Origin of the sequence: Pectobacterium sp. A5351 (assembly GCF_028335745.1) — a bacterium.
GTDB lineage: Bacteria > Pseudomonadota > Gammaproteobacteria > Enterobacterales > Enterobacteriaceae > Pectobacterium.
In genome coordinates this window covers 1,556,840-1,670,334 of the sequence record NZ_CP116477.1, presented here as the reverse complement: position 1 = coordinate 1,670,334, position 113,495 = coordinate 1,556,840, and the positions used below count along the sequence as shown (strand labels likewise).

At 50.5% G+C, this 113,495-nt stretch carries 111 protein-coding genes, 8 tRNA genes and 10 pseudogenes (1 of these 129 cut by a window edge); 74 read left to right on the top strand and 55 right to left on the bottom strand.

Annotated elements, in window-relative coordinates; genetic code table 11:
* Positions 1-269, bottom strand: partial view of a methyl-accepting chemotaxis protein gene (locus O1Q74_RS08040; RefSeq protein ID WP_271877816.1) — the 5' end (the start) only. Its footprint begins 1,411 nt before the window's first position; the window shows 269 of its 1,680 coding nt (coding positions 1-269); the start codon lies at positions 267-269; its stop codon lies beyond the left edge, outside the window.
* A gap of 801 nt (positions 270-1,070) precedes the next feature.
* Here O1Q74_RS08040 and fdhF point away from each other — a divergent pair.
* The 3 genes from fdhF (at position 1,071) to O1Q74_RS08025 (ending at position 5,536) form a co-directional block, all read left to right on the top strand.
* Positions 1,071-3,221, top strand: a complete 2,151-nt coding sequence (fdhF, locus tag O1Q74_RS08035) for a formate dehydrogenase subunit alpha (protein WP_271877815.1) — start codon at positions 1,071-1,073, stop codon at positions 3,219-3,221.
* A gap of 86 nt (positions 3,222-3,307) precedes the next feature.
* Positions 3,308-3,547, top strand: a complete 240-nt coding sequence (locus O1Q74_RS08030) for a hypothetical protein (RefSeq protein WP_271877814.1) — start codon at positions 3,308-3,310, stop codon at positions 3,545-3,547.
* Positions 3,548-4,228: 681 nt separating this feature from the next.
* A complete protein-coding gene (locus tag O1Q74_RS08025) occupies positions 4,229-5,536 on the top strand; it encodes a dicarboxylate/amino acid:cation symporter (RefSeq protein WP_271877813.1) in 1,308 nt (435 codons plus the stop codon).
* 115 nt (positions 5,537-5,651) lie between these two features.
* Here O1Q74_RS08025 and hypT read toward each other — a convergent pair whose 3' ends face one another.
* Complete coding sequence (gene hypT / locus O1Q74_RS08020) at positions 5,652-6,551, bottom strand: hypochlorite stress DNA-binding transcriptional regulator HypT (RefSeq protein ID WP_271877812.1); 900 nt, start codon at positions 6,549-6,551, stop codon at positions 5,652-5,654.
* A 239-nt stretch (positions 6,552-6,790) separates the two neighbouring features.
* On the opposite strand from hypT, the gene O1Q74_RS08015 reads away from it, so the two are divergent.
* Positions 6,791-7,507 carry an aspartate/glutamate racemase family protein gene (locus tag O1Q74_RS08015; RefSeq protein ID WP_271877811.1) on the top strand — a complete coding sequence of 239 codons (717 nt, stop codon included), beginning with the start codon at positions 6,791-6,793 and terminating at the stop codon, positions 7,505-7,507.
* Between the two features lie 16 nt (positions 7,508-7,523).
* Here the strand turns inward: O1Q74_RS08015 and O1Q74_RS08010 are convergent, their stop codons facing one another.
* The 8 genes from O1Q74_RS08010 to O1Q74_RS07975 all read right to left on the bottom strand — a co-directional run bounded on the left by O1Q74_RS08010 (position 7,524) and on the right by O1Q74_RS07975 (position 16,331).
* On the bottom strand, positions 7,524-8,894 hold the full coding sequence (locus O1Q74_RS08010) for an efflux transporter outer membrane subunit (RefSeq protein ID WP_271877810.1): 1,371 nt from the start codon (positions 8,892-8,894) through the stop codon (positions 7,524-7,526).
* Positions 8,891-10,822: an ABC transporter permease gene (locus O1Q74_RS08005; RefSeq protein ID WP_271877809.1), complete on the bottom strand. Its 1,932-nt coding sequence runs from the start codon at positions 10,820-10,822 to the stop codon at positions 8,891-8,893. The genes O1Q74_RS08010 and O1Q74_RS08005 overlap by 4 nt, the downstream gene beginning before the upstream one ends.
* Positions 10,816-12,021 (bottom strand): efflux RND transporter periplasmic adaptor subunit, encoded by a 1,206-nt coding sequence (locus tag O1Q74_RS08000; RefSeq protein ID WP_271877808.1) that lies wholly within the window; start codon positions 12,019-12,021, stop codon positions 10,816-10,818. Before O1Q74_RS08000 ends, O1Q74_RS08005 begins: the two co-directional genes overlap by 7 nt.
* 146 nt (positions 12,022-12,167) lie before the next feature.
* Positions 12,168-12,482 (bottom strand): hypothetical protein, encoded by a 315-nt coding sequence (locus O1Q74_RS07995; protein ID WP_271877807.1) that lies wholly within the window; start codon positions 12,480-12,482, stop codon positions 12,168-12,170.
* A 71-nt stretch (positions 12,483-12,553) separates the two neighbouring features.
* The gene (locus O1Q74_RS07990; RefSeq protein WP_271877806.1) at positions 12,554-12,850 is read right to left on the bottom strand and encodes a hypothetical protein; all 297 of its coding nucleotides are present in this window, start codon (positions 12,848-12,850) and stop codon (positions 12,554-12,556) included.
* 119 nt (positions 12,851-12,969) lie between these two features.
* Positions 12,970-13,995 (bottom strand): AraC family transcriptional regulator, encoded by a 1,026-nt coding sequence (locus O1Q74_RS07985; RefSeq protein ID WP_271877805.1) that lies wholly within the window; start codon positions 13,993-13,995, stop codon positions 12,970-12,972.
* 366 nt (positions 13,996-14,361) lie between these two features.
* A complete protein-coding gene (locus O1Q74_RS07980; protein WP_271877804.1) occupies positions 14,362-15,306 on the bottom strand; it encodes a pectate lyase family protein in 945 nt (314 codons plus the stop codon).
* Between the two features lie 212 nt (positions 15,307-15,518).
* The gene (locus O1Q74_RS07975; RefSeq protein ID WP_442953131.1) at positions 15,519-16,331 is read right to left on the bottom strand and encodes a MetQ/NlpA family lipoprotein; all 813 of its coding nucleotides are present in this window, start codon (positions 16,329-16,331) and stop codon (positions 15,519-15,521) included.
* A 245-nt stretch (positions 16,332-16,576) separates the two neighbouring features.
* Here O1Q74_RS07975 and O1Q74_RS07970 point away from each other — a divergent pair, with 245 nt between their 5' ends.
* The 12 genes and pseudogenes from O1Q74_RS07970 (at position 16,577) to O1Q74_RS07915 (ending at position 33,094) form a co-directional block, all read left to right on the top strand.
* Positions 16,577-17,206, top strand: coding sequence for a response regulator transcription factor (locus O1Q74_RS07970; protein WP_271878819.1), 630 nt, complete (start codon positions 16,577-16,579; stop codon positions 17,204-17,206).
* Between the two features lie 3 nt (positions 17,207-17,209).
* The gene (locus O1Q74_RS07965; protein ID WP_271877802.1) at positions 17,210-18,787 is read left to right on the top strand and encodes an MASE1 domain-containing sensor histidine kinase; all 1,578 of its coding nucleotides are present in this window, start codon (positions 17,210-17,212) and stop codon (positions 18,785-18,787) included.
* Between the two features lie 89 nt (positions 18,788-18,876).
* Positions 18,877-20,217, top strand: coding sequence for an MFS transporter family glucose-6-phosphate receptor UhpC (gene uhpC, locus O1Q74_RS07960; protein WP_271877801.1), 1,341 nt, complete (start codon positions 18,877-18,879; stop codon positions 20,215-20,217).
* 231 nt (positions 20,218-20,448) lie between these two features.
* Positions 20,449-21,483 (top strand): ABC transporter substrate-binding protein, encoded by a 1,035-nt coding sequence (locus tag O1Q74_RS07955; RefSeq protein WP_271877800.1) that lies wholly within the window; start codon positions 20,449-20,451, stop codon positions 21,481-21,483.
* Positions 21,484-21,679: 196 nt separating this feature from the next.
* Positions 21,680-23,758: an ABC transporter permease gene (locus tag O1Q74_RS07950; protein WP_271877799.1), complete on the top strand. Its 2,079-nt coding sequence runs from the start codon at positions 21,680-21,682 to the stop codon at positions 23,756-23,758.
* A 5-nt stretch (positions 23,759-23,763) separates the two neighbouring features.
* Complete coding sequence (fbpC, locus tag O1Q74_RS07945; RefSeq protein WP_181829482.1) at positions 23,764-24,822, top strand: ferric ABC transporter ATP-binding protein; 1,059 nt, start codon at positions 23,764-23,766, stop codon at positions 24,820-24,822.
* Between the two features lie 202 nt (positions 24,823-25,024).
* A complete protein-coding gene (locus tag O1Q74_RS07940; RefSeq protein ID WP_271877798.1) occupies positions 25,025-26,101 on the top strand; it encodes a LacI family DNA-binding transcriptional regulator in 1,077 nt (358 codons plus the stop codon).
* Positions 26,102-26,412: 311 nt separating this feature from the next.
* Positions 26,413-29,543 (top strand): annotated as a pseudogene (locus O1Q74_RS07935) (beta-galactosidase).
* Between the two features lie 134 nt (positions 29,544-29,677).
* On the top strand, positions 29,678-30,940 hold the full coding sequence (locus O1Q74_RS07930; RefSeq protein WP_271877797.1) for an MFS transporter: 1,263 nt from the start codon (positions 29,678-29,680) through the stop codon (positions 30,938-30,940).
* 142 nt (positions 30,941-31,082) lie between these two features.
* Positions 31,083-31,158: transfer RNA gene (locus tag O1Q74_RS07925), tRNA-Asn, on the top strand.
* A gap of 179 nt (positions 31,159-31,337) precedes the next feature.
* Positions 31,338-32,615, top strand: coding sequence for a tyrosine-type recombinase/integrase (locus O1Q74_RS07920; RefSeq protein ID WP_271877796.1), 1,278 nt, complete (start codon positions 31,338-31,340; stop codon positions 32,613-32,615).
* A 167-nt stretch (positions 32,616-32,782) separates the two neighbouring features.
* Entirely contained in the window at positions 32,783-33,094 is a 312-nt protein-coding gene (locus tag O1Q74_RS07915) for a hypothetical protein (protein WP_271877795.1), read from the top strand.
* A 270-nt stretch (positions 33,095-33,364) separates the two neighbouring features.
* On the opposite strand, the gene O1Q74_RS07910 is transcribed toward O1Q74_RS07915, so the two are convergent.
* Together O1Q74_RS07910 and O1Q74_RS07905 are read right to left on the bottom strand one after the other, a co-directional pair.
* The gene (locus O1Q74_RS07910; protein ID WP_271877794.1) at positions 33,365-33,832 is read right to left on the bottom strand and encodes an HNH endonuclease; all 468 of its coding nucleotides are present in this window, start codon (positions 33,830-33,832) and stop codon (positions 33,365-33,367) included.
* Positions 33,777-34,950 (bottom strand): annotated as a pseudogene (locus tag O1Q74_RS07905) (IS3 family transposase). Before O1Q74_RS07905 ends, O1Q74_RS07910 begins: the two are co-directional and overlap by 56 nt.
* A 32-nt stretch (positions 34,951-34,982) precedes the next feature.
* On the opposite strand from O1Q74_RS07905, the gene O1Q74_RS07900 reads away from it, so the two are divergent.
* Together O1Q74_RS07900 and O1Q74_RS07895 are read left to right on the top strand one after the other, a co-directional pair.
* The gene (locus O1Q74_RS07900; protein ID WP_271878818.1) at positions 34,983-35,207 is read left to right on the top strand and encodes a DUF4224 domain-containing protein; all 225 of its coding nucleotides are present in this window, start codon (positions 34,983-34,985) and stop codon (positions 35,205-35,207) included.
* Positions 35,207-35,674 (top strand): annotated as a pseudogene (locus O1Q74_RS07895) (phage integrase central domain-containing protein); the annotation flags it as partial. The gene O1Q74_RS07900 and the pseudogene O1Q74_RS07895, both read left to right, overlap by 1 nt.
* A gap of 43 nt (positions 35,675-35,717) precedes the next feature.
* Here O1Q74_RS07895 and O1Q74_RS07890 read toward each other — a convergent pair.
* The 6 genes from O1Q74_RS07890 to O1Q74_RS07865 form a co-directional block, all read right to left on the bottom strand.
* Positions 35,718-37,081 (bottom strand): IS3 family transposase gene (locus O1Q74_RS07890; protein WP_271873361.1). Its coding sequence is split into 2 segments (ribosomal slippage): positions 35,718-36,604 and positions 36,604-37,081, totalling 1,365 coding nucleotides; the frame shifts between segments, so codons are not numbered across the junction.
* 82 nt (positions 37,082-37,163) lie between these two features.
* Positions 37,164-37,820, bottom strand: a complete 657-nt coding sequence (locus O1Q74_RS07885; protein ID WP_271877793.1) for a Gp138 family membrane-puncturing spike protein — start codon at positions 37,818-37,820, stop codon at positions 37,164-37,166.
* On the bottom strand, positions 37,820-38,707 hold the full coding sequence (locus O1Q74_RS07880; RefSeq protein ID WP_271877792.1) for a phage protein: 888 nt from the start codon (positions 38,705-38,707) through the stop codon (positions 37,820-37,822). Before O1Q74_RS07880 ends, O1Q74_RS07885 begins: the two co-directional genes overlap by 1 nt.
* Positions 38,700-38,990 (bottom strand): phage baseplate plug family protein, encoded by a 291-nt coding sequence (locus O1Q74_RS07875; RefSeq protein ID WP_271877791.1) that lies wholly within the window; start codon positions 38,988-38,990, stop codon positions 38,700-38,702. The genes O1Q74_RS07880 and O1Q74_RS07875 overlap by 8 nt, the downstream gene beginning before the upstream one ends.
* Complete coding sequence (locus tag O1Q74_RS07870) at positions 38,987-39,475, bottom strand: phage baseplate protein (protein ID WP_334311398.1); 489 nt, start codon at positions 39,473-39,475, stop codon at positions 38,987-38,989. The genes O1Q74_RS07875 and O1Q74_RS07870 overlap by 4 nt, the downstream gene beginning before the upstream one ends.
* Before the next feature lie 41 nt (positions 39,476-39,516).
* A complete protein-coding gene (locus O1Q74_RS07865) occupies positions 39,517-39,696 on the bottom strand; it encodes a hypothetical protein (protein WP_271877789.1) in 180 nt (59 codons plus the stop codon).
* Positions 39,697-39,757: 61 nt separating this feature from the next.
* Here O1Q74_RS07865 and O1Q74_RS07860 point away from each other — a divergent pair, with 61 nt between their 5' ends.
* From O1Q74_RS07860 to O1Q74_RS07845, 3 genes are all read left to right on the top strand, one after another.
* Positions 39,758-40,225, top strand: coding sequence for a siphovirus Gp157 family protein (locus O1Q74_RS07860; protein WP_271877788.1), 468 nt, complete (start codon positions 39,758-39,760; stop codon positions 40,223-40,225).
* Between the two features lie 418 nt (positions 40,226-40,643).
* Positions 40,644-40,856: a DUF4224 domain-containing protein gene (locus O1Q74_RS07850; RefSeq protein WP_271877786.1), complete on the top strand. Its 213-nt coding sequence runs from the start codon at positions 40,644-40,646 to the stop codon at positions 40,854-40,856.
* A gap of 2 nt (positions 40,857-40,858) precedes the next feature.
* Positions 40,859-41,884 (top strand): phage integrase central domain-containing protein, encoded by a 1,026-nt coding sequence (locus O1Q74_RS07845; protein WP_271877785.1) that lies wholly within the window; start codon positions 40,859-40,861, stop codon positions 41,882-41,884.
* A 316-nt stretch (positions 41,885-42,200) separates the two neighbouring features.
* On the opposite strand, the gene O1Q74_RS07840 is transcribed toward O1Q74_RS07845, so the two are convergent.
* The 4 genes from O1Q74_RS07840 to O1Q74_RS07825 are packed head-to-tail and all read right to left on the bottom strand — an operon-like array spanning position 42,201 to position 45,490.
* A complete protein-coding gene (locus O1Q74_RS07840; protein ID WP_271877784.1) occupies positions 42,201-43,208 on the bottom strand; it encodes a phage integrase in 1,008 nt (335 codons plus the stop codon).
* Positions 43,209-43,210: 2 nt separating this feature from the next.
* Entirely contained in the window at positions 43,211-44,404 is a 1,194-nt protein-coding gene (locus tag O1Q74_RS07835) for a BRCT domain-containing protein (RefSeq protein WP_271877783.1), read from the bottom strand.
* A gap of 47 nt (positions 44,405-44,451) precedes the next feature.
* Positions 44,452-45,054, bottom strand: coding sequence for a hypothetical protein (locus O1Q74_RS07830; RefSeq protein WP_271877782.1), 603 nt, complete (start codon positions 45,052-45,054; stop codon positions 44,452-44,454).
* Between the two features lie 22 nt (positions 45,055-45,076).
* Positions 45,077-45,490 carry a helix-turn-helix domain-containing protein gene (locus O1Q74_RS07825; RefSeq protein WP_039490540.1) on the bottom strand — a complete coding sequence of 138 codons (414 nt, stop codon included), beginning with the start codon at positions 45,488-45,490 and terminating at the stop codon, positions 45,077-45,079.
* Between the two features lie 60 nt (positions 45,491-45,550).
* On the opposite strand from O1Q74_RS07825, the gene O1Q74_RS07820 reads away from it, so the two are divergent.
* From O1Q74_RS07820 to O1Q74_RS07760, 13 genes are all read left to right on the top strand, one after another.
* Positions 45,551-45,745 carry a hypothetical protein gene (locus tag O1Q74_RS07820; protein ID WP_103164703.1) on the top strand — a complete coding sequence of 65 codons (195 nt, stop codon included), beginning with the start codon at positions 45,551-45,553 and terminating at the stop codon, positions 45,743-45,745.
* Positions 45,746-45,756: 11 nt separating this feature from the next.
* Positions 45,757-45,969: a hypothetical protein gene (locus tag O1Q74_RS07815; protein WP_015840831.1), complete on the top strand. Its 213-nt coding sequence runs from the start codon at positions 45,757-45,759 to the stop codon at positions 45,967-45,969.
* Between the two features lie 2 nt (positions 45,970-45,971).
* Positions 45,972-46,202, top strand: a complete 231-nt coding sequence (locus O1Q74_RS07810) for a hypothetical protein (RefSeq protein ID WP_271877781.1) — start codon at positions 45,972-45,974, stop codon at positions 46,200-46,202.
* The gene (locus O1Q74_RS07805) at positions 46,199-46,396 is read left to right on the top strand and encodes a phage filamentation protein Fil family protein (protein ID WP_271877779.1); all 198 of its coding nucleotides are present in this window, start codon (positions 46,199-46,201) and stop codon (positions 46,394-46,396) included. The genes O1Q74_RS07810 and O1Q74_RS07805 overlap by 4 nt, the downstream gene beginning before the upstream one ends.
* Positions 46,397-46,434: 38 nt before the next feature.
* Positions 46,435-46,638: a hypothetical protein gene (locus O1Q74_RS07800; protein WP_271877777.1), complete on the top strand. Its 204-nt coding sequence runs from the start codon at positions 46,435-46,437 to the stop codon at positions 46,636-46,638.
* 78 nt (positions 46,639-46,716) lie between these two features.
* The gene (locus tag O1Q74_RS07795; RefSeq protein ID WP_271877775.1) at positions 46,717-46,950 is read left to right on the top strand and encodes a DUF2732 family protein; all 234 of its coding nucleotides are present in this window, start codon (positions 46,717-46,719) and stop codon (positions 46,948-46,950) included.
* Positions 46,947-47,525: a 3'-5' exonuclease gene (locus O1Q74_RS07790; RefSeq protein WP_271877773.1), complete on the top strand. Its 579-nt coding sequence runs from the start codon at positions 46,947-46,949 to the stop codon at positions 47,523-47,525. Before O1Q74_RS07795 ends, O1Q74_RS07790 begins: the two co-directional genes overlap by 4 nt.
* Positions 47,522-48,352 (top strand): Dam family site-specific DNA-(adenine-N6)-methyltransferase, encoded by an 831-nt coding sequence (locus O1Q74_RS07785; protein ID WP_271877771.1) that lies wholly within the window; start codon positions 47,522-47,524, stop codon positions 48,350-48,352. Before O1Q74_RS07790 ends, O1Q74_RS07785 begins: the two co-directional genes overlap by 4 nt.
* Positions 48,345-49,349, top strand: a complete 1,005-nt coding sequence (locus tag O1Q74_RS07780; RefSeq protein ID WP_271877769.1) for a phosphoadenosine phosphosulfate reductase domain-containing protein — start codon at positions 48,345-48,347, stop codon at positions 49,347-49,349. The genes O1Q74_RS07785 and O1Q74_RS07780 overlap by 8 nt, the downstream gene beginning before the upstream one ends.
* Entirely contained in the window at positions 49,349-51,853 is a 2,505-nt protein-coding gene (locus O1Q74_RS07775) for a replication endonuclease (RefSeq protein WP_271877768.1), read from the top strand. Before O1Q74_RS07780 ends, O1Q74_RS07775 begins: the two co-directional genes overlap by 1 nt.
* A gap of 98 nt (positions 51,854-51,951) precedes the next feature.
* Entirely contained in the window at positions 51,952-52,656 is a 705-nt protein-coding gene (locus O1Q74_RS07770; protein WP_271877766.1) for a DNA adenine methylase, read from the top strand.
* Between the two features lie 93 nt (positions 52,657-52,749).
* Positions 52,750-53,010 (top strand): type II toxin-antitoxin system RelE family toxin, encoded by a 261-nt coding sequence (locus tag O1Q74_RS07765; protein ID WP_271878816.1) that lies wholly within the window; start codon positions 52,750-52,752, stop codon positions 53,008-53,010.
* 70 nt (positions 53,011-53,080) lie between these two features.
* The gene (locus O1Q74_RS07760) at positions 53,081-53,449 is read left to right on the top strand and encodes a helix-turn-helix domain-containing protein (RefSeq protein ID WP_271877764.1); all 369 of its coding nucleotides are present in this window, start codon (positions 53,081-53,083) and stop codon (positions 53,447-53,449) included.
* A gap of 420 nt (positions 53,450-53,869) precedes the next feature.
* Here O1Q74_RS07760 and O1Q74_RS07755 read toward each other — a convergent pair whose 3' ends face one another.
* Together O1Q74_RS07755 and O1Q74_RS07750 are read right to left on the bottom strand one after the other, a co-directional pair.
* A complete protein-coding gene (locus O1Q74_RS07755) occupies positions 53,870-54,937 on the bottom strand; it encodes a phage portal protein (protein ID WP_271877762.1) in 1,068 nt (355 codons plus the stop codon).
* Between the two features lie 2 nt (positions 54,938-54,939).
* On the bottom strand, positions 54,940-56,652 hold the full coding sequence (locus O1Q74_RS07750; RefSeq protein ID WP_271877760.1) for a terminase large subunit domain-containing protein: 1,713 nt from the start codon (positions 56,650-56,652) through the stop codon (positions 54,940-54,942).
* 146 nt (positions 56,653-56,798) lie between these two features.
* Here O1Q74_RS07750 and O1Q74_RS07745 point away from each other — a divergent pair, with 146 nt between their 5' ends.
* The 17 genes from O1Q74_RS07745 (at position 56,799) to O1Q74_RS07665 (ending at position 68,413) form a co-directional block, all read left to right on the top strand.
* Positions 56,799-57,644: a GPO family capsid scaffolding protein gene (locus O1Q74_RS07745; protein ID WP_271877758.1), complete on the top strand. Its 846-nt coding sequence runs from the start codon at positions 56,799-56,801 to the stop codon at positions 57,642-57,644.
* 34 nt (positions 57,645-57,678) lie between these two features.
* Positions 57,679-58,722 carry a phage major capsid protein, P2 family gene (locus O1Q74_RS07740; protein WP_271877756.1) on the top strand — a complete coding sequence of 348 codons (1,044 nt, stop codon included), beginning with the start codon at positions 57,679-57,681 and terminating at the stop codon, positions 58,720-58,722.
* A 50-nt stretch (positions 58,723-58,772) separates the two neighbouring features.
* Complete coding sequence (gene gpM / locus O1Q74_RS07735; protein ID WP_271877755.1) at positions 58,773-59,591, top strand: phage terminase small subunit; 819 nt, start codon at positions 58,773-58,775, stop codon at positions 59,589-59,591.
* Positions 59,592-59,687: 96 nt separating this feature from the next.
* Entirely contained in the window at positions 59,688-60,194 is a 507-nt protein-coding gene (locus O1Q74_RS07730; RefSeq protein WP_271877753.1) for a head completion/stabilization protein, read from the top strand.
* Complete coding sequence (locus O1Q74_RS07725) at positions 60,194-60,397, top strand: tail protein X (protein WP_015840847.1); 204 nt, start codon at positions 60,194-60,196, stop codon at positions 60,395-60,397. Before O1Q74_RS07730 ends, O1Q74_RS07725 begins: the two co-directional genes overlap by 1 nt.
* Positions 60,388-60,690, top strand: a complete 303-nt coding sequence (locus tag O1Q74_RS07720) for an HP1 family phage holin (protein WP_039490566.1) — start codon at positions 60,388-60,390, stop codon at positions 60,688-60,690. Before O1Q74_RS07725 ends, O1Q74_RS07720 begins: the two co-directional genes overlap by 10 nt.
* The gene (locus O1Q74_RS07715; RefSeq protein WP_271877750.1) at positions 60,680-61,156 is read left to right on the top strand and encodes a lysozyme; all 477 of its coding nucleotides are present in this window, start codon (positions 60,680-60,682) and stop codon (positions 61,154-61,156) included. Before O1Q74_RS07720 ends, O1Q74_RS07715 begins: the two co-directional genes overlap by 11 nt.
* The gene (locus O1Q74_RS07710; protein WP_271877748.1) at positions 61,138-61,563 is read left to right on the top strand and encodes a hypothetical protein; all 426 of its coding nucleotides are present in this window, start codon (positions 61,138-61,140) and stop codon (positions 61,561-61,563) included. The genes O1Q74_RS07715 and O1Q74_RS07710 overlap by 19 nt, the downstream gene beginning before the upstream one ends.
* Positions 61,481-61,714 carry an Rz1-like lysis system protein LysC gene (gene lysC / locus O1Q74_RS07705; protein WP_442953130.1) on the top strand — a complete coding sequence of 78 codons (234 nt, stop codon included), beginning with the start codon at positions 61,481-61,483 and terminating at the stop codon, positions 61,712-61,714. Before O1Q74_RS07710 ends, lysC begins: the two co-directional genes overlap by 83 nt.
* Complete coding sequence (locus tag O1Q74_RS07700) at positions 61,680-62,171, top strand: phage tail protein (protein WP_271877744.1); 492 nt, start codon at positions 61,680-61,682, stop codon at positions 62,169-62,171. The genes lysC and O1Q74_RS07700 overlap by 35 nt, the downstream gene beginning before the upstream one ends.
* Entirely contained in the window at positions 62,171-62,809 is a 639-nt protein-coding gene (locus tag O1Q74_RS07695; protein WP_271877743.1) for a phage virion morphogenesis protein, read from the top strand. The genes O1Q74_RS07700 and O1Q74_RS07695 overlap by 1 nt, the downstream gene beginning before the upstream one ends.
* Positions 62,810-62,899: 90 nt before the next feature.
* Complete coding sequence (locus O1Q74_RS07690) at positions 62,900-63,484, top strand: phage baseplate assembly protein V (RefSeq protein WP_271877741.1); 585 nt, start codon at positions 62,900-62,902, stop codon at positions 63,482-63,484.
* Positions 63,481-63,837, top strand: coding sequence for a GPW/gp25 family protein (locus O1Q74_RS07685; RefSeq protein ID WP_271877739.1), 357 nt, complete (start codon positions 63,481-63,483; stop codon positions 63,835-63,837). Before O1Q74_RS07690 ends, O1Q74_RS07685 begins: the two co-directional genes overlap by 4 nt.
* Complete coding sequence (locus O1Q74_RS07680; RefSeq protein ID WP_271877737.1) at positions 63,837-64,748, top strand: baseplate assembly protein; 912 nt, start codon at positions 63,837-63,839, stop codon at positions 64,746-64,748. Before O1Q74_RS07685 ends, O1Q74_RS07680 begins: the two co-directional genes overlap by 1 nt.
* Positions 64,741-65,349: a phage tail protein I gene (locus O1Q74_RS07675; protein WP_271877735.1), complete on the top strand. Its 609-nt coding sequence runs from the start codon at positions 64,741-64,743 to the stop codon at positions 65,347-65,349. Before O1Q74_RS07680 ends, O1Q74_RS07675 begins: the two co-directional genes overlap by 8 nt.
* Entirely contained in the window at positions 65,346-67,772 is a 2,427-nt protein-coding gene (locus O1Q74_RS07670) for a phage tail protein (RefSeq protein ID WP_271877733.1), read from the top strand. Before O1Q74_RS07675 ends, O1Q74_RS07670 begins: the two co-directional genes overlap by 4 nt.
* A complete protein-coding gene (locus O1Q74_RS07665; protein ID WP_271877731.1) occupies positions 67,772-68,413 on the top strand; it encodes a tail fiber assembly protein in 642 nt (213 codons plus the stop codon). Before O1Q74_RS07670 ends, O1Q74_RS07665 begins: the two co-directional genes overlap by 1 nt.
* Before the next feature lie 155 nt (positions 68,414-68,568).
* Here the strand turns inward: O1Q74_RS07665 and O1Q74_RS07660 are convergent, their stop codons facing one another.
* The 6 genes from O1Q74_RS07660 to O1Q74_RS07635 all read right to left on the bottom strand — a co-directional run bounded on the left by O1Q74_RS07660 (position 68,569) and on the right by O1Q74_RS07635 (position 74,294).
* Entirely contained in the window at positions 68,569-68,991 is a 423-nt protein-coding gene (locus O1Q74_RS07660) for a phage tail protein (RefSeq protein ID WP_271877729.1), read from the bottom strand.
* A 10-nt stretch (positions 68,992-69,001) separates the two neighbouring features.
* Positions 69,002-72,103 (bottom strand): phage tail tape measure protein, encoded by a 3,102-nt coding sequence (locus O1Q74_RS07655; RefSeq protein ID WP_271877727.1) that lies wholly within the window; start codon positions 72,101-72,103, stop codon positions 69,002-69,004.
* The gene (locus O1Q74_RS20340) at positions 72,100-72,165 is read right to left on the bottom strand and encodes a GpE family phage tail protein (RefSeq protein ID WP_228925434.1); all 66 of its coding nucleotides are present in this window, start codon (positions 72,163-72,165) and stop codon (positions 72,100-72,102) included. Before O1Q74_RS20340 ends, O1Q74_RS07655 begins: the two co-directional genes overlap by 4 nt.
* Before the next feature lie 83 nt (positions 72,166-72,248).
* The gene (locus O1Q74_RS07645; protein ID WP_044209207.1) at positions 72,249-72,560 is read right to left on the bottom strand and encodes a phage tail assembly protein; all 312 of its coding nucleotides are present in this window, start codon (positions 72,558-72,560) and stop codon (positions 72,249-72,251) included.
* Between the two features lie 14 nt (positions 72,561-72,574).
* Positions 72,575-73,090, bottom strand: coding sequence for a phage major tail tube protein (locus O1Q74_RS07640; RefSeq protein WP_271877724.1), 516 nt, complete (start codon positions 73,088-73,090; stop codon positions 72,575-72,577).
* Between the two features lie 10 nt (positions 73,091-73,100).
* Complete coding sequence (locus O1Q74_RS07635) at positions 73,101-74,294, bottom strand: phage tail sheath protein (RefSeq protein ID WP_271877722.1); 1,194 nt, start codon at positions 74,292-74,294, stop codon at positions 73,101-73,103.
* Between the two features lie 155 nt (positions 74,295-74,449).
* Between O1Q74_RS07635 and O1Q74_RS07630 the strand changes: the two genes are divergently transcribed.
* Together O1Q74_RS07630 and O1Q74_RS07625 are read left to right on the top strand one after the other, a co-directional pair.
* The gene (locus O1Q74_RS07630; protein WP_271877720.1) at positions 74,450-75,583 is read left to right on the top strand and encodes a phage late control D family protein; all 1,134 of its coding nucleotides are present in this window, start codon (positions 74,450-74,452) and stop codon (positions 75,581-75,583) included.
* 50 nt (positions 75,584-75,633) lie between these two features.
* Positions 75,634-75,876: an ogr/Delta-like zinc finger family protein gene (locus O1Q74_RS07625; RefSeq protein ID WP_015840867.1), complete on the top strand. Its 243-nt coding sequence runs from the start codon at positions 75,634-75,636 to the stop codon at positions 75,874-75,876.
* Between the two features lie 182 nt (positions 75,877-76,058).
* On the opposite strand, the gene O1Q74_RS07620 is transcribed toward O1Q74_RS07625, so the two are convergent.
* From O1Q74_RS07620 to uvrY, 6 genes are all read right to left on the bottom strand, one after another.
* Positions 76,059-76,145, bottom strand: a tRNA-Leu gene (locus O1Q74_RS07620).
* An 8-nt stretch (positions 76,146-76,153) separates the two neighbouring features.
* Positions 76,154-76,227 (bottom strand) — tRNA-Cys (locus O1Q74_RS07615).
* A gap of 51 nt (positions 76,228-76,278) precedes the next feature.
* Positions 76,279-76,354, bottom strand: a tRNA-Gly gene (locus O1Q74_RS07610).
* Between the two features lie 139 nt (positions 76,355-76,493).
* Positions 76,494-77,042 (bottom strand): CDP-diacylglycerol--glycerol-3-phosphate 3-phosphatidyltransferase, encoded by a 549-nt coding sequence (gene pgsA / locus O1Q74_RS07605; protein WP_271877718.1) that lies wholly within the window; start codon positions 77,040-77,042, stop codon positions 76,494-76,496.
* A gap of 58 nt (positions 77,043-77,100) precedes the next feature.
* Entirely contained in the window at positions 77,101-78,933 is a 1,833-nt protein-coding gene (gene uvrC, locus O1Q74_RS07600) for an excinuclease ABC subunit UvrC (protein WP_271877716.1), read from the bottom strand.
* Positions 78,926-79,582 carry a UvrY/SirA/GacA family response regulator transcription factor gene (uvrY, locus tag O1Q74_RS07595; protein WP_271877715.1) on the bottom strand — a complete coding sequence of 219 codons (657 nt, stop codon included), beginning with the start codon at positions 79,580-79,582 and terminating at the stop codon, positions 78,926-78,928. Before uvrY ends, uvrC begins: the two co-directional genes overlap by 8 nt.
* Before the next feature lie 641 nt (positions 79,583-80,223).
* Here uvrY and O1Q74_RS07590 point away from each other — a divergent pair.
* Positions 80,224-80,448 carry a DUF2594 family protein gene (locus O1Q74_RS07590; protein ID WP_271877713.1) on the top strand — a complete coding sequence of 75 codons (225 nt, stop codon included), beginning with the start codon at positions 80,224-80,226 and terminating at the stop codon, positions 80,446-80,448.
* A 92-nt stretch (positions 80,449-80,540) separates the two neighbouring features.
* Here O1Q74_RS07590 and O1Q74_RS07585 read toward each other — a convergent pair whose 3' ends face one another.
* Positions 80,541-80,828, bottom strand: coding sequence for a hypothetical protein (locus O1Q74_RS07585; RefSeq protein WP_271877712.1), 288 nt, complete (start codon positions 80,826-80,828; stop codon positions 80,541-80,543).
* A gap of 612 nt (positions 80,829-81,440) precedes the next feature.
* A tRNA-Lys gene (locus O1Q74_RS07580) sits at positions 81,441-81,516 on the bottom strand.
* 336 nt (positions 81,517-81,852) lie between these two features.
* Here O1Q74_RS07580 and cycA point away from each other — a divergent pair.
* A complete protein-coding gene (gene cycA, locus O1Q74_RS07575; protein WP_271877710.1) occupies positions 81,853-83,265 on the top strand; it encodes a D-serine/D-alanine/glycine transporter in 1,413 nt (470 codons plus the stop codon).
* A gap of 172 nt (positions 83,266-83,437) precedes the next feature.
* Here the strand turns inward: cycA and iraP are convergent, their stop codons facing one another.
* Both iraP and O1Q74_RS07565 read right to left on the bottom strand, forming a co-directional pair.
* Entirely contained in the window at positions 83,438-83,704 is a 267-nt protein-coding gene (gene iraP, locus O1Q74_RS07570; protein ID WP_271877708.1) for an anti-adapter protein IraP, read from the bottom strand.
* Between the two features lie 388 nt (positions 83,705-84,092).
* Positions 84,093-84,362, bottom strand: a pseudogene (locus O1Q74_RS07565) (LysR family transcriptional regulator); the annotation flags it as partial.
* Positions 84,363-84,741: 379 nt separating this feature from the next.
* Between O1Q74_RS07565 and O1Q74_RS07560 the strand changes: the two are divergent.
* Both O1Q74_RS07560 and O1Q74_RS07555 read left to right on the top strand, forming a co-directional pair.
* A tRNA-Asn gene (locus tag O1Q74_RS07560) sits at positions 84,742-84,817 on the top strand.
* A 162-nt stretch (positions 84,818-84,979) separates the two neighbouring features.
* A pseudogene (locus O1Q74_RS07555) lies at positions 84,980-85,231 on the top strand (Arm DNA-binding domain-containing protein); the annotation flags it as partial.
* Here O1Q74_RS07555 and O1Q74_RS07550 read toward each other — a convergent pair.
* Together O1Q74_RS07550 and O1Q74_RS07545 are read right to left on the bottom strand one after the other, a co-directional pair.
* Positions 85,228-85,415, bottom strand: a pseudogene (locus O1Q74_RS07550) (IS3 family transposase); the annotation flags it as partial. The pseudogenes O1Q74_RS07555 and O1Q74_RS07550 overlap by 4 nt on opposite strands.
* Positions 85,416-85,418: 3 nt before the next feature.
* Positions 85,419-85,832 (bottom strand): annotated as a pseudogene (locus tag O1Q74_RS07545) (hypothetical protein); the annotation flags it as partial.
* A gap of 335 nt (positions 85,833-86,167) precedes the next feature.
* Between O1Q74_RS07545 and O1Q74_RS07540 the strand changes: the two are divergent.
* A complete protein-coding gene (locus O1Q74_RS07540) occupies positions 86,168-86,503 on the top strand; it encodes a gamma-glutamylcyclotransferase family protein (protein WP_271877706.1) in 336 nt (111 codons plus the stop codon).
* A gap of 181 nt (positions 86,504-86,684) precedes the next feature.
* Here O1Q74_RS07540 and O1Q74_RS07535 read toward each other — a convergent pair whose 3' ends face one another.
* Positions 86,685-86,930 carry a YmjA family protein gene (locus O1Q74_RS07535; RefSeq protein WP_271877705.1) on the bottom strand — a complete coding sequence of 82 codons (246 nt, stop codon included), beginning with the start codon at positions 86,928-86,930 and terminating at the stop codon, positions 86,685-86,687.
* 445 nt (positions 86,931-87,375) lie between these two features.
* Between O1Q74_RS07535 and O1Q74_RS07530 the strand changes: the two genes are divergently transcribed.
* From O1Q74_RS07530 to O1Q74_RS07520, 3 genes and pseudogenes are all read left to right on the top strand, one after another.
* The gene (locus O1Q74_RS07530; protein WP_271877703.1) at positions 87,376-88,353 is read left to right on the top strand and encodes a DUF1852 domain-containing protein; all 978 of its coding nucleotides are present in this window, start codon (positions 87,376-87,378) and stop codon (positions 88,351-88,353) included.
* A 30-nt stretch (positions 88,354-88,383) separates the two neighbouring features.
* The gene (locus O1Q74_RS07525; protein ID WP_271877701.1) at positions 88,384-89,415 is read left to right on the top strand and encodes a methionine synthase; all 1,032 of its coding nucleotides are present in this window, start codon (positions 88,384-88,386) and stop codon (positions 89,413-89,415) included.
* Positions 89,416-89,658: 243 nt separating this feature from the next.
* Positions 89,659-89,727: pseudogene (locus O1Q74_RS07520) on the top strand (IS1 family transposase); the annotation flags it as partial.
* Here O1Q74_RS07520 and bioD read toward each other — a convergent pair.
* The 4 genes from bioD to bioB are packed head-to-tail and all read right to left on the bottom strand — an operon-like array spanning position 89,702 to position 93,405.
* The gene (gene bioD, locus O1Q74_RS07515) at positions 89,702-90,436 is read right to left on the bottom strand and encodes a dethiobiotin synthase (protein WP_271877699.1); all 735 of its coding nucleotides are present in this window, start codon (positions 90,434-90,436) and stop codon (positions 89,702-89,704) included. The pseudogene O1Q74_RS07520 and the gene bioD sit on opposite strands and share 26 nt — an antisense overlap.
* Positions 90,429-91,190, bottom strand: a complete 762-nt coding sequence (gene bioC / locus O1Q74_RS07510) for a malonyl-ACP O-methyltransferase BioC (protein WP_271877697.1) — start codon at positions 91,188-91,190, stop codon at positions 90,429-90,431. Before bioC ends, bioD begins: the two co-directional genes overlap by 8 nt.
* Positions 91,171-92,328 carry an 8-amino-7-oxononanoate synthase gene (bioF, locus tag O1Q74_RS07505; protein WP_271877696.1) on the bottom strand — a complete coding sequence of 386 codons (1,158 nt, stop codon included), beginning with the start codon at positions 92,326-92,328 and terminating at the stop codon, positions 91,171-91,173. The genes bioC and bioF overlap by 20 nt, the downstream gene beginning before the upstream one ends.
* Before the next feature lie 39 nt (positions 92,329-92,367).
* Positions 92,368-93,405, bottom strand: a complete 1,038-nt coding sequence (gene bioB / locus O1Q74_RS07500; protein ID WP_271877694.1) for a biotin synthase BioB — start codon at positions 93,403-93,405, stop codon at positions 92,368-92,370.
* A gap of 95 nt (positions 93,406-93,500) precedes the next feature.
* Here bioB and bioA point away from each other — a divergent pair, with 95 nt between their 5' ends.
* From bioA to O1Q74_RS07475, 5 genes are all read left to right on the top strand, one after another.
* Entirely contained in the window at positions 93,501-94,805 is a 1,305-nt protein-coding gene (gene bioA, locus O1Q74_RS07495) for an adenosylmethionine--8-amino-7-oxononanoate transaminase (RefSeq protein ID WP_271877692.1), read from the top strand.
* A gap of 150 nt (positions 94,806-94,955) precedes the next feature.
* On the top strand, positions 94,956-95,363 hold the full coding sequence (locus tag O1Q74_RS07490) for a CidA/LrgA family protein (RefSeq protein ID WP_271877690.1): 408 nt from the start codon (positions 94,956-94,958) through the stop codon (positions 95,361-95,363).
* Positions 95,363-96,058: a CidB/LrgB family autolysis modulator gene (locus O1Q74_RS07485; protein ID WP_271877688.1), complete on the top strand. Its 696-nt coding sequence runs from the start codon at positions 95,363-95,365 to the stop codon at positions 96,056-96,058. Before O1Q74_RS07490 ends, O1Q74_RS07485 begins: the two co-directional genes overlap by 1 nt.
* A 172-nt stretch (positions 96,059-96,230) precedes the next feature.
* A complete protein-coding gene (gene cdd / locus O1Q74_RS07480) occupies positions 96,231-97,121 on the top strand; it encodes a cytidine deaminase (protein WP_271877686.1) in 891 nt (296 codons plus the stop codon).
* Between the two features lie 210 nt (positions 97,122-97,331).
* A complete protein-coding gene (locus O1Q74_RS07475) occupies positions 97,332-99,029 on the top strand; it encodes an NAD-dependent malic enzyme (protein ID WP_271877685.1) in 1,698 nt (565 codons plus the stop codon).
* A gap of 54 nt (positions 99,030-99,083) precedes the next feature.
* Here O1Q74_RS07475 and gsiD read toward each other — a convergent pair whose 3' ends face one another.
* The 4 genes from gsiD to O1Q74_RS07455 all read right to left on the bottom strand — a co-directional run bounded on the left by gsiD (position 99,084) and on the right by O1Q74_RS07455 (position 104,499).
* Positions 99,084-99,989, bottom strand: a complete 906-nt coding sequence (gsiD, locus tag O1Q74_RS07470; protein WP_271877683.1) for a glutathione ABC transporter permease GsiD — start codon at positions 99,987-99,989, stop codon at positions 99,084-99,086.
* A 9-nt stretch (positions 99,990-99,998) separates the two neighbouring features.
* Complete coding sequence (gene gsiC / locus O1Q74_RS07465; protein WP_271877681.1) at positions 99,999-100,919, bottom strand: glutathione ABC transporter permease GsiC; 921 nt, start codon at positions 100,917-100,919, stop codon at positions 99,999-100,001.
* A 108-nt stretch (positions 100,920-101,027) separates the two neighbouring features.
* Positions 101,028-102,572 carry a glutathione ABC transporter substrate-binding protein GsiB gene (gsiB, locus tag O1Q74_RS07460; protein ID WP_271877679.1) on the bottom strand — a complete coding sequence of 515 codons (1,545 nt, stop codon included), beginning with the start codon at positions 102,570-102,572 and terminating at the stop codon, positions 101,028-101,030.
* Between the two features lie 25 nt (positions 102,573-102,597).
* The gene (locus O1Q74_RS07455; RefSeq protein WP_271877677.1) at positions 102,598-104,499 is read right to left on the bottom strand and encodes a dipeptide ABC transporter ATP-binding protein; all 1,902 of its coding nucleotides are present in this window, start codon (positions 104,497-104,499) and stop codon (positions 102,598-102,600) included.
* 478 nt (positions 104,500-104,977) lie between these two features.
* Here O1Q74_RS07455 and moeA point away from each other — a divergent pair, with 478 nt between their 5' ends.
* From moeA to O1Q74_RS07440, 3 genes are all read left to right on the top strand, one after another.
* Positions 104,978-106,213, top strand: coding sequence for a molybdopterin molybdotransferase MoeA (gene moeA, locus O1Q74_RS07450; protein WP_271877671.1), 1,236 nt, complete (start codon positions 104,978-104,980; stop codon positions 106,211-106,213).
* A 2-nt stretch (positions 106,214-106,215) separates the two neighbouring features.
* Complete coding sequence (moeB, locus tag O1Q74_RS07445) at positions 106,216-107,004, top strand: molybdopterin-synthase adenylyltransferase MoeB (RefSeq protein ID WP_271877669.1); 789 nt, start codon at positions 106,216-106,218, stop codon at positions 107,002-107,004.
* A gap of 70 nt (positions 107,005-107,074) precedes the next feature.
* Positions 107,075-107,674 carry a nitroreductase family protein gene (locus tag O1Q74_RS07440; RefSeq protein WP_271877665.1) on the top strand — a complete coding sequence of 200 codons (600 nt, stop codon included), beginning with the start codon at positions 107,075-107,077 and terminating at the stop codon, positions 107,672-107,674.
* A gap of 69 nt (positions 107,675-107,743) precedes the next feature.
* Here the strand turns inward: O1Q74_RS07440 and O1Q74_RS07435 are convergent, their stop codons facing one another.
* A complete protein-coding gene (locus tag O1Q74_RS07435; RefSeq protein ID WP_271877663.1) occupies positions 107,744-108,658 on the bottom strand; it encodes a lipid kinase in 915 nt (304 codons plus the stop codon).
* A 273-nt stretch (positions 108,659-108,931) separates the two neighbouring features.
* Between O1Q74_RS07435 and O1Q74_RS07430 the strand changes: the two genes are divergently transcribed.
* Positions 108,932-110,404 (top strand): sensor domain-containing diguanylate cyclase, encoded by a 1,473-nt coding sequence (locus tag O1Q74_RS07430; RefSeq protein ID WP_271877660.1) that lies wholly within the window; start codon positions 108,932-108,934, stop codon positions 110,402-110,404.
* A 147-nt stretch (positions 110,405-110,551) separates the two neighbouring features.
* Here O1Q74_RS07430 and O1Q74_RS07425 read toward each other — a convergent pair.
* Positions 110,552-110,827 (bottom strand): annotated as a pseudogene (locus tag O1Q74_RS07425) (UTRA domain-containing protein); the annotation flags it as partial.
* A gap of 296 nt (positions 110,828-111,123) precedes the next feature.
* On the opposite strand from O1Q74_RS07425, the pseudogene O1Q74_RS20255 reads away from it, so the two are divergent.
* Positions 111,124-111,279, top strand: a pseudogene (locus O1Q74_RS20255) (3-carboxy-cis,cis-muconate cycloisomerase); the annotation flags it as partial.
* 164 nt (positions 111,280-111,443) lie between these two features.
* On the opposite strand, the gene O1Q74_RS07420 reads toward O1Q74_RS20255, so the two are convergent.
* Positions 111,444-111,611 carry a YqaE/Pmp3 family membrane protein gene (locus tag O1Q74_RS07420; RefSeq protein ID WP_271877659.1) on the bottom strand — a complete coding sequence of 56 codons (168 nt, stop codon included), beginning with the start codon at positions 111,609-111,611 and terminating at the stop codon, positions 111,444-111,446.
* 287 nt (positions 111,612-111,898) lie between these two features.
* Between O1Q74_RS07420 and O1Q74_RS07415 the strand changes: the two genes are divergently transcribed.
* Complete coding sequence (locus tag O1Q74_RS07415; protein ID WP_442953129.1) at positions 111,899-112,150, top strand: lysozyme inhibitor LprI family protein; 252 nt, start codon at positions 111,899-111,901, stop codon at positions 112,148-112,150.
* Positions 112,151-112,207: 57 nt separating this feature from the next.
* On the opposite strand, the gene O1Q74_RS07410 is transcribed toward O1Q74_RS07415, so the two are convergent.
* A tRNA-Ser gene (locus O1Q74_RS07410) sits at positions 112,208-112,297 on the bottom strand.
* Positions 112,298-112,405: 108 nt separating this feature from the next.
* On the opposite strand from O1Q74_RS07410, the gene mtfA reads away from it, so the two are divergent.
* Both mtfA and O1Q74_RS07400 read left to right on the top strand, forming a co-directional pair.
* Positions 112,406-113,203 carry a DgsA anti-repressor MtfA gene (mtfA, locus tag O1Q74_RS07405; protein ID WP_271877657.1) on the top strand — a complete coding sequence of 266 codons (798 nt, stop codon included), beginning with the start codon at positions 112,406-112,408 and terminating at the stop codon, positions 113,201-113,203.
* A 110-nt stretch (positions 113,204-113,313) separates the two neighbouring features.
* A tRNA-Asn gene (locus O1Q74_RS07400) sits at positions 113,314-113,389 on the top strand.
* The last annotated feature ends 106 nt before the right edge of the window (positions 113,390-113,495 follow it).

Genomic DNA, 113,495 nt, shown 5'->3' with positions numbered 1-113,495 from the left:
ATTTCCAATGTCTGTTTGGCGTTTTCTGGCTCACCGCGTTGCAAATAGTCCATGGTTCTTTCCATACGCGTCACGGCCCGAAAATATTGATCGGCACCATAAACCAAATGGGAATACGTTTTGCGCTGAGTCTCGCTTTTATCAAGCAAATTAGTGACTTTATAAAGCGAGTAAAGACTGAATCCAGATGCTACTCCCCACGCCACTAGCAGGGAAGCCACTATGGCCAGCACCATTATTTTTATGCTGACATTTTTTAGAAATTCCATAATGCACTCCGCGACATTAACCAAATATTTCCCGCCCGCACACTCTGCCGGAAAAGTATTTACTTTTTACTCATGACGGTGCCGCCCGTTGTATCGCGTCCTTTATCCCACACGATCTAACAGACGTTCTGGAATTCCCTGATTCATCCCCCATCAGATGGGAAGTCACGCTAAATACTAACAAATAGAATGCGTTATCTTCCTTGAGATGCCTGTCTCCATGGTTTTAAACGGCCGATAGGCGTCACTACCACAGCCAAATCGGTGGCATGTAGAATTAATATCATCAAAAACAGTATAGGCATTAACAGATAAAGAGGAGGAATATGCTGTCACCTTATTTTCCTGACAGATGCCCTATGGACAAAAGGTCACAGCGCTCAACGCGTTAGGCCGATTTTTCATCGCACTGAGCATGACCACGATCAGTAAATTAATTTTCTTTATCGGTGATTATCAAGAGCTATACCCTAAATAATTCGAGTTTCAGGACAAACGTTAACGTTTGAACAACGCAGAGCGTTGGCCCGCTAGGGCGAGGCTTATTTATAAGCCTTGTAACGCGGCAAGCGAGGGACAAATTCGTCGGGAACGAATTTGACCAGCCAACGGCTGGCCTTCGGTGAGAGACAGGACGTCTCTCATTTCATCCCGATGAGCTTACACAAGTAAGTGATTCGGGTGAGTGAACGTAGCCAACGCACATGCAACTTGAAGTATGACGGGTATAAATGACTGCATCAACAGCCAGCCATAAGCATGCAGTTCTTACGATCCAAGACTCAGCTTTGGAGAATAATCATGCAGAAAGTGCTTACCGTCTGTCCCTATTGTGGGTCAGGCTGCAAAATTAACCTGCTGGTAGAGAATGGCAAAGTCGTTGGTGCAGAAGGGGCAAACGGCATCACCAACGAAGGTGAACTGTGCCTGAAAGGCTATTACGGCTGGGATTTTCTCAACGATACGAAACTTCTGACGCCGCGTTTAAAACAGCCGCTGATCCGACGTCAGAAAGGCGCGCCCTTTGAAGCGGTATCCTGGGATGAGGCTATCGACTTCGCCAGCTCGCGATTAAAAACCATTAAAGAGAAGTACGGCGCCGAGTCGATTATGCACACGGGATCGTCCCGCGGCCCCGGTAATGAAACGAACTACGTGATGCAGAAATTCGCCCGTGCGGTCACCGGGAATAATAACGTCGACTGCTGCGCCCGACTCTGCCACGGCCCTTCGGTTGCCGGATTACAGGTTACGCTGGGCAACGGCGCAATGAGTAATTCCATCTGTGAAATTGAAAAGACCGACTGCATCCTGATTTTCGGCTACAACGCCGCCGATTCACACCCTATCGTGGCGCGCCGGATCCTGAAAGCCAAAGCGCGTGGGGCAAAAATCATCGTGTGCGATCCCCGCCATATTGAAACCGCCCGCATCGCCGATCTGTGGCTGCCGTTGAGAAATGGCTCCAATATGGCGCTGGTCAACGCGTTCGCCAACGTGCTGATTAACGAAGGCCACTACGATAAGGCTTATGTCGCCCGCCATACCGAAGGCTTTGAGGAATTCAGCCAAACCGTCGCGAAGTATACGCCGGAATATGTTGCCGATATCACCGGCCTGTCGCCGAAATTGATTCGAGACGCGATGCGGATCTATGCCGCCGCGCCGTCCGCCACTATTCTCTGGGGAATGGGCGTGACGCAATGGGGGCAAGGCGTGGATGTGGTCAAAGGACTGTCCGGTCTGGCGCTGCTGACCGGGAATCTGGGTCGTCCGAACGTCGGTGTTGGGCCAGTACGTGGGCAAAACAATGTGCAGGGTGCGTGTGATATGGGCGCGCTGCCCAATATGTTCCCCGGTTATCAAAACGTCACGGATAAGGCGGTGCTGGCGAAATTTGCCGACGCCTGGGGCGTGCCCGAACTCTCTGACAAAGTGGGCTACTCGCTGACCGACCTTCCGCACAAAATACAGGAAGGGAAAATCAAGGCTAACTATGTGATGGGCGAAGACCCGCTGCAAACCGAGCCGGACCTGTCGATGCTGCGCGATGCTTTCAACGAGCTGGAATTGCTGATCGTGCAGGATATCTTCATGACCAAGACCGCCGCGATTGCCGATGTGATTTTACCTGCGACCTCCTGGGGCGAGCACGAAGGGGTTTATACCGCGGCCGACCGGGGATTCCAGCGTTTTTATAAAGCAGTGGAACCACAGGGCGATGTAAAACCCGATTGGGAAATCATCAGCCTGATGGCAACGGCGCTCGGGTATCCCATGCACTATAACAACACGCAGGAGATCTGGGACGAACTGCGAGCACTCTGCCCGCTGTATTACGGCGCGACCTACGAGAAAATGGCGGGGCTGGGCTACGTGCCCTGGCCGTGCCCGACAGAAGACAGCCCCGGAACGCCGTGGCTGTATGCGGGTAATCACTTCGATCGTCCCGGCGGAAAAGGCCTGCTCATGACGGCCGAATGGCGACCGCCGATGGAGCGGGTGGATGAGGATTATCCGCTGGTCTTGTGCACCGTGCGCGAAGTCGGCCACTATTCCTGCCGTTCCATGACAGGCAACTGTACGGCATTACAAACGCTGGCGGATGAACCCGGCTACGTGCAGGTTAGCCCATATGACGCCGAACGTTTAGGCATCCGCGATCAGCAACTGGCCTGGATCTCGTCGCGACGCGGTAAGGTTATCTCTCGCGTGGCCGTCAGCGAGCGCATCAATAAAGGTGCCGTGTATATGACCTACCAATGGTGGATCGGTGCCTGTAATGAACTGACGTTAGATCACCTCGATCCGGTCTCTAAGACGCCGGAATACAAACACTGTGCCGTTAAGCTGGAGGCAATTGACGACCAGCAAGCGGCGGAGAACTACGTACAGCAGGAATACAGCCAGTTGAAAGATCGGCTGCGTTCCACCGCAGAAAACGTCAGCTAATTTCTATTACCTAAGCCGTCGAGTACAAGCCTCGGCGGTTTAGGAAATACGTACAATCTAAATAGCATTTAGCTCCGACGGGCGTTGTGCTGACGTTCTCTACTCTCTACTTCGGCATCATGGTCGATGCGGGGCTATTCGATCCGCTGGTGCGTTTTATTCTCCGTCTGGTGAAATATCGGCAAAGCAGTCCGACCTCCAACTCCAGGCGGCGGGAACCGATTACAGAACATCTGGACATTCTTGATTGTCTGCAACCGGGAGAGTGCGAAACGGCGGCAGAGCGGATGAAAAACATCTGGAAAAATCGTGCCACGGTAAAGTAAGCACCGAGCTTTTTCGCTGAAATAACCAACAGCGAGGTCTAAAATCATCGATAACATAGGGTTAAAAAATAAAAAACACCATTTTACATACTCTAAATGCCCAAACAGTTACAAAAAGAAACACATAGAACAATAATTAAACTTTAAATCAACAATACAAAAATAAATATTTAATCACAAAAATAAAATCACGATTTAAATAGTTAAAAAATTAATTTTTTTGATAAAATGGCAAGTATATAAAGTTTTCGTTAATTGTTCTTTTATTTTTACTTAATCTTTAAGTAATTCACTATATGTTTTATTGATGTATAGCCGCATATCATTAGCAACACTAATTCAACACATTATCCCACCAGCTCTCGATAGCAGAAAACCAAAGCAACCCTTTGTTTAATAAACAACTAATAAAAAAATCGCCTTTTACGTAATCTACGTATCACATCCTCATTTATCATTACACACTGCAGGTACATGCATTTTTCGCATGACGAAGATCACAATTACATAACAATCCACAGAAAAAAAATGTAAAAAGCAAGAATCGTTGTAATATCGGCGGGCAGACACAACACCCCAATAACAGATTCGGGTGAGGGCTTGGTGTATTCAGGGAAACATCAGCCACCACGCGGTAATAATATTGTGTTGTCTGAATCAATTCATCAACATGAGGTTTATATGCAAAGGCAGAAGTTACTTGTACAGATAGTCTTGGCTATCGTCCTGGGAATATTAATCGGCTGGGCCTGCCATCAATATCTTGATGGCGGTCGAGCAAAAGAAGTGGCATCGTATTTCAACATGGTTACCGATATCTTCCTGCGCCTGATTAAAATGATTATCGCGCCACTGGTCTTCGCTACGCTGGTTTCCGGTCTGGCAAGCATGGGAGGAAATTCTTCTGCCGTTGGTCGTATCGGTATGAAAGCGATGATCTGGTTTGTCAGCGCATCGTTCATCTCTCTGCTCATTGGTATGGTGTTCGCAAACCTGTTCCAACCGGGAGCAGGAATGAATCTGCCGATTCCTGTACAACAGGTTGCTACGGGTCTGAACACTGACGGATTTACGCTTAAGAGCTTCATCAGCCATATCTTCCCGAAAAGTATCGTAGAAGCGATGGCGAACAATGAAATTCTGCAAATTCTGGTGTTCTCACTGTTCTTCGGTTCTGCTCTGGCTTATGTCAAAGGCAAAAACAAGCACGCGACCACGATCATTTCCATGATCGAAGAACTAACCAAAGTGATGTTCCGCGTGACCGACTACGTCATGGCGCTGGCTCCTATTGCCGTCTTTGCCGCAATCGCTTCCGCGATTACCACGCAAGGCCTGGGGCTGCTTTATGACTTTGGTAAACTGATCGGTGAGTTCTACCTCGGCCTGGCTGTACTGTGGGGCGTTCTGTTCCTGGTTGGCTACCTGTTCCTGGGCAAAGCCATCGTTACGCTGGCGAAGCTGATTCGTGAACCGACCATGCTGGCTTTCGCCACGGCGAGCAGTGAGTCTGCTTACCCGAAAACCATGGAAGCGCTGACCAAATTCGGCGTGCCGAAAAAAGTCACCAGCTTTGTGCTGCCACTCGGTTATTCGTTCAACCTTGACGGTTCCATGATGTACCAGTCCTTTGCGATTCTGTTTATCGCACAGGCTTACAACATCGATCTGAGCATCACCCAGCAAATCCTGATTCTGCTGACGCTGATGATCACCAGTAAAGGGATGGCCGGTGTAGCGCGTGCTTCCATCGTGGTGGTTGCCGCCACGCTGCCAATGTTCAGCCTACCGGAAGCCGGTATCCTGCTGATTATCGGTATCGACCAGTTCCTGGATATGGGCCGTACTGCAACTAACGTCATCGGTAACAGTATCTCTACTGCCGTTGTGGCCAGTATGGAAAAAGACATCCACGATGATGATGAGGAAGAGGTAGCCGACGAGGTTGTCGCCTATAAAGAACCTCAGCAGGCCACGCAAAATAGCTAATGCTGGGTAAGTGAATATGTGATCATAGCGGCCTGCGGGCCGCTATTTTTTTATCTCGTCATACTTCAAGGGACCCGTGTGCTGGTTGCATGACTCCGTTCCTCAATCGCACCGCTTAGAGCCCAGACGACGATGACAGCCCTTTCATGTAGCGCCAGAATTTCTCAGAGGCCACATTCAGCCGTGCATCAAGGCGATACAGATAAACCCCCATGCGGATTACCGCGTTTTCCATGCTCAGGATCGTCAGCTCTTTGTTTTTCAGCTCTTCCTGAATGGAATAATCCGGCAGCCAGGCAATACCGTAGCCTTTTTTCGTCATGCGTTTGAGCAAATCACTCATAGAAGAGACGAAGTTGACCGTAAACTTATCGCTGTCGACGCTGGATAAGTAACGGCTGACCTGACGCCCCATATAACTCGTCTCGGTATAGTTGAGTAACGGCACCGATGAGGCGCTTACATCAAACAGTGGCTTCCCTGCGCTATCACACGCGCAGACCGGATAAAGCCGGGATTCCAGTATCTTCTCGTGCATAAAGGGCTCCCCCATCAGATCCTCACTGTAGAATGAGAAAATGAAGTCGCTGCGCCCTTCTTTGAGATTCAGCACCGCTTCATCTACATCGATCGACTCTACATAGAAGATTTTTTCCTGCGGATCCGGTACGTCTTTTAACAGCTCCGGCATGATGAAGACCGACAGCGAATGCGCCGCAGCAATGGTGATCTTGTTTTTGTAATTATCCCCGCCGTGCAGTTTATTGAGCTGATACTCCAAATCATCCAGCGTATTGCGGATATAGGCGTGAAACACACGCCCCTGTTCAGTTAATTGCAGCGGCAGCGCGCTACGGTCGAAAATGTCAAACCCAACCGCCGCTTCCAACGCCTGAATACGTCGGCTAAATGAGGATTGAGAGATATTTCGCTTCTCGGCCGCCAGCGTAAAACTCCGGTACTCTTCCAGCACGATAAAGTCATAGAGCCACTTGGTTTCGATATTGTTCAGCATCACCCCTCACTCAAAACGCGCAGCGTCATATTTTCGTTCCCTATGCCAACGTTCTATCTCTGCCAGCGACCTACATCGCCAATAAAGCTGCTGCCCACTATACACCGTTAAAACCAATAAAAGCATAGGGATGCTAATAGTTATGCAAATCCCACATAGGAGATGGGAATTTAGCAATTCACATTGCCCGGCAGTGTGCGATTATCCTTTTAATTTCATAATGCTACAGGGTTAACAGTATGAACAGTCTCGTGGGAATTCTTGGCGGTATGGGGCCGGGTGCTACCGTCGATGCGATGCAAAAACTGATCAAAAACACACCAGCGTATCGGGATCAAGACCATATTCCCATGATTGCGGTTTCTATTCCTGATATCCCTGACAGAACAAAATGCATTCTTCAGCACAGCGCGTCACCACTGGAAAAAATGCTGCAATATATGAAAATTCTCGAAAATGCAGGCGCTGAATGCATCATTATCCCGTGCAATACCGCACACTATTGGTTTAATGAATTAAAACAGCAATGCCGGGCGGAAATGATCAGCATTATTGATGTGACCTGTCAGGCGATTAAAAATGCCAACACTACACGCGTCGGCCTGTTAGCGACGACAGCGACGGTCAAAGCGAGAATTTATCAGGACAACCTGATTAGCGATAATATTGAGTGCTACACGCCGGATGATGCAGACCAACACCAGGTAATGGAAAGTATCTACGCGTATAAATCCGGTGATATTGCTGGGGCCTATAGCATGCTGTCCCCCGTAAAAGATCGCCTGTTGCAGGCTGGCGTCGAGAAAATTATTCTGGGTTGCACCGAGCTTCCTCTGATTCTGGAGCAGGAAGTCAAAACGTCACCCCAGCATTATGTCGATGCGACGGAAGAGTTAATAAAGAAAACGGTCGAGTGGTATTTTACTCGCTCATCAGGAAATGAGATTGCCGCCTAATACGCGACGGTGAAAGTCAATCCTGCAACTCGCTGCCGCCAAGTGCTACCGCAAGATCGTTGGCAGCTTGCAGCCTCTGCTGCCACAATGTGCTGGATGCCAACTCCGTGCTATAGAATGCATTTTGTGCGTTTAGCAAACGCGGTAAGTCATCAGCACCCGCTCTATAGCGAATCTCAGCGAGCTTTAGCGAGTCTTGTGCCGCCGCCAGTTGTGCATCTTGCCAGCGCTGCTGTTGCTGTAAACTCAACATCGCATTGAGCGCCGTTTCAACTTCACCAAAAGCCCTCAACAGCGTTTCACGATAGGTATTAACTGCAATTTTTCGGTTAATGAGGGCGAGACGCTGGTTATTAATACGTACGGAACGATCCCAAATCGGCAACGAGATATCCAGACCACTTCCCCATCCAGGCGCTAACCGAAATAGCTGATTTATCGCCGTAGCACTTACGCTGGAGGCTGCTGACAGGGAAACCGAGGGAAACATCGCCGCTCGTGCCGCATCAATATTGGCACCCGCAGCAACCAATTTGGCCTCTGCACTTAACAGATCGGGGCGCTTGCGCATGAGATCCGCAGGAAGACCACTGCCAATATCTGGAACGTGGAGATCCTCAATATGTTGGCTGGGCTGTAGTAATTCCTGCGGCGTTTTATCGAGTAACGCCGCCAGCGTTTTACTTACCTGTAGAGATTGTTGATGCAGTTGCAGAAGCATCGCTTCCATTCCCGCAACAAAGGATTGTTGTTGAGCAAGATCGAGTCTCGCGACAGCACCAGCGGCATATTTAGTCTCTACAAGGGCAAGCAGTCTACGGCTAATGATCAGATTTTTCTCAGCCAGTGTGATCTGACGACGAATGCCGAGCAGCGCTAAATACTGGGTAATTACCGACGAACGCAACATTAATGCTGTCGCGGAAACATCATAAGATGCCGCTCGCCACAACGCCTCATTGCTATAAGACGCGGCACGTTTCGCTCCCCAGACATCAGGGGAATAAGATAGCGACACGCTGGCTCCGTAGCTTTTGTTCCGCTGATGCTCTCCCCAAACGCCCGAAAGGTTTTTAGAAAATGCACTATTTACCTCTGGCATTTTCGGCACCTGATTACTCTGCCATTGGATACGAGCCTGCTCCATATTCTGGCGAACATTATCGAGATTGCGATTGGACAGTAGCGCCCCTTCCAAGAGCGTGTTCAACTCCTGACTACCAAAAGCCTTCCACCACCCCTTAGCTGGAGGTTTCAGCGCTGAAACGGCGTCCACTGACCAGGTACCCGGTAACCCGGGAGCGACATCATCAGGAACTGGCAATAACGTACAGCCCGCGCACAGCATGCACATCAGTATATGGCTGACTTTCGCGAGTGTCCTCATTCCTGATTCAGCGCCATAACGGGATCAAGCCGTGCCGCTTTACGTGCCGGTAAATATCCAAACAGAAGCCCGGTGACAATCGCACTACAAAAGGAGAATAAAGCAGGAAAAAAACTTAGTGCGACGGGTTTTCCGAAAGTGTGAACAACATACGCAAGAAAGCATCCTGCCAGTACCCCGAGCACTCCACCACTCAAGGCCAGAATGACAGCCTCCCAGAGAAACTGGAACTGAATATCCTGATGCCGGGCACCGACAGCCAGACGAATACCGATCTCCCGCGTCCGTTCAGCGACAGACATTAACATCACATTCATCACGCCAATACCGCCTACAAGCAATGAAATCGCGGCAATTGAACCCAACATGGCCGTCATGATATCCATTGACTCTTTCTGAGAACGCAAAATAGCCGCCCGGTTGATGATAGTGAAATCAGGGCGTTGATGACGTGCAGTCAGCAGATCGTTAACCTCGTTTTCCACTCGTCTGACCGTTTGTAAAGAGCGAGCCTTCAATGTCACGCTGTCGACATTCTGCCGTCCAATAACACGTAAGCTTCCAGTACCAAAAGGAATGATAACAGCCTGATCAAGATTACCGTTCATATCGGCTCCACCTTGCGAAGCAAGAACGCCTACCACCGTGAACGGAATATTGTTCAATAGAATGTCGCTACCTACCGCGTTTCCTGAAGGAAAAATGCGCTGCGCGACCTCTGCCCCTAACACGGAAACAGACATATTCGCGTATTCGTGTAAAGGCATAATAAACGTCCCTGCACGCAGTCCCCAATTATTAACCGCCATCGCCTCGGCCGTTGTAGCAATAACGGCACTTTTTAAATTAAACGCTCCCTGCCGCACCGTGGCCTGCCCGGTCAGGATGGGAACGACCGCGTCAATGTCTGGTAGACGCTTAAGCGCATCAATATCCGCATCAGTAATGCGACCCGCAGCCACATCAGCATCAAAGCTCTGCGGAATTACCGTCATTAACGTGCTGCCCAGCCGCGAGAGGGTTTTTGACATTTCTTGTCTAGCCCCTTCCCCAATCCCAAGCATCACGAGGATAGAGGCAATGCCGATGGCAATACCCAGCAATGTCAACGCGCTGCGCAAGGGGGAAAACAGCAGAGTCTTCCAGGCTTGGCGCAGTAACGTATAGCGGTCAGTTTTCCCCCCTGCCGTTATAAGCCAATGTGTGTGTGTCGCCGCTGCCGGGGCAGAAGCAGTACGGACAGTATCAGAGACAATGCGTCCATCGCGCAATTCGACCACGCGACGGGCGCGATTCGCCACATCTGGGTTATGTGTTACTAAAATAACGGTTCTTCCCGAGTCCGCCAGCGCCTCCAACAACTCCAGTACCGATTCACCGTTAACACTATCAAGCGCACCTGTCGGCTCATCGGCAAACAACACATCTCCCCCGTTAATCAAGGCACGGGCGATAGACACGCGTTGCTGTTGTCCCCCCGAAAGCTGTTCCGGTTTGTAGTCAAAACGATCGTATAACGAAAGTTGCCCTAACAATGCTTGCGCCTGGTCATGGCGCAATCTTTTTTCCAGGCCCGAATAGACCATGGGAAGTTCAACATTTTCCTGTGCACTCATACCAGGAATAAGAAAATAACGTTGGAATACAAAACCAAAAACCGTACGACGAAGTTGTGATAATTGGTCGGCACTGAGCCGGGAGACATCGTGACCGGCAAATCGGTAAGCGCCCTGATTCGCACGGTCTAAAGCACCAAGGATGTGCATGAGTGTCGACTTACCCGACCCAGATGGACCAACCAAGGCGACAAACTCTCCTGCATTAATCGTCAGATTAATATCCTGCAGTACGCTAACGTAGCCATGAGCATCATTACCATACTGCTTGCTAACACCGGATAACGTGATTAAAGGGGGGCGATTTACCATAGGGGATGACTTTCCACAATTGGCGGTAGCGCTGGCAACAAAACATGTTCACCAATACTCAGCCCAGAAGTAATTTGAGCCAGCACAGGGCCTTTTATACCCACCTGCACCAAACGAGGAATTGCCTTGGCACTGCTGCCTCCAGAGGGAAGAACCTCAACCTGAAAATGACCATCAGGACGTAGCGTCAATGCAGAAATTGGAACGCTAATCGCCTGCTTCACCGCGTTCACAACGAGGTAAACCTGAGCACTCATGTGTGACATTAAACGACCATCTGCGTTATCAACATCAAAAAGAGCGATGTAAAACACCGTTTCCATCATGGGGTTTCCCCCCATGCTTCCGCCGTTCATCGTGCTGTCCTGACTCCCTTGAGGTGCAGGCATGATCTGCTGTAACTTGGCCGTCCAGCGCGCTTTCGGATAACCGAGAACACTAAAATAGACGGGCATTCCGATACGGAGCCGGGGAATATCCGCTTCAGAAACACGAATGGATACTGTCATCTTTGTCAGATCGGCAATTCTCATAATGACAGGGGTTTGTTGTACTGCATTGAGCGTTTGACCAGGCCTGGCCTGTAATGACACAACAGTACCTGCAATTGGCGCATAAATCTGGGTATACCCCAGTTTGACTTCGTCCCCTTTTAACGTTGATTCCGTTTGGCGTATCTGCGCCTGAAGACTTTCCAACTGCGCTTGTGCAACCCGTAAATTGGCTTCACTAATCTGCACTTCCTGTTCGCTGGCAGCACCTTCCGCCCACATTTTTCTTTGTCGTGTATTCTGGTGCTTAGCCAATGTCAATTGCGCCATCTGCTGGCGAATAGCGGCTCTCTGGCTATCAAGTAATGCACGATTCGCCTCAACCGTCGCGATTTGTAATGCCGGATCAATCTGCGCGACGATCTGCCCTTTTTTGACGTTCGATCCCACTGCCACAGCAATATTCTGAATTTGTCCAGAAACCTGAACACCGACATCGACATATTGCATCGGGTTTACCTGCCCTGCTGCGGTCACAACATCCTCAATATCGGCGTAGGCAACCTCAACGCTGTGGCGGTTCGCAAACTCAGTCTGGCGGAACAAGGTACCCCCCCCGAAAAAAGCAATAACAATTCCGAGTCCCCCCAACACCAACAACAGGCCGATCAATCGCTTTTTCTGTCGTCTATCTATTCCTGATCCCATATTTAACACTCAATACTCAGAAAATACCTGGCGTTGGCTTATGAAAATAAAATTCACAGAAATATTTGACCAGCCTTATGATAGTCAAAAAGAACTGGCCAAATGATATGTCATTTAAATAGGGTTGATATATCTAGCAGGTGCTATTATGGATTACTATCACAAACCCAACTAGATGACACTTTGTCTCCATTAATTTTTGCTGTATCCTTTATATAATGAACGCTCTTGGTTTGAGGATAGGCTTTCCGACAAGCATCCCACGCCCTCCCCCAACTCTCGGTTGGGGGTAATGTGTAGGTATAACTTGCTTGCCCGGTTGAGCGATCAAAGACTATTTTAGCCTGATCGGAAACATTAACGATGCCAAATATTACAGCACTAGCTTGGGGAATATAGCTTGCCGTCAATGTGGCACCAAAGAGAAAAAAAGCGAGAGTACGAAATCTTCCTAATTTCATATCGTATATCCTTTTCATGCTGCATAAAGTTAAATAGAAAATACTGACGTTTATGATTGTACATCGATTAATTATTTATCGCGGCAATCCCATGTAGCCATCCAGTATACTCCACCTGTTCTTTGAGCGACGCCTTGAATTGCTCCTTTAAATTCAATGCTTTTAGTTCCTGGGTGCCTGGAGCGGCACTCATCCCATGCGGTCCCCCAGCTATCCTGCCAGGGAGAATGAGACATGACTTTCGGTGTTACCGTCACAGTACCTAATGTTTCTGCCGACGTTACAGGTGAAAATAAAACAGGGATAAATAGAAAAATGGCATTCAGGAAGCGAGCAATTAATAATCTTTTACGAATAATAACATCCATGTGTTATACCTCATCTTAATATTTTTTACTACGAATGGCATATGCCATAATGAGGTTACAATAGTCATTACAATAAAAAAGGACGTAAGTCGGTCAATTGAGGACAAATCCGGCCATTTTTAGGTATGACGTTCTGCCCGAAGTCGACGAGGTGTCTTGCCAGTCCAGCGAGTAAACGCCCGCCTAAAACTACGGATGTCATCAAAGCCCACCGCAAGACCAATCTTTTCTATTGATAATTGGGACGTATACAGCAATGCTAAGGCACGTTCTTTACGTATATCGTCCAATAGCGTGAGATACGTCTTGCCGCAATCCGCGAGTCGACGCCGTAAAGTGCGTTCACTCAATGCAAGTTGCCTAGCTATTGCATCAAACATTGGTGGTTTTTCCAGCGTTTGATATAGGATAAGGGATACATCATTAATAATATCTTTCTGAACAGAATAGCGTTCAAGCTGTTGATCAAGAAACGTCAACATCAACTTATGATTGACACGATCATGAGTAGGAATCGGTAAATGTAGAATGGATTCTTGAAAATATAATGCATTATGTGACTGGTTGAAATTCAAATCGCAGTTGAATTGTTTTCGGTATTTATTTACATAAGAAGGAGGAGGAAAACTAAAATCAACCCTTATCAAGCGCATATTTTTCGCAGATATCTCTTGAACCATTCTGAGTAAGAATGAAAAGGCCTCCTCAATGAGAAAGGTCAGAATATCGACCTGATGAAATGTACTGTACGCAAATAATGCAAAATTTCTCGATTCTTCTTTCTTATATGAGAAATTCAGTAATCCATGGATAAGGCCTTGGTATTTTAATCCAGTATCCAATACATGATGGAGCGTTGGGCTAGTAATAAAAGCAAAATAGAGTGGCCCCATTGTAGAGATAGTATGACTGGCTCCAATCCGTAATCCAAACCCATCAGACTGGCAAAGCTGTAAGGCTCTCTGGATAATTTTTTGTCCATGAAGTACTGGAATCCGGACATAAGGATCATTGACATCTTGCTGTGTGATAGGCAGTCCTACAAAAGCTCTTCCAGGATCAATACCTTGATTAAAAAGTTCATCGCTAATGCTACGCAGTAAAAACGTAGGCATGGTTGAATAGAGAAATTCTTTGCTTTTCATCACTCCTCCATGACTTCTGAAAAAAGAAAACATCCCCACAAAATCCAGCGTCTTTCCCTGATAACCACCACAAACGGTGTTATCAACGCACCTATTATCGGACAAATTCATGCAATGTTGATGGTGCGGAATAGATTTCTTACAATTTTAGCTATTGATGACAGGAATTCGTCTGCCCAATCTCCGTAAATTTATTCTTTAGTGTAAGAATCGTTCTGAAAATTGCAAATAAAAATACCACCCAACATAAAATTTTATGTTGGGTGGTATAGTTTTAATATGCAGTGTTTCAAAATGCGTAGTGTTTAATCTCAGAAAAATATACGCATGACACACAAATATAGAAAAATGACCTCAAAATAACAATTATAACGGGAATTTCAGCGCACTATTCTGTGCCCCTGCATTCGAAACCACCCAGGATTGAGCTGCCGACGTTGTCATCAAGCTGTATGAATAGTTAGATGACGCCGTCCATTTAGCCGCAGGTGATTTAGTTGCCACCGCAGCCGGTGAGCTGCCATTATCGGTAAAGGTTGAACCATTGCCTTTATCATCAACCATCCCTTTCTTCTCCGCACCGCTACCAAATACGTTGCGTTCAGAAATAACATTGGCATTTTGCGCGACCGTAAAAGCCAACTGGAATTTATTGACGTAATTATTGAATACGTGGAAATAACCGTAACGCATCAGGCCAGGTGCACGAACCTGAATATTTTCGTAATAGTTATGGCAGATAGTCAAACGCGGATAGCCATTGTAAGCACTATTATTGTCATCCGCCGGGTGACCGAAAATGCAGCCATATTTATGATTCGAGAATAAGCAGTTACTGATCGTAACGTAATCCGCTTTTTCACCGACATAAATCAGTTTATCGAGGCTACCGTCGTTCTCGCTCCACGTATGTCCAGGCCATGAGCAGTGATCGACCCAATACCCCTTACCATAGTTTAAATACAGTTGGATATCGTCATTATCCTTGATGGAAACATCATGTTTAAAAACCAGATTCTGGAAAATGACATTGGCAGAGTTGGCATCAGCACGTAGGTGAATATTGGTCAATACATTCGCTCCACCAAAAGAACCGACGATGGTTTTATTGCTGCCAAATACCACTTTGGTCAGCGCGGATGTTTTTAAAGATGCCCCCAGTACTACGATTGTTTTTGCAGAACCGCTTACTGCGGATTTAAAATCGGCCAGAGAATTTACCGTGACAACTTTACCATCTGTGCCTCCGGTAACATTCGCTGCTTTTGCAAAACCAATAATCCCAGTAAGATTTGTTGTTGGATAAGCCATAAATTTCCCTCTTTACAATTAGTGAATAGTCATGTCTTCCGCGTATGAATTAATTGAAAAAAACAACACGCATTCGACAATTAAAATTGTATAGACGGGATTTCGTTAAGCTTATTAATTGAGTTTAATAAAAAAATAACCTTGCGAATAATTTAATAACCAATTAATACACTGCCATCTTTGTAGTCAAGATGGCAGTACTACAACTATTATTACCATCCCTTCACTGCGCCACCGTTAAAAATACGGTTAGCCGCCTGTTCGACCTCATCAGATTGATAGGCTTGAATAAATTTTTTGACGTTTTCCGCCTCTTTATTATTTTTACGAGTGACAATGATATTCACATATGGCGATTCTTTATCCTCAATAAAAATACCGTCTTTCGTCGGCATTAATCCCGTTTGTTGAATATAGGTTGTGCTAATGATCGCCACCGCCACTTTCGGGTCATCTAATAAACGTGGCAGTTGTGCACCTTCTACTTCCATAATACGCAGGTTGTGCGGGTTAGTGGTGATATCCAGCACCGTCGGCAATAACCCCGTGTCAGGCTTCAGGGTAATTAATCCGGTTTTTTCCAGCAATAACAGCGCTCGCCCCAGATTCGTCGGATCGAAAGGAATCGCAATGGTATCGCCATCTTTCAGATCATTGATATTTTTTATCTTTTTCGAATAGCCCGCCATCGGAAAAACGAAGGTATTTCCTACTGCCACCAGCTTATAGCCGTGTTCGCGATTTTGCTGTTCCAGAAAAGGACGGTGTTGAAAGACGTTCGCGTCCAGATCGCTTTTATCCGTCGCCTCGTTCGGCAATAGCGAACCGCTAAATCCAACCAGCTCGACATCCAGACCATATTTTTCTTTGGCCACTTTCTTCGCAACGTCCGCGACATCCTGCTCTGCGCCATTAATCACACCGACTTTAATGTGGTTGGCAGAATTACTTGCGTTATCGCATGCGGTTAGTGCCATCGCAGCCGTGACCATTCCCACCACCAACGCTACACGCCATGTCTTCATCACTCTGATTCCCTGATATCGTAAATACATTGATTTCTCAATATATTGATTTAAAGAAAAAACAGTATGTCCCTCGATTAAGCGAGTCAAATAACTCCGCGTTCTATCAATATGCTTTTCACCATGCTTTCAATAAGTGTGGTGAATGTGTTAAGCCGATTCCATTTTAATTATCTGCTATTGCTCACCTCTTGATTCCCCCGCATTATGACATTTTGATGACTTTGAATTCACACGGCGAAACCATGATTAATGTGGCTTTGGTTGATGATCACATCGTTGTACGGTCTGGCTTTGCACAGCTTCTGGCATTAGAGACTGACATTGAGGTCGTTGGACAATATGCCTCGGCGGCACAGGCATGGCCGCATCTACTCAAACAGCCGATTGACGTCGCCGTCATTGATATCGCCATGCCGGATGAAAGCGGCCTGTCGTTATTAACCCGCCTGCGTCAGCAGCGCCCTCAGTTTCGCGCCATTATTCTGAGCATTTACGATACCACCGCATTTGTACAAAGCGCGCTGGACGCAGGGGCGGGCGGCTATCTCACAAAGCGCTGCGGCCCGGAAGAGTTAGTGCAGGCGGTTCGCGTGGTCAGCAGCGGCGGCATTTACCTGTGTGCTGATGCCTTGCACGCCATCCGCCACCAGCAGCAGCCACCGAAGGAGCTGCTGGCACTGACCCCACGCGAGCGGGAAATATTCAGCCTGCTGATCAACGGGATTAGTGTGAAAAGCATCGCTGAACAGCTCGAACTCAGCCATAAAACCGTCCACGTGCACCGCGCCAACATTCTCAGCAAATTGCAGTGTGAATCCACGGTAGAACTGGTGCACTTTGCACTACAGCACCAACTTCTGGCCGGGAAATAAACTATGCGCCGCCTGCACGTCATCGGTATGACGCTGTTTCTGGCCTTTTTCTATAGTCTGACCTGGCTGGCGCTGTGGACTATCAGCTTCTATTTGAGCAACAACGGCCAACAGGCACTGCTGCTGTTACCACAAGGGTTACGGCTGGCGCTGATGATTTTGCTGCCGCGCAAATACTGGCCGACCTTGCTACTTTCGGAAATTGCCATTCAGAGCTGGCTGGTCAGTGAACAGCTTATGATGCGTTCGCTGCTACTGCTTTCTCCCTTCCTCAGCCTAGTCCCAGCCATCGTCACGCATAAAATCTGGCATCGCTATACGCTTTATTGGCAACGTCTCCTGCTGTTACTGGCAGCGCTGACGCTCAACACCATTCTGCACGGCATCGCCATTGGCCCCTGGTTACATTCGCCGCTGACGCAGACACTGTTGGCCACGTTTACTGGCGGCATCCTGCTGATCCCGTTTATCTACCTGCTGTACGAATACATCAAGCAGCAGCACTTGCAGACGCTGTTGGCACAAGAGATCCCCGATCCGCCGCTGCGTACCTCGCTGCTGATTTGGTGCTCGCTGTTTTTTTCTATCGGCGTTTGCCTGCAAATGGCATTCACACCCGAGATGGAACGCCTGCTGCTGATCTGCGTTTTTCTGCCTAATGTGGTCATGGCATATAAATTCGGCTGGCAAGGCGGCGTGCTCTCCGCCGTACTTGGCAGCCTGATGATTGCCGTCACCCGTCAGGTGAGCGGCGCTTTCGACGATCTGCGCGAGTTGGAGCTTTTTCTCTCCACGCAGGCGCTGATCGGCATTGGGTTGGGGATCGCCATCAGCCGCCAGCAACAGTTGGCACAGCGGCTTCAACGCTATCGTCAGCAGTTGGAACAGGAGCTGAAAACCCGGCGGCGACTCATGGAGCGTATCATCCATACCGAAGAGGCTGTGCGCAAAGATATCGCACGCGAACTGCACGACGATATCGGCCAAAACATCACTGCCATCCAGATTCAGGCCATGCTGGTAAAACACAGCGCGCCTGCCGACGCAGCCCAGCATGCTGCCGCACAAATCAGCGAGCTGTCGCGTCGCATCCACCACACCACGCGCCAGCTTTTGCGCCAACTGCGCCCGCCAGTGCTGGATGAGATGGTGCTGGATAAAGCGCTGCATCATCTGGCGGATGAATTCGCCTTCGCGGCACGCGGCATCCAGTTTCAACTGGATTATCAGCTTCCCACTCCTCCGCACGATGACGTAGTGGTTTTCACCCTTTACCGACTGGTGCAGGAACTGCTGAATAACATCAATAAACACGCCAGCGCCACGCAGATTACGGTTCGGCTTTCTCAGCAGGATAATCTGATTACACTTGACGTCATTGATAATGGCGTGGGCATTGCACAAAAAGACAGGTCAAACCCCACAAGCAGCGGCTTCGGCCTGCGGGGCATCGAGGAACGCGTTCAGGCGCTGGGCGGCCACTGGCTGGTGAAGGCCGCAGCCAGCGGCGAATCCGCCATTCCGCACGGCACACACATAATTGTTAACCTGCCCACAAAATTTAAACAAAAAGACGATTAGCTAGGAATTATTCCTAGTCACCTAAAACCTTGTCTCATCCTTTTTAATTCGCATCCCCCTACTCTTCTCTCAACGCGACGGAGAACCCCATGCAGGCACCCATGTTTTCTACGGGACAGGTTTCAACGGGACAGCTTTCACCCACACAAATCAGCCAGCGCTATCGCTACTGGCGGCCGCGGTTGCTGATTTCCATGGTCATCGGGTACGCCACGTTTTACCTGACGCGTAAAAGCATCAACTTTGTCATGCCAGTGATGCAGTTGGAATTAGGGTTAAGCAAAGGCGATATCGGTCTGCTGGGAACGCTGTTTTATCTCTGTTACGGCGCGTCCAAGTTTATTTCCGGCATCGTGTGCGATCGCAGTCAGGTGCGCTGGTTTATGGGCGTCGGGCTGATGATTACCGGGGTGCTGAACATTCTGTTCATGTACTGCCAGTCGCTTACGGGGTTACTGATTGTCTGGGCGCTGAACGGGTTCTTTCAGGGCTGGGGTTGGCCCCCTTGCGCCAGGCTGCTGAGCAGTTGGTATTCGCGCAATGAGCGCGGTCTCTGGTGGGGATGCTGGAATACGTCGATCAATATTGGCGGCGCTGCGGTTCCTCTGCTCGCAGGCTATCTGGCCTCCGAATGGGGATGGCAGGCAGCGCTGCTAGTGCCGGGCATCATCGGCATTGTGATTGGGCTGTGGTTGTGTTGGCAACTGTGCGACAAGCCGCAGCAACAGGGTTTGCCCAGTGTCGGCCAGTGGCGACGCGATGCGCTGGAGATTCGTCAGGAGCAGCAGAGTCCGACGATGCCGATGCGCCAGATTCTGCGCGATGCGATTCTGCGTAACCGTACCATCTGGCTGCTCGGGTTCTCCTACATTCTGGTGTACCTGATTCGTATCGCACTGAATGACTGGGGGAACATTTGGCTGTCGGAGAGCCACGGTTTCAACCTGCTGAGCGCGAACGCCACGCTGTCGCTGTTTGAACTGGGTGGATTGCTGGGAGCGCTGTTTGCCGGTTGGGGGTCAGACCTGCTGTTCCGTGGTCAGCGCGCACCGATGATTTTGCTGTTTGCACTTGGGCTGTTTTTAACCATGACTGCGCTGTGGCTGGCACCGATTCACCACTATTCGCTGCTCGCAGCCTGTTTCTTCAGTATCGGTTTTTTTGTTTTTGGACCACAAATGTTGATCGGCCTGGCTGCGACGGAATACAGCCATAAGGATGCCGCAGGTACGGTGACGGGTTTTCTGGCGTTGTTTGCCTATCTGGGGGCGGCGCTGGCGGGCTGGCCGCTGGCACAGGTGCTGCAACACTACGGATGGTCGGGATTTTTTACTCTGCTGGCGTTGGCTTCAGCCTGCATCGGGCTGTTATTGATGCCGCTGCTGATGGCAGGTGTCAGCCGCCGGGAACGTTTGATGACATCAAAATAGCGATAACAATCGATAATTATACCCTAAATAATTCGAGTTTCAGGAAGGCGGCAACACAGCGAATCCCCAGGGGCTTACTCAGGTAAGTGACTGGGGTGAGCGAGGACAAATCGGCTAGCCGATTTGAACGCCGCTTGCGGTGGCCCGTGAGGGCGAGGCTCAGAGATGAGCCGAGTATTGCCAACGCACATGCAACTTGAAGTATGACGGGGATATACTAAGGAAAACATCATGAAACTAAGTACCTTAACTACCCTCATCGCCGCTGGACTGACCGTTGCTGCCGTTACCACCAGCACCGCACGTGCTGAAGGGCGCTTAGTGATTTATTGTAGCGCCACCAACGCCTTCTGTGAGGAAGAAGCCAAGGCCTTCGGTGAAAAATACGACGTTAAAACCTCCTTTATCCGCAACGGTTCCGGCAGTACGCTGGCGAAAGTCGATGCGGAGAAGAAAAACCCGCAGGCTGACGTCTGGTACGGCGGCACGCTGGATCCGCAGTCCCAAGCGGGCGAAATGGATCTACTGGAACCCTACCAGTCTAAAAACCTCGATCAGATCATGCCGCAGTTCCGCGATCCCGCTAAACGTAAAGGCAACTACTCATCTGCCGTTTACGTCGGCATCCTCGGCTTTGGCGTCAACACCGATCGCCTGAAAGAGAAAAACCTGCCAGTACCACAGTGCTGGAAAGATCTGACCAACCCAGTCTACAAAGGCGAAATCCAGATTGCCGATCCACAAAGCTCCGGTACGGCCTATACCGCACTGGCGACCTTCTCCCAGCTTTGGGGTCAGGATCAGGCCTTTGATTACCTGAAAAAACTGAATGCCAACGTATCGCAGTACACCAAATCGGGTATTGCCCCGGCACGCAACGCCGCACGTGGCGAAACCGCTATCGGCATCGGCTTCCTGCATGACTACTCACTGGAAAAAGAGAAAGGCGCCCCGCTGACGCTGATCTCCCCCTGTGAAGGTACCGGTTATGAAATTGGCGGCGTCAGCATACTGAAAGGCGCGCGCAATATGGATAACGCCAAGCTGTTCGTTGACTGGGCGCTGTCGAAAGAAGCACAGGAGCTCTCCTGGAAGAAAGGTCAGTCCTACCAGATTCTGACCAACACCACCGCCGAAGCCTCTCCACTGTCGCTGAAGTTGCAGGATCTGAAACTGATCAACTACGACATGGACAAATACGGCGCGGCAGACGTGCGTAAAGAGCTGATTTCCAAGTGGGTTAACGAAGTCAAAATGGGCCAATAATCTCGATTCATTGCCCTTGATTCATTGACCTTTATTGATGACAAAAACAACGGGAACACGGCGGCAGCTTGCTCATATTTCGCTTAACGCCGTGTTCTCAGCATCGCTGATTAGCCATTACTCAATATTATTCACCAACCAATACCTGTGACGATTCAATCTTATAAAACAACGCTATAAAGCACCAGGGAACCTTATGTCACACACACGAACGCTTTCACCGACGCCTAAGCGGGATCCTATATTCCTGTGGCTGGCGCTGATTGCAGCAACATTTTTGCTGCTGCCAGCGTGGAGCCTGGATTACGGCCTGCTGGATGCCTCACGCGATGAACTGCTGGCCGCTTACAGCTGGTCGAACCTGAATATCAGCCTGCTTTGGTTCTTGCTCCCGTTGGGACTGCTGGCGCGTCCGCTGTTTACGCCCGGCCGGGAACAACGCGGTCGCCACCGTTTTGATGCGGCTTACGCGTTGTTCTGTGCCCTTTTCGTGGTCATCAGTGCCACAGTTGAAGGTCGCGGAATGGGCTATGGCACCATCGCGTTGTTTGTCGCGCTGAGTGCGATTATTACGCTGGCGCTCTCTAGGCTTGACTGGCTGGGTGGCGATCGCTTCGTCATCGGCTCGCTCATCAGCATCATCGCGCTGATTGGCGTGTTTATTCTTTACCCCAGCATCGCCATTTTTATTCCCATGTTCACCAACGACAGCGGTGAATTCGCGCCGCTGGCGTTTATGCAGATTCTGGGTCAGACGCACATTTTACGCGTGATCTGGAACTCATTCCTGCTGTCGGTTGCCGTCGGTATCGGCTGTACTTTTTTCGGTATGGTGCTGGCGATCTACACCTCGCGCATCGCCCGCCGATCCGCGATTATCGGCCGTATTTTCTCCATTCTGCCTATCGTTACGCCGCCGTTTGTCGTCGGGTTAGGCGTGACGCTGATGATGGGCCGCTCCGGTTACATGACCGAGCTGATGGTGGATTGGTTCGGACTGACGAACACCAACTGGCTGTACGGTTTTACCGGCATCTGGCTGGCGCAGGTGCTCGCCTTCACGCCCATGTCGTTTATGATTCTGGAAGGCGCGATGAAGACGATTCATCCGTCGCTGGAAGAAGCGTCGTACACCCTGCGTGCTAACCGTTATCAAACCTTTCAGCGGGTTTTCCTGCCGTTGCTGAAACCGGCGCTCGCTAACTCGTTCCTGATCGTGATCGTCCAGTCGCTGGCCGACTTCAGTAACCCACTGGTGCTGGGCGGTAACTTCGACGTACTCGCCACCCAGATTTACTTCTACATCACCGGCGCGCAGCTGGATTATCAGTCAGCCAGTACGCTCGGCGTTATCCTGCTACTGTTCTCACTGGCGGTGTTCTGCGTGCAATATCTGTGGATCGGTAAACGCTCCTACGTCACGATTTCCGGTAAATCTTACCGGGGTGATGTGCAGCCGCTACCCGTTTCTCTGGTGTGGATCGTCAGCATCCTGCTCTATGTCTGGATTGCCTTTAACGTCCTGCTGTACGGCAGCATTTTCTACGGCAGCTTTACCGTTAACTGGGGCGTGGATTACACCCTGACGCTGGATAACTTCAGCAAGCTGTTCGGACAAGGCTTTAGTGACGGCGCCTGGCCTTCCCTGCTGGATACGCTGCTGTTCGCGGGCATCGCCGCCCCAATTACGGCACTGTTCGGACTGCTTATCGCCTACATCGTGGTACGCCAGCAATTCTACGGCAAGAAAGCCATCGAGTTCACCACCATGCTGTGCTTTGCGGTGCCGGGCACCGTTGCCGGTGTGTCTTATATTCTGGCCTTTAACAGTGCGCCAGTTTACCTAACGGGAACGGCGGTGATCGTCATCATGTCGATGGTGATGCGTAACGTACCGGTTGGTATCCGTGCCGGTATCGCCGGACTGGGACAGTTGGATAAATCGCTCGATGAGGCGTCGCTCAGTCTGCGAGCGGGTTCGATGCGTACGGTGTTCTATATTCTGCTCCCGCTGTTGCGTCCGGCCATTTTGTCCGCGCTGATTTACAGCTTCGTGCGCGCTATTACCACCGTCAGCGCCATTATCTTCCTGGTTACGCCAGATACCCGCGTCGCCACGTCTTACATTCTTAACCGTGTGGAAGACGGTGAATACGGTATGGCGATTGCCTACGGTTCCATCCTGATTGTGGTCATGCTGGCCATTATTTTCCTGTTCAATTATCTGGTCGGTGAAGCGCGGGTTTCCCGCTCAAAAGCCAAGAATAGTGACTAAGCGGAGTGATTACTTTGAATACTGAAAAAAACTTTGTTGAACTGAAGCACGTCACTAAACGTTTCGGCAACAACACCGTCATTGATGATTTGAATCTGGCGATCCCACAGGGAAAAATGGTCACGCTGCTGGGGCCGTCTGGCTGCGGTAAAACCACGGTGCTCCGTGCAGTTGCCGGTTTGGAAAAACCGACGGAAGGACAAATTTTTATCGATGGCGAAGACGTCACCGAGCGCTCCATTCAGCAGCGCGATATCTGCATGGTGTTCCAGTCTTACGCCCTCTTCCCACACATGTCGCTAGGGGAAAACATTGGTTACGGGCTGAAAATGCTCGGTCGCCCGAAGGCGGAAATCAATCAACGCGTAAAAGAAGCGCTGGCGCTGGTCGATCTGGAAGGGTTTGAAGATCGCTACGTCGACCAGATTTCCGGCGGACAGCAGCAGCGTGTCGCGCTGGCGCGAGCGCTGATCCTCAAACCGAAAGTCCTGCTGTTCGATGAGCCGCTGAGTAACCTCGACGCTAACCTGCGCCGCAGTATGCGCGAGAAAATCCGCGAGCTTCAGCAGCAGTTCAATATCACCTCGCTGTATGTGACGCACGATCAGAGCGAAGCCTTTGCGGTGTCGGACATGGTTCTGGTCATGAACAAAGGCAAAATCATGCAGTTGGGCGCGCCGCAGGAGCTCTACCGCCAGCCGGCTTCCCGCTTCATGGCCAGCTTTATGGGAGATGCCAATATCTTCCCTGCCACCTTCACGGCAGACAGCGTGAACATCTATGGCTATCTCATTCCGCGTCCGCAGGGTTTTGCCGCCGGATTAAGCGAATCGACCGTCGGTATTCGCCCGGAAGCCATTACACTCAGCCATCAAGGCGAAGAAAGCCAGCGCTGCACGATCACGCAGGTCGCCTACATGGGGCCGCAGTACGAAGTGCAGGTAGACTGGCACGGACAGTCGATGCTGTTGCAGGTTAACGCGACCCAACTTCAGCCGAATCCGGGCGACAGTTACTATCTGCAAATTCACCCTTACGGCATGTTTGTACTGTCCGAGCAGTAAACATCGGGTAGCTATCCACTACAAACCGGGAACCCTTGTTCCCGGTTTTACTTTTTACAAACATCTAAAAACGCCTACAAACGTCAGTTTCCCTTTGGCCTTCTTTGATTGCGCCGGAATACATACGCCTGTTACGGATTACCCACGCGATTTGTTATGATGATGCTCTTTCACGCATGTAATCACGCTCGGAATAGCCGCTATGAAACAGAAACCCATAACACTAAATGATGTCGCCGAGTATGCCGGGGTTTCCTATCAGACAGTTTCCCGCGTGCTGAATCAGGCACCTCATGTTTCATCTCGCACTCGCACTAAAGTAGAAGAGGCGATGGCGGCGCTTAACTACACGCCTAACCGCGTCGCACAGCAACTGGCAGGGAAAACCATCACCACGCTGGGGCTCGTTACCTCCGATCTTTCACTGCACGCGCCTTCCCAAATTGCCGCGGCGATCAAAAGTACCGCCAGTCAGTTAGGTATCAACATCGTGATGTCCATGCTGAGCAGCCCGGATGTCAACACCTGCAATAACGCGGTTAACGACCTGCTTTCTCAGCGGGTCAGCGGGGTTATCGTCAATGTCCCACTCTCGTCGGATGATGTCGCACACATTAACCAGACCTGTGCCGATACGCCCGTCCTGTTTATGGATGCCGATCCGCATACCGACATACTCAACGTCATGTTCGATCCCGATCACGGCGCACGCTTGGCTATCACACATCTCGTGCAACTGGGGCACCAGCATATCGCCCTGCTGACGGGGCCAATGACCTCGATTTCCGCCCGACTGCGTTATGAAGGCTGGCTAGCCGAGCTGGAAAAACAGCAACTTTCTCCCGCTTCAGTACTGCATGGCGACTGGAGCGCCGCTTCCGGTTACCACCAGACGCTGGCACTGCTGGGGCAATCTTTGCGCGTATCCGCCATTGTTGTAGCGAACGATCAAATGGCACTTGGCGTTCTGCGCGCGCTGCATGAGTATGGCCTTCGCGTGCCGGAACAGATGTCGGTGATCGGTTTTGACGATACTCAGGACAGCGCATATTACACTCCGCCACTGACAACCATTCGCCAGGATTTCAGGCTCTTAGGTAAAGAAGGCGTCACCCGCTTGCTCACTACGCTGCGCGACCCTACCCAGAGTACGTCACTACTGTTACCCACCGAACTGATCGTACGCCATAGCACCGCTGTACATTCATCGACACATGCTTCCCTGCAAGAACTCACCAAAAATCTGCTGGACATTACACGCCAGCTCCAGAGGCTGTAACCCTTTACACCATTTGTAACCCTTTACACCACAGTACCTTTTTCACCCCAGTGCCAAAACCCTAACAAATAACATGGTAAACAATAAGTTATTTGTCACCCCTTATTGAATTGTTGCGTAGCGCTTTCCAGATTCGATGTTCTCTCATTCTTTTTACAAACGATCTTTGTGATCGCTTCCACTTTATTGTCACGCGCCACTTTACTCGCCCTGACGAGTCGATATGTTATGAGCAACACAAATTGTGAACGGATAACAATTTAAAGCCCCATCACAATGACAGCCTCAAAACGTTCAGGAGCCAAGCCATCATGAGCGATACCGTTTTGCCGCATCCAATACGCCATCGCGTCACGTTGCAAGAAATCCTTTCCCGACGCGATTGGGAAAACCCAACCTGTACTCACTACCAGAGGCTTCCTGCACATCCGCCGTTTAACAGCTGGCGCAGCGTGGCTGCCGCACAGCAAGATGAACCATCTCAGCGGCTGCGCCGCCTGAATGGTGAATGGGTGTTTAGTTATTTCACTCGCCCGGAAGCCGTGCCGGAAAGCTGGTTACAGCGGGATCTACCTGGTTCCGATACCATTCCCGTTCCTTCGAACTGGCAGTTACAGGGCTATGACGCTCCGATTTATACCAATGTAAAATACCCGATTCCGGTCACCCCACCTTATGTGCCGGAGGACAATCCACCGGTTGTTACTCGCTCACTTTTAAGGTCAATCATGACTGGCTCAGCAGCGGACAAACCCGGATTATCTTTGATGGCGTGAACTCCGCGTTTTATCTCTGGTGTAACGGTCATTGGGTAGGCTATTCGCAGGATAGCCGCCTGCCTGCAGAGTTTGATATTGGCCGCTATCTGACGACCGGAGAGAATCGGCTGGCCGTCATGGTGTTACGCTGGTCTGACGGCAGCTACCTGGAAGATCAGGACATGTGGCGTATGAGCGGTATTTTCCGCGACGTCACGCTTCTGCATAAACCGACCGTTCACCTCAGCGATATCCAACTGACTACGCCGCTGAGTGCCGATTTCCGCCACGGTACGCTGGAGGTGCAAGTTAGGGCAACGCTCACCGACGTTGAATCCAAAAGCCACCGCGTCCGTGCACAGCTTTGGCGTGGTAATAAACTCATCGGCGACACACGACAGGCGTTCGGCAGCAATATTGTCGATGAACGCGGTGCCTACCACGATAAGGCTTTTCTCCGTATTGACGTGCCACAGCCTGACCTGTGGAGCGCCGAACTGCCACACCTCTATCGTGCTGTCATCTCATTGGAAACATCGGAGGGCGGGCTGGTCGAAGCGGAAGCCTATGATGTCGGTTTCAGAAAAGTGGAAATCCGCAGCGGCCTGCTGTTGCTGAACGGTCAACCGCTGCTGATCCGCGGCGTTAACCGCCATGAACATCACCCGCAGCACGGCCAGGTTATGGATGAAGACACGATGCGGCGCGATATTATGCTGATGAAGCAGCATAATTTTAACGCGGTGCGTTGCTCACATTATCCCAACCATCCGCTCTGGTATCGGTTGTGCGATCGCTACGGCCTGTATGTGGTGGATGAAGCGAACATTGAGACGCACGGCATGCAACCGATGAATCGGCTGTCTGACGATCCCGTCTGGTTACCCGCTTACAGCGAGCGTGTGTCGAGGATGGTGCAGCGTGACCGCAATCATCCCTGCATCATTATTTGGTCATTGGGGAACGAATCCGGCTACGGTGCAAACCATGATGCGCTCTACCAATGGATAAAACGCCACGATCCGACTCGCCCCGTACATTATGAAGGCGGCGGCGCGAATAGCCGTGCAACCGACATTGTGTGCCCCATGTATGCACGCGTTGATGAGGATCAACCCTTCCCCAGTGTGCCCAAATGGTCGATCACAAAATGGATCAGTATGCCAGACGAACATCGGCCGCTCATCCTTTGCGAGTACGCTCACGCGATGGGCAACAGCCTCGGGGGATTCGCTCGTTACTGGCAGGCATTCCGACAATATCCTCGGTTACAGGGTGGATTCATCTGGGACTGGGTCGATCAGGCACTGACCCGCTACGACGAACAAGGCAATCCCTACTGGGCGTACGGCGGAGATTTTGGCGACGCGCCTAACGATCGCCAGTTCTGTCTGGATGGCCTGCTTTTTCCCGATCGCACGCCACATCCCAGCCTATATGAAGCCCAACGGGCACAGCAGCCTATTCAATTCACCTGGCAGGCTGAGTCCCCGTGTGAGCTGCGCGTCACTAGCGAATACCTGTTTCGCCATACGGACAATGAGCAGTTGAACTGGAGCATCACGCTGGGCGATAAAACGCTCGCAGAAGGTTCGCTGCCGCTGACACTCGCGCCGCAGGCCACCCTGGCTCTCACGCTGCTGGAGGCGCTTCCCGCCGTTGAACGTTCAGGGGAGCTTTGGCTCAATGTTGAAGTCGTACAGCCCAAAGCCACCGCCTGGTCAGAGGCAAACCACCGCTGCGCCTGGGATCAATGGCAGCTTCCTGTACCACTTCATCTTCCCGATGCTTCCTGTTCCGGGCAGAAGAAACCTCCCGTTTTGCGATCGTCCGATGCGTACTTCGATATCGTTCAGGGCGAACAACACTGGCGCTTTAACCGCCAGAGCGGCTGGCTTGAACAGTGGTGGACAGCCGACACGCCAGCGCTGTTAACTCCGTTGCAAGATCAGTTTGTTCGGGCACCGCTGGATAACGACATCGGTATCAGCGAGGTGGATCGCATCGATCCGCGTGCCTGGGCCGAACGCTGGAAATCCGCCGGGCTTTATCAATTACAGACGCAGTGTGTGGCCATTCAGGCTGATCAACTCGACGATGCCGTGCAGGTTACTACCGAGCACATATTCAGCCATGCCGGACAAATCCTGCTACGAAGTAAAAAGTGCTGGCGGATCGATGCGCATGGCGTGATGACCGTTGATGTCGACGTTGATGTTGCCACCGCGCTGCCGTCATTAGCCAGAGTAGGCTTGAGCTGTCAGCTCGCCGACGTCGCCCCTCAGGTCAGTTGGGTCGGACTTGGGCCACATGAGAATTACCCAGACCGACAGCTGGCTGCACAGCATGGACACTGGAGCCTGCCGCTGGATGACCTTCATACGCCCTACATTTTCCCGTCAGAAAACGGCCTGCGTTGCAACACTCGAGCGCTGATGTACGGCAAATGGACAATCACTGGACATTTCCACTTTGGGTTAAGCCGCTATGGGTTAACCCAGTTAATGACGTGTACTCACCATCATTTATTAGAAAAGGAAAAAGGCGTTTGGCTCAATCTGGATGGCTTCCATATGGGAATTGGCGGCGATGATTCCTGGAGCCCTAGCGTTCATCGCGATGATTTACTCACGGCGACACATTATCACTATCACGTCGCTCTTCAACATCACCAACCGTATTGATATGAAAAAACAGTATTAAAAAACAATGAAAGAGAGCGGGTATACCTCCTCTTTCCATCCTGGTTGTGTCCAGCAAGTATATATCCGCCGTCAAAATAAACGTTGCGGATATTATGCATATCGGAGAAGACAACATGTACTACCTACATAATAAGAATTTCTGGATATTCGGCCTGTTTTTCTTTTTCTACTTCTTCATCATGGGGGCTTATTTTCCGTTCTTTCCAATTTGGCTTCACGATATCAACCAAATAAGTAAAAGTGATACGGGAATTATCTTCGCCTGTATTTCCTTTTTTGCCCTGCTATTTCAACCTATATTTGGCTTGCTATCCGATAAATTAGGATTGAGAAAACACCTGCTGTGGATTATTACCATCATGCTCGTGTTTTTTGCCCCGTTCTTTATTTATGTTTTTGGCCCGTTGCTAAAATACAATATCGTTTTAGGCTCTATCGTCGGCGGAATTTATCTGGGCTTTATCAACAACGGCGGCGCACCGGCCATTGAAGCCTATATCGAGAAAGTCAGCCGTCGCAGCCAGTTTGAATTTGGCCGTGCACGCCTGTTCGGCTGCCTCGGCTGGGCGCTCTGTGCGTCTATCGTCGGAATTATGTTTACCATCAATAACCAGTTTGTTTTCTGGCTTGGTTCCGCGTGTGCCGTCATTCTCGCCATCCTACTACTGTTGGCGAAGCCGGAGGTCTCTTCCAGCGCTATCGTTGCCGATCAGGTTGGCTCCAATCAGAAACCCTTTAGCCTGAAAATGGCGGCCGAGCTGTTAAAAGAACGCAAGATCTGGTTCCTGACCCTCTATGTCGTCGGCGTGTCGTGCACCTATGATGTCTTCGATCAGCAGTTTGCCAACTTCTTCACCTCGTTTTTCGAGACCCGGCAGGAAGGGACGAGAGTATTTGGCTATGTCACCACGCTGGGTGAATTGCTCAATGCCAGCATCATGTTTTTTGCGCCGCTGATTGTGAACCGTATCGGCGGTAAAAACGCCCTGCTCATCGCCGGGACAATTATGTCCGCACGTATCATTGGCTCTGCCTTTGCCAGTTCAGTGCTGGAAGTGATTGTGCTGAAAATGCTGCACATGTTCGAAGTGCCTTTCCTGATTGTCGGCTGCTTCAAATACATCACAACGGTCTTTGAAGTCCGCTTTTCCGCGACGATTTACCTGGTGTGTTTCTGCTTCTTTAAACAGATATCAATCATTTTCATGTCCGTCTTTGCCGGCAATATGTATGACAGTATCGGTTTTCATGGCACTTACCTGATTTTAGGCGGCATCGCTCTCTCCTTCACGACGGTATCTCTATTCACGCTGTCAGGAAAAGGGCCGTTATATGCCTTTTCCGACAAACAAAAAGCGCCGGTGAATACACTCTAGCGATGTCAGAACACGATAAAACACCGGTATTTGCCAAAAATATCGGCAGATTGCACATTCTCTCACCGAACAGTGCAATTTTGTGGTTTACGCCTTTGACATGCGCGGCACACGCCGTTATTATGCGCCCCGTTCACACGATTCCTCTGTAGTTCAGTCGGTAGAACGGCGGACTGTTAATCCGTATGTCACTGGTTCGAGTCCAGTCAGAGGAGCCAAATTAAAGAAAGCAGACGTTCACTGACGTCTGCTTTTTTGCTTTTTATCAATTGGTTATCCCCTTCTTCAGGTTCGCCCTCGTTCACCAAAAAACACGCGAAGCCATACCCTTTTGCTGGTAAAAATACTGGTAAAGCTGGTTCGATTTCGTTTTTACCAGCAATCGGAGGGAACCGTCATGTCACTTACTGATACTAAAGTAAAAAATGCCAAGCCGTCAGAAAAGGCGGTGAAGCTCACTGACGGGTTCGGCCTCTACTTGCTGGTACATCCCAACGGTTCAAAATACTGGCAGTTGGGCTATCGCTTTGAAGGGAAACAGAAGGTGTTTTCCATCGGCGTCTACCCTGCCGTATCTCTGGCTAATGCCAGACAACGCCGGGATGAAGCAAAAAAGCTGTTAGCCGCTGGCATTGACCCCAGTGCTAAAAAACAGGCTGACAACAAAACCATTCAAGAGAAGCGTAACAATACTCGCGCTTTCAAGACCGTTGCCAAAAGCTGGTTTTCCACCAAAACCACATGGTCAGAAGATTATCAGCGTTCTGTTTGGACCCGTCTTGAAACCTACCTGTTCTCTGACATAGGTGAAAAAGACATTGCTGAACTGGATACTGGCGATCTGCTGGTTCCCATCAAAAAGATAGAGAAGCTGGGCTATCTGGAAATTGCTATGCGGGTGAAACAGTACACGACCGCCATCATGCGTTATGCCGTCCAGCAAAAGATGATCCGTTTCAATCCGGCCTATGACTTGGAAGGTGCTGTTCAGAAGCCACAAACAGAACACCGCCCTGCTATTGAACTGGAAGAGATACCTACCCTGCTGGAACGCATTGAAGGCTATAAAGGCCGTAGCCGACTGACTCAACTGGCGATAAAACTCAATCTGCTGATTTTTGTGCGTTCTAGTGAACTCCGCTTTGCCCGATGGTCAGAGATCGATTTCAAAAGCGCCTTGTGGGTTATCCCTGAACAGCGTGAAGCTATTGAAGGGATCAAACATTCAGGCCGTGGTGCAAAAATGCGCAGGAAACATTATGTTCCTCTATGCGATCAAGCACTGGCAATTTTGGAAGAGCTTAAAGACCTCACCTATGACGTTAACGGTGATGACGGCTTTATCCTGACAGGCTGTTATGATGCGATGAAGCCTATGAGTGAGAACACCATCAACAAGGCACTGCGCAAAATGGGCTATGACACCAAAACCGATCTGTGTGGTCATGGTTTCCGAACGCTGGCGTGTAGTGCCTTAATTGAATCGGGTATCTGGCCTGAAGATGTGGTTGAACTTCAGATGAGCCATATGGAAAAGAATAACGTTCGCGCCGCCTATACCCACAAGGCCAAGCACCTTGAACAACGCCGCCTAATGTTGCAATGGTGGGCTGATTTTCTCGATGCTAACCGCAACGAGATGGTCAGGCCGTTTGAGTTTGCGCAGAAGGGGTGAATAGCGAAAGGCCACGGATGGCCTATATATTATTAATATGCCAAATAGTAGTATTAAATTTACTCTACCGCATCTTTTCAGAAGATGTAGCGAGAACAATGATAATATTTTCCCGTTATTTGTTCATCTGATTAATTTATTGACTTTACTGCGACAGGAGTCGAGCAATGATAGTAAGAACATGGCATGGGTGTGTGCCACTGGAACATGCAGAGGGTTTTGCAACTCATCTTCAATTAACAGGTGTGAAACATTCGCAAGGCATAACAGGTAATCAGGGCGCTTTTGTTAAGCGAGTCACTCAGGGAAGTTGGGAACATTTTTTCCTTGCCACTTACTGGTCTGACATTGATGCAGTTAAGGCTTTTGCTGGTGAGGACTATCATATCGCCGTAACCTACCCCGAAGATGATAGATTTTGTCTTTTATCTGACCCTTATGTTTTTCAGCATGAAGTTCAGGCTATACAGCCATTGTAAGTATAATAGTGATCCACATGGCAACGCGCTGACTGCTCCCATAAGGCTAAACATCTTGAGCAATACCGCTTAACGTTGCAAGGGTGGGCTGATTTTCTGGATGCTAACCGCAACGGGATGGTTAGGCCGTTTGAGTTTGCCAATTGGTCATAGCCATATAATTTATCTCTCCTAATACTGAGAAGTATGGGGAGATAACTCTTGAATTTCGCACATGAATGAACTTTCGTGTGTGGATAGGGATATTTTTTAAACCATTAAATGATAACTTCAACCAAAATGGGCTTGTCTATGGCAATTTGGACAAGCAGCTATTGCATTTTCAACCGTATCTTCCCCTCCTTGAGATAGCGGAACACAATGATGAACTTCAAGATATGGGGTGCCATCTTTACCACGAAGAAATGGTGCATTACGTTTGCAAAGTTCACATTTTCCTTGTGCTCTATGTAGCACCTCAGCCACCACATACGGATTACGAACAAAGACTTTAGTAATAACTTCCTTCATTTCCGGCATATTACTTACCGCTAAATGCTGTTTACGCTCCTGAGAAGTTAATTGAGAAGCTTTCCTTACTTCTATTTCGAACTCCATCTGGAGACGTTTCGCTTCATCCGTAGTTTCGACCTCCCTGAAGCACCATTTCCCGGAAATATCTTCATACAGTTCCCTGTAGTGGTCAACAAAAACTGGCCACGGCTTTAGAGTTTTTCCAGAACAATCTTTCTGATTCATTCGGCGTCAAACCACCATTATATTGATGGGGTCTGAGCTGGCTGTAATATCCTGTGATGTAATTCGTTATTGCCGTGCTGGCTTGGCTAAAATTCGTGTAGCCATTATCCGGTACCCACTCTGTTTTCAGGCTTCTGAAGAACCGTTCCATTGGGCTGTTATCCCAGCAATTTCCCCGGCGACTCAGACTTTGCTTTATCTGATATCTCCACAGTAACTGCCTGAAATTCCTGCTGGTATAGTGACTGCCTTGATCCGAGTGATACAGTAAATTAGCCGGTTTTCCCCGTGCTTCCCAGGCCATCGACAGGGCTTTACCTGTCAGTGCTGAATCAGGGAAAAATGACATCGCCCAGCCAACCGGTTTACGGGAAAACAAATCGAGTACTACAGCCAGATAAGCCCAGCGTTTTCCCGTCCAGATATAAGTCACATCACCGCACCAGGCCTGATTAGGCTCGGTAACAGCAAACTGGCGAGCCAGATAATTAGGGATCTCAATGTGTTCCTTAGACGCCTTCTTATAACGATGGCCAGGTTGCTGACAACTGATAATATTGAGCGCTTTCATCAGCTTTGTTGCCCGCCAGCGGCTCAGTTTTATACCTTTGGTGGTGACCATCGCGGCAATGCTTCGCGCTCCTGCTGAGCCGTTACTTTCGCGATAAACTTCACGCACAAGGCTCAGTAATGCCACTCTCGTGGCGTCAGGCTTCCTGGGCTGCCGCCAGTATTTATAACTGCTGCGATGAACCCCAAACACGTTGCACACAACGGCAACAGGAAACCGCGCCCTGAGTTTCTCAACTAATGAGAATTGTTCAGGGAGTCTGACATCAAGAGCGCGGTAGCCTTTTTTAATATATCCCTTTCCATTTCAACGCGTTGAAGTCTTTTCTTTAGCTCACGTATTTCAATCTGCTCAGGTGTCATGGGTGAAGCAGTGGGTGATTTTCCCGCTCGCTCTTCTTTCAGTTGTCGAACCCATTTGTCCATCGTGGATTTGCCGACATTCATTGCCGTTGCAGCGGGGCAACGGTGTAGTGCTGATCGAGTACAAGCTGGGCAGCTTCGAGGCGAAACTCGGGGCTAAAATTACGTCTGTTACGTCCGGTCATAATGTCACCTGTTTTGACTGTGAGGTGATGATATCACCTCTATTCAGGTGGCCAAATTCAGTGTGCCACTACAGTTAACTGGTTACAAAATTCCATCCAAGCAATGCGAGGCATTACGCTGCGCCGGTATTTTCTTTATTACTCGTCGTGATGGGCGCCCCCGAACCACGTGGACGCACTTCAATAATCCCCTATCACAGCGTCAAAAAATAATCTCAAGTGACGCACCACAACCAAATTTTGGAGCTCTTGATTAATGCCAAAGGCCAGAAAAAATAAAGAAGACGCATGGATGCCCAAAAGGGTGTATCTGGGGCGCTCAGCTTATGAATATCATCCAAAAGGAGGCGGTAACATTCGACTATGCGACAAAACCTGCACACAAGCACAAGTTTGGACCGCATGGGAAGCATTGATCAATGATCGCCCAAATGACTCCATATTCTCCGGTCTGGTTGAGAGATTCTTCACGTCTGGTGATTTCTTTGAGTTGTCCACTGAAACACAGAAGGACTATAAAAAGTATTCTCGAAAAATTTTGTCTGTATTTGGACAAATGCCCTCCGATTCTATTAAACCGGAGCATATTCGCCGGTATATGGACAAGCGTGGCATTAAGAGCCGCACACAAGCCAACAGAGAAAAAGCGTTTATGTCTCGCGTTTACAGATGGGGATATGAAAGAGGTCTGGTAAAAGGGAATCCCACTAGCGCCCATAAAAAAGCCCCAGCGAATGGACTGACCCCATAAAGTTGGACAGTTCATGTTAAGCGGCTATCAGGGCCCGGGTTCGGTATTCTACCGGACTCAGGCCTTTTAATTTCAGGCTGATCCGCTCGTTGTTATAGTAATGGATATAGTCCTCTATCGCCTTCCTCAGTTCATTCAGATCGCTGAACCTGTTCAGGTAAAAACACTCCGATTTCAGTGTGCCGAAGAAGTTCTCCATCACCGCGTTATCCAGGCAGTTTCCCTTGCGTGACATGCTTTGCGTCATACCCTGTGCCTTTAACTTTGCCTGATAGCCTGCCATTCGGTATTGCCAGCCCTGATCCGTGTGCAGCAGCGGTGTATCCTCCGGTCCGAGCGCTGAGAACGCATCGTGCAGCATCGTATTAACCATCTCCATCACCGGCCTTTCCGACAGGCTGTAGGAGATAATCTCCCGGTTAAACAGATCGAGAACCGGCGACAGGTACAGCTTTTTACCCTGCACCGAGAACTCTGTAACATCCGTGACCCATTTTTCGTTGGCTTTCGATGCACTGAAGTTCCGGCTCAGGATATTGGGCGCAGCCTTGCCCATTTCCCCTTTCCAGGCACGATATTTCTTCACCCTTATCAGAGAGCGGAGTGACAGCTCCGCCATCAGTCTCTGCACAGTTTTATGGTTTACCAACAACCCCTGTTTTCTCAGTGAGAGTGTGATCCTGCGGTAGCCATAACGCCCTTTGTGATAGTGGTAAATCTCTCTGATTTTATCTTTCAGCCCGGCATGCCTGTCCACTCGCTTCAGCGCATTCATATTGTGATACCACGTACTACGGGACATACCCGCTGCACGCAGAAGATCACCGAGCGCATACTCCAGCCTTAGCTCACTGATTATTCCGGCTTTCTGCCGCTTTTCTCGCTTTGAACTAAGGCCTTCAGCTTTTTTAGATAGGCATTCTCTGCGCGCAGGTAACGAAGTTCAGCCCGCAGTTCTTCGGGAGATAACTTTTCCAGTGCAGCATCGGTAAGTGGAGGTGTTTTTTTGGGTTTTGTCATGTCCTTGCTCCGGCCTGGTTTTATGCTCAGAAGTCCTTTCTCACCTGCGTCTTTGTATACATTCACCCAGTGCCGGACAACGGTTTCAGTTGAGATATTAAACCGTGCGGCAGCTTCACGCATCGAAAGTTCTTCATTGAGAACAGTCTGGACAACAGTCATCCGGAACGCCGGAGAATGGCGGTCATTTTTCCAGGTAATGCCATCAATACCATGGAGTTGCCAGGCTCTTACCCAGCGTCGCACTGATGTTCTCTCAACACCAAAGCGTTCAGCTGTACGATGTGTTCCATCTTTTCCGGCGAGGTAGTGATTAACTACAGCTAATCTGGTTTCGAGGGAATATTTTGGCTTTGCCATAAAAAACTGCACCTTACTCAGTTGGGTGTCCAACTTTTGGGGTGCAGTCCACGAATGCCAGGGCGTGAATGTGGTTTCAAATTTATTGAGGGCCGTCAGATACCCCACTGCCGCGCTCAACGCCTCCGTGCGCGTGATCATCAAACTCGATATCACCGACAGCTAATCCACCTGTGGTAACCTCTGTCCGGCCATTAAGTGTTGTTTTTCCATTGGCTGTCACGCCCTCAGGCGAAACAGTCAACGAAACGCCGCCGCATGTCAGGGTTATGCCGTCATCTGTCAGGTGGATGCGCACAGAACCGTCACGGTTGCTCATGCCCACACCTGAATTGGGCAGATCGGGAATCGCGGTTTTCAGTGACCGATAACCGGGTGAGAAAAAAGCATCGCTGGCGCTGAACATTTCGGGGCCGGTTGGCGGTACCGGACCGCCCATATCGAGCCACGCATCAACAGATCGCTGACTGAAATGAATATACCCCTCGGTACCCGCGGGCAACTCATGGAACAGAACCCAATCAGCGGAGCCGGAAAATTGCACAGGAACGTTAATCAACACAGATAAAGTTTCAATCGCGCCATCAGGCATTCTTCTTTGAATGCCGCATTCGATCTGAGCGCGTTGTTTATCTGGGTCGTAGGCCACAACATGACCGGGCATGCCGATCATTAAATCCCCGATCATGTTCAAGCTGGCGGATTGAATCGCAGAAAATAGCGGGTTTGTGCTTTTCATTATGCAGCGCTCCACTGGCACCGAAACGTTGTACGCCAGTCGTCATTCCAGAAATCACCCTGATGCGTCGTTGATAGCACCCTGAATGAACCGGTTCGGCGCTGAATATTCGACGTGTCATTTAGTCCGGTGTTGTACATGCCGCTGTAGTTGATAGTCCAAAAATCAGAACGGATTTTTATCAAATCGCCAGGTTGGATGATGTGGTTGAGACGTGAATCAACCTCCATGTCTTTCTGGTACCAGCGCGGGGAACTCTCCATGCCGTTATCTGAATTCAGCTCGTAGGTTGTTGGTCGTGTGGCTCCATCACGAATCAGCGTGGTTTTAGTGTCCGACAGCAGCCAGTCATAACGCCACGCGGCTTTCATAGCGTTTAAAAAATTCCTGCTTGATGTATGAGGTAATGTGTAGCCATGGTTAAACATCGGCAAGTCGGAGAAGTTTCCAACGACTTCGATCGGTGGACCGAACGATCGCGCCACGTCCTGTAGTATTTCTATTGCCTGCGTCTTCTCGCCCCACGTCTTTCCGATAGTGGCGTCAGCCCAGATCACCGACCAGCAGTTTAGGCGCAGATAAACGTTCACACCATCGCGCCCCACTTCAACGCTATTTATCTGCCCGGTGAATAATTCCCCGGATGATTCGTCGTATCCAGCAGTCAGGCGGACGGTACCGAAACGCTGGCGAGTTTCATCGAATTTCTGTATCAGTTGTCGGTACTGATCAGACACGCCGTAAATCATAATCGTGGCCGTGGCGACTTGATTCATTGGCATATTAGTAATCAGAAATTTGACCTGTGTCGGTGGCTCACACGTTAATTTATTCCCTTCTGCCGATGTCACTTCGAGGTTATACGTTCGCCCGAATAATCTAGTCATTTGGGTACCACCTCAGATTGTTTGTGACACCGAGATTTTCCATTGTTGGTGTTTCGCCATCCAGCACCAATCTGCCGATGTCGGTATTCAGCCCCGCCAATAAATTGACGCCAACGTGCAGACCTCGCCCCAATGTGATCGGGCTACCCATTGCATCACGAATATCTACGACGAAATAACTGTACCGCGTTAGCCATCGCACATTGAATCGTAACGTTGCGCTATTGAGCGTTGACGTAAACGAGAAGTCAGCCAGACCGCGCGTGAGGGGGACTATTTTCATTGCGGTGTTACCTCGCCTAAATTAACGTTCGCCTGCCCCTGAGTAGCTGCCGAGTCTCCAGCAGGTAGATTCCGGTTTGTAGTCGCGGCGCTGTCATTTCTGTTTTTTATCAGCAGCGCTCGCATTTCTACGACGATCTCCTGCCCCCCTTCGTTCTGTTTGTTTTTCTGGACTCGCGTATTAGTAATGATCATGTCGTCGTAGGATGAATTAACGCCGACAACCGTCAGAATCGACTTTTCAACCTGTAACTTTCGTATTTCCAGCAGTGCCGACTCGGATCGTTTGCTACCTGACGCGGCGAACGCCAAGCCAGCAGATGCTGCCAGTCCGGCCAGCGCTGCCGCACCGCCTCCCAGAATCGAACCGACCGCACCGACTGCAACACCAGCACCAATCCCCGCAATGCCAGAAAACTGACCAGCCTCAGCCATCAGCGCTTTTACTGGGTTATCAGATATAGCGACCGTCATCGTTACTGTCATCGGACGAGTAACGGCGTTGTCATTCGCTGTTTGACCGGTCTCTAACGGATATCTGCGCTAAACGTGAACCATAGCGGATGGCTGGCAGCATCCGACCAGTCCGATAAATCTGGCAGAATTGCCGCTGTCACATCGGCGTTCTTGAGAAAATAGTGATAGCGCCAAATGCGATCGTTAGCGCTGTTGATGATTTCCAGCAGCGTATCGTTCGCGTTCTTCATCCACACGGTGATTGCTGGTGGTTTCGGGATGTTGGCAAAATAGCGGGTTGCAATGCGGTAAATGTCACTGTCCGTTTTAAAGTCAGCAGCGACATCGGTTAAATTAGATTCCGTTCTGATTCACGTTAAAAACCTGGAAGGCCAAGAGGAAACCTGCGACAAAGAAATTAAGCGCTTAAGTGATCGTAAAAAATCATTTGGCAATCAGGCAAAGCACCTGAAGCAATACATTTTAAATTGCCTGCTGGCGGCCAATCTCGACAAAATCAAAACAACAAAGAACACATTTACTGCGCGAAAAGGCGTGGTAAATGTGGTTATCGATAATGAATCACTTGTGCCTGACGACTTCGTTAACGTACAGACAATCACAACGCCAGACAAGAAAGCCATTAAGGAGGCGATAGAATCCGCAGAGGCGGCGGTCGTGGAAATAACCGCACGTGGCGAAATCCCGCCTGATGAGTTGTTAAATCCGGTACCCGGTGCGCACATCGAGATTGGCGCGCGCGCTCTGCAAATTCGGTAAGGCGACTGACAACCGTCAATATCAAGCGAGGCAAGACCAATGCTAAAAATGTCCGCACAGCGCGGGGACGTCATTCACGTAGCTTTACCAGACGGTCGGAACGGAATGATCGCAGTTCAATCACGCAGTGTGTTTGCGTTCCATTTCCCGCCTGATGTGAAAATAACGCGTGAACGTCGCCGGCAGGAAAAACTGATTAACGATAATCAGAAATAACCCGCCATTAGCAATACCGTGTGACCTCAATTTACGGGGGTCACAATGCAAGTATGGAAACCGGGCAAATGCCTGTTATCTGAGTTCGATATTAAAATCGGTCGGCTGTCTGCGAGCGTTAGAAAAATCACTCTAACGCAACAGGATATAGACCAGTCTTGTGCAGCAGCCGACGCAATCATTGATAAATTAAGGCAAGACCATGACCGACCTATTAACCGACGACGAGCTAATAGAACTGACGGGGTATAAATACCCATCAAAACAGTGTGCCGCCCTCACCCGCTCCGGCATTTCTTTTATTACCCGTAGAGATGGGCGACCAGGTGTTACGTGGACAGCAATTAACGCAAGCCTATCCGCTGCGAAAGCTGAGCATAAAGAAGTTGAACAGCCTAATTTTGATGCAATTTAATTATGGCTCGTAAACGCAAAGATCCCCGCGATAACGCATTGCCGCCGCGCGTGTATCGCGGGAAAAGCAAATATGAATTTCATCCCGTTGGCGGCGGCTCTATTTCACTATGCCCTCTCGATTCCCCCATTCCATTAATCTGGGAGAAATACGACGCGGCAAATAATTATCGTGAGGAAAAATTCACTCTGGAGAGAATGGCCGAACGATTTATGCAATCGCCGGACTTCCTCGACCTAGCGAGTGAAACACAAAAGGACTACCGGAAATACTCTGCGAAAATAATTCCAGTTTTTGGGGGGATGTCGCCGGACTCAATCAAGCCCGAACACATCAGGAAATATATGGATAAGCGTGGGGTGAAAAGCAAAACACAGGCAAACAGGGAAAAGGCGTTTATGTCACGCGTATTCAGGTGGGGATACGAACGGGGATTGTGTAAAAGTAACCCATGCCAGGGCGTTAAACAGTTCAAAGAAGTGGCGCGAGATCGTTACGTGACTGATGACGAGTATAACGCGCTGTACTCCGTCGCGGCGCCAGTTGTCCAGGTGGCTATGGAAATAGCCTATCTGTGCCTCTCTCGGCAAGGTGATGTTCTCTCGCTGACTGAGGGGCAAATATTAGATCAGGGGATTTTTATCGCTCAGGGAAAAACGGGCGCAAAACAAATCAAGGCATGGACGGACAGGCTGAGAGCCGCTGTAACAAATGCACGTAACTTGCCAATAAAACCGGGCATCAGCAGTATGTACATAATCCATCAACCGACCGGAGGGCGCTACACTCGCGACGGATTCAACAGCCGCTGGCAGCAAGCCAAAAAAGATGCGGCCACGGCGTTCCCACACTTGAGCTTTGATTTCACTTTTCACGATCTCAAGGCTAAAGGGGTTTCAGATCTCGATGGGACGTTAGCAGAAAAACAGGCAATATCGGGACACATGACAATCAGCCAGACAGCACGATACGACCGAAAAATACCGATCGTTCCTGTCGTGGGTGGTCAGAATAAAAATTCAAGATAATTGCATATTCACCAAACACGCAAAAATCATATTAGGAAGAATATTAGGAAAGGCGGTTTTAGGTACAAAAAAACCGCCTCTCGGCGGTCTACGACATTGCACATAAGTGCTTGTTTTAATTCTTTTTAAATCAATGGTGCCCGGGGCGGGACTTGAACCCGCACAGCGCGAACGCCGAGGGATTTTAAAAAGTTACACCGCATTAAATAAAACAATAGGTTAAATGATATCAACGAGTTGCGATTACGGAATTGTACGGAATACTGCGCTACGCTCGTTTTTGCTGCCACCAAATCCACCGATGGCAACGATCTGATTACTTATCTATTTCTAATGAATCAAACGGATTTAGAGTAACAGCCGCATCCAGATGGTCAGGAGCAAAGTGGGCATAACGCATCGTCATCGTGATAGTGCTGTGACCTAAAATCTGTTGTAGTACCAGAATGTTTCCGCCGTTCATCATGAAGTGTGATGCGAATGAGTGACGTAAAACGTGGGTAAGCTGCCCGCTCGGTAGTTCAATGCCAGCCCGTTTAATGGCGTACTTGAAAGACTCATAGGCTGGGGTGAAAAGCGCTCCGCGTTTTTTCGGCAGCAGGCTGCGCATCTTTTCCGAAATTGGCACTGTTCTATTCTTGTTGCCTTTCGTCCTGGTGAAAGTAACGCGGTTTGGCAGGATTTGAGATTGCTTTAAATCCTGCGCCTCACTCCATCGTGCTCCAGTAGCCAGGCACAGACGAACGATGATACCCAAATCTTTATTATCTGATTCATCACACGCGGCCAGCAGGCGCTTTATTTCGTCTGGATAGAGAAATGCCAGCTCCTGATCACCTTCTTTGAATTGGCGTATGCCATCCAGCGGATTTTCTTTGTCCCACTCCCCCATCCTTTTCAGCTCGGAAAAGACCGCACGCAGGTAAGAGTATTCACGGTTAACCGTTGCTTCTTTCAGAACGGCTTTCCCCTTCGGATTCCACTCGCCTTTAAGGCGTCGTTCTCGGTACACGGCAAACATATTTTTATCAACGTCGATAGCAAACGGATCGCCTAACCGTTCACAAATGGAGAGTAATTTTGTGTAGCGGGAATCGCCTGATGATAGCGTTTTACCGTGCATGTCATACCAGCGCTGAACCAAATCTTTCAGAGTGATGTTGCTGGTTGTGGTATCGATGCCTTTTTTATCGGCCATAAGGCGGCGCTCGTAAGAGAGCGCTTCGCCTCTGGTAGAAAACTGTTTACGGACACGTTTACCATCGCGGCCATAAGGAAAGCACTGGCAAAGCCATTTGCCAGATGGGAGTTTGCTTACAGCCATAATTAAATGATTTCTTTGTTAGAAAATAAATTAATGCGTTCGGCTTTTTTTCCTTCTTCTTTTTTCCAAAAAAAACCTGTTTGCAATAATGCAACTAGATCATCTTGAGTCATAGTCACCGTATCCCACAAAGTAACTTTATTTTTCTCATCATTGGGCTTGTATATTTCAAGAGTAACCACGCCGGCATCATATGACTGGCTTTCAATTAATATTGGCAAATCAACTAGTGGCTTAGGGGTGAGTTGTTTATACGGGATGAAATCCCCTGTGAATTTTCCATCAATAGATGCTAACGTTTCGTATCCAGCATAACAGTCATATTTAACTTTCAACAATACGGCATGTGGTAATTTTATGAATGAAGCCCAATCGCTATAACCTAATCTATCACTGTAGAATGAATCGCCACGATGGAAAGCAAAAGAATTTCCTTGAGTCCAGGTATCATGCTGAACACCGTCAAAGGTGACTTTAGTTAACTTAATGTCAAGAGCATCCCTAAATGCGGTGCCAACTGCAAACTTCCATCCGGAAGCATAGCCATCAACAAATACAGCCAGAAGCGCACTACTTCTTCGTGGTTCCCTTACTGTCCTAAAGGTGGTTATCACCTCATCATGAACGTTTTTTATTTTTTCTAAAATATCCCCTGAATCAATTTCATAATCATCGGTAGGATCTAATGGTATTTCACCCGTTTCAATGAAATTGAGAAATTGCTGTTTAGTGAGGATGAAGCATCCTTTTTCATTAGCTTCTTTTATTTTTTTCCAACCAGCGTTGGCACCACAGCAAAGAAAATAAAGTTTAGCTGTAACACCAGCCCTCACGATGAAATCATTTTCCTTAGCTAATTTAGTTAACTCATCTTTGTCACTTTTATCAAACCCAGTAAAGCAAATTTCCAAGCCATGTTTTTTAGTTTTTACCTTGCTAGATACGGGGTTTTCCTTGTATTCATTTTTGTCAAAAGATTCATCGAATGAAAACAATTCATCTTCTGAATTAAAAAACTTAACTATTCTGTCAGTGCTATAAGTTCTATAGCCTCTTTTATTTATTGAGTACCCTTGTAAAAAACCATCTTTATGTACCAAGTTAACGATGTGATTAGGGGATTTTTCATTTTTAGCATTAACATAAATAAAAAAGGCTTCTTTATTATCACTCACTTTCCATTCATCAAATAGCATAGATCTATCTCCATGATTACTAAATTGCTGTGTGAATTATAAAAATATCAATGCGCCAACAACATCCCTAGCACGATCCCCGCCACCAGCACTGCGCCAAAAATCCGTGGTTCTGCTTTTAGGGTATTTACCGCATCTTGCCACGTCTGCACTTTTGGGGGTGATGCGTTGGGTGTAGTTCTGCCCTGCCGCTCATCCAACCACCCCATAGCCTGTTGAAGCTGGGGACGGGTTAAATCGATTAACCGGCTCGTACCAAAATTGATATGACAGAACCTCGTAAGCTGTTCGCGTAATTCGTTCTGCTGTGTGCTTCTTAATAATTGGGACACTAATTTTTTATTAGCATCTTTTTCCCGACTGCGATCATGTAATGCATTCAGGAAACTTAGCGCCGTGGAATACTGGCTGATGGTGATTTCTTCAATACCATTAACGCCAAGCTCAGCATGTAACCGACGCCAAACAAAACGCACATCTTCACGCCCTGCTTCCGCAATATCTTTCACCAACTGGTTTAATTGGGAACGCTGTGCGCTAACCAATGGGCGCAAATCTTCTTTAGATTCTGGTGCAGCAATATTGATATTTTTTTCGTAATAATCACGTCCTGCGACCCGATTATTATCCCCTTGAGCCTCTACGGTCATCCATTACATCCTTGATGCTTCGCTACTTCTTGCCTTCGTGATAGTCCCTGCCCGCTACGCGCTGGCCGCTACCCGTTACGTTTATCGATGCTGTTGCAGAACTACCCGCCGTCAACGCGGCTAAGGCGGCAGCTTTTATCGCCAATGGTGCAGCGCGATAGATTTTGATCAGTTCTAATTCGTCATTAGAAATGTCACCAAGGTCAGGGGTTCTTTTTCCAGTGAGGATATACAAAGTATCCATGCCGTAATTTTCACTAAGAAAAGCAAGCGTTGCACCATCAGGCGCAGTTTCACCACGCTCGTATTTTCCCCAAGTCCTTGTTGTCGTGCCTAATTCTTCTGCAATTGCACTCTGACTTTTACCAATCGTTTCCCGCTCTTCGCGCAAACGCCCACCAATAAGGAATAAAAATTCCTCTTTCGAAGTTGACATAGGAAGTTTTCTTCACTAGATTGTGTTGAACAGGAACTTAGTGGATCACAACATACCATTATGACACAAGAAAATCATGATCAGAGATCGCGTTTACCGCGTGGTATCGCGTCCAAAAACCCCACCCCAATGCGCTTATCGGACGATGAGCGCAACAAACTGGCGGCACTGGCAGCACAAGAAAGCCGTTCACTGTCAAGCATGGCCCGCCTGGTGTTTCTGCGGGGTCTGGAATCTTTTAACGCACAAGGATAGTAGGTGGTGAAATGGCTAAGGCATTAAACATTAATATCACCGTCCCTACCCCATATGTTTCATTAAAAACATATTCAGAAATGACGGGTATTCCATTGCGTACCTGCGAAGGAATGGTTTCTGACGGAAGAATTATCATTCGTCCCAAAAAGGCGCGAATGGAAAAAGTCGAGGTTAATTTAATCGCCATGCTTCGGGATGCGATAACCAATAGCGAAATTTAATCATGGAAAAAAATCGACTGGTATTTTTTGGTATTGATCACGCGTTAATTAAAGTCAGCGAACATACCAGCGTTTATCGCGGTTTTTCTATTATTCGCTGCCCCAGAACGGCAACCAACCCGATAACTCGTTATCGCATAAGTCAAGGCGATCAGTCATTCGGGCTATTTGATGCGCTGGGTCAAGCGACTTCTTATATCAACGAACTGCACAGCATGAGGAATTCAGCATGATTAGCACAGCGCGTTTATTAAAAGAAAAATCACCATCCCCGCAAGATAATAACGGCTGGCTGGAATTACCAAACGGCAAGCGTTTCCAGCCAACCCCAGCGCAGGCTTATTTTGCACCGTGGAGCAGAAGGCCGTATATGCCAGCGCCTAAAAAGCGTCGCTGGTTCGCCCGTTTAATGGGTATTGCGGCGTAACGCCGTAACTGATTAAGAAGCCGAGAGAGGCAGGGGTTATGACTGAAAGTCAGTTGCGTTATGTGCTAGGAAATATAATCCCTGAAATGTGCGAACGTGGCTTTTCAATAAAAACAGCCTGCGGGGAGTTGTCTCTTGATGGTGAATCAGAAGCACAAAAGCAATTTATTTCTCAATTAAAAAACGAGTTTGAAAAACGATTGATTGAAGTCAGCCGAAATAAGAGATACGGCGTTTTTTAATTTCAAATAACCACTTCGTAAATTAATTAAAGGCGTAAACCCGCCGGGCTTTCTATTACCTGAAAAAAGGAAATCACGATGAGAAATGCAGAAGTTAAAACGATGCAAGTAGCTGGTAGTGAGGCGCTTGTCGCTCTGCTGGGAAAAGCACGTCTGGAGGAAAAAAAAGACCAGCATTGGTCGTTTGCTCAACGTCTTGCAGCGCTGGCACTCCACGCACAGCAAAAAGAGTTTTCAGCCGCAGAGGTTATCGAGTTGATGCGCAAAGAGGCTGAGCGGTTTGAGCACTCGTCACAGGAGATCATCGTATGAACAACGTCATGATTGATATTGAAGCGCTGGGGAAAAAAGCCAACGCGCCGGTGGGTTCAATCGGCGCGGTGTTCTTTCATCCTGTAACAGGTGAATTGGGTGAGCGTTTTTATTGCCGCGTCGATTTTGAAAACGACATGCTCAATGGTGCTGTGCCAGATGGCAACACCATTAAGTGGTGGTTGCGTCAGTCATCAGACGCCCGTGCTGAATTAATTAGCGATGATGCTACCCCTATTTGGGGCGCACTCAGCGCATTTAGCGACTGGCTGACAGATCACGCTGAAAGCCTAGAAACATTGCATGTGTGGGCGAATAGCCCGTCGTTTGATTGCACGATCCTGAAAACAGCATTTGAGCGAACGGATATTGATGTTCCGTGGAATTACTGGAATGAGCGTGACGTCAGAACGATGAAAGAAGCTGGGTTCGCCATCATGGATATGGGGCGCTTTCTCAGCACAGCAGAAACCATCGGCGTTAAACATAACGCGCTGGATGATGCGATCAGTCAGGTCGCGTTGGTTTCTGCGGTTATGTCTCGGTTGGTTCAGAATAGCGGCGGTGAATTATGATCCGCCCGTTCATCAAATGGGCGGGGGGTAAAACCCGCGCCCTGCCCGATTTGCTCCCGCTTCTTCCGAAGGGTGATTGTTTGATAGAACCGTTTATCGGCGGTGCATCTGTATTCATGAATACAGACTATCGCCGTTATGTGTTAGGTGATATCAATCCTGATTTGATCAACCTATATCAGTACGCTGCTTATGATACAGAGCAGTTAATAGACACGGCGCGCGGTCTATTTAATAGCGGCAATAATGTAGATGCGTATAACGGCCATCGACTGAGCTTTAACTATCAAAAATCAAACCCCAGCATATTTACAGCAGCGCTATTTTTATATCTGAATCGGCATGGATTCAACGGACTGTGCCGTTATAACAATGCTGGGGATTTCAATATACCGTTCGGGAAGTACCGTAAACCATACTTTCCTGAGCATGAAATACGGTTGTTTGCTGAAAAAGCTAATGACACGGCAACTATCTTTATTTGTGCTGATTTTAAAGAAACATTGCTGGCTCATACAGAGCCAGGCTTCGTCATTTACTGTGACCCCCCATATCTGCCAGCCAGCGAAACGGATAATTTCACTCAGTACTACACATCGGCTTTTACTTCCGCACAACACAGCGAGTTGGCTCAGTTGCTATGGGACATGCACCGCCAATACGCAACGCCTGTAGTTATCTCAAATAGCGACACTCCCACCACGCGCGAGATTTATCAACACTATCAGTTCCATGAAATCGCGGTTCAGCGATCTATCAGCGCAAACGGCATCACGCGCGGTGCTGCAAAAGAAGTGATCGGCGTGCTGGGGGGTTCTGATGATTGATGCGCGTTGTTTTCATGATGACACCATCAACGTTATTAGCGTCTCTGGGGGTAAAGATAGCCTGGCTCAATGGCTATTAGCTGTAGAGAACGGCATTAATCATATTCCCGCATTTGCTGATACCGGACACGAACACCCTCAGACGATGGAGTATCTGGATTATCTGGAATCTAAGCTAGGGAAAATCAGGCGTGTCCATGCTGACTTTTCTCGGCAAATAGAAGGCAAAAGGAAATTCATTGCTGAAAAGTGGCCTACGACGCTTGTTTCAGAATGTGGTTTTACTGATGAACAGGCCGCAAGCATTATCGCTACTGCGTTAGATACCCTGCATCCAACTGGTATTCCGTTTCTCGATCTGTGTATGTGGAAAGGCAGATTTCCATCAACGAAACGGCGTTTTTGCTCAACAGAATTAAAACACGAACCTATCCGGTTACAGGTTGTTGAGCCGATCACTGATGCGGGTTTTGAAGTGGTCTCCTGGCAAGGTGTTCGCGCCGAAGAATCCGCATCGCGTGCGCTTCTTTCAGAATGGGAATCCGGTTTTGATTTGGGGCCGCGTATAAGCATCTATCGCCCCATTCTTCACTGGAAACATGCTGATGTCTTTGCATTGGCAAAGCGGCACGGTATCAAGCCAAACCCCCTTTATGAGCAGGGGTGTAGCCGCGTTGGATGTATGCCGTGCATACACGCCAGAAAATCCGAGCTTGCTGAAATCTTTCGTCGCTGGCCGGAAGAAGTAGAGCGAGTGGCGCGCTGGGAAAACCTCGTTGCTGCATGTTCTCGTCGTCAGAATTCCACTTTCTTCCCATCAACAAACGATCCCAAAAAAGCGGAACGGCGCATTGAGTGTATTAGTGTCGAGTCGCACGGCATCCACACGTACAGAGATTGGGCGTTAACAACTAGGGGGGGGCAGCAGTTCGATTTATTGGGCGAAGCTGTCGATCCGATGGTTTGCAACAGCGTTTATGCTGGGGTTTGTGAGTAATGTCCGAACAATGGGCTTATCCGTGGAATGCGCCACGTCCAGCGATCTCCATACCACAGGGGATCGCTGATTCCTTTTCTCCCTTTGCCACAAATACCACCGAGCCACACCCAGCAGTCGAGCAACACCTTAAGCGACTGGTATCACGCGCTGCTTTCTCCGATCTGGATTTTGATCAGGCCGTCGCGCGGCTGGACTATTTCGAGCCTAATGCAACGTTACTGACGATGCGCCGTCAGTTCGCTGAAGCTGAGCGGGATGAGCATCAATCAACATTGCAGAACTGGATGGAAACACCGGAAGGTGTCGAATGCCGCTTGCTTGAACAGCCGTTTTTTATCCGCGATACCTACAGGAAAAAAATCGAATGGCTGCGCGAGAACCGCGAGCCGCGACACGTCAGCGCCTTTTTCATGGGAACCGTGAAAAAAGCCCTGCTGCGTCTGGATGCCGTGCGCGCCAAGCAAGGTGTGCGTAATGGTTTTACGTCAGAGCTTGCCAGCTACTGGCGCGCACGGTGGATGCATCTTGCCGAGTTTACGAAACATGAGGCGATTAACGCCGGTCATGCTATCGCAGCCAGCATCGCGGAAATGTTTGAAACCGAATGCGGCAATACTTTGCCCTCTGATATGACCAACGACGAGATTCAGGCGCTTTTCTGGCATTTAGGCCGTGAAATGCTGGCGCTACGTGTAACGCCGCCATGCTGGGGCGTGATCATTGGCGATAACGAATCAAAAAAACGTATTTGCTCCGCCATTCTGCGCATCATCAGCCCCGAATGGTGGGGGCGTAAGTTATGGCGTTTGCGTTGCGAATGGCGAGAAAACCAGTTCCGCGCCATCGGCGTGATCCACAAGAAACGTATGCCGTATGTCAGTATCGATGCACTGAACCAGTGGCAAGAGCAACGCCGTAAAAACCGCGAATTCTTTAAGGCGCATGAACTGGTTGATGAGGATGGCAACGTCGCATCGCTGGAAAACATGGTATACGCCAGCATCAGCAATCCTGTTATTCGCCGTCACGAACTGATGACGCGTATGGCTGGCGTTGAAATGGTTGCCATATCGCGCAGTGATGAGGGGGTTTTTCTTACTATCACTTGCCCGTCGCGCTATCACGCCACAATTCAGAGCGGTCATCAAAATCCCAAGTGGGATACCTCATCACCTCGGCAGGGGCAGCGTTATTTATGTAAGACGTGGGCTAAGGCCATGTCGAAACTGAACCGGCGCGGCCTACGTCCGTATGGCTTTCGCGTTGCAGAACCGCATCACGACGCTACGCCGCACTGGCACGTATTACTATTCATGCCGCCCGAAGACCGGAAAGAAATCACTGAAATTCTGCGTGAATACTTCATCGCTGTAGACCGTGCCGAGCTGGGGCGTAATACCGGCGCGCGCTTTAAAGCGAAGCGTCTTGATCCCAAGAAAGGTAGCGCCACTGCTTATGTGGCGAAATACATCAGCAAAAACATTGATGGCTACGCGCTGGATGGCGAGCTGGACGGTGAAACAGGAAAGCCTCTGCGTGAAACCGCAAAGTTTGCGATGGCTTGGGCGTCTCAACATAACATCCGGCAGTTTCAGCCGTTCGGCCTGCCGCCAGTCACAGTCTGGCGCGAGCTGCGCAAACTGGCGAACCAACTTACCGCAGTGCAGAAAGAAGCCGGAACCTTCAAACGTGGCACGGCACAGCTTGCTGATCCGGCAATGGATGCCGTGCTGGCATCTGCGGACGCAGGCTGTTTCGCCACTTACATCGAAAAGCAAGGCGGCGTACTGATCCCGCGTGAGTTATATACCGTGCGCATAGCGTATGAGGAAGCTGACGAGCAAAACGACTACGGTGAGACACCAGAAAAAATCTTTGGTGTTTTCTCCCCACGTTTGGGTGAGCTATCGCGCATCTGTACCCGTCTCGTTAAGTGGAAAATCCGCAAAAAACAGGCCGCAGACGCAGGCGCTAATGATAGCGCTGGGCGTGGTTTGGCTGTTACGTCGCCAACCGGCGACGCTTGGAGTTCTGTCAATAACTCTACGGGCGACGAAAAAATAAGCATTTCCGAACCGGCCGATAGAGAGATTGGCAGTACGTCAGAGCCAGAAAACATCGACTTTGAGCACATGACTGATATGGAACGGCGTGGATTGCTCAATCGACTTCGATCTCAACCGCCGGATAGGCGACATAAAGAACGCTCGTCCACAACTCAGCCGCACAAAGAGAGTGAAAAACAGACTGTTAGTAAACGGTCGGACGACTGGCGTGCCAGCGTTGCCGATTTCGCCCGCTCATTGGGTTGGGATATCAGCGACGGTGAGTTGCGGCGGCTGGAAACAGGCAATGCAATCGCGCTCGCTGGCTATGCATACATTGCTAGCGCTGACGGCTGTCTGTATCGAGCACAGACGAAAAAGCAAAAAGACGCGGAATATCAGGATAGAGCGGCGTCGCTGTTACAGCGGATCGCGACGCTGCGTGACGTTTCATAGTCATAACCGGCTGTGCTGGCCAGAACATCGATCACAGTCAGAAATGACGCGGCTGCAGCACAGATGAAAATAGCTATGTGGTACCACAAGGGGAAAAAATGGGATATCTGGGAAGTAAGGCCGCGTCAGGCGCGTATCAGAAAATAATTTCCAACATGCCACCGCATGATATTTACGTTGAAACTCACCTGGGTGGCGGTGCCGTCATGCTGAATAAGCCGCCCGCGCGGCTGAATGTTGGTGTTGATATTGACCCGATCACCGTTGAAGAGTTTTGTCAGTTTAATCCTGAGTTTGTAGACACGCTAGATACTCAGCTACGGATCATCAATGAGGATGCTGTTGATTTTCTGCAAAGTCACGACCTTGAGGCAATGGGTCGCACGCTGATTTACGCAGACCCGCCGTATTTGCCAGAAACCAGAACCGGCAACGCACGTTATCGGCATGAATACACGGTTGATGATCATCGTGAGTTGATCGCTATTCTGCGGCAATGCCCGTATTACGTGATGATTTCCGGCTATCCGTCGTCGCTTTACGACGAGTTATTGCACGACTGGCGCGCTATCGAGTTTCAAGTAATGACGCGTGGTGGTGTCAGGACGGAAAAGCTATGGATGAATTTCCCAGAAGGTGCGGCATATAGTGCGGCGTTTGCTGGTAAAGACTATATCGATCGGCAGCGCATCAAGAGAAAAGCGGAAAGATGGGCGGCTAAGTATCAGGCGATGACGCCAGCGGAACGGCTGGCGGTGATGGCTGCGTTATGTGAAGTTGATGGAAGAAGGCAAAATAATTAGATTTAAGATTAGATATTATTGCCACAATTAGATAAATATCTTATTATTATTTCATCCCAAGCGGATATGCTCTTTAAAAAGCCGAGGAAACTGATGGTAAAGGTAATCTGGAAAAGGAAAGCGTTGAAACAACGTTCAACGATAGACCGAAGATATCAGGACACCATAAGTGAGAAAGTTGCCGAGCTGAAGAACTTCCCCGCTGTCAAACTGGATATCACTTCGTTGAAGGGTGAAGCGGGTAAATTCAGACTACGGGTTGGAGACTACAGGGTAATTTTCGAAATCATCAAAGGTGAGCCAGTTGTCTGTGAAGTTCAGGCGGTCAAACGCAGAACATCAACAACTTACTAATTATCAGGCGGGGTAACCCGCCAGTTTCCTTATGACATACACCGCGACTCACTGACACCCGGATGAAATTATGTCAAAACTACAATTTATCAATGATGTAAACGGTAAGCCTCAGTTTGTGGTATTGCCGATTACTGAATATGAAAAACTGATGTCTGATAGCGATGTGGGCTATGAAGACATTCCCTATCTTGCTGACGAACACGATGACGAAACCGTGCCTAATGACGTGGTAGAAATCATGTTCCGTGATGATGTCAGCCTGCTTGCAGCCTGGCGCATCCATCGCGGGTTATCACAATATGATGTGGCGGAAAAGCTGGGTACGACACAATCAGCGGTTTCACAATGGGAAGCAAAAGATTCCCGACCACAGAAAAAGACCCGCGAAAAACTGGCTGAACTTTATCACTGCCGCCCTGAACAAATGACGCTTTGATTGTATTGCGACTAACCCGCTCCGGCGGGTTTTCGTTTGTCTAAAAATTACTGCACAACCCCGCACACCAATGCACAAATTTATTGATGCTATTATCCCCTTCCCGCACCAGATCTGGCGCGGGTTTACCTCTGCTGCACAACTGCATAAAAACGCACTATTTTCGTGTGCGGGCGTGGCGGGGGAACCCTCGCGCGCTGAGGGGGATATAGGGGGTATGCTGGTTCATATGCTGCTGCATCCTCATCGCGTCGCTATTGCGCCGTTTCGATCTCGGTCAATCGCGGCATCATTCGGTTGTTGCAGTGCCCAAAATGGCATTCAGGCGCTTTTACGCAGGCGTAAAAAAACCGGGCAACTTTGCGGCTGTCCGGTCTTGCGTTTGGTGGCTAGGTGAATGGTTTTGAATGACTTTCGCGGTTACATTGCACCTTCGGCCAGTGCGTAGGGCTTGAACCGAAGTACCTCGATCCCCAGCCAGTCGTTAAGCTCTTTCAGGCTTTCCATTATCGGCATGAGTTCGTTGATGGCGAACACCTTCGCTGCCTTCTCCACGTCACCAAATCCGCCCGCATTATTCGGCATAATCCCCATTAAATTAGGCGGAACACGGTGCGCGGCTAACATATCGTCGCGTGTTGCATCCTTGATGCCAGTAAACTCATCTTTGGCCGCAATCTGGCTGAACGGAAGGATTTGTAAGCCGTCTTTCTTCCCCCCTGCCGCGTAAACAAACAGGTTCTTAAATGCCCCATTGCCACGCGCATCTTTCAGTGACTTCTTTAGTTGCTCGACGTCAGCATTGTTGGTGATGGGATCAGTGAGGTAGACGATCACCCCCGCATGGCTACCGTTGATGTAGTAATTACGCCGGAACAACGTGGCTTCACCGTTCAGCATCGCTGATTGAATTACCGCCATATATTCCGGTGTGCCGTAGATTTCTTGGTGAATGCTGGGGCTTTTAACGTGAAACACGCAGCCTGGCTCGAATTCGTGATCGTTGGCGTAGTACGTCACGAACCAGTATTGATCCAGATTCTCACCGCGTCGGGTGTACTTGGCATGGGTATGCTTCAGCTTCAGCGGTTGGCCGAAACGGTTCTTTCTCAGTTCCAGATACGCGTTACCGAATACCAGCCAGTCGAGTACAAAGGCGCTGGCATCCTGCCGCGATAACAGCGGGTGTGGCTCGTAGCAGGACATAATGACATTACGCTTGAACAGTATCGGTGACTGATGATGCACGGCAACGTCAAACATTCGCGCTAGGCCGTAGGTGCTGATCGGTGGCTCATACCAACGGCCATTTCTGGCGCACTCCATGCAGTCCAACAGGTCGCGCCTGTCCATGATGGGCTGTGCATCACCAAACGAGAAAGACTGTAGTGACTCAATCGGCTGCTGGATCAATTCCCCTGTTACGGGTGCCTGTGCGGCTGGGGCTCGTAGATTGGCCGTGCGCGAGTGCTGTTTCTTACGTGACATGGTTAGAACTCCTGAATAAATCCATCATTACCGCCCGACTCGCTGCCGATTGGTTCGTTGTGTAACGCGTGCATGGTTGCCCAGGCAATGTCACCGTGGCTGCTGCCTTTTGTTCTGTCTGATGCATACGACGTCATGCCGCCCTGCGTAACAAATTTCCGTACCGTCATAAAGGAACGGGCCAGCTCCATCATCCCCGCGTCATACTCAAACCGCCCCGCGCGGATCAGCATTTGGGCTTTCAGTACCAGTTCACGTTTCACGCTGGGCGAGTATTGATATTTCACGGCGGCGGGGAAAAACTTAACGACAAGCTGATGCACGGCGTTGCCGTTGCCGGTGCTATCAATGCCGATAAACTGCACGTTGTATTGGCGTGTCAGCTCCTTAATGACTTCGGCCTGTTTTTCAAAGGTCATGCCGCGTAACTGCCGTACCTCAATCACACGGAACTTGCCGCCAGGAACGGCGGGCGGGGATACGATAGACAGACCGGCGCTGTCACCCGTGCCGCTGTCACCGCTCGGATCGTAGCCTATCCATACGGGGCGGTTACCTAATGGCCGCTGCGTGTAGGGTCGCCAGTCCGGCCATACGTTATCGTTGTAGCCATCAACACCGCAGTTAATCAGCGCGGTGTAGTCAAAGGCACGCTCACCGACGCTGACAAAGCGGCAGGCGTAGAGATTTTCAAAATCGTCGGGGCTGTTTTCAGACTGAATTTCATCCAGATCAACCAGGTCAAAACCTTGCTCTAACGTGTCATGAATGGTAACTATCTGCCGCCAGATATTGTCCCCGCACAGCAGTCCTTTATTTAGAACCTTGTGAGTGACGTCGATTTCTACCCGTTCCGCTTTAGGGCGGCTTTTGTTAAAAAAATCCCCTGTCCAGAACGTGTAGGCTTCATGTTCTTCACTGGATGGCGTGGAAAAGTACGTGCGGCGCAACCCTTTTTGCGTCGCCATCCCCGCCGCGACTTTACGCAGGTTCAGAAAGTTGCTAACCCAAAAGAACTCATCAAAGTACAGATTACCGGTGTAGCTCTGTGCGGTTGCCGCTGACGTACCGAGGAAGTACAGCGTTGCGCCGTTCGACAGCACAATCGCGTCCCCGCCTTTCAGTTCTACGCCAATGCTGGACGCCAGCAGTTGAATAAACCGTTTGAACTGGTAAGCCTGCGCTCGACTGGCCGACAGAAAGATTTGGTTAGTGCCGGTTTCCAGCGCATCTAACAGCGCTTCACGCGCAAAATACCAGCTTGCGCCTATCTGGCGGCTTTTCAGTATCGCGCGGTTACGCTGCTTGCGCTTTTTGTACCAACGCTTTTGATGCTCGTAGAGTGATTCCAGTACCAGGGCGCGCAACTCTGCGATCTGTTCGTCCGTAAAATGGTTCTTCGGCGCTTTCTTCCGAGTATCCTTTTCCTGATCTTTTCGTTCATCGCGTGAGAAACGCGCCATCTGACGGCCTAACAGGTCGATGGTTTTAAAGTCATGCGGCGTGAGGTCGTCTTTCTCTATCAGCCGTAAATAGCGTACTTCTGTGCGCTCCTGCGCCCGCTGGATCGGCGTGCTGTCGTCCCACTTATCCCTGCGCCGCCATGAATACAGCGTGTTGTTGCTCACCCCCAGCCGCTGCGCGATTTGAGGGATGCTATAGGCCTGCCAGTAAAGGCTTTTGGCTTCTGTGCGGATATCGGGAAGTAGATTCATACATACAGGCTATCGCGCCCGCGCGCGGCAAAATATCGGCCCCCGTTGTCGTGGTTCCGCAACAACCCGCACTGATAGCGCCTGCGGTGAAGCGTGGCGATGATAGGGGTATCAGACAGACACCCTGTTATCACCGGAGCATTACCATGCCGATTTCAAAACCGTTTCTTGCCGCTGTTGAAGGCGCGACCTGCGACGGCCGTACCCTTGAACGTGCGCACATTTCGCAAATGGCGAAAAACTTCAACAAACAGGTGCGCGGTGCTCGCGTGAACCTTGAACACATTCGCGGTTACTCACCAACCAGCGATTTTCGGGCATATGGCGACGTGGAAGAAGTGAGCGAGTTTGAGATCCAGGACGGGCCGCTCAAAGGCAAGCTGGCGCTACAAATCAAGATTGATGCCACTGATGACATGGTGGCATTGAACAAAAAACGCCAGAAAATTTACCCCAGCGTTGAAATTCACCCGTCTTTTGCTGACACCGGCGAAGCCTATTTGATGGGATTAGGAATGACGGACGATCCCGCCAGTCTGGGCGTCGGCATTCTGGAGTTTAACGCCAAGTGCGGCGGCAAAGGCCCGTTGGACGGGCGAAAAACCAGCCCTGAATGTTTCTTCACGGCCGCTGATACGCCGATCACACTGGAATTTGAAGAAGAGGCACCCGCTGGCGAAGCGGGCAAAAACTTCTTTTCCCGCATCACCGAACTGCTAACCGGCAGTCAGCAACGGTTCAGTAAGGAAAATGGAGAGCTGAAACAGGCGGTTGAGCTGATCGCCAAAAGCCAACGTGAACTGCTGGATAAAACCGAAACATTCAGCGCGTTACAAGCGCAAAACACCGAGCTGAAAGGCAACGTGGAAACGCTGAATAAGTCATTAACCGAGCTGAAAGAACAGCTTGCCGGACAGGATGGCAACTTTAGCCAGCGCCCCCCAGCTTCCGGCGGCAATCCGCAATCCGGCATCGTGTTAGCTGACTGCTAATCACCCTTTAAACCGACTATCGCAGGAACCTAACATGAAGAATGAAACCCGCGTTTTGTACGACGCTTACATTAACCGCCAGGCTGAGCTTAACGGCGTCCAACCTGATCATGTTACCAAGCAGTTCAGTGTTGCACCGTCAATCCAGCAAAAGCTGGAAGATAAGGTTCAGCAATCCAGTGAATTGCTGCAAAAAATCAACATCACCGGTGTATCCGATCAAGAGGGGCAAAAGCTGGGGTTAGGTATCAGCGGCCCTATTTCAAGTTCAAACACATCAAGCACCGAGCGGCGTGAACCGAAATCGGTTCACACGCTGGATGATGATAAATTCCGCTGTGAGCAAACTAATACGGATACCTTTATCAGCTACCCGCAGTTGGATATGTGGGCCAAGTTCCCCGACTTCCAACAGCGCATTAGCAACCAGATCATCAAGCGTAAGGCGCTCGACCGTATCATGATTGGTTTTAACGGTACGTCGCGTGCCGCTAAATCCGATCTGGCAAACAATCCGCTGTTGCAGGATGTGAATATCGGCTGGCTGGAGAAATATCGTCTCCATGCCGCACAGCGCGTAATGAAAAATATCACCGTCACCAGCCGTGATGATGAAAATAAAATCATCGCGAAAGGCGATTATGGCAACCTCGACGCCGTGATCTATGACGCCGTTAACTCGCTGCTGGATGAGTGGTTTAAGTCATCACAAGATTTAGTGGTCATTTGTGGTCGTCAGATCATGGTCAGCAAAGAATACCCACTGATTAACGCCATCAATACCAACAACCCCAACTCTGAAGCGTTGGCCGGTCAGTTGCTGGTATCGCGTAAGGCTGTCGGCAACCTGCCGACCTTCATTGCGCCGTTCTTCCCCGACGGCAGTATGTTCGTCACCCCGTTTAGCAACCTGTCGATCTACTGGCAGGAAGATAAGCAGCGCCGTGCCGTGCGTGATGAGCCTGAGCTCAATCGTATTGCGACCTATGAGTCATCCAATGACGCCTATGTCATTGAAGACTACGGCACAGGGTGCCTGATTGAAGGCATTACGTTTGCTGAAGCGGCACAAGGCTAATTTCAACGGCAAGCAGGCCGATAACGCTCGGCCTGCATCAAGGGGGCATCATGCTGACACCTGCGCAGCGACATTTTCAAACTGTCATGGCCCAGCGCCACGGCAAATCAAACGGCGGTGATGTTGAGCGCACCGCCTACGAACAGCAATTGCATCGGCTGAGGATGGATAAATCCCGTTTAAGCCAGGTGCAGTCTGCCACGACAAAGGCCGAACTAAAGCGCGAACTGCTACCCGACTATCAGGGCTGGGTTAATGGCGTATTGGCGGCAGATAGCGGCCACGCTGATGAAGTGCTGACCACAATCATGATCTGGTCGATTGATGCTGGATTGGTGGGTGATGCGCTGCGTATTGCTGATTATGTCCTGCGCCATCGCCTGCCAATGCCCGACCAGTACACCCGCACGGTTGCCACTGCGCTGGTTGATGAGATTTGCGATCCCGCACTGGCAGCGTTTAAAACCGATGTTAGCGTTGCGCCTCTGGCTGCTGACCTGCTGTTGCAATTGGAACGGCTTACCGCTAGCGAAGACATGCCTGATCAGGTGCGCGCCAAACTTTACAAGACGTTGGGCTACACCCTGCGTTTGGATACCAACGAGCTGAGCGCCGCGCGCGACTGGTTGCAACGCGCTGTCACGCTGTTTGATGGCATCGGGGTTAAACGCGACATCGAGCTACTGGGGCGGGCGCTCAAGAAAGCAACTGAGCCAGAAACGGGGGCAGAAAACACGGACGCCCCACCTTCGCCACCTGCGGATAAACCAGCCGACAAGCCAGTAGCCAAAGCAACGAGAGCGCCGCGTAAATCGACGGCGAAAGCATCACGAACTACGACACCACGCGCCAAAAAAAGCGCGTCGTAACCCAACGTGCCCCCGCGCACCAGGCGGCACGGCGTAATACGGGCAATTTATTGTGTCGTATTGCGTCGTCCACCGCCTGTCTTTTGAGGTAATGCCATGAGCCTGATTGCCACAGAGCCGGTAAGGCCAGCCACGCAGGAAACCATCAACGATGGGGATGCGACAGTGACGAGCCATGCATTCTGGCCGGTGATTGTCCTGTCTGCCCTGCGTCGTGCGATGCGTCTCGATGGTCAGGTGACGACGGATCGCCTGATGGATAAGGCTATCGAAGCGGTAGCACACGTTAACGGCCAGTTAGCAGACTGGCGAAGCAGTCAGGAACAACGTGGTTTTGCCGTTCTGTCAGAGGTTAAACCCGATAGCGCTGGCGAAATCGACCAGATCAATGGCGAGTCCGTTTTGGTCTGGCGCTATCGCCGTGCGGTGTATTCCATCACCAAAGCGCTGTTGATAGAGGGCTACCGTGATATCGACACCACGCGCGAAGGGGAAAAACACGCAGAGGCGTTGAGTTCACAGATTGACACGCTGTGGCGCGACGGCCGCTGGGCAATACGCGACATCCTCGGCGTTAATCGTGGTCTGGCTGAGTTGGTCTGATGGAGGTTCGTGCGCAGCAAAATGACACCGTCGATCTACTGTGCTGGCGCTACTACGGCAGAACAGACGGTGTTACGGAAGGGGTTTACGCGGCCAATCCGGGCTTGTGCGAACGTGGGCCACTGTTACCGGCTGGCCTGCTGGTCACGCTGCCAGACGTCACCGCAGCAACACAACAGGAAATCATACAGCTATGGGACTGACGACAGATCGCGTGGCATCGGCAATCACCTATCTACTTGCCACGCTGATCGCTACCGCAGGACGAATGACGCTGAGCGACTGGGCAACACTAATAGGGATTGCTATCGGGTTGCTCACGTTTTGGGTGAACCGCAACCACAAAAAGAACATAGAGCGTGACCAGGCACAGCGCACAGACTTAATGCGAGAGCTGGTCAGGAAAGTTGATCATGAAAATCTGCCAGAAACGTTGGACGCTTTGCGCGTGATGAATGGGCAGGAAACAGGGCGTAGAGGTCGCGATGTTACCTGAAGTACTGAAACAGCGAATCATTCCCGTCGTTACCGCGTGCGCATTGGCGATAGCTACCGTCTTTGTTGGCTTTTTTGAGGGCAAAGAGAACACCGCTTACCGTGATATCGCGGGAGTCTGGACAATTTGCTACGGGCATACCGGTGATGTAAAGGCCGGCGACTACAAAACAGATGCTGAGTGCGAAGCATTGTTACAGCAGGATTTAAAGCCTGCTTTTCATGCCATCGATCGGTTAGTTACGGTTCCACTCAGTGAGTTACAGCGCGCTGCACTGGCAAGTTTTATCTACAACGTCGGGACGGGGGCATTTGAGCGTTCGACCCTGCTTAAAAAACTGAACCGTGGCGATCTCACCGGCGCATGTAACGAATTACGCCGCTGGAATAAAGCCGCTGGTCAGGTCTGGCAGGGGTTAACCAACCGCCGCGAGGCCGAGAGAGTGCTATGTCTGGAAAAGTTATAGCGACATTAGCCGCCGCGCTGCTGTTTATCACTGCTATCGCACTGGCTGGCTACTATCGACAAGAATCACGGCGCCTTTCCGGCGAAGTGGCAACCTTAATCAACGAGCGGGACAGCGCCGAGCAGGTTATTAACAATCAGCAACGTACCTTTCAAATCTTCAACACGCTGTCCCGTGAGGCTGAACATGGTAAACGCCAGATACAACAAGATGCCGATACACGTAGTCAGACGATTAATCAGGCGCTGGCCGGTCAAGTCTGCACTGATGAGTTTGTGCCTGATGGCGCTGCTATGCAGTTGCTCGACTACGCGAACCGTTTACGTGCCGATAGCTTGCGTTCCCCTGCCAGCGAACCTAACCGCACCGACGGTAATACCGATGCCGCAGGGCGCAATAGTCAATAACCGTCTGACCTACGGCCAGTCCGTTGGCTGGAATGGTCTGCTGCTGGCTGCGCTGGAGAGCGCCAATAAAGATAAAGCGCTCATTCGACAGGCTGAACAACAAAGAGAGCAACAACATGCTAAAAGCGGAACTACTGAGAAAAGCCATTAGCGAACAGGTGCCGTGGTTGCGGGAAAACCCCGATCAACTGGTTGTCTATGTACAGGAAGGGAATGCAATCAGTACCGGTGCGCGTTCTGCTTCCTTTGAATATCGCTACACGCTGGAAGTGCTGGCAATGGACTATCCGCATTCTATTGATACGCTGATGGTGCCAATACTGATGTGGGCGCGAATTTATCAACCAGATTTATTACTCAACCCAGAACGGCGTAAAACGGGTATTACGTTTGAGGCTGATTTGCTGAGTAATAGTACGGCCGATTTATTGATCCGCATCCAGGCTGATGAGGCTGTTATCGTCACTCGCGATGAGGCTGGCGAAATCAACACTCGTCATCGCGCTGACCCGCCTCCCGACCCGATGGAAGGTATGGACGGATGGTCACTGCTGACAAATAGCGATGTGACCAACATGGTTGTTCATGACTCGACAGCAGGTCAATGATGAGCCAGAACGATGCACTGTTTCGGGAGTTGGATGGATATCTGCAATCTGTTGTCGAACATCTGGCCGCGAATCAACGACGTCGCTTATCACGACAGATCGCGACGGGGCTGCGTAAGCGCCAGCAGCAACGGATTGCACAGCAAAAGAATCCTGATGGTTCGTCTTACGAAGGGCGCAAAAAGAAAACGCGCCGCACACAGGGCGGCGTCCGGTTTCTGTGGAAGGGGGAGGCGCGAGAGCTGCGTAACTGGCACAGCAGCAAAGGCCGCAGCGGTGAGCGAATGATTACCGGCTTTGATGTTGAGCGTGGTGGTTTGCGCTCGTTCCTGCGTGCTGACATCGATCACTATCTCAGTATTAACGTTAGTAGTGTATCCACTACACCGACACGTAAAGAAAAGATGTTCCGCAAGTTGCGTACCGTCCGTTTTTTACGCATCGACACGTCACCCAATAGCGCGGCTGTTGGTTTCAGTGGTCATGCAGCCAGTATCGCCCATGTTCACCAGTTCGGCGAGACTGACAAAATAGGACGCTCGTCCGTACGTTACCCTATTCGTGAGTTGCTGGGCTTAACGCCCACAGATCTGGACTGGGTGGCCGATACCATCACGGACTTCATTCAACCCGATTAGTTGTCCCCGTCCCCCTACAATCCCCTTCCGTTGTGCGCCCGCGCGCGACACATGAAACTGGCGCTATGAATCAATTACCGAGCGCCAGCCATGACCTCCAATGAGTTTGACCGCCTGCTGCATAACCTGATCCGTATCGGTACGGTTGTCGATGTCGATCTCGTTCGTCATTTGGCACGAGTGGAAACCGGCGGCAATACCACGGACTGGATACGCTGGGGCGTTGCCCGCGCGGGTGATGCTACATCGTGGTGGCCGCTGTCAGTAGGCGAACAAGTGCTTATCGCAGCACCAGGCGGCGATCTGGCAACGGCTGTGATCGTGTTAAGCCTGTATTCCCGTAATCACAGTGCGCCCAGCAATACCCAAAAGGTACACACCACCGTTTATCCCGATGGAGCCAGCGAAACGTATGATGCAAACACCTCAATGATGATCGTTAAAGGCGTCAAAAAGGTGATCATTGAAGCGGCTGAATCTATCACGCTGGACACCCCGAAAGTAATTTGCACCCAGCATCTCAGCACGCAAACGCTCAGCGTAGAAAAAGGCGGCACGATGCAGGGCGATATCACCCACACCGGCGGCCAAATGTCATCAAACGGCGTGGTCGTAGACAGTCATACTCACGGCGGCGTACAGCGTGGCGGTAGCCAAACGGACGGCCCGCAATGAGCAATGAAAAATACATCGGCATGAACGCCAGTAACGGACGTGCAATTACTGATGATGAGCATATTAGCCAGTCAGTACGCGATATTTTAATCACCCCTGTTGGTAGCCGCCTAATGCGGCGCAGTTACGGTTCACAGCTTTTTTCGCTGATTGACGAACCTCACGAGCCAGCAATCAAGCTCAAGATAACGTCAGCGATCTACAGCGCATTAATGCGTTGGGAGCCGCGTATTACCCCAACAAAAATCACGCTGGAAACCCGTGGTGCCGGACTCGTTGCAGTCACACTTCAGGCACAGCGCACAGACAATCTGGCGGCATTTAGCGCCACCATTTCACTACAGGGGGCATGATGAGCGGATTGATTGATTTATCCCTGCTGCCTGCCCCTGATGTCGTTGAAACGCTGGACTACGAAGCGTTGTATGCGGAACGTAAAGCGATGTTTATTGCCCTGTTTCCAGTCGAGCAACGGGATGCCATCACGCGCACGCTATTACTGGAATCCGAGCCGCTAACCAAGTTGCTGCAACTGTCTGTTTATCATGAATTGTTATTGCGCCAGCGGGTTAATGAAGCGGCCAGCGCTAACATGCTGGCCTACGCCGCCGGAAATGACCTTGATCAGCTTGCTGCTAACGTTAACGTGCAGCGACTGGTTATCACCGCAGAAGATACAACGGCGATCCCACCTGTTGAAGCAGTCATGGAATCCGATGCTGACCTACGCACCCGCACACAACAGGCATTTGAGGGATTAAGCGTCGCGGGGCCAACCGCAGCCTATGAGTTTCACGCACGTAGTGCCGATGGGCGAGTAGCTGACGCCAGAGCAGTTAGCCCCAGCCCTGCCGCCGTCACGGTAACCGTGCTGTCACGTGAAGGAAATGGCAGCGCCAGTGATGAGCTATTGCAAGCCGTTAATGCTGCACTGAACGCCGAGAATGTGCGGCCGGTTGCAGACCGTGTAACCGTTCAATCCGCCGCCATCATTGCTTATGAAATTGCCGCAACGTTGTACGTCTATCCAGGGCCTGAAGCTGAGCCGATCCGAATTGCAGCAGAAACACGATTGCAGGCGTATATCACTGCACAGCATCGGTTAGGCCGTGATATTCGCCGCTCTGCCATCTTTGCCGCACTCCATGTTGAGGGCGTGCAACGCGTTGATTTGGAAAGCCCTGTAGAAGATATCGTGCTGGATAAGAGCCAGGCGTCTTACTGCGATAGCTGGGTGCTGAGTGTCGGGGGCTCAGATGAATAACAGCCTGTTACCCGTCGGTTCGTCTGATCTGGAAATTGCCGCCGCAAAAGCCTGCGCAGAATTATCCCGCACGCCGATCCCGTTACGCCAGTTATGTGATCCAGACAGCTGCCCGTCAGGCCTACTGCCCTATCTCGCATGGGCATTCTCTGTTGATCGTTGGGATGAAAAATGGCCTGAAATCATCAAGCGGCAGGCGATAAAAGACGCCTGGTTCATTCATCGCCACAAAGGCACTGTCGGCGCACTGCGTCGCGTTGTTGAGCCGTTCGGCTACCTGATCAGAATTATCGAATGGTGGCAGAACGGCGAAGAGCCTGGCACGTTCCGGCTGGACATTGGCGTGCAGGATAGCGGAATCACCGAAGAAACCTTTTACGAGCTGGAGCGGCTGATTGCCGACGCCAAACCCGCGTCCCGTCACCTGCTGGGGCTGAATATCAACCTCGACACACAAGGCGCGGCCTATGTCGCGGCCATGTCCTACGGCGGTGACGACCTGACCATTTATCCCTATTTCCCTGAAACTATTACTGTGTCCGGTCTGGATGTGACAGGCGCAGCACTTCATTTAATCGACAACGTGAGCATAACCGCATGAGTGCAAAATTTTTTGCCCTGTTAACCAACATCGGCGCGGCCAGACTGGCTAACGCTACCGCGCTGGGTAGCCGCCTGAACATCACCCAGATGGCCGTGGGTGACGGCGGCGGCGTATTGCCGACACCGAATCCGACACAAATCGCGTTGATAAACGAAAAACGTAGGGCGGCTATCAACACTCTGAGTGTTGACACGAAAAACCCTAGTCAGATTATTGCCGAGCAAGTGATCCCAGAAACCGAGGGAGGATGGTGGATACGTGAAATCGGCCTGTTTGACGATGACGGCAATTTGATTGCTATCGCCAACTGCCCTGAGACGTACAAGCCGCAGCTACAGGAAGGTAGCGGCCGCATCCAGACCGTGCGCATGATCCTGATTGTCAGCAGTACCGATGCTGTGACGCTGAAAATCGATCCAGCTATCGTGCTTGCAACGCGGAGTTATGTAGATAACGCAGTGATTGAGGTGAAAGCCTATGCGGATAATCTGATGAAGCTGCACCTTGCCTCGGCTGATCCTCACCCGCAGTACGCGCCAAAGGCCAGTCCAACCCTTACAGGTAAACCCACGGCACCTACAGCTACGCAGGCATCGAATGACACGCAACTGGCAACCACGGCCTTTGTGAAAGCGGCACTCGCGGCATTGGTTAACGGCTCTCCTGCCGCACTGGATACGCTGCAAGAACTGGCTAACGCGCTCGGCAATGACCCGAACTTTTCGATAACGATGCTGAATGCGATTGCTAACGTTAAGGCTGATGCAGCCAATCAGTTGAATGCTCATGCGTCAGCGGTAGATCCGCACACCCAATACGCGCCAAAAGTCAGTCCCGCACTGACCGGAACGCCGACAGCACCAACCGCCGGAGCAGCGGCAAATGATACGCAAATAGCGACCACAGCCTTTGTAAAAGCAGCGGTAGCTGCATTGGTAAACGGTTCCCCTGCGGCACTGGATACGCTGCAAGAGCTGGCTAACGCGCTGGGGAATGACCCGAACTTTTCCACTTCGATGTTGAATGCGATTGCTGGCAAGTTGGCAAAAGACCAGAACGGCGCGGATATCCCCAATCCTGCATTGTTCCGTAAAAACATCGGGATAATCGAATCTGCGTGGGGCGGAAAAGCCGTGCAATTACGCGACGTCAATATCCAAGACTATTTTAAAACGAATCGCCCGTCAGACTTGTATCAATGTGATTCCGCTAACGTGACGGGGTTACCTGCTGGTTTTGGTCCTAGCATTATTGAATGGAAATCATCGGCTGACGGGTTCGGCGTACTGAGCATTGTAGATGTGACCAATCCGTCCCGAACGGCATGTGTTGTCTTGAGTAATGGTAATTGGCAGGGCTGGGTAACGCCCGTCGTGTCTCATGCTAGTACAACTCGTATCCCGACTCGAATCATTGAAATCAATGAACCTAATGTAAATGGTGATTATGTCATTGAGTACGGCGGAACGAACGGCACCCCATCATATTGTTATGTTGATTTTCATACAGATGGAAAACAAAGCACTGACTATAACGTCCGTATTGCTGCCCCGCCGCCTGCACCTGGCGAATCCTTATCACTGCTGAATATCACCGCTAGTAAACTTCTTGTGAATTCTGCAAGGGTCTGGACTGAAGGTGACTTTACGTTACCGCTGCGCAAGGAGTACGGCGGCAGCGGCATGGAAACGGGTGCTGTCGGAAACGCAATAACGACCAAGTTTGCGACTATTGCTGACTGGCTCTATGTATGTGACCGCTCTGGAAATAATTTATGTGGTTCAGTTGAATTTGAAGGGTCTGGCTGGGCATCGTTTTTATCAGTACGCCACCGCTCTGGGGGTGGGCATGATGGGCATGATTGGGGGTGGATTCTTGCTGATGAAGATATGACGGGCGGTTCGTATGACTATTTTACGTTACGTAAAAAGACGAGTAATGGATGGTTAGGTGCAGTCAAGTTATATCATTCAGGAAACCTCACCCCGTCAACAATCGGCGCAATGCCTACATCTGAGTTGGTTGGAATGCCGCAGTTGTTCCCTGGCGCAGTAGCGCCAGCGGGCTGGCTAAAATGCAACGGTCAACAGTTCGACACAGTGCAATACCCTGTTCTTGCATCCCGTTATCCGAGCGGTTTCCTGCCTGATTTACGCGGCGAATTCGTTCGCGGCTGGGATGATGGGCGTGGAGTTGATGCTGGGCGGGCGTTGATGTCAGCGCAATCGGATATGTTCAAATCGCACTCGCACGCGACCGACTGGCAAATGTACGCAGAATCCGGTGCGTTAAATGACCACATAGCAAACGGCGGTAACACTATCGAACCAACAATATTTACGTTGCCGACCGCAGAAACGGGTGGAAACGAAACACGCCCCCGCAACATCGCACTTAACTACATCGTGAGAGCCGCATAATGAGCAACTATTCAACACAAATCAAAAACGCCGAACTGAACGAACATGGGTTAGCCATCAATGCAGGCTGGATTACGGTTTATCACGTTAACCCAACGACACGCGAATATCAGTCAGCGAGTTACGAGTACGTCATGCTGGGTGTTGGTTTGCCCGCTGACAGCTACGCAGACGAACCGGAATTACCGCCAGTCGGACAAGCATTGCGCCGAACGGCTGACGGTAAATCATGGGAGCAGGTGCCAGACTATCGCGGTCAAATCATTTACAGCACGGAAACGCGCCAGCCGCAGACGGTTACACAGTTTGGCGAATTGCCTAATAACGCCACGTTGCTGAAACCTGCCACCGAGTTTGACATCTGGAACGGGAAAAAATGGGTGATCGACAAAGTAGCGCAGGCAGCGGCAACAGTAAAAGCGGCGCAGAGCGAGTTAGCCTCACGTAAAGCGGCAGCAACATCGCGCATTAATGAACTGACCTATGCGGTCAATCTGGACATTGCGACCGATGAAGAGAAAGCCGCGCTGACGGTGTGGCAGACCTATGCCGTGTTGCTGAGCCGTGTTGATGTGAATAGTGCTGATATCAACTGGCCGACTGTGCCGGATAGTAAATTGATCGCTACAACCGATCAATAACGCATAATCGATCTGTATAAACGTTTATAAAATAACCATCCCAGATGTCATTATGTTGTTGGTTTTAAAATAATAATGAGCCATCAGGGAAAGCGAAGCCCACTGTTAGCGAGACAGTGGGCTTTTTTTATCGAGCACAGTTAAAAGCGTCTGTGTCACAAGGGTAAGCCGATATCCATATCACCCAGCATTTCCCGCAAATCCTCGCTAACCCGCTCAAGATTTAGCGTAAATGAGATATGCCGTGCTTTACCGTCATTAAAGAACTCAGAGCGGGTTTCGTTGATGCTGGTTATCACATACATACCGTAGATATTCCCCGTCCCCTCGATTAGCGGCCAGGCTTTCCCTGTGTAGGCCATCGTTTGCAGCACGTTTAGTGACACATCACCGCCGGTTATTTCAGGATACAGTTCACCGGCCAGCGTGATTTTATCTTCACCCGCGCCGATGTACTGATAACGCGGGGATTTGCCGACTCGGTCATTTTTAACATGCCTCCAACTGCTGTCATGGCTCAGGGATTGGTACGGCGCAGTCTGCCGCATGAAAACGAACATACCCAGTATCATCATCATGATAAAAGCCCTATACGTGGTCAGTTAGTTGTGAGCGCTGGCGACTCTGCTTACGACGTTCAATATCGTCTATTTCCCGCCGCAATCTGGCGACGAGTTTGTCTTCATCAAGGCTGCGTGCATCCTGAATCGTGATATTGATTTCATATTTGTCTGTGTTGGCCATACCGGCAGACATCGCCGTTTTCATCTGTGCTGCAGGTGAATTGATAGCCGGAACGTCTGCCCCAGCAGGTTGCACGGTGAACGGCAGGACAGACGCGGCCAGCACGCCGGCGGTTTGCTTCACCCGCTCAAGTAGGGGGATTTTGGGCTGTGCAGGCATAACCTGTGATTCACTATAGCCGTTCGCCAGCATGACGGCAGGCGGTACGTTTTTAAAAATGATATCACCCAGCTTGTTCGGGTCTTTCTTGTCTTCGGTCTTTGCTGTGCTGCCTGTTTTTTCTGTTTTGGGATTGCTCCCCGTCAGGTCCTGCAACGCCCCAGTTTGTTTAGGCTTATTGCCTTCGCCTGCCGGTGGTTTTGCTGCCTCACCGGTTTTAATAACCGCCTCGGCTTCTTTGGGGGGCTGTGGCTTCCATTCCTGCGCCACCATTTTCTTTTGTTTCTCATCCCATATGTACATCACGGGTTTTTTAGGCTCATAGCCTTTTTCCGGCATTGCGCCGTTCATGGCATTTGATGCAGAGACGGCGGCATTTGCGGCTTCAGGGATCACCCCTAATTTTTCCAGTATCCAACCAATGCCTTCAGCGACTTTTAAAATAACAGTGACTACGCCACTAATCGCCATCCCGACCACTTCACCAAATACTTTCCCCGCTTCTGTGCATTGTTTCAGCGATTCAGATGAGGCATTGACCGGTTCAAACAGTTTTTTGAACCAGTCCCATACGCCACTAATAGCCTGTCCGATCCCGTCAAAAATCGGTGATAACGCTGAGAAAGATTGTTTAACCGGTTCAAGACCAGCGCTCAGACCGCTGAAAAAACCGCTGAAAAACGCCTTAATCGGTTCCCAGTATTTGTAAATCAACACACCTGCCGCAACGATTGCCGCGCCGATAATGCCGATTGGGCTGAGCAACAACATGAAGCCAGTACGCAAGATGTTAAATACTGCCATCCCTGACCCACTCAGCGCAGAAAATCCAGATGTCGCCAGCATCCGCATGCCATTACCCAGCGCCGATAGCGCCGCGCCTGGCTGAGTGAATACCATCAACAACGCACGGCCAGCACCTTGAGCGATATTGCCAATACCACCGATGCCACTGCGTATACTGGTAAGGATGCCCCCCCACGCGCGAGTGCTGGACAGGCTACCCGTCATAACGCCGCTAAGCCTGCTGAACATACTTGTAACGGTGCCAATACCCTTGCCACCGCTTAACAGGGATAGGCCAAGTTGCAGTTTGGAAAATGGCCCCATCAATATGCCGGTCGCGAGAGAAATGGTGCCGATGGCTGCGGTGAGCGCCAGTGCACCGCCAACAACAACGAGCAGCGTTTGAGCCAACTCAGGGTTAGCCGTTACCCACTCACGGACGCTATTCACTAACCCTGTAGCGCTCTGAGCCAGCGTACGCAAAATACCTGAATCATTTTCAAAGATGGCAAAACGTAGCCCACTCAGTGCGCCACCCAGCTTGTCGATATCCCCCGACAGGTTATCGCGTAACGTACTGCCCATTCGTTCGGCTGTTCCGCTGACATCACTGAACTGGTCTTTAGTGTTCGCCAACGCTGACAGGAAATTAGGGATCTGATCGATAGACAGGTCTTCTATCGGTGTGCCAAATAATGCAATGGCCGCATTTGCCCGCTCTGCTGGGTCTTTAATCTTCAATAACCCCTTCGCAGTTTGCTGCATCGCGTTACGTGCTTGTGCGCCACCGCTGGCGATGGCTGATGACACGCGCTTCGCATTCAAGCCGATGGCGTCATACGCCGCGATGCTGGACTTGGACATATCAGAGCCACGGATTGAGAACTCTTTGACGGCATCGCCCGTTTTATCCAGCGCGAATTTGCCTTGCTGCGCCATATTGACTAGTAGCGTCATGGCTTCAGAACCGCTGTAGCCCATGTTCCTGAAATGCGTTGAATACTCATGCAATATCTCAGGTAACTCGCCGCGCATCTGGGTAGATACGCGTTGCATACCCGCCGCCATCAAATCGAATGCGTCATCGCTGCTGCGAGCCAGACCATTCTTCATCATGATGGCGGCAATCTGGATATGTTCTGCTGTATCGCCGCCGAGCACAGATTGCATATCCAACGCTTTGCGCGAGATCCGGTCTAATTCCGCTTCACCGACTTCCCCTAATGCGCCCAGTGAGCTACGCACCGCCGATACGGTGCTGGCGATCTGGGCAAGGTCATTGCTCACACCGGCACTATTGATCCCTTTAATGATTTTCGAATACTGCGACCCCATTGCAGGGGCTTCGGCATTTTGTGCAGCAATCACCGCGCCGCTTTTATCTGATTGCAAATTAGGGGCCATCATTCTGGCACCGACATACGCACCGGCTGCACTGGCACCGATTGCCATTGCACCTGTGCTGCGCAGGTTCCCCGCTGTCTGCTGCATCCGATCGTAGCGCGTACGCGCCTGCGTCACTGCCGCCAACCGCCGTTGCTGTTCCGCTAACTGGCGGTTATAGCGTGCGGTTTGGTCGCTAATCTGGTCTGTTGCCCTGCGGCTGCGATCGAGTATCACGCCGTGCCGCGCCAGCTCTGCCCGTAGCTGTGTTAACTGTTCGGTTTCGTTGGTCTGAGCCGTTGATAATTGCCTGATCAGCTCACGTTGCCGTTTCAGTGCCGCGTTTTGTTCGTCCGTTCGCGCACTGGCGGCACCGAATTCGGCACGCATCGCGGCGGCTTTGGCTTTAGCTTGTTCTAGTTCGCGGGTTGTTTTAGCCGATGCAGCGCTCAGGCGGTCAAAGCTGCTGGCCTGCCGTCCTAATCCGTTGAGGGTGTTTTGCGTGGATTTAATTTGATCGGCCAGCGCCGCAGTGCCGCTACGTGCTGCACTGACGGGCCGAGCCATATTATTGATCGCGCTGAACGCCACGCGAATATTGAGATTGCGATCTGTCATTCCGAGTTTCCGCTTCTAACGGCCGCTCGGCTGCGCCATGCCAGCAGTTCATCTACTGGCATGGCATCCATCGCCGACGGCAACCAATGGAAAATTGCTGCGATGTCGGCCATCACCTCTTCAACACAGTTAAACGGGCAGTGAATTACGCCGTTACCGCGCCCGTCTCGTTCGCTGGGGAAGAGGGTTGCAAAAAAGTGGCCACCGCATTGGAGAGCTGGCAAAAGTCCCAGGTATCCATCGTGGTAAGTTCTTCTTTCGTCAGCGCCGGACTGGTAACGCGCGGGAGCAACGTCAGCAGGCTATCCACATCGGACGTCATCACATCGTAGACCTTCAGCCCACGCAGCGATCCGGCCTGCTTTAGCGCGCCAGTAATAGTGACTTCTTTGACGTCACCGCCTTTACGCGCAATCGGGTTTTGCAGAATGACGACGTTATTTTGTTTCTCAGTCATGGTAAAAAATTCCTCTATAGCCCAACGTTAGCGCGGTGTTTTTCCAGCATATCGACACCGGCCACTTTATAAATCATGTTCAGCACATCCACTTCCATGACCTCTTCACCGCTGATCGTCAGCTTAAAGTAGGTATTTTTCAGGGTGTATTTATGTGCCGTATCTTCACCCACTTTGGCGGAGCCTGGGTCAAGCTCGGTAAACCGGCCACGCGTCTGGATTTCACACGGCACCGCTTCGCCTGTGGCTTCATCCTGATATGAACCTGCAAAGCGCGTTTGCATACCGTCCACAGTGGAGACGCCCCACTTTTTCAACAAGCCAGCATCCAGCCCGCCGAGGGTGATTTCCATATCCAGCGCGCCCGCATCAAAACCGAAGTCAATCGCGACAAAGCCAGGCATTCCGCCCGCCTGATAGTCTTCCGTCTTGCGCGTGAGTTTGGGCGGTGTCACTTCCGGCACCTGGCCGAAATAGTTGTCACCGTCGATAAACAGATTGAAGTATTTAAGTTTTTTTGGCAGAGACATGATTTACCCCTTACCCGCTGAACGTATTGGCGAACGTCGCGAAGTATTCGTCAGTAAACTCTTGCACCAGATCCAAATGCTCCAATGGCGGAACGGGTGTGTAGTTGTACTTAATGGTTAATTTTCCGGTGCGCAGCGTTTCGCCGGTGTTGGTTTCTTTGTCATACCAACAATTCGCCCCCAGCAGACGGCCAGCAGTGACCAACGCCGTTAACTTACGGTTGATGCCGTCCACAATATCCTTTGCCAGTGAGGGCGTAAGCGGCTTATCAATGTAGAAGAAATGGGCTTCTGCGATGGTATCTGCAAGGATTTGCGCAGTACGGGTATAGCTTTCAAACAGATAGGTTTCACGGTCACAGGTGCGCGATCCCCAAAAGCGAAAGCCGTTCTGCTTAATCAGCGTGGTGATGCCGTTACTGTTCAGTTCGTCGGCGTCGGTATCGGTGCCTTGCAATGTGAAATACACATCTTTGCTCAGCCCCAGCACACCGTTTACCGCAACGTTGGATAACACTTTATGCCAGCCGGTTTCCGCATCAATTTTGGCGCGCAGGCCAACCGCGAACGCTGGCGCGGGTACGGTCACGTTTTCCCCTTTAGCGGTGTCGTAGGCGATAAAGTCAGGCCAGATCACCATCAGTTCACGCTGGGAGAAATTTTCACGGTAGGCTTTCGCTGCCGCGATGGTTGCACAGTCATGCGCGCTGACATAGGCGAATGCGTTTAGCTTTTCAGCCATCACAGCCAGTTGTGCGGCAACGGCCTGTGTATCCAGTTCCGGCACGGCCAGTACGCGTGGGCGGACACCAATCCGCGCCTCTGCCGACAGCAGCGCATACAGCCCCGTATAGCGCCCGTTAGCATCGGAACCGCCGATCACTAACTGATCTTGCGTCGGTTTAGGTTCATTGCCTTCTGCCTGTGCATTCGCCGCATCTGCCACACGGATCACCACCGTTTGAGGGCTGGCCTGATCGGAAATACATTTTAACGTAGTGTGCAACGTGCCTGTTTTACCCGCTTTGCCTAACACGCTGGATACGCGGGTTAGCAATACCGGTTCGTTTAACGGGAACGTATCAGCATCGGCATCATCCGCGGTACACACCACGCCGATCACTGCCGAGTCGATATCGTTAATGATGGTGCTGAGATCCGTGGTTTCTCGGACGGTCACACCGTGATGATAATTAGTCGCCATACTGTTGCCTCAATGGGTCAAATGTCCGGCTTCATGATTGCGAGATTTCACAGGTTGCGCACGGCGTTTGCTTTGTTTTAGGAGCGCGACAACCAGCGCCGATTGTCCCTACGCGCGCGTAACGCGAGTATTCAGGCAGAGATCAGGGGGTAACAATGTCAATCATGGACACGTTAGGGGCTATTTCTGGACGACTGGATGAATACTCACCCCGTCCGGCGTTTATGGTGAGGGTTGGCGATAAGCAGGTTACAGAGCTGAATGATCGGCTGATATCGTTATCGCTGACGGATAATCGCGGGTTTGAAGCGGATTCACTGGAATTGGTGCTTGACGATGCAGACGGAAAATTAGCCCTGCCGGAGCGCGGCGCAAAGGTAACCGTGGCACTGGGCTGGGCGAATGAGCCGCTAATCAGCAAGGGGACATTCACGGTTGATGAAATTGCGCATCGTGGCCCGCCTGATCAGTTGACTATCAGCGCCCGCAGCGCGGATTTCAGAGAAACATTTAACGTTAAGCGTGAATACAGTTGGCACAATGTGACCGTCGGATTTGTGGTCTCTGCTATCGCCAGTCGTTACGGACTGAAAGCCGGTGTAACGGAACGGCTGGCGAAGCTGGAACTTGATCATGCTGACCAGACGAATGAATCAGATATCAGCTTCCTTACTCGCATGGCAGAAATGGTTGGGGCAATCACAACCATAAAAAACGGTATGTTGCTGTTCATTGTCCCAGGACAGGCGGTTTCACAAAGTGGCAAGCCACTACCGGCCATCACCATTACACGCAGTAGCGGAGACAGTCACAGCTTCCGCGTTGCTGACCGCGACGCGTACACCGGCGTTACGGCGTATTGGCTGGATCTGAATTTTGGCAAGACCAAAACGACAAAGGTAAAAAATAAACGCAAAACCAGTACGCCAGCTAAAAAGAAAGAACCGGCATCAAGCAGTAAAGAGGGGAATTATCTGAAGGGAACGGAAGGTAATGTCTATGTTATGCGTTCGACGTTTAAAACCGAGCAAGCGGCAAAACGCGCCGCTGCGGCCAAATGGTCGACGTTACAGCGTGGTGCCGCAGAATTCAGTATGACGTTAGCGCGAGGCCGTGCCGATTTATATCCCGAATTACACGCCCGTATGTCTGGATTTAAAACGGTTATCGATAATGCCGATTGGATAATTACACGCTGCGTACATGAAATCAGCCAATCGGGATTTACGACATCGCTGGAATTTGAAGTGAAAATAACGGATTGGGCAGCAGACGATAATGATGATTAATACAACGCCTGTGTATAATGACAGTAACACCAACCGTTTGAGGGGTTGTCATGGCGATCAAATGTCCAAAGTGCCGCGCAACTGCAAAAACACGTACCAGCGTAGAACTTAGCCCATTGGTTCGACGTAGCTATCACCAGTGCCAAAACATGATGTGCGGCTACTGCTTTACCAGCATGACGCACATTGATGAAGCACTGAACGAAACGAAGCCCGCGCCTGGCGCATGTGTCCCCACCAATATCTTTCCCCGTAGCCACAAGGGGGAAAATCAGTTGGATTTAGCGCTGTAGATTGTTCAATCCTACTTAACAAAAGCGGCTAAATTCTTGGCCGCTTTTTTCATGCCTAAAATCAGCGCTGCCACTCTGCTGCCATTTTGCTGCCACTTGCCCTTTTTCAGGCACAAAAAAACCGCCTTTCGGCGGTCTACGACATTGCACATAAGTGCTTGTTTTAATTCTTTTTAAATCAATGGTGCCCGGGGCGGGACTTGAACCCGCACAGCGCGAACGCCGAGGGATTTTAAATCCCTTGTGTCTACCGATTTCACCACCCGGGCATAAATTTTGGAGGCGCGTTCCGGAGTCGAACCGGACTAGACGGATTTGCAATCCGCTACATAACCGCTTTGTTAACGCGCCAAAATATTTAGGTCTTAGTGACCAACATCCGCTATTGCCGATGTTTTAAATTGGAGCGGGAAACGAGACTCGAACTCGCGACCCCGACCTTGGCAAGGTCGTGCTCTACCAACTGAGCTATTCCCGCAATGCAGAACTTACTGATTTTTCTAACTTCTTACAAACCAACGTTGCTCTTGATGCGATGCATTCTACTGACCTGACACGATGAGTCAACAGAATTATCAAGCAACCATGTTCGTTTGCTGGTTTTTACGGCGCTTCGATCAAGGTTCAAGCAAATCGTGACGCGCCGCGTTCAAATATTGGAACATGGACCAGAAAGTGAGCACCGCCGCGATGTACAACGCCACAACACCCACACCTTCAACAATGCGTTCCGGCCGCCATAGCAAAGCAAAAAGCGCCATCATCTGAGCCGTAGTTTTCACCTTTCCTATCCACGACACGGCAACGCTGCTTCTTTTGCCAATTTCAGCCATCCACTCGCGCAAGGCGGAAATAATGATTTCCCGCGCGATCATCGTTGCTGCTGGCAGCGTAATCCACCACGAATGATAGTGTTCCGCAACCAGCACCAACGCGACAGCCACCATCACTTTATCTGCAACGGGATCGAGGAAAGCACCAAAACGCGTGGTCTGTTTCCAACGGCGGGCAAGGAAACCATCAAACCAATCCGTCACGGCAGCAAATACAAAAATCAGCGCACAAAGCAGCGGTGCCCAGACGAATGGAAGATAAAATGCCAGCACAAAAAACGGAATAAGAGCAACACGAAACAGGGTAAGCAACGTCGGTATATTAAATTGCATAGCGCTTAGGTAACTATCTGACTGGAGTGGATACTAGGAGTATGTTGCTACATTGTCCCTAGTGTTTCAATGCATGGAAGATCTTTTCTGCCAATGTATGCGAAATTCCAGGAACATTTGCAATATCCTCGATGCTGGCATTCATCAAAGGCTGTAACCCCCCCATGTATTTCAGCAGGGTTTGACGACGTTTAGGGCCGACACCGTCGATAAGCTCCAGCGTACTGGTATTCTTTATTTTTGCTCTCTTTTTGCGATGCCCGCCAATCGCATGGTCATGCGAATCATCGCGAATATGCTGGATAACGTGCAACGCGGGAGAATCAGGCGGCAGGGCCACGCCCTCGCCCGTCGCTTCAAAAAACAGGGTTTCCAGCCCAGCTTTACGATCGCTGCCCTTCGCGACACCAAGTAGCAAAGGCTTATTTTTATCCCATGGTACTTGTAACGAGTCAAACACGGCCTGAGCCTGACCGAGTTGCCCTTTCCCACCATCAATGACAATGACATCCGGTATTTTACTTTCATCCAGCGCTTTACCGTACCGGCGTCGGAGGACTTGCGCCATGGCCGCATAATCATCACCGGGCGTAATACCACTGATATTATAGCGGCGATATTCCGAACGTGACGGACCATTGGCATCGAATACCACGCAGGACGCCACTGTTTGCTCCCCCATCATATGACTGATGTCAAAACACTCCATGCGATGGATTTCAGGCAGTTGCAAGACGCTTGCTAATGCATCCAAGCGCTGATGAATTGTGGATTGCTGAGACAGTTTGGTGACCAACGCAGTCGCAGCATTCGTCCGCGCCAGTTTTAAATAGCGAGCACGGTCACCACGAGGTTTCGTCTGAATCTGCACTTTTCTCCCCGCAACCGCCGTCAAGGATGCCATCAGCACGTCTTTATCGGGCAAGCTAAAGTCAAGCAGAACTTCTGCTGGAAGCGATCGGACTAAGCTTCCTTGCAAATAGAACTGCCCGACAAACGTTTGCACTACTTCCCCTAATTCCGTACCACAAGGGATTTTGGGGAAATAGCTCCGGCTGCCAAGCACGTTTCCCTGTCGGATAAACAGGACATAGACGCAAGCCATGCCAGCATCAAAAGCCACACTGATCACATCCAGATCTTCGCCGTCGCCGGAAACAAATTGTTTTTCCATCACCCGCCGAACCGCCTGGATCTGATCGCGTATCCGGGCTGCCTCTTCAAAATTCAGATCGCGACTAGCGGCTTCCATTCGAGAGATGAGTTGATTCAGTACCTGCTGATCTTTGCCAGACAAAAACAGACGAACATAGTCAACCTGCTGCTGATAATCCTCATCGCTAACCAAACCGCTAACGCAAGGCCCGAGGCAGCGACCGATTTGATATTGCAGGCAAGGACGAGAGCGGTTGCGATAAACGCTATTCTCGCACTGCCGTACTGGGAACAGTTTTTGAAGTAATATCAGCGTTTCACGCACGGCATTGCCGTTGGGAAACGGGCCGAAATACTCGCCCTTCGCATGCTTGGCACCACGGTGCACCGCCAGACGCGGATGAGTGTCACTACTCAGGAAAATCATGGGGTAGGATTTATCATCGCGCAGCAAGACGTTATAACGCGGCTGATAAAGCTTGATGTAGTTGTGTTCCAGCAGTAAGGCTTCAGTTTCTGTGTGCGTGATCGTGACATCAATATGCTTGATGCTTTTGACCAATGCCTCGGTTTTACGGCTGGCGACATGGCTGCGGAAATAGCTGGCAAGCCGTTTTTTTAAGTCTTTTGCCTTACCAACGTAGATGACCGTATCGCCTGCATCATACATACGGTAGACACCAGGCTGGCTCGTTACCGTTTTTAAAAATGCCGAAGCATCGAAACTCTCACTCACTACTTAACAATGTCTCCGCGGTAAAAAGCCCATACTTGATAGCAAGATGAGTCAACTCTACGTCACCGTTAATATTCAGCTTGCTAAACATACGGTAACGATAGCTGTTCACTGTTTTAGGGCTAAGATTAAGCTGTTCTGAGATTTCAGTCACTTTCTGCCCCTTCGTTATCATTAGCATAATCTGTAATTCGCGTTCAGACAAACACTCCAGCGGCGCGTCCGTCTGTGGCTCCAACTGGCTTAGTGCCATCTGTTGAGCAATATCAGAAGCTATATACCGTTTGCCTGCATGTACTGCTCGAATGGCGGAGATGACTTCCTGAGGGGCTGCAGCTTTGCTTACATATCCCGCAGCTCCGGCCTGCATGACTTTTGCGGGTAGCGGATTCTCCGTATAAATAGTGAGCATGATGACTTTTATATCTGGCGTAAAACGCAGGATTTTACGCGTTGCTTCAAGCCCACCGATACCCGGCATGCTCATGTCCATCAGGACAACATCCACGTCATTGCTTCGGCACCATTTAACGGCATCTTCACCACAGCATGCCTCACCAACCACTTTCAGACCTTTGATATCCTCAAGAATGCGTCGTATCCCTGCCCGCACCAGTTCATGGTCATCAACAAGAAAAACGCTAATCAAAGAATAATTCTCCAAAAAAGGGAGTAACACTTACATAAAAAGTTGCTTGCAGGTGATACTACGTTGGTTTCAAAAAATAATGAACACTGATTTATATGAATAAGTATTTTAAAATATGCAGAGAAGGAATAAAGCATATTCTCGATCATAACAATATATCGTCAACCTGATGGTGTATGTCGATCACATTCTTAACATTTCAAATAAGCCACACAGTATAAACAGTTCGATGGCACAAAATGTATAAAAAAAATGAAAATCAAATGGCATGCAATTGGCTTCACATTTCAAATGTCAACAAAAAATCACTATTGTAAGCAGGGTATTGTTAGAAATCTTATCATCGCCTACTGCTTTATTATACAAATAATATATTCAGTGAAGCACGTCCATAGTGAACATCATATGTATTAAACGAAACACATCCATAGTCTTTACCACGAAAAAATACCAAGAATATAGATGCTATTTTAATAAGTTAAATGCATAAAAAACAGCCACTAAAATGGCGTTATCCGCGAATAATATCAATCCACAACATGCTGTATGGTATACTCCTGACATCTGGTTCAGCCTGTCGCGTTAGCGGTAACGCCCGTAGCAGGCGAAGAAAAACACTTTTTTCTTGTTGAGGAGACAACATGAGCAACGCAGACTTTTCTACTGCCGCATCCGCCGGAACACTGGCCCATGAAGTTACCTGCCTGAAGGCGATGGTTACACTGTTATTAAAGTCAATCGGTCAGGCAGACGCCGGTAAAGTTATCATCAATATGGAAAGATATATTGCTCAATTGGAAGATGCCGAGCAAGCCGCTGTTTTTGATAACACGATTAAACAAATCAAAACCAGCTACCGTAAATAGCACTATTTGCTACACCGCCATCTTAATAATTATCTCTGGCGGTGTAGTGATATTTAACATTGTGCTACTGATTAAAAAATAGAGACGCTCGTCTATTTATTTCCGACACGGATGAGCTTCAAAAGTAGCGCTTCTTCTTTCTTTTTATATTGCGTTAATTCCGTCACCAACGCTTTATCCAGGAGCTGTTTCCGCGAAAGTGCTTTTCTTTCATCAACCAGTTCCCTCAGCTCGGTGAAACATTCATTTATCTTGTACTCTTTAGAACTTTCCGTACAAATTATCTCATGGATTGCCTGACTCAGTTCAGACAATGAGATAACCGATTTTGGATCCTGGTGACTTTTTTCTATGACAGCCAGTAATTTTTCGAATCCCATATGAACCTCCTAAATCAAACAGAAACTTGCGTATGGCAAACCAGGAAACTTCAGCTACCTCTAAACGCCGCCCTAGTGGATGTGAACACAACCCTGAGCAAACTCATCATACTCAAGCTGCATAGGCTCTGGCTACGCGACCCGGCACACTGACACATACTTCTGTGTGCTTCAGCCTAAAAGGCCTGTGCCTTGCGTTGTCCAAAAAGTGAAGGTTTTGTCTTACAACTCGAATTGTTTAGAGCAACTCAACCGTGCGTCAGTATTACACTCTGTCGGCCATTCCGTCTGTTAAGCATAGCACTTTCTCGCGACGCTTAAGGACACGTGAGGCACATTCTCACCGAGCAGAGCGATGACTGCCAGCAATACTATCATCCCCGCTATATTCCCCTTCGATGTTAACGCTCCATATGAATAAAAAGACACCGAGAGAATCTAATCTGTTAAGAAAAAAATGGTGATTAAAATCAGAAGAATAAAATTTAGGAGAGTAAAAATTAATGAAAAAAGTAAGAGAAAACCCAAGAGAAAATATAATTAACGAGAAATTAACTAAAAAGAAAAATAATAGTAAAAAACAGTACAATTATCGTAACTCATTGAAACTGTTGGTGGGTCGTGTAGGGCTCGAACCTACGACCAATTGATTAAGAGTCAACTGCTCTACCAACTGAGCTAACGACCCAACGGGAAGGATTATTCTCTTCCCCGACTCATCTGTCAAATACTTCATATTAATTTTTTATACGCGATAATAGCATTGTTAGAGATTGGTAAATTTGTTAACCTGCTCAGCCTATTTATCTATGCCTCTCATCGTTTATATCCTCTTCATTTTAGGGCGAAAAACATACAACACTACTTTACACCATTATCTGCCCTCTTTATACCTGGCTATCTCAGACATCCGCTGTAATAAGTACCGCGGTTGCGCTATCTTATTTGTTTCGATTTTCGCAAACGAGAGCCGCCAAAGAGCTCAAAAAAACATCACAGACAGAAACAGGAACCTGTACTTAAAATGGTCGAACAATCAAAAGAAGCCGCAGACCTTGCCCCTGAACAGGGAGAGGGACTGCAACGGAATCTGACTAATCGTCATATTCAGCTCATCGCCATCGGCGGAGCGATCGGTACTGGGCTATTCATGGGCTCAGGAAAAACAATCAGCATGGCAGGCCCTTCGATCATTTTCGTTTATATGATCATTGGCTTTATGCTGTTTTTCGTCATGCGTGCAATGGGAGAGCTATTACTCTCCAACCTCAACTATAAATCATTCAGCGATTTCGCGGCCGACCTGCTCGGGCCATGGGCAGGTTTCTTCACTGGCTGGACTTACTGGTTCTGCTGGGTCGTAACCGGGATCGCCGATGTCGTCGCAATTAGCGCCTATTCTCAGTTTTGGTTCCCCGATTTATCACAGTGGATCTCGTCCCTGCTTTGCGTTCTACTCTTACTTACGCTAAATCTGGCAACAGTGAAACTGTTCGGCGAGATGGAATTCTGGTTCGCCATGATAAAAATTGTCGCCATAGTGGCGTTAATCGCCGTCGGCGCGGTGCTGGTAATGATGCAATTCTCCTCCCCATCAGGCAACGTCGCCTCTTTTACCAACCTCTGGAATGATGGTGGCATGTTCCCCAAAGGAATCAGCGGTTTCTTTGCCGGATTCCAGATAGCCGTATTTGCCTTTGTCGGCATCGAACTGGTTGGTACAACGGCTGCTGAAACGAAAAACCCGAAAGTCGTATTGCCACGCGCGATTAACGCCATCCCGATTCGCATCATCATGTTTTATGTTTTTGCGCTTATCATGATTATGTCTGTCACGCCCTGGGGCGCGATTACGGCGGATCGTAGTCCTTTTGTGGAAATGTTCGTGCTTGTCGGATTACCTGCGGCTGCCAGTATGATCAACTTCGTCGTCCTGACATCTGCGGCATCCTCGGCGAATAGTGGCGTTTTCTCCACCAGCCGCATGCTCTTTGGTCTAGCTAAGCAAGGCGATGCACCGAAAAGCTTCGGCATGCTCTCTAAACGCGCGGTTCCTTCGGCAGGATTGATGTTTTCCTGTATTTGTTTGCTTTCCGGCGTCGTGTTGATCTACCTGATTCCAAACGTGATGACCGTCTTTACGCTGGTGACCACCGTCTCCGCAATTTTATTCATGTTCATCTGGAGCATCATTCTGTGCTCTTACCTGACCTATCGTAAAAAGCGCCCTCAGCTACATGCCGAGTCATCCTATAAAATGCCATTGGGTATTTTCATGTGTTGGATATGTCTGGCCTTTTTCGCTTTTGTTATTGTACTGTTAACATTACAGCCAGATACACGGCAGGCGCTCATTGTCACACCGCTGTGGTTTATTGTTCTGGCTATTGCTTATCAGTTTATTCGGCGGAAAAAACAGGCTGTTAGCGCGGAGTAAAGCGTATATAAATGCAAGGAAGGCGCGGACAACGTCGGCGCCTTCAGTTTTTTTCAGCAAAATTACACATAGCAGAAGTATTCTCTATTATTAGATATAAACAATTCTCAATTGGATATGCGGAAATTAATATGCGATCAATTAATATCGTCACCATTGATATATCAGAAAGTTATTCCCGTGATGAAACGGTTGTGATTCGATTGATGTTTTTCGTCAATAGTTCGAAAGCTAAGTAATCATAGCCATCCTTCCGCTGATAGGCATCAGCAACCACACCCTCTATCTTTTTATTTAACTCATTGATTTTACCGTCATCAAATGTTAAAACAATAGCAGAAATCAGCATCTCCAACGATTCAATCTTCGCGCTAAGCGCTTTTTCTCCAGCTTCTTTTTCTGCCAGCTTTATTAAAAGATGAGAGAGGATATTATTCATTTGAACTCCTTAATCAAAAAAATAACCGTCATACACCCATAAGGTAACACCTGTCGTGACGGACAGAATTAGAGAAAACATAACGAAGATTAATGTAACACTGTGAATGGCCTGATCGCTAGTGTCTATTACCATTTTAAGGAAATCATATTCACATCGCGGCAATAAAGTGAAGTGGCATATAAATAAACCAAATAAATAAAAACCCATTTTATTTTTGAGACCAATGTTCTCTGTTTTGAACAAGATCGATAAGGTGATAAACCGTGATAAAGTTCACGAAAAAAAAATAAAAATACATAGATTTCTAGCAGAACATTAGAAAAGAAAGTCAGATCGAGTAGCCAGCCATCGAAAAACGGCTGGCCCTGATAGTTAACGCTTACGCGCTCATTGATTGTCGTGCGCCACTCACCGCATCCTTTGCCTGCTCACACTGTGACAATATCGTCTGTGCATGAGAATAAAGAATTTTCCCTGCTTCGGTAGGCGTCACACCGCGTCGACTACGCACCAACAGCTGTTTTTCGAGTTCACTCTCCAGCGTCGCGACCTGCTGGCTCAGCGCCGGTTGTGCAATATGCAACAACTCAGCAGCCTGAGTCAGGCTACCGATATCAACGATTTTCACAAAATATTTGAGCCGTCTAAGATTCATGTCTGCCTCCTGAGTAGTTACTCTAAAGAGGTAGCAAGAAGCGCGCCATATTGTGCACCCATCCCTAAGAAAAAGTGATACCTCATTGATAAGCCACAGGTAAAATAAGGAAAAGCAATGATTCTGCTAACCAACGCCCCTGATTTTGTCTGGAGAATCCGCCTCCGGCCCACGACTCATCTGCACCATCCTAAAGCAACTCCTGCTATTTTAGAGTGCAATCCTGCCCGCTAATCGACGCATCTCACGGCTTTCCTGTGCTCAACTTGAGCAATAATTTCAATATGTTGGTCATTAGTTCGGCAATCAAGCGCGCCAAGCGATAACAGCCTTTGACAACCTGAAACGCTCCCGCTATTATCCTTCGCACTTAACCGATTCCTCTGTAGTTCAGTCGGTAGAACGGCGGACTGTTAATCCGTATGTCACTGGTTCGAGTCCAGTCAGAGGAGCCAAATTCTTGTTTTCATGCCGCTTTACGAATCCTTATCTGATTCAGATTCAATAGGTTAGCGTGAAAGGTCTTCCCGATGCATTTTCAGTTTACCCTCCGCATCGGGAGAACTTGGTGGTCAGATTTGGGGTCAAATTGGTTCGATGACGAAGTGCCCCCCCAAATGTCTCTTAACGACTCAAAAATCCGCAACTTAAAACCATCAGCAAAACCCTTCAAAGTTTCCGATTCTCACGGTCTATATCTTTTAATTAATCTAGGCGGTTCACGTCTCTGGTATCTCAAATATCGCATCAATAGAAAAGAATCACGCCTCGGCTTAGGTGCCTACCCTGATGTATCTCTGGCCGACGCTCGTCAACAACGTGACGGAGTCCGCAAATTGCTGGCGCAGAATATCAACTGTAGTGGTCAACTAAAACTGGCCACGGCTTTAGCGTTTTTCATGAATCGATTTTCAGATTCGTTTGGCGGTAACCCACCATTATATTCATTCGGCCTGAGTGAACTGTAATATCCCACGATGTCGTCTGTAATAGCGTGAGCGGCTTCGCTGAAGCTCATGTAGCCATTACGGGTACCCACTCATTTTTCAAACTCTCAAGGGTATTAACAGCGAAGTTCACCTTGCAGCGCTGACCGCCAACAACCGTTTCGATTTCCCCCCAGTCGTGCTGGAGTTGTTGACCGGGCAGGGTCTCGAAGGACGCCCGCAGAGCCCGTTTGGGATGCAGATACTGACGCAGTATGGAACGACATCCGTCGTAACCCTGTTGTTTTATCTCCTGAAAAATGACTTCGGCATTCCAGACATACTCACGCAAACGTAGGTCAACATAATCTATAAACGGGCGGAGTTTTTTCATGGATTCACGTTTACGCGTAACAACAGCGCTTTCAGTGAGATGTCGTCTAACTGTGCACTCAGAACAGCCGATATGCTGATCGATGTCGATAATATGCGCGCTGTGAATACGTATCGGCTTTATCATGAGAAGGTCCTCTCTGCTTAACATGCGACTTCTCCGTCTGGTGTAGGAACCTTGAGAGAAGACCATGTTGGGTGGAGTGGACAAAATTTATGGTGATTTACGGTCTTATATCCGTGTTGCTGGCATACTGATGATATTTCCCGGAGAAGCTCGCGGTGCGGAAAGCACGATTTACTCAGCCCCCGAGCAATAGCGGCGCTGAAGAACCTGTTGCGAACCGCTTTATTAAGCCCTAACGTGAGTATTGCTCTTCGCCCTTGTATCTTGAAGTTTAAGTATGATTGACCTGCAACAGGTTTGGCACAGTTCATGTAGCTTGTTCGCCCTTGGGTATTCACTATTTTGATTGATGAGGAAAAATGGAACGCTTGTTTGTCTACGGTACGCTGCGTCCGGGTCACGCAAATGCCTATATTCTGGAGAACATCGGTGGAGAATGGTTGCCGGGCTACGTGACAGGCATGTTTTATGAGCGTGGCTGGGGTGCCGCCGCGGATTTTCCAGGGGTAGTCCTGAATGATACTGGGCCACGCGTCAGCGGTTATCTGTTTTTATCTGCTAACCTTGGGGCGCACTGGCCAATGCTGGATGAATTTGAAGAGGGCTACGATCGCGTTGAAGTTGTGGTTACCACGGAGGAAGGCTCGCAGATTACAGCCTGGGTTTATCAGCTACAGCCACAAACAGGCCCCTAAGCAATATAGCTCAAATACGTTCTCTACCCTGCTCTATACCAGTAAGGAAAGGCAATGTGAAAATCCCGCTGAGGGAAACACAGCGGGATGCTTTTTTAGCCTCTTATGACCGTGGGTTAAGATGGGAAGCGGATATCACCATACTCACCTTGCATCTTTTTCAACATGCCCTCAACGACCGCTACTCATTGCCCCATTGGTTCAGGAACGTCGCGATCTCATCAATACGATGCTCGTCAATACCCGCTTCACTGGCCATCTCCTTCTGCGCCTCTTCACTGATTTCGTCGTTATTCATTAAGCGGGTGAGCAGCAGTTTGAAATAGCGCGCCAGAGCGTCACGTTCTGACTCACTCACTGGTTTTTCAGATTCCGTCGCATACTCATCCGTGATGTCATAAAATTTAGGCGGTATTTCATTGTTCATAAGTCATCCTCAGGGATTCAGGTCTATGTCCGTTGATGCTGGCATCGTCTTGCCGGGATCATACCATTCTTACGTCGTTTTCCTGTCATCCATCTAGGTGAAAGGGGCCAAAAGAGGTTGGTTCAATCTCTTAGATACGAAAAACAGAGCACGCTTTTCCGTTTTAGTCTTACCATAAGTCCATGCAGTCAAATTCAAATAACCATATGAATTACAATTATAAATTCTGTATAACAGTGACCACTGCGACGACGTCGATTCGAACCGTACATCAAGTCATGAAGATGGCTCATGTCTATTGAAATTAAATCACTTTTACTCACTCGATGAGTCTGGCATAAATTGTGCAGACAATATGAAATCTGCTGAATGATAAGACCTGAAAATCTTCGAAAAGAAAGACATAAAATCAGGTTGATATCAACAATTAGGATGTTAGATCGCGATGAATAAGAATTTTACATTTACGATTAAGAACACGCGTTTCGATGAGAATTATAACCCGTCCGAAAATACGCGTATCACGACCAACTTTGCGAATTTGGCGAGAGGAAAGAACCGCCAGGAAAACTTGCGCAACGCCTTAAAAATGATTGACAACCGTTTCAATTCTCTGGCGCATTGGGATAACTCTAAAAGCGATCGTTACGCTGTTGAGCTCGATATCATTTCCGTTGAAATTGATATTGAAGGCAATGGCAACACCTTTCCTGTCATCGAAATATTGAAAACGAATGTTGTTGATAAAAAAACCAACGAACGTATTGAAGGGATTGTAGGGAATAATTTCTCCTCCTACGTGCGAGATTATGACTTTAGCGTATTGCTGTCAGATCATAATAAGAGCAACCCTGGATTTAGCACCCCCGATAACTTTGGCGATCTGCATGGAAATATCTTTAAATGCTTCGTGAATTCGAAGAGCTATAAAGAGAGTTTTAGTAAATCGCCAGTGATATGCCTCAGCGTTTCAAGTAAAAATACCTATCACAGGACTGGAAACCAGCATCCTGTATTAGGCATCGAATACCAGCAAGATGAATATTCATTGACCGACCAATACTTCCATAAAATGGGGTTACAGGCTCGCTATTTTATGCCGCCAAATAGCGTTGCACCTTTGGCCTTCTATTTTTCTGGTGACTTACTGAGTGATTACACGAATCTTGAGCTGATCAGCACCATCTCCACGATGGAGACGTTTCAAAAGATTTACCGACCTGAGATTTACAATGCAAACTCTCCGGCAGGTCAATGCTATCAGCCGAGCCTGAATCATCAGGATCATTCCTTCACTCAAATTGTTTATGATCGAGAAGAACGTAGCCTGTTGGCTATCGAGCAGGGAAAGTTTACGGAGAAAAACTTCATCAAACCATACCACGCTATTCTTGAGCAATGGTCTGCTAATTACGTTCTTTGATTAACCAAACACACAAGGTCACTGATTATTATGAAAATATTGCTACCCACTTCAACCGCAGGCAGCTTACCTAAACCTTCTTGGCTGGCACAGCCTGAAACACTGTGGTCACCCTGGAAATTACAAGGTGAGGAGTTGATTGAGGGCAAACAAGATGCGCTACGTTTGAGCCTGGCAGATCAACTACAGGCAGGGATTGATATTGTCAGCGACGGCGAGCAAACGCGCCAACATTTTGTCACGACGTTTATTGAGCACCTCAGCGGTGTTGATTTCGAGAAACGTGAGATCGTTAAAATTCGTAATCGCTATGACGCGAGTGTGCCGACAGTCATTGGTGCAGTGGTTCGCCAAAAGCCTGTTTTTGTTGAAGACGCTAAATTTTTACGTCAGCACACGACTCAACCGATCAAATGGGCCCTGCCTGGCCCCATGACAATGATCGATACGCTTTATGATAGCCACTATAAAAGTCGCGAAAAACTCGCCTGGGAATTCGCCACCATTCTGAATCAAGAAGCTAAAGAGTTAGAGGCGGCGGGTGTCGACATTATCCAGTTTGATGAACCCGCATTTAATGTCTTTTTTGATGAGGTGAATGATTGGGGAATTGCCGCGTTAGAAAGAGCCGTTGAAGGGCTTAAATGTGAAACGGCGGTGCACATTTGCTATGGCTATGGCATCAAAGCCAATACCGATTGGAAAAAGACGCTGGGGTCCGAGTGGCGACAATATGAAGAAATTTTCCCTAAATTGCAAAAATCGACCATCGATATCATTTCACTGGAATGTCAGAACTCCCGTGTTCCCATGGATCTGATTGAACTCATTCGCGGTAAAAAAGTGATGGTAGGCGCTATTGACGTGGCAACCAATACTATTGAGACACCAGAGGAAGTCGCCGATACGCTACGAAAAGCACTTCAGTTTGTGGATGCTGACAAGCTCTATCCGTCTACCAACTGTGGCATGGCTCCGTTGTCTCGCCGCGTCGCAAGAGGCAAACTCAATGCGCTAAGTGCAGGCGCGGAAATCGTTCGCAGAGAACTTCTGGCTAAATAACGTCGCCAAAGCGTTGACCACGTGAAACAAACTCAGTCCGGTTGGCGATCCAATTCATCGCCAACGGTCCCATCCCACCAGCAGGACTGAGCGAAACATCAGCCTAAATGAAAAGCCCGTCAGGGCTTTTCATCGATAAGCATCTGCAAAACGTTAATCACCACAGAGACTGTAATTTGAATTGTGTCATTGCCTGTTTTTGATATGTTCACTTCAACAACGGTTGCACGCAAGCCAATCTAATTTTCACGCTCGATTGAGTTGCATGAAAAGGTCATCGGAGCCTTCATTGAAAAGTACATTTTCTACTAATTTGAGTCATTATCTGTGACCCGGAGGCCTGCCTGTCTAATAACCCCACATCAATATACTGCCCCAGATTGTGCTGCTGAAGATCCGATATATAAGGAATTTCGCCCAGCATTGGCGCAGGCAGGCGCTGTTGCAGCGTTTGCAGATACGGCTGGTGCCATTTTCCTGGTGGCGTGATGTCGTTTGCGATCCAGCCAGCCAGGCGCAGGCCAGCGTGGTGAATCGCGTGGGCGGTCAACATTGCGTGATTAATACAACCCAGCTTGATGCCGACCACCAAAATCACGGGAAGCTGTTCCTGAACGACCCAGTCGGCGAACGTATTCTGCGCCGACAGCGGCGTAAACCATCCGCCAGCGCCTTCTACCAGCAGCCAATCCGCCTGTGTTTCTAATGCCCGCAGGCCTGCGGACAATGCAGAGAGATGAACAGGCCGCTGCTCCACCGTACTGATAATATGTGGCGAGGTCGGCTCCATAAACGCCAACGGGTTCACCGCCTGATAATCCAGCCGGACGCGGCTATTAGCCTGAAGTGCCAGCGCATCGCTGTTACGAATGCCATCGGCTGTCATTTCACAGCCGGACGCCACGGGTTTATAGCCTGCGGTGCGGTATCCGGCCTGATTCGCCGCCTGAAGTAGCGCCGTGCTGGCGACCGTTTTCCCGACTTCAGTATCCGTGCCTGTCACAAACCAGCGCTCAATCACGATAAATCACTCCATAAACCAGTTGATAGCTGAGCGGGTAGCCGCCCTGCTCTTGCGAATAGTGGGCAGACAGCGCCGCCAAACGCGCCCGGCTCAATAGCCCCGGCGTGCGCCCTTCGTGCAGCCAGGTCGCCCCAATCCCCTTCAGCGATTTCATTAACGCCAATACATCAGGGAAAAAACAGACCTCACGTTCTTGTACCAGGTGATGCCGATAAGGCTGGCAGGCCGCGTCGATAGCAGAGAGCGGCAGAAAGCGATTTGTCCGCTGCGTGCCATCCAGCGCCTGCCACGCCCGCGACAGTTCGCTTAAGGAGCCGTCTGCCAGCGTCGAAAAGGCAATCACGCCCCCCGGCCGCGTGACCCGATACAGCTCTGCCAGCACACGCGGTAACGAGTCGCACCACTGTATAGCCAGATTGCTATAGCTGATGTCTACACAGCAATCTGCCAGCGGAAGGTTTTCGATATCCCCTTCCTGATAACGATCGGCGACCTGCTGCTCACGAGCATGCGCCAGCATGTCCACCGACAAATCCAGCGCGGTCACCGATTTACCGGCCTGACGCCAACGGCGGCTAAAGTGCCCAGTTCCACAGCCCGCATCCAATACCTGTAAACCACTGTGCGACGGCATCAGTGCCAGCAGGCGTTCCCCGCTGGTGCGTTGCAGTTCGGCAAAGCGGTCATAGCACCCTGCCGCACGTCCAAACGCCTGCGCAATCGCCTGCTTGTTATAGTTTTCTGTCAGCATGATGTAATACCGTAAGCAAGCGACTGATGTCTTCTGGCTGATGTTCCGCCGTCAGCGTAATCCGCAGGCGTGGGCTGCCGGGCGGCACCGTCGGTGGTCGCATGGCGCTAACCCACACGCCCTGTTCACGCAGGTGGTTCGTTAACACCAGCGCTCGTGCGTTCTCGCCGACAATCAGCGGCTGAATCGCGCTCTGTGAATCCATCAGTTGATAGGACGAGTTGGAAAAGCCCGCGCGGAACTGCGCAACGTTACGCCGTAGTGCATCACGCCGCGCATCGCCCTGCCGGACACACTGGAGTGCCGCGCTCAGCGCACAGGCCTGCGCCGCGGGCATTGAGGTGCTGTAAATCAAATGACGGGCAAATTGCAGGAAGTATTCGGCCAGCGGTTCAGCGCACAACACCGCCGCGCCGCTCACGCCAAACGCTTTGCCAAACGTGACAATCAGCAGCTCAGGTTTAATGCCTTGCTGCCAGCAGCTCCCACGACCTTCCTCACCCAGCACGCCAATCCCGTGTGCATCGTCCACCATCAGCCAGGCACCGTGCGTTCTGCACTGAGCCTGTAGCGCCGATAACGGCGCAGTATCGCCATCCATGCTGAAAACACCTTCGGTCACCACCAGCGTCTGGCCGTCGGCAGGCTTTTCCAGCAGCGTTTGCAGACTATCGGCCTGATTGTGTTTAAAGCGTCGCAAGGTAGCAGGTGACTGTGCCGCGGCTTCCAGCAGCGACGCATGGCTGAGTTTATCGGCCAAAATACGGTCTTCCGCCTGAGCCAGTGCAGCGACGACAGCCTGATTCGCGGCATAGCCGGAAATAAACAGCAGCGCCCGCGGATAGCCCAGCCAGTCGGCAAGCTGACTTTCCAGCGTCGCATGGGCATCGGTATACCCGGTCACATGCCCGGAACCGCCGCTGCCAATCCCGTATTGCTCTGCCCCCTGCTGCCAGGCGCGCACAATCTCCGGGTGGTGGCTCAGCCCCAGATAGTCGTTGCTGGAAAAATTCAGGTAGCAGCGATCGCCCTGCATCAGCCAGCGCCCGCTGCCGCCTTGATTCGCCAACCTCACGCGATAAGCATCATCACGCTGGCGTTGTGCCAGCGCGGCTTCAATACGTTGCTGCCAACTCATGATGCAACACGCCTTACCTGATGGCGCACTCGCAGGGCGTTATACCGCAGCATTATAAAACTGCTCGCTATCGGCATTAATCAGCTGTTCTGCCAGCCACTGCTGCTGTTGGTTATCTCCGTATTCGGTCGCCGTCTGCTGCGGGTTCAAACCTAACTTGAGGAACAGCGCCAGATCTTTGTCTTCTTTCGGATTTGGCGTCGTTAACAGCTTGCAACCGTAGAAAATAGCGTTCGCACCGGCCATAAAACACATCGCCTGCGTTTGTTCACTCATCTGCTCGCGTCCGGCGGACAAACGCACATAGGAAGCCGGCATCATGATACGCGCCACGGCAATCGTACGGATGAAATCAAACGGATCGACGTCCTCATTCTCCGCCAGCGGCGTTCCTTTCACCTTAACCAGCATGTTGATCGGCACGCTTTCCGGCGGCGTCGGCAAGTTAGCCAACTGCACCAACAGACCGGCGCGATCGCGTACGGTTTCCCCCAATCCAACGATGCCGCCGGAACAGACTTTAATGCCCGCCCCGCGCACTTTATCCAGCGTATCCAGACGTTCCTGGTAGGTACGAGTCGTGATGATACTGCCGTAAAACTCCGGCGAGGTATCGAGGTTATGGTTATAGAAATCCAGCCCGGCAGAGGCCAGACGCTCGGCCTGATCGTTATGCAGCGTTCCCAGCGTCATGCAGGTTTCCATCCCCATCTCTTTGACGCCTTTTACCATCTGTTCCAGATACGGCATATCGCGCTCGTGCGGATTTTTCCACGCTGCGCCCATACAAAAACGCGTCGATCCTGCCGCTTTCGCCTGACGGGCCGACTCCAGCACCTGTTCAACCTGCATCAGACGTTCGGTGTCAATCCCGGTACGATAGCGGGAACTTTGCGGGCAATACTTGCAGTCTTCAGGGCAGGCGCCGGTTTTTATCGACAGTAGCGTGCTTACCTGCACCTGACGGGGGTCAAAATGCAGGCGGTGGACCTGCTGCGCTTCAAACATCAGTTCCAGAAAAGGTTTATTAAATAAGTCTTGCACTTGCTCAAGCGTCCAGTAAATGCGGTCAGCCATCGCGGCATCTCCAAACTAAAAACGTTTCTCCAGTGTAAATTAACCCGATATACTGTCAACCAAATAGAAACCATTTTAGTTTACGAAAGATCATCATGAACCTGGAAGACATTGCTTTTGACCAGCGCCACATTTGGCATCCCTACACCTCAATGACCAAACCGCTTCCCTGCTATCCGGTGGTCGCGGCCTGTGGCGTCGAACTTCATCTGGATGACGGACGTCGCCTGATCGACGGCATGTCATCGTGGTGGGCGGCGATTCACGGTTACAACCATCCGGCAATCAATCAGGCGGTGCAGACGCAGCTCAACCAGATGTCGCACGTGATGTTCGGCGGCATCACCCATCCGGCGGCGGTAGCGCTGTGTCGTCAACTGGTGGACATCACGCCCGATGGTCTGGAATGCGTTTTTCTGGCGGATTCCGGCTCAGTGGCTGTCGAAGTGGCGATGAAAATGGCGCTGCAATATTGGCAAGCATGTGGTGAAACCCGCCAGCGCTTTCTCACCCTGTGTCATGGTTATCACGGTGATACCTTCGGTGCGATGTCCGTGTGCGATCCACAAAATTCGATGCACAGTTTGTATCAGGGTTATCTGCCTACCCACCTGTTTGTCGATGCACCGCCCTGCGATACTCTCAGCGAAGGCGCTTTTGCCGACGAGTGGCAAGAAACCGATATCGCGCCGCTACAGGCGATGCTGTCAGAGCACGCTCATGAAATCGCCGCCGTGATTCTGGAGCCCATCGTGCAAGGGGCGGGCGGAATGCGCTTTTACCACCCAGCCTATCTGAGCAGGGTGCGGGAACTGTGCGACCAATGGGATATTTTGCTGATTGCCGATGAGATCGCCACCGGGTTTGGCCGCACTGGCAGGCTGTTTGCCTGCGAACATGCAGGAATTTCGCCCGACATTATGTGCCTGGGAAAAGCGCTTACCGGCGGTTATATGACGCTCTCCGCCACGCTGACCACCCGGTTGATCGCCGAAACGATCAGCAATGGCTCGGCAGGCTGTTTTATGCACGGCCCCACATTTATGGGTAATCCGCTTGCGTGCGCGGCGGCCAACGCCAGCCTGTCGCTGTTGGCGGAGAACCGCTGGCAGCAGCAGGTACAGCAGATTGAGCGGCAGTTGCGAGAAGCACTGCAACCCTGCGCGGATTCTCCGCTGGTGGCGAACGTTCGCGTGCTGGGCGCTATCGGCGTAGTGGAAACACAGCGTCCGGTTAATATGGCACGACTACAGCGTTTCTTCGTCGAGCGCGGCGTCTGGATTCGTCCTTTTGGTCGACTCATTTATCTGATGCCGCCGTTTATCATTCAGCCTGATGAGCTGCGTAGACTGACCGACGCCGTCTGTTCCGCTATCCGTGACGAACAGCTCTTTAGCTAAGTAATAATTTAAGATGCAACGCAATCTGCATTGCATCCCTTATCGCTGTGCCGATCTGCCAGCATAGCCATATGACGTTAACAGTGTGAGCTGTGGCACATTAATTCCATTAGCGTTATGATAATACTCTCAGCTAATCAGGAATTTCCCATGCGTAATACGTTCATTGTTTGCTGGCAGTATTTACGCGCTTTCGCATTGATTTATCTCTGCCTGCTGGCAGGCAATGCGGTATCCGCGTTACTTCCGTTCACTATCCCTGGCAGTATCATCGGCATGCTGGTTTTGTTCACGCTTCTTGCCTCACAAATCCTGCCCGCACAGTGGGTGAAATCAGGCTGCCACCTTCTTATTCGCCATATGGCGATGCTGTTCGTCCCCATTGGCGTCGGTGTGATGAATTATTACGATCTGCTCAGTCAACAGTTTGGCCCCATCGTGATTTCTTGTTTGGTCAGTACCTTTATTGTGATGCTGGTTGTAGGTTTCAGTACTCAGGTAATGCAGCGTGAAAGCACCATGGCCAGTGACCGCACACCGCCGAAGGATAAAGAATAATGTTCAGCTATTTGTGGTGGTCACTCCCTCTCACCCTGATTGTGTTTTTCACCGCGCGTAAACTGGCCGTGCTGACCAGGATCTCCTTGTTGAATCCGCTACTGGTGTCGATGGCGATTATTATCCCGCTGCTGTTGGTGTTGAAGATTCCCTACGAGCACTATTTTCAAGGCAGCAAAGTCCTTAACGACCTGCTGCAACCGGCAGTGGTCGCACTGGCGTTCCCCCTTTATGAACAGTTGCACCAAATTCGCGCCCGCTGGAAATCGATCATCAGCGTGTGCTTCATCGGCAGTCTGGCAGCCATTATTTCCGGTACGCTGGTAGCGCTGTGGATGGGGGCCTCGCCGGAAATCGCCGCCTCAGTGCTGCCTAAATCAGTCACCACCCCCATTGCGATGGCCGTCGCTAGTTCTATTGGCGGTATCCCCGCTATCAGCGCCGTCTGCGTGATTTTTGTCGGCATTCTCGGCGCCGTATTAGGCCACAGCCTGTTCAACCGCGTGGGCATCAAAACCAAAGCTGCTCGCGGGTTGTCGATGGGCACCGCTTCGCATGCCCTCGGCACGGCGCGCTGCGCGGAGGTTGATTATCAGGAAGGGGCATTCAGTTCACTGGCGCTGGTCATCTGCGGGATCATCACGTCGTTGATAGCGCCGTTCGTCTTCCCTGTACTCCTGCTCGTCGTTAGTTAAGGCCAAATAGGGACGGTGTGTATTTCACACCGCCCACTATAAAATTGAGATACATCTCGCATTTAGAAGTTAATTTGCATCCATTTCATTCAACAAAGAGATTTTGATCACAAATTATTGCTACTCTGCTACCTAACATGATGTTATTGACGGGTAAAAAGAGTAAGCCACTATGCATCCACGATTTGAAAACGCCTTCCAGCAATTACCTGCCAGTCTGCAAGCCGCGATCCGCCCATTGCTCGATAAACCGGATTTCGCCGCCATGCTAACCGCGGACGAGGTGAATGCCGTCGGTGAAGCCAGCCAGTTAGACACCGATACATTAGCCTTTGCGCTATTGCCGCTGGCAGCCGCCTGCGCACAAGCGCCTATCTCGAATTTTCAGGTTGGCGCGATTGCGCAAGGGCTTAGCGGCAATTTCTACTTTGGTGCCAACATGGAGTTCAGCGCCGTTCAGCTTCAGCAAACGGTGCATGCCGAACAAAGCGCCGTCAGCCATGCCTGGCTGCGCAATGAGCGCGGATTACAAGCCGTCACCGTGAACTACACGCCATGCGGACACTGCCGCCAGTTTATGAACGAATTGCGCAATGCGGCATCGCTGCGGATTCAACTACCGGGTCGCCAGCCCGCCGTGCTCAGCCACTATCTGCCAGATTCCTTTGGCCCCGTCGATCTACACATCGATACTTTACTGATGGATGACGTCAACCACGGTGCAACCTTGCAGAATGTGAATGCACTTGCGCGTCAGGCGCTGGATGCCGCCAACCGTAGCCATGCACCCTACAGCAAAGCCATTAGCGGTATTGCGTTGGAGACATCAGGCGGCAACACCTATACCGGACGCTATGCGGAAAATGCGGCGTTCAATCCTAGCCTGCCACCTTTGCAAGCCGTGTTAAATCTGATGAACCTTGCCGGCGAAGATCTGTGCACGGTGAAACATGCCGTTGTCGTTGAACGTCGCAATGCGGTTGTCAGCCACTGGGCAATTTCTCAAATTATGCTGGCCGAATTGGGCTGCACCGATGTTGAACACCACTTTATTGAGGAATAGTAACAGCGATAAGCGCAGACTTTCAGCAATGGGAAGGGTGAAAAAAGAGAGGTGAATCGATAAAGCCTGCATTTCGACTAAGATGCAAGCCATCTGTAACTATTTTAATTAACAATTTCTGTACATATTCTCTGGGTAATTTAAGATTCGCAGCAGTTTCTTATCGACAACACCTGAGTTTCTTTTTTGCTATCCGAAGAGTAAAAAGCCATGGAATTAGAATACGAAAGCAAACGTCCTCTCCATATTCCCTACGCTGGTCCAATCTTGCTTGAATTCCCCCTGCTGAATAAAGGCAGCGCATTTACCGAAGAAGAACGCGCTAACTTTAACCTGCATGGTCTGCTGCCTGAAGCCGTCGAAACCATCGAAGAACAGGCAGAACGCGCCTGGCGTCAGTATCAGGAATTCAAGCACGATATTGAAAAGCACGTTTACCTACGCAACATTCAGGATACCAACGAAACCCTGTTCTACCGCCTGTTGGACGGTCACCTCAGTGAGATGATGCCCATCATCTACACCCCGACCGTTGGCGAAGCCTGTGAGCACTTCTCCGATATCTATCGCCGCGCCCGTGGCCTGTTTATCTCCTACCCTAACCGCGCACATATTGACGATATGCTGCAAAACGCCACCAAACAGAACGTGAAAGTCATCGTGGTGACCGACGGTGAACGTATTCTGGGTCTGGGCGACCAGGGCATTGGTGGTATGGGGATTCCAATCGGTAAACTTTCCCTGTACACCGCGTGTGGCGGTATCAGCCCGGCCTACACCCTGCCAGTGGTTCTGGATGTCGGTACCAACAACCCGCAGCGCCTGAACGATCCGCTGTACATGGGCTGGCGTCACCCACGTATCACCGATGACGAATACTATGCGTTCGTTGATGAATTCATCCAGGCTGTTAAGCGTCGCTGGCCAAACGTGCTGTTGCAGTTTGAAGACTTCGCGCAGAAAAACGCGACACCGTTGCTGAACCGCTATCGTGATGAAATCTGTAGCTTTAACGATGACATTCAGGGTACCGCGGCGGTTGCGCTGGGTAGCCTGATTGCCGCCAGCCGTGCAGCAGGCACACAGTTGCGCGATCAGACCGTGGCCTTCCTGGGCGCGGGCTCTGCGGGTTGCGGTATCGCTGAACAAATCATCGCACAGATGAAATCTGAAGGGCTGAGCGATGAAGAAGCGCGCGCACGTGTCTTCATGGTTGACCGCTTTGGTCTGCTGACCGACAAACTGCCGAACCTGCTCGATTTCCAAAGCAAGCTGGTGCAGAAAAGCGACCTGCTGGCGGGCTGGGATTGCAACAGCGACGCCATTTCACTGCTGGAAGTGGTACGCAATGCCAAGCCAACCATCCTGATCGGCGTATCCGGCCAACCGGGTCTGTTCACGGAAGAAATCATCCGTGAAATGCACAAACACTGTGCGCGTCCTATCGTGATGCCGCTGTCTAACCCGACCTCCCGCGTGGAAGCTCGTCCGGAAGACATCATTCGCTGGACGGAAGGTGCTGCGCTGGTCGCAACCGGTAGCCCGTTCTCTCCGGTTAACTATCAGGATAAGGTCTTCCCTATCGCGCAGTGCAACAACTCCTATATTTTCCCAGGTATCGGGTTAGGGGTACTGGCGTCAGGTGCCAAGCGTATCACTGACGGTATGCTGATGGCCGCCAGCCGCGCGCTGGCTGACTGCTCGCCGCTGGCAAATAACGGTGAAGGCGCTCTACTGCCGGATCTGGCTGATATCCAGCAGGTGTCTAAGCGTATTGCATTGGAAGTGGGTAAAGCAGCACAGTTGCAAGGTGCCGCCGTGGTGACCTCGTCGGATGCGCTGCAAAAGGCGATTGAGCACAACTTCTGGCAGCCGCAGTACCGTAGCTACAAACGCACCTCATTCTAAGCATTAACGGCTTACTGCTAAAAAGCGCGGCACTGGTTGTCGCGCTTTTTTTATTCAGCTTTTCAGCTTCGGGTCGAGCGCATCGCGCAGGCCGTCGCCCAATAAATTAAACGCCAGTACCGTCAGAAAGATCGCCAAACTCGGGAATATCGCAACGTGCGGTGCGATCACCATATCCGATCGCGCTTCATTCAGCATCGCTCCCCACTCCGGCATCGGCGGCTGTGCGCCAAGCCCTAAAAATGACAAGCTGGCTGCCGTGATGATCGACATCCCAATGCGCATCGAGAAAAACACCACGATGGAAGACACCGAGCCGGGCAGAATATGCCGAAAGAGGATCGTCCCGTCGCTGGCACCAATGCTACGGGCAGATTCGATGTAGGTTAGCTGTTTCAGCACCAGCGTGTTGCCTCGCACCAAACGGGCGAACGCCGGAATGCTGAAAATCGCGACGGCGACAACCACATTCGCCATCCCACTGCCCATAATCGCCACAACGGCAATCGCCAGCAGAATACCGGGAAAAGCAAACAGCACATCGCAAATGCGCATGATAATACGGTCTGTCCACCCTTCGTAGTAGCCTGCCAGCAGGCCCAGCATCGTGCCGATAATCATCCCCACCAGCACCGAAAGGATACCCGCGGCCAGCGAAATGCGCGTTCCCATCAGGATCCGGCTGAAAATATCACGCCCTAATGAATCCACCCCCAGCCAGTGTGCCGACGACGGGCCTTCATTCAGGCGCTCATAATCGAAATAGTTCTCGGCATCATAAGGCGTCAGATACGGTGCCAGAAACGCGATCGCAACCAGCAACAGCACAAACACACCCGCGGTGACCGCAACGTGCTGCCGAAGAAACCGCCGCCAGAATTCACGCCACGGCGTACGAACAGGTTTATCCCTAATAACAGGGAGCGTCGCCAGCATAGCTTTACGTCGCCAGTGTCTCATTCCCTTTCCTTATTTATAACGAATGGCTGGATTAATCGCGGCATACAGCATATCCACCAGCAGATTGATCAGAATAAACTCCAGCGAAAACAGCAGCACCTCGGCCTGAATCACCGGATAGTCACGCATCTCCACCGCATCCACCAGCAGCCGCCCCAGCCCCGGCCAGTTGAAAACCTTCTCCACAACGATTGAGCCGCCGAGCAAGAAACCAAATTGCAGCCCCATCATCGTCACCACGGGAATCAGCGCATTGCGCAGCCCGTGCTTCACCACAACCAGCGACTCACGCACGCCTTTTGCCCGCGCCGTGCGCATATAGTCTTCCTGCAACACATCGACAAACGACGCGCGGGTAAAACGTGCCATCACTGCCGCCACCGCCGCGCCCAGCGTCAGCGAAGGCAAAATGTAGTGCAGCCAGGTATCCGCGCCCACCGTCGGCAACCACCCCAGTTCGACAGAAAAAATCTGCATTAACAGCATGCCGAGCGCAAAAGCGGGAAAAGAAAGGCCAGAGACCGCCAGCGTCATCCCGATTCTGTCCGGCCAGCCGTTGCGCCACACGGCCGATACGATGCCGATCGCCATGCCAAAAATCACCGCCCACACCATGCTGCACACCGTCAGCCAAAAGGTCGGCATAAAGCGCATGGCGATCTCTTCCGTGACCGGGCGCTTCGACACCATCGACGTCCCCAAATCCCCTTGCAGGATATTGGTGAAAAAGTGCCAAAACTGGTGCGGCAGCGATTTATCCAATCCCAGATCCTGCCGAACCATCTCAATGACGGCGGCATCCGCCTCGCGCCCAGCGGCTAAACGCGCCGGATCGCCGGGTAACAGATGAACGAACAGGAACACCACCACCATGACAATCAGGAGCGTGGGAATTAGTCCCAGTAGTCGTTTAATAAAATAATTCAGCATGAACGGTTTTCCACAGACATGCGTCAGACTCCCTATAAGTGGACGTGTATTGACCACTGCGGGCAGCCTTACGGCCACCCGACTCCTTGGTCATTCTGTTGCGGCGAATTATTCCTTGAGATCGGCTTCTTCAAAACTGAACAAGGTATCCGGCATCACGTAAAACCCGGTCAGTTTTTTGCTGTTGGCCGAAACTAAACGCTCTGTCGCCAGGAAAATCCACGGCGCATCCGCCCAGATTTTGTCCTGTGCATCCTGATACAGTTTCTGCTTCTCCGTCCGATCCGTGGTTTTCAGGGCATTCGCCAGATCCACATCAACCTGCGGGTTGCTGTAAAATGCCGTGTTGAACTGCGCGGGTGGCCAGGAAGCCGTCGCAAACAGCGGCGACAGTGCCCAATCCGCCTCCCCCGTCGACGCTGACCAGCCGGTGTAGAACAGGCGAACGCCCGTTTCTTTCACGCCTTTACCTTCCACTTCCGCGGCGCGCTGCCCTGCATCCATGGCGGTCACCTGCACTTTCACGCCGACCTGCGCCAGCTGTTGCTGTGTGAACTGCAAGACTTTCTGCGCCGTACTGTGGTTATGCGACGACCAGAGCGTGGTGGTGAAGCCGTCAGGATAGCCAGCTTCTTTCAGCAGCTCACGCGCCTTCGCCGGATCGTAAGGCCACGGCTGATATTTTACTGAATAATCAATGCTGCCCGGCAGTGGCCCTTCGGCGGGCGTCGCATAGCCAGAGAACGCGACTTTAATCAGCGCCTCTTTGTTGATCGCGTAGTTCAGCGCCTGCCGGACTTTCGGGTTATCAAACGGTTTCTGCGTCACGTTCATACTGATGTAACGGTGCAGAATTGACGGCGACGCCACCAGCGCCAGCTTGTCATTTTTTTCCAGCACCTTGGCTTGCTCGAACGGTATGGGATAAGCAAACTGTGCTTCGCCGGTTTGCAGCAGTGCCGCACGCGTGTTGTTATCCACTACCGGGCGCCAGGTAATGCTGTCCAGCTTCGGTAATCCCGCCTTCCAGTAGCCGCTGAATTTCTCGACTTTAACAAAATCGGTCTGATTCCAGGTCACAAAACGATACGGCCCAGTGCCTACCGGATGGAAGCCAATTTCCTTGCCGTACTGCGTTAATGCCGCCGGAGAGATCATCACCGCCGCCGGATGCGCCAGATTGTTAACGAATGCCGAGAATGGCGTCTTCAGTGTGATTTTCACCGTCAAATCGTCAACCACATCGGTTTTTTCGATCATCTTGAACAGGTTATATCGCTTCAGGCGGTTGTCTGGATTACTGACGCGATCCAGATTCACTTTCACTGCGACGGCGTTAAACGCCGATCCATCGTGAAATTTGACGCCAGGATGCAGCTTAACGGTATACGTCAGGCCATCTGAGCTTACGTCATAACTGTCCGCCAGCACGTTCACCAGCTTCATGTCTTTATCAAAGCCAAATAGCCCCTGATAGAAGGACTTCGCGACTGTTTGCGATAGCGAATCGTTGGCATCGTACGGATCCAGGCTGGTAAAAGTGGAACCCACGGCGATCACCGCATCTTTGGCTGCCCAGACGGGTGAAGCCACCATGACAGCGGTTACCCCTGCGGCGACGAACCAGCGCCGTTTTATCGTCATTACGCTCATGCTACGTTCTCCTTGTGAATCCCTGTCAATAAGCGCCAGCTATCGGATGGTGCGCAACAAAGTGTCGTTCACCTACCTGCACCAGTGGCACCGTGATCGGCTCATCGCCAAGCGCCCGAATCGGGCTGGGTATTTCATCAACCAGCAGCACCTGCTCACGCTGGCGGCATGAGGGATCGGCAATCGGGACTGCCGACATCAGCTTGCGGGTATAAGGATGACGAGGCCGCTCGAAGACATCTTGCCGTGAGCCAATCTCGACAATCTGCCCCATGTACATCACCGCCACGCGATGGCTGATACGCTCGACCACCGCCATATCATGTGAAATAAATAAAAACGCGATGCCGAACTCACGTTGCAGTTCCAGCATCAGATTGATGATTTGTGCCTGAATCGACACGTCCAATGCAGATACCGCTTCATCCGCAATCACCACTTTCGGATTCAGCGCCAGCGCTCGGGCGATGCAAATGCGCTGACGCTGACCACCGGAAAACTCATGCGGGTAACGCCGGGCATGTTCCGGTTCTAACCCTACGCGTGCCAACAGCCATTCCACACGCTTCTCCGCCTCCTGCCGACGGCAAATGTTGTGCACCAGCAGCGGTTCCATAATCGAAAAGCCGACCGTCAGACGCGGATCCAGTGACGCATAGGGATCCTGAAAAATCAGTTGAATATCACGCCGCAGGCGCTGTAACGCCGCCCCTTTCAACTGATGAATAGGCTGCCCATTAAAGATAATGTCGCCCTGCTGGCTTTCAACCAGTTTGAGCAGCGCACGGCCAGTCGTAGACTTACCGCACCCTGATTCACCAACCAGCGATAGCGTTTCGCCCGGCCAGAGATCGAAGCTGATGTTTTCCACCGCATGTACCTGCCGCGTCACGCGATTCAACAAACCGCTACGAATCGGAAAACGCGTCACCAGATGGCTAACCTGTAAGATCGGAGCCGCATCCACGAGCACCGTATCCTGCGGCAGGTTATCCGCAATACGGACTGCGTTTTGAGCCAGCAGCGGAAATTTTTCCGGAAACGGCTGACCGCGCATAGCCCCTAATGTGGGTACCGCGGCTAATAACCCCTGCGTATACGGGTGCTGCGGCGCAGTAAAAATCTGCCCAACGCTTCCCGCCTCGACGCTTTCCCCACGGTGCATCACCAGGACGCGCTCAGCCACTTCCGCCACCACGCCCATGTCATGGGTGATGAAAATCACGGCCATTTCCATTTCACGCTGTAGCACGCGAATCAGTTGCAGAATTTGCGCTTGAATGGTGACATCCAGCGCGGTCGTCGGTTCATCGGCAATCAACAGCGACGGCTTGCAGGAGAGCGCCATCGCAATCATGGCCCGCTGGCGCATGCCGCCAGAAAGCTGGTGAGGATAGCGACCCAGCACGTTGCGCGCTTCCGGTATTCTGACTAGATCCAGCATACGCAGGGTTTCCGCTCGCGCAGCGCGTCTATCCATCCCCTGATGCAAACGAATCGACTCGGCTATCTGTTCACCAACGGGGAAAACCGGATTCAACGACGTCATCGGTTCCTGAAAAATCATCGCCAAATCCGCGCCACGTAATGTGCGCATCATCCGCTGACGCGCTCCACGGAGATCCAGCACGTGCCCATCGCGGCGGCGAAAGAGCATATCGCCCTGATGAATCACACCGCCCGCATGCTCAACCAACCGCATCAGCGCCAGCGACGTCACTGACTTACCCGACCCCGACTCCCCGACGATGGCCAGCGTTTCGTCCCGATCGACAGAGAATGTCAAATTGCGTACCGCGTCCATCCTCTGCCCCTGCTGTTCGAAGCACACACTCAGGTTGCGTACTTCCACCACCCGTTTTTCAGGCAAAACAAGCCCCGGGACAGGGGAAGACAACGAGGCATAATGATCCTGTATGGGCAACATGAACGGCGAATCTCCATATAAATGTGGCTGGAATCAGCACAACGCGGTAAGGGGCAAATTACCAGCGATTTTCGACTATATTTAGCGCAAGGTATGATGTAAAGCGGAAACTGAAATCAATACAGTGAAAAATTTCTTTTATAACATTAGGTTAATTGAAATAAAGACGTATCATCAGGCACGATGCCTCATACAAATTCCCCCATTTTTGCCCGAAATGGTTCGCGTTGTGGGCAAAAACCGACGCTTTGGCACCGAGGCTCTGTAGTTTACCGCCTAACGAGGATTCATGCGCCAAAAGGCACATTCCTTGACCTGCATACATTCACCCCCGTGACGAACTCTGACATAATTAATACTGGCATAGGAAACGGGTTTTCGCCTATGAACGGCGCGTTGCCGCAACACGATTCTTACTGATGGAATAAGTCATATTAATAAAATCAGTCGTATTGATGAAACACACTGTGGAGTGAAGATGGAAAGCGTTAACGCAGGTTTACTGACTCTTGAACAAGCTCTGGAAAACATGTTTTCTCAGGTTCCTTCCCTTACCGAGACAGAGCGCGTATCCCTGTTCGACGCCGCAGGACGGATTACCGCCCATGCCATCGCCTCCCCGATTAACGTCCCACCTTTCGCCAATTCCGCAATGGATGGCTATGCCGTACGCTGCGCCGATTTGTCCGCTTCAACAACGCTGCCGCTAGCTGGAAAAGCGTTCGCTGGCGCGCCCTTCACTGGCGACTGGCCTGCCGGAACCTGTATTCGCATCATGACCGGCGCGCCGATTCCCGCAGGAGCTGATACGGTGATCATGCAGGAAGAGGCTGAAGTCAGCGAGGACGGCATCCGCTTTCCCCATGAGGTAAAACCCGGCCAGAATATTCGTCTGGCGGGAGAAGATATTCAGGCGGGTGCCAGCGTGTTACCCGCAGGCACCAAGCTGGGCGTGGCGGAGCTGCCGCTGCTGGCATCACTGGGGATTGCGCAGATTGACGTGGTGCGCCGCCTGAAAGTCGCGGTGTTTTCAACGGGTGATGAGCTGCAACCCGTCGGCGAACCGCTGGCAGACGGCCAGATTTATGACACCAACCGTTTCGCCGTCCGTTTGATGTTGGAACAGCTGGGCTGCGAAGTGCACGATCTGGGGATTATCCGCGACGATCCGGCCGCGCTGCGCGCTGCGTTCCACGAGGCCGATCAACTTGCCGATCTGGTGATTAGCAGCGGCGGCGTTTCCGTTGGCGAGGCGGATTACACCAAGCAAATGCTGGATGAACTGGGCGATATCCACTTCTGGAAGCTGGCGATCAAACCCGGTAAACCTTTCGCCTTCGGCAAATTGCAACACGCCTGGTTCTGCGGCCTGCCGGGGAATCCGGTTTCTGCTGCGCTGACGTTCTATCAACTGGTTCAGCCACTGCTGGCCCGCCTGTCTGGCTATACGCAATGGCGTCTGCCGCCACGGGTTCGCGTCAAAACCACCAGCACACTGAAAAAAACACTGGGGCGTACCGATTTCCAGCGCGGCATTTTCAGCCGTAACGCACAGGGTGAACTGGAAGTGAGAACCACCGGGCATCAAGGGTCACACGTTTTCAGCTCGTTCAGCCTCGGTAACTGCTTCATCGTACTGGAGCAAGATCGCGGTCGCGTCGCCGCTGGCGAATGGGTCGAAATCGAGCCCTTCAACGCGCTGCTGGGGCACTGAGTATGTTGCCGGAGCTGAGCGATGAAGAGACGCTGCGCTACAATCGACAGATTGTGCTGCGCGGCTTTGATTTTGACGGACAGGAAAAACTGAAGGCTTCGCATCTGTTAATTGTCGGACTCGGTGGGCTAGGCTGCGCCGCCGCGCAGTATCTGGCCGCCGCCGGCGTCGGCCATTTGACGCTGCTGGATTTTGATACCGTGTCTCTGTCTAACCTGCAACGCCAGGTGCTGCATCGTGATGCCCGTATCGGTATGGCAAAGGTCGAGTCAGCGCGTCTGACGCTATCCGATATGAATCCGCACCTTTCGCTCGATACGGTTGATGGCGATCTCGATGACGAGGCGCTGAGCGAACTCGTCAGCAAACACGACGCGGTGTTGGACTGTACCGACAATGTCGCCATTCGCAATCGTCTAAACCGCATTGGCTTTCAGCTCAGGAAACCGCTGATCTCCGGGGCGGCGATTCGGATGGAAGGCCACATCAGCGTCTTTACCTATCAGCCCGATGAACCTTGCTATCAGTGCCTCAGCCGTTTGTTCGGTGCCAACGCGCTAACCTGCGTCGAAGCAGGCGTGATGTCCCCTCTGGTAGGCACTATTGGGAGTTTACAAGCGCTGGAAGCGATTAAATTGCTGGCCGGTTACGGCAAACTGGCCACTGGGCGATTGCTGATGTTCGATGCGATGACGCTGCAATTTCGTGAAATGGTGCTGCCAAAAAACCCGCACTGCAACGTCTGCGGCGAACAAGCCGCAGAAGGAAAAGACTCCCCCCCGGCACGATAACCCATTGAACACCAGAAAAATCGGTGACACAGTATTAAGGTAAGTCATCACGTAAACTGAGGAACACACCATGAGTAATGCTTTTTTGCAGTCAATCAAGGCCCGTCGTTCAATCTATGCCATCGGCAATAAATTACCGATATCAGAAGATCAGGTTACCGCCCTCATTACCGAAGCCGTTAATGAAAGCCCCTCCTCTTTTAATTCGCAAAGCTCACGCGTTGTGATTCTGTTCGGCGAGCAGCATCACAAACTGTGGGATATTGTTAAACAGCAGTTGAAAAAAATTGTGCCCGCGGACGTCTTCGCCTCAACAGAAAGCAAACTGGCCTCCTTTGCCGCTGGCGCGGGTACTGTCCTGTTCTTTGAAGACACCGCCGTGATCGAAGCACTACAGGAAAAATTCGCGCTTTATGCCGATAACTTCCCGGTCTGGTCTGAACATTCAACCGGTATTGCCCAGTTTGCCGTGTGGTCTACGCTGGCGCAGGAAAAAATTGGTGCCTCGCTCCAGCACTACAATCCACTGATCGACGATGATGTGAAAGCACAGTGGAATCTGCCAGCCAGTTGGAAGCTGCGTGCTCAAATGCCATTTGGCTCAATCAAGCAGCCGGCTGGTGAGAAAACCTATATTTCCTTTGAAGAACGTTTCCGCGTATTTAAATAATCCGCTGACGCATTCTTTATAAACCAACAGGGCACCATTGGGTGCCCCTGCTGGTTTTAGATTCAGGCGCTAACCAGGCACCCGTGGGGCAAAAACCTGAATCACCTTTTCTCTGATCCCGAATACCGCTGGCGTTTTGCCAATCAGCTCGCCATCCGCATTGATATCGTGCGGACTCGGGGTATTCAACGTAAGCTGTCTGGCGGAAAAGGCACGGACTTTACGCCAGCGCCCGTGCGTTCCCCTACGGATAAAGGGAATCAGCGCCACTATTTCCCACCAGTGGGACACCTCCAGACTATATACATCCAGCCGGCCATCATCGGGCGCAGCACTGTCTGCCACCGCCATGCCGCCGCCGTAGAAACGCCCGTTCCCCACCGACACCTGTACCGTTCTCACTCTCTCTTTGATGCCGTCATGCTCAATCTCCACGCGGAAAGGACGACTTTGTTTCAAGAGTTTAAAAGCCGCCAGCGCATAGCCTAATGTCCCCCACCGTTTCTTGGATTTCGCCGACAGCCCGCGCGCCAATGCAGCAGAAAACCCAATACTGGAAACGTTAAAGAACAGATGCCCGTTGACCTCACCCAAGTCAACGGCGCGCCGCTGCCCGTTGGCGATAACCTGCACAGCCTGCCGAATCTCTCTGGGGATCCCCACCGTACGGGCAAAGTCATTCGCCGTCCCTAATGGCAGCACGCCCAGTGGCAACCCGGTATCTACCAGGCCGGGCGCGGCGGAGTTTAATGTCCCATCGCCACCGCCGATAATGACAAAATCCACCCGACCCGCGTACGCGCGTATCATATCGCTGCATGAACCCAGCGCGTTTTCATCCGGTTCGACGATGTTAATCCGGCTTTCCTGTAATAGCTCTTTCACATAGCGCGCAGAGGAATCGCCATTCCGCGCCTGCTTATTAATCAATAAAAGCGCTGTTGGGCCTGATTCCTTCACTGCTGAATAATGGCTCATGGTCATCTACCCAACGTCACTGTTTGATTAAATCTAACCATAGGGATGAGCAAACCGACAAGAGAGCTTTAACAAGCCCACAATAAAATACAAAACATTACGTTCCGACAATCTGCGCTAATACTTCCACACTGAAACCACTATACTGAACCCTACGAGTCAGTGATTCCTTTGCCCGCTTTGTTACACCGTTATTCCAGTAGCACGTGCACCACTATTTTTAGGTGAAAACAGAGGCTTATTCACCTATCCCATCAATGCTTCTTTGGGGAGATCATTTTGCAGACCGGATTCATCAATCACTCACGCTGGCTGGATAAAACACGCGCAATCGTCATACTCGGCTCCATGCTGCTCGGCGCATTTTTAGTGATCAGTTGGACTAGCTATGAAGTGGCGAAAGAATCACTGGAAGAAGAAATCGAAGAAAATACCCTGCCGCTGACCAGTGATAATGTCTACTCTGAAATCCAGCAGGATTTGTTAAAGCCTATCTTTATTTCATCGCTGATGGCGCACGATACGTTTTTACGCGATTGGGTCCTGAAAGACGAAAGCGACCCGCAGGCCATGTTCCGCTATCTGAGAGAGATCGATCGCCGTTTCGATACCGTATTTTCGTTTTTTATTTCAGATAAAACCAAGCGCTACTACGATCCTCAGCGCATTCTCAAAACCGTCTCGGAAGATTCCCCAGACGACCAATGGTATTTCCAGTACAAAACCTTATCCGACACGATGCCTTATGCCATCGACCTCCGCGTCGACCCAGAAGAACGCACGCGTCTCGACATTTTCATCAACCATAAGGTCATGGATTATGAAGACAATTTTATTGGCATTACTGGCGTAGGCATTCCAGTTGAGCGCGTTAAACACCTCATTGAGAAATACGAACAGCGCTATAGCCGGACAATCTATTTCATTAATAAAGAAGGCGATATTACGCTACACGGGGAAACCTACACTCGCCCGCTGCAAATTCAGCAACAGCCGGGGCTGAATCGGATCGCGACCACGATTTTGACCTCTCCCGGCGGAGCGTATGAATACCAGTCAAACGGGGAACATATTTTCCTTAACACCCGCCTAATCCCTGAATTCGACTGGTATTTGATGGTAGAGCAAACCAGCCACCCCAGTGAGAAGCGGCTATTCGCCACGCTGCTTAAAAATCTGGGCATCAGCACGTTCGTCAGCGTTCTCTTCCTCTTCCTGCTGTGGTTGACCATTGGCGGCTATCAACGCCGACTGGAACAAATGGCCACAACAGATAAATTAACGGGCCTGATGAACCGTCAGGCATTTGATTATTTATTCCGCCGCCTCGGTGCGAAAAATGCCTTACAGCACAAATCGCTCTCCATTCTTCTCATTGATATTGACCACTTCAAGAGAATTAATGACCAGTACGGCCACAACGTCGGCGATTTCGTCCTGCAAGGGGTTTCGTCCCTCTTGTCAGGCAACACTCGCGCCAGCGACCAATCCTGTCGCTGGGGAGGTGAGGAATTCGTTATTCTGCTCGACGATTGTGATATCAACGCGGCGCTTCAGCGCGCCGAAGCGCTACGGCATAGTATTGAGATAGCCCCAATTCCCTATCGTGAAGGCACCATTCAGGTGACGGTCAGTTGCGGTGTCGCGGAATATCGGGCAGGCGAAACGCTCAGTATGCTGATAAACCGCGCCGATATCGCGCTTTATCAGGCTAAACAACAGGGGCGCAATCGAGTGGTACACGCGCAGTAGAGACAAGGAAAAAATCGTGCCGGCATGCATCATGCAGGCATCAACCCGATAATGCTCAGTTTGGCGTTTCAGCGTAATAGAGCAGGTATATCGGTCCGCCGGATGAATCGATACCGTGGTTTCAAAGACGTTCCCTGAGGGGTCCAGATAATGGCGAACTATCTTTAATGCCGGATAGCCTGCGTCAACGCCCAACGTTTTCACTATTTTGGCCGGTACGCCAACGACAGAAATCGTCTGGCGCACCTCTTCACCCTGTACGCCGTAATGCTTTTCAATCAAATCGCTAATCAAAGCAAACGGGTCGCTGCGTACCAGACTTTTGACCTTGGCATAATCCGGGCTAACGTAGCTATCAGTCCAGCATATCGGAGCGTCTTTTTTCTCGCTGTCTTCACGAATACTGGCAATATGCAGGTTCACGGGATACTGCACACAGCGTTCCAACTCGGGGGGGATCAATGGCCGCCGGATACCGGCCTGGCATAATATGCTAGCTGAGTTCACGGGCAATACGCTTATACAAGGGTTCTTTCATCGGCTCACGCTCTTAATCAAGATTGATGCCCTGCATTACAAAATGACATTCAACTGCGTTTCTTACTTGTCCGTACATTTAGCCTTTCAGGCCATACCGCTACACAGGTAAGCACGTTTCATCTTATTATCGCGCATATAGCCTGCATTTTATCGCTAATACACTCGTTTCAGGAGACATTATGGACTCGAATGTACTTAATTCAGTTCTCTTCCGTGATTCATTTGGTACCTCGGAAATGCGGGCGATCTTCGATGACCGGGAACTTGTCCGTAAGTATGTGGAAGTAGAAATCGCACCGACCAGCGCGCAGGCGTGCCTCATCAGGCCTCCTGCTAAACGGCCTCATTCACGTTTAACGTTGCCCTGATCTTTATCGTCGGCTTAGCGTGGTGGAAACTGATTGACTATTATTAATCGCCTACTAGGCTCATCCGTAAAAATAACGGGGAGGCAACATGCCTCCCCGTTATTTCGTCATACTCGTCAGACTTTCGGTCATTAAATACCATCATCTTTCGTCTGAACCCAAAACGCATGCACCAACCCAGGAAAATAGCCTAACAGCGTTAGAATAATATTCAGAATGAATGCCCCACCAACACCTTTCCCCAATAACACGCCCAGTGGTGGCAGAAGAATAGTAAAAACGATGCGCCAAAATCCCATATCAACCTCCGTAACGTGATAATTAATTTTGAAAATAGTTCAGCATTTGGGATTTGTCAGTATCCACCGAAATAATTGGGATTAATCTTTGCGGCAGGTGGAAAAATGAGCAGTCTTGGTATAATAAATGTTTATACGTAGCGACTGTTTACAAAGGGTAAAGAATGAAAAAATTCGCTATTGCCCTCTTTGCTCTACTACCCTTAGCTTAAGCCATAGCAGCAGACTGTGACCACGTCAGTACACAGCTAGACATGGGTCAGTGTGCGGCTAATGAGTATAAAAAAGTGGATGGCGAACTTAAGGATGTCGTCAAACGCCTGGTGATTGAAGAGCACAAAGCATTGCTCAAATCAGCCCAGAGAAAATGGATTGCCTATCGCAACGCTGACTGTGAGTTTCAGTCTTTCCAGACAACAGGAGGTTCGATCCATGGCATGCTGTATTCCCAGTGCCTGACGCAGAAAACCGCCGATCGTGTAAAAGAATTCAAAAGCATACTAAGTTGTAAAGAAGGGGATTTGAGCTGCACATTTTAAGCCACTGCCAAGTGTGGAAAGCGTCACAGACTAAACGCGCGGTAAGTGTTTGAATAGTGGCGGAGAGAGGGGGATTTGAACCCCCGGTAGAGTTACCCCTACTCCAGTTTTCGAGACTGGTCCGTTCAGCCGCTCCGGCATCTCTCCGTTTAGCAGTTGCCATGATGCGCGCTTTTACGGCATGTTAACAGCTAGTTGGTTTAACAACACACGCCTCGCCTTTAAATTCAAGTGACGACTTAACGAGCAATAACAATGATTAAATGGCCGTGGAAAAACACTCAACCTCAGGTGCAGACGCTTGAACACTGGCAAGCTGCGATTTCCATTCCGCTTCTCGCGCCCTTAAGCGATGAAGAGCTTCAGCAACTGGTCGCCCTTGCCGAGCAGTTTCTGAAGCAAAAGCGCCTGATTCCGTTGCAGGAGCTGGCGTTAACGGACATCATGCAGCAGCGCATCGCCCTGCTGTTTTCCCTGCCGGTGCTGTCGCTGGGAATGGATGCGCTGGATGGCTTCCATGAAGTTCTGATTTACCCTGGCCCGTTTATTGTTGAGGAAGAGTGGCAGGATGACATCGGGCTCGTGCATAAGGGGAAGATGGTGCAGTCCGGCCAAAGCTGGGATCAGGGGCCGATTGTCCTCAACTGGCAAGAAGTGCAAGACTCCTTCGATCTCTCCGGTTTCAACCTCATCGTCCATGAAGTCGCACATAAGCTGGATATTCGCAGCAGCGGCGAAGCAACCGGCGTTCCCCTGATTCCCCTGCGCGATATTGCTGTCTGGGAACAACATCTGCACGGCGCGATGGATGCCTTGCAGGAAGAGATCGATCTGGTCGGTGAAGAAGCCACCAGTATGGATCCCTATGCCGCCCACGATCCGGCAGAGTGCTTTGCGGTGCTGTCGGAATACTTCTTCAGCGCGCCTGAACTGCTCGACGATCGTTTCCCCGATCTGTATCGCTGCTTCCAAAAATTCTATCGACAAGATCCGCTCACTCGCCTAAAAAACTGGCAAAGCAGCGTCAACTACCGTGCGCCATCCATCTACTAACTCATAAAAAAACAGCAAATTGTACATAGCCTAGACAGTCAGACGATAAAGCTGATTTTGCCGTTGACAGTGCCACGGGTGGCAGATATTATGCGCCCCGTTCACACGATTCCTCTGTAGTTCAGTCGGTAGAACGGCGGACTGTTAATCCGTATGTCACTGGTTCGAGTCCAGTCAGAGGAGCCAAATTAAAGAATGTAGATGCCTACGGGCGTCTACATTTTTGCATTTAATCAATCAGTTGTCTCCCCTCTCTTGTCTACTAACATCCACTGAAATACACCTATATCCA

What these genes read in the sequence shown, in the direction of transcription:
- O1Q74_RS07880 (WP_271877792.1), bottom strand. Translation starts at nt 38,707, where the DNA reads ATGACTAGATTATTCGGGCGAACGTATAACCTCGAAGTGACATCGGCA.
- O1Q74_RS07910 (WP_271877794.1), bottom strand. Translation starts at nt 33,832, where the DNA reads ATGAATCAGAAAGATTGTTCTGGAAAAACTCTAAAGCCGTGGCCAGTT.
- hypT (WP_271877812.1), bottom strand. Translation starts at nt 6,551, where the DNA reads ATGCTGAACAATATCGAAACCAAGTGGCTCTATGACTTTATCGTGCTG.
- O1Q74_RS07800 (WP_271877777.1), top strand. Translation starts at nt 46,435, where the DNA reads ATGACTGAAAGTCAGTTGCGTTATGTGCTAGGAAATATAATCCCTGAA.
- O1Q74_RS07810 (WP_271877781.1), top strand. Translation starts at nt 45,972, where the DNA reads ATGGAAAAAAATCGACTGGTATTTTTTGGTATTGATCACGCGTTAATT.
- O1Q74_RS07535 (WP_271877705.1), bottom strand. Translation starts at nt 86,930, where the DNA reads ATGAACAATGAAATACCGCCTAAATTTTATGACATCACGGATGAGTAT.
- O1Q74_RS07710 (WP_271877748.1), top strand. Translation starts at nt 61,138, where the DNA reads ATGTCTGGAAAAGTTATAGCGACATTAGCCGCCGCGCTGCTGTTTATC.
- O1Q74_RS07840 (WP_271877784.1), bottom strand. Translation starts at nt 43,208, where the DNA reads ATGGCTGTAAGCAAACTCCCATCTGGCAAATGGCTTTGCCAGTGCTTT.
- gsiD (WP_271877683.1), bottom strand. Translation starts at nt 99,989, where the DNA reads ATGAGACACTGGCGACGTAAAGCTATGCTGGCGACGCTCCCTGTTATT.
- O1Q74_RS08010 (WP_271877810.1), bottom strand. Translation starts at nt 8,894, where the DNA reads ATGAGGACACTCGCGAAAGTCAGCCATATACTGATGTGCATGCTGTGC.
- O1Q74_RS07725 (WP_015840847.1), top strand. Translation starts at nt 60,194, where the DNA reads ATGGAGGTTCGTGCGCAGCAAAATGACACCGTCGATCTACTGTGCTGG.
- bioC (WP_271877697.1), bottom strand. Translation starts at nt 91,190, where the DNA reads ATGCTGACAGAAAACTATAACAAGCAGGCGATTGCGCAGGCGTTTGGA.
- O1Q74_RS07685 (WP_271877739.1), top strand. Translation starts at nt 63,481, where the DNA reads ATGAGCAATGAAAAATACATCGGCATGAACGCCAGTAACGGACGTGCA.
- gsiC (WP_271877681.1), bottom strand. Translation starts at nt 100,919, where the DNA reads ATGCTGAATTATTTTATTAAACGACTACTGGGACTAATTCCCACGCTC.
- O1Q74_RS07630 (WP_271877720.1), top strand. Translation starts at nt 74,450, where the DNA reads ATGTCAATCATGGACACGTTAGGGGCTATTTCTGGACGACTGGATGAA.
- O1Q74_RS08005 (WP_271877809.1), bottom strand. Translation starts at nt 10,822, where the DNA reads ATGGTAAATCGCCCCCCTTTAATCACGTTATCCGGTGTTAGCAAGCAG.
- cycA (WP_271877710.1), top strand. Translation starts at nt 81,853, where the DNA reads ATGGTCGAACAATCAAAAGAAGCCGCAGACCTTGCCCCTGAACAGGGA.
- O1Q74_RS07785 (WP_271877771.1), top strand. Translation starts at nt 47,522, where the DNA reads ATGATCCGCCCGTTCATCAAATGGGCGGGGGGTAAAACCCGCGCCCTG.
- fdhF (WP_271877815.1), top strand. Translation starts at nt 1,071, where the DNA reads ATGCAGAAAGTGCTTACCGTCTGTCCCTATTGTGGGTCAGGCTGCAAA.
- O1Q74_RS08000 (WP_271877808.1), bottom strand. Translation starts at nt 12,021, where the DNA reads ATGGGATCAGGAATAGATAGACGACAGAAAAAGCGATTGATCGGCCTG.
- O1Q74_RS07770 (WP_271877766.1), top strand. Translation starts at nt 51,952, where the DNA reads ATGGGATATCTGGGAAGTAAGGCCGCGTCAGGCGCGTATCAGAAAATA.
- O1Q74_RS07765 (WP_271878816.1), top strand. Translation starts at nt 52,750, where the DNA reads ATGGTAAAGGTAATCTGGAAAAGGAAAGCGTTGAAACAACGTTCAACG.
- O1Q74_RS07950 (WP_271877799.1), top strand. Translation starts at nt 21,680, where the DNA reads ATGTCACACACACGAACGCTTTCACCGACGCCTAAGCGGGATCCTATA.
- O1Q74_RS07720 (WP_039490566.1), top strand. Translation starts at nt 60,388, where the DNA reads ATGGGACTGACGACAGATCGCGTGGCATCGGCAATCACCTATCTACTT.
- O1Q74_RS07660 (WP_271877729.1), bottom strand. Translation starts at nt 68,991, where the DNA reads ATGATGATGATACTGGGTATGTTCGTTTTCATGCGGCAGACTGCGCCG.
- O1Q74_RS07975 (WP_442953131.1), bottom strand. Translation starts at nt 16,331, where the DNA reads ATGAAGACATGGCGTGTAGCGTTGGTGGTGGGAATGGTCACGGCTGCG.
- O1Q74_RS07870 (WP_334311398.1), bottom strand. Translation starts at nt 39,475, where the DNA reads ATGACAGTAACGATGACGGTCGCTATATCTGATAACCCAGTAAAAGCG.
- O1Q74_RS07820 (WP_103164703.1), top strand. Translation starts at nt 45,551, where the DNA reads ATGACACAAGAAAATCATGATCAGAGATCGCGTTTACCGCGTGGTATC.
- O1Q74_RS07990 (WP_271877806.1), bottom strand. Translation starts at nt 12,850, where the DNA reads ATGGATGTTATTATTCGTAAAAGATTATTAATTGCTCGCTTCCTGAAT.
- O1Q74_RS07715 (WP_271877750.1), top strand. Translation starts at nt 60,680, where the DNA reads ATGTTACCTGAAGTACTGAAACAGCGAATCATTCCCGTCGTTACCGCG.
- O1Q74_RS07780 (WP_271877769.1), top strand. Translation starts at nt 48,345, where the DNA reads ATGATTGATGCGCGTTGTTTTCATGATGACACCATCAACGTTATTAGC.
- O1Q74_RS07740 (WP_271877756.1), top strand. Translation starts at nt 57,679, where the DNA reads ATGAAGAATGAAACCCGCGTTTTGTACGACGCTTACATTAACCGCCAG.
- O1Q74_RS07970 (WP_271878819.1), top strand. Translation starts at nt 16,577, where the DNA reads ATGATTAATGTGGCTTTGGTTGATGATCACATCGTTGTACGGTCTGGC.
- O1Q74_RS07420 (WP_271877659.1), bottom strand. Translation starts at nt 111,611, where the DNA reads ATGGGATTTTGGCGCATCGTTTTTACTATTCTTCTGCCACCACTGGGC.
- cdd (WP_271877686.1), top strand. Translation starts at nt 96,231, where the DNA reads ATGCATCCACGATTTGAAAACGCCTTCCAGCAATTACCTGCCAGTCTG.
- bioB (WP_271877694.1), bottom strand. Translation starts at nt 93,405, where the DNA reads ATGGCTGACCGCATTTACTGGACGCTTGAGCAAGTGCAAGACTTATTT.
- uhpC (WP_271877801.1), top strand. Translation starts at nt 18,877, where the DNA reads ATGCAGGCACCCATGTTTTCTACGGGACAGGTTTCAACGGGACAGCTT.
- O1Q74_RS07475 (WP_271877685.1), top strand. Translation starts at nt 97,332, where the DNA reads ATGGAATTAGAATACGAAAGCAAACGTCCTCTCCATATTCCCTACGCT.
- O1Q74_RS07690 (WP_271877741.1), top strand. Translation starts at nt 62,900, where the DNA reads ATGACCTCCAATGAGTTTGACCGCCTGCTGCATAACCTGATCCGTATC.
- O1Q74_RS07995 (WP_271877807.1), bottom strand. Translation starts at nt 12,482, where the DNA reads ATGAAATTAGGAAGATTTCGTACTCTCGCTTTTTTTCTCTTTGGTGCC.
- bioA (WP_271877692.1), top strand. Translation starts at nt 93,501, where the DNA reads ATGAACCTGGAAGACATTGCTTTTGACCAGCGCCACATTTGGCATCCC.
- O1Q74_RS07955 (WP_271877800.1), top strand. Translation starts at nt 20,449, where the DNA reads ATGAAACTAAGTACCTTAACTACCCTCATCGCCGCTGGACTGACCGTT.
- O1Q74_RS07675 (WP_271877735.1), top strand. Translation starts at nt 64,741, where the DNA reads ATGAATAACAGCCTGTTACCCGTCGGTTCGTCTGATCTGGAAATTGCC.
- O1Q74_RS07655 (WP_271877727.1), bottom strand. Translation starts at nt 72,103, where the DNA reads ATGACAGATCGCAATCTCAATATTCGCGTGGCGTTCAGCGCGATCAAT.
- O1Q74_RS07585 (WP_271877712.1), bottom strand. Translation starts at nt 80,828, where the DNA reads ATGGGATTCGAAAAATTACTGGCTGTCATAGAAAAAAGTCACCAGGAT.
- O1Q74_RS07930 (WP_271877797.1), top strand. Translation starts at nt 29,678, where the DNA reads ATGTACTACCTACATAATAAGAATTTCTGGATATTCGGCCTGTTTTTC.
- O1Q74_RS07985 (WP_271877805.1), bottom strand. Translation starts at nt 13,995, where the DNA reads ATGAAAAGCAAAGAATTTCTCTATTCAACCATGCCTACGTTTTTACTG.
- O1Q74_RS07670 (WP_271877733.1), top strand. Translation starts at nt 65,346, where the DNA reads ATGAGTGCAAAATTTTTTGCCCTGTTAACCAACATCGGCGCGGCCAGA.
- O1Q74_RS07835 (WP_271877783.1), bottom strand. Translation starts at nt 44,404, where the DNA reads ATGCTATTTGATGAATGGAAAGTGAGTGATAATAAAGAAGCCTTTTTT.
- O1Q74_RS07850 (WP_271877786.1), top strand. Translation starts at nt 40,644, where the DNA reads ATGACCGACCTATTAACCGACGACGAGCTAATAGAACTGACGGGGTAT.
- O1Q74_RS07540 (WP_271877706.1), top strand. Translation starts at nt 86,168, where the DNA reads ATGGAACGCTTGTTTGTCTACGGTACGCTGCGTCCGGGTCACGCAAAT.
- O1Q74_RS07790 (WP_271877773.1), top strand. Translation starts at nt 46,947, where the DNA reads ATGAACAACGTCATGATTGATATTGAAGCGCTGGGGAAAAAAGCCAAC.
- O1Q74_RS07485 (WP_271877688.1), top strand. Translation starts at nt 95,363, where the DNA reads ATGTTCAGCTATTTGTGGTGGTCACTCCCTCTCACCCTGATTGTGTTT.
- moeB (WP_271877669.1), top strand. Translation starts at nt 106,216, where the DNA reads ATGTTGCCGGAGCTGAGCGATGAAGAGACGCTGCGCTACAATCGACAG.
- O1Q74_RS07530 (WP_271877703.1), top strand. Translation starts at nt 87,376, where the DNA reads ATGAATAAGAATTTTACATTTACGATTAAGAACACGCGTTTCGATGAG.
- O1Q74_RS07750 (WP_271877760.1), bottom strand. Translation starts at nt 56,652, where the DNA reads ATGAATCTACTTCCCGATATCCGCACAGAAGCCAAAAGCCTTTACTGG.
- O1Q74_RS07965 (WP_271877802.1), top strand. Translation starts at nt 17,210, where the DNA reads ATGCGCCGCCTGCACGTCATCGGTATGACGCTGTTTCTGGCCTTTTTC.
- O1Q74_RS07700 (WP_271877744.1), top strand. Translation starts at nt 61,680, where the DNA reads ATGCTAAAAGCGGAACTACTGAGAAAAGCCATTAGCGAACAGGTGCCG.
- O1Q74_RS07645 (WP_044209207.1), bottom strand. Translation starts at nt 72,560, where the DNA reads ATGACTGAGAAACAAAATAACGTCGTCATTCTGCAAAACCCGATTGCG.
- moeA (WP_271877671.1), top strand. Translation starts at nt 104,978, where the DNA reads ATGGAAAGCGTTAACGCAGGTTTACTGACTCTTGAACAAGCTCTGGAA.
- O1Q74_RS07525 (WP_271877701.1), top strand. Translation starts at nt 88,384, where the DNA reads ATGAAAATATTGCTACCCACTTCAACCGCAGGCAGCTTACCTAAACCT.
- O1Q74_RS08015 (WP_271877811.1), top strand. Translation starts at nt 6,791, where the DNA reads ATGAACAGTCTCGTGGGAATTCTTGGCGGTATGGGGCCGGGTGCTACC.
- O1Q74_RS07635 (WP_271877722.1), bottom strand. Translation starts at nt 74,294, where the DNA reads ATGGCGACTAATTATCATCACGGTGTGACCGTCCGAGAAACCACGGAT.
- O1Q74_RS07845 (WP_271877785.1), top strand. Translation starts at nt 40,859, where the DNA reads ATGGCTCGTAAACGCAAAGATCCCCGCGATAACGCATTGCCGCCGCGC.
- O1Q74_RS07440 (WP_271877665.1), top strand. Translation starts at nt 107,075, where the DNA reads ATGAGTAATGCTTTTTTGCAGTCAATCAAGGCCCGTCGTTCAATCTAT.
- O1Q74_RS07920 (WP_271877796.1), top strand. Translation starts at nt 31,338, where the DNA reads ATGTCACTTACTGATACTAAAGTAAAAAATGCCAAGCCGTCAGAAAAG.
- O1Q74_RS07590 (WP_271877713.1), top strand. Translation starts at nt 80,224, where the DNA reads ATGAGCAACGCAGACTTTTCTACTGCCGCATCCGCCGGAACACTGGCC.
- O1Q74_RS07865 (WP_271877789.1), bottom strand. Translation starts at nt 39,696, where the DNA reads ATGAAGAACGCGAACGATACGCTGCTGGAAATCATCAACAGCGCTAAC.
- O1Q74_RS07915 (WP_271877795.1), top strand. Translation starts at nt 32,783, where the DNA reads ATGATAGTAAGAACATGGCATGGGTGTGTGCCACTGGAACATGCAGAG.
- O1Q74_RS07860 (WP_271877788.1), top strand. Translation starts at nt 39,758, where the DNA reads ATGTCACTGTCCGTTTTAAAGTCAGCAGCGACATCGGTTAAATTAGAT.
- O1Q74_RS07980 (WP_271877804.1), bottom strand. Translation starts at nt 15,306, where the DNA reads ATGGCTTATCCAACAACAAATCTTACTGGGATTATTGGTTTTGCAAAA.
- gsiB (WP_271877679.1), bottom strand. Translation starts at nt 102,572, where the DNA reads ATGAGCGTAATGACGATAAAACGGCGCTGGTTCGTCGCCGCAGGGGTA.
- O1Q74_RS07745 (WP_271877758.1), top strand. Translation starts at nt 56,799, where the DNA reads ATGCCGATTTCAAAACCGTTTCTTGCCGCTGTTGAAGGCGCGACCTGC.
- O1Q74_RS07825 (WP_039490540.1), bottom strand. Translation starts at nt 45,490, where the DNA reads ATGTCAACTTCGAAAGAGGAATTTTTATTCCTTATTGGTGGGCGTTTG.
- O1Q74_RS07625 (WP_015840867.1), top strand. Translation starts at nt 75,634, where the DNA reads ATGGCGATCAAATGTCCAAAGTGCCGCGCAACTGCAAAAACACGTACC.
- O1Q74_RS07795 (WP_271877775.1), top strand. Translation starts at nt 46,717, where the DNA reads ATGAGAAATGCAGAAGTTAAAACGATGCAAGTAGCTGGTAGTGAGGCG.
- O1Q74_RS07755 (WP_271877762.1), bottom strand. Translation starts at nt 54,937, where the DNA reads ATGTCACGTAAGAAACAGCACTCGCGCACGGCCAATCTACGAGCCCCA.
- bioF (WP_271877696.1), bottom strand. Translation starts at nt 92,328, where the DNA reads ATGAGTTGGCAGCAACGTATTGAAGCCGCGCTGGCACAACGCCAGCGT.
- O1Q74_RS07640 (WP_271877724.1), bottom strand. Translation starts at nt 73,090, where the DNA reads ATGTCTCTGCCAAAAAAACTTAAATACTTCAATCTGTTTATCGACGGT.
- O1Q74_RS07435 (WP_271877663.1), bottom strand. Translation starts at nt 108,658, where the DNA reads ATGACCATGAGCCATTATTCAGCAGTGAAGGAATCAGGCCCAACAGCG.
- O1Q74_RS07830 (WP_271877782.1), bottom strand. Translation starts at nt 45,054, where the DNA reads ATGACCGTAGAGGCTCAAGGGGATAATAATCGGGTCGCAGGACGTGAT.
- O1Q74_RS07730 (WP_271877753.1), top strand. Translation starts at nt 59,688, where the DNA reads ATGAGCCTGATTGCCACAGAGCCGGTAAGGCCAGCCACGCAGGAAACC.
- O1Q74_RS07775 (WP_271877768.1), top strand. Translation starts at nt 49,349, where the DNA reads ATGTCCGAACAATGGGCTTATCCGTGGAATGCGCCACGTCCAGCGATC.
- O1Q74_RS07805 (WP_271877779.1), top strand. Translation starts at nt 46,199, where the DNA reads ATGATTAGCACAGCGCGTTTATTAAAAGAAAAATCACCATCCCCGCAA.
- O1Q74_RS07680 (WP_271877737.1), top strand. Translation starts at nt 63,837, where the DNA reads ATGAGCGGATTGATTGATTTATCCCTGCTGCCTGCCCCTGATGTCGTT.
- O1Q74_RS07760 (WP_271877764.1), top strand. Translation starts at nt 53,081, where the DNA reads ATGTCAAAACTACAATTTATCAATGATGTAAACGGTAAGCCTCAGTTT.
- O1Q74_RS07695 (WP_271877743.1), top strand. Translation starts at nt 62,171, where the DNA reads ATGAGCCAGAACGATGCACTGTTTCGGGAGTTGGATGGATATCTGCAA.
- O1Q74_RS07885 (WP_271877793.1), bottom strand. Translation starts at nt 37,820, where the DNA reads ATGAAAAGCACAAACCCGCTATTTTCTGCGATTCAATCCGCCAGCTTG.
- pgsA (WP_271877718.1), bottom strand. Translation starts at nt 77,042, where the DNA reads ATGCAATTTAATATACCGACGTTGCTTACCCTGTTTCGTGTTGCTCTT.
- O1Q74_RS07875 (WP_271877791.1), bottom strand. Translation starts at nt 38,990, where the DNA reads ATGAAAATAGTCCCCCTCACGCGCGGTCTGGCTGACTTCTCGTTTACG.
- O1Q74_RS07455 (WP_271877677.1), bottom strand. Translation starts at nt 104,499, where the DNA reads ATGTTGCCCATACAGGATCATTATGCCTCGTTGTCTTCCCCTGTCCCG.
- O1Q74_RS07940 (WP_271877798.1), top strand. Translation starts at nt 25,025, where the DNA reads ATGAAACAGAAACCCATAACACTAAATGATGTCGCCGAGTATGCCGGG.
- mtfA (WP_271877657.1), top strand. Translation starts at nt 112,406, where the DNA reads ATGATTAAATGGCCGTGGAAAAACACTCAACCTCAGGTGCAGACGCTT.
- gpM (WP_271877755.1), top strand. Translation starts at nt 58,773, where the DNA reads ATGCTGACACCTGCGCAGCGACATTTTCAAACTGTCATGGCCCAGCGC.
- O1Q74_RS07490 (WP_271877690.1), top strand. Translation starts at nt 94,956, where the DNA reads ATGCGTAATACGTTCATTGTTTGCTGGCAGTATTTACGCGCTTTCGCA.
- O1Q74_RS07665 (WP_271877731.1), top strand. Translation starts at nt 67,772, where the DNA reads ATGAGCAACTATTCAACACAAATCAAAAACGCCGAACTGAACGAACAT.
- O1Q74_RS07815 (WP_015840831.1), top strand. Translation starts at nt 45,757, where the DNA reads ATGGCTAAGGCATTAAACATTAATATCACCGTCCCTACCCCATATGTT.
- iraP (WP_271877708.1), bottom strand. Translation starts at nt 83,704, where the DNA reads ATGAATAATATCCTCTCTCATCTTTTAATAAAGCTGGCAGAAAAAGAA.
- O1Q74_RS08025 (WP_271877813.1), top strand. Translation starts at nt 4,229, where the DNA reads ATGCAAAGGCAGAAGTTACTTGTACAGATAGTCTTGGCTATCGTCCTG.